The organism is Acinetobacter pittii ATCC 19004 = CIP 70.29 (genome assembly GCF_000369045.1).
GTDB lineage: Bacteria > Pseudomonadota > Gammaproteobacteria > Pseudomonadales > Moraxellaceae > Acinetobacter > Acinetobacter pittii.
Genome location: NZ_KB849797.1, coordinates 369,200 through 484,542, shown reverse-complemented (window position 1 = coordinate 484,542; position 115,343 = coordinate 369,200). Strand labels below are relative to the sequence as shown.

General features: G+C 40.3%; 104 protein-coding genes, 7 tRNA genes, 3 rRNA genes, 1 pseudogene and 1 riboswitch (2 of these 116 running past the window's edge). Of the genes and pseudogenes, 78 read left to right on the top strand and 37 right to left on the bottom strand.

The window, feature by feature from the left end:
• Positions 1–703, bottom strand: the 5' portion of a protein-coding gene (locus tag F928_RS20925; RefSeq protein WP_002114062.1) for an oxygenase MpaB family protein. 512 nt of this gene lie to the left of the window's left edge; only the first 703 of its 1,215 coding nucleotides appear in the window; the start codon lies at positions 701–703; its stop codon lies beyond the left edge, outside the window.
• A gap of 86 nt (positions 704–789) precedes the next feature.
• Between F928_RS20925 and F928_RS20920 the strand changes: the two are divergent.
• The 7 genes and pseudogenes from F928_RS20920 (at position 790) to cysK (ending at position 8,349) form a co-directional block, all read left to right on the top strand.
• Positions 790–1,360, top strand: a pseudogene (locus tag F928_RS20920) (TetR/AcrR family transcriptional regulator).
• A gap of 517 nt (positions 1,361–1,877) precedes the next feature.
• Positions 1,878–3,415: ribosomal RNA gene (locus F928_RS20915) — 16S ribosomal RNA — on the top strand.
• Positions 3,416–3,474: 59 nt separating this feature from the next.
• A tRNA-Ile gene (locus tag F928_RS20910) sits at positions 3,475–3,551 on the top strand.
• A gap of 55 nt (positions 3,552–3,606) precedes the next feature.
• Positions 3,607–3,682: transfer RNA gene (locus tag F928_RS20905), tRNA-Ala, on the top strand.
• Positions 3,683–4,034: 352 nt separating this feature from the next.
• Positions 4,035–6,925, top strand: a 23S ribosomal RNA gene (locus F928_RS20900).
• A gap of 187 nt (positions 6,926–7,112) precedes the next feature.
• Positions 7,113–7,227, top strand: a 5S ribosomal RNA gene (rrf, locus tag F928_RS20895).
• The 16S, 23S and 5S rRNA genes sit together here with 2 tRNA genes alongside, the layout of an rRNA operon.
• Before the next feature lie 123 nt (positions 7,228–7,350).
• On the top strand, positions 7,351–8,349 hold the full coding sequence (cysK, locus tag F928_RS20890) for a cysteine synthase A (protein WP_005079519.1): 999 nt from the start codon (positions 7,351–7,353) through the stop codon (positions 8,347–8,349).
• A 57-nt stretch (positions 8,350–8,406) separates the two neighbouring features.
• Here the strand turns inward: cysK and F928_RS20885 are convergent, their stop codons facing one another.
• The 4 genes from F928_RS20885 to F928_RS20870 all read right to left on the bottom strand — a co-directional run bounded on the left by F928_RS20885 (position 8,407) and on the right by F928_RS20870 (position 10,594).
• Positions 8,407–9,015 carry a lytic transglycosylase domain-containing protein gene (locus F928_RS20885; protein WP_080632763.1) on the bottom strand — a complete coding sequence of 203 codons (609 nt, stop codon included), beginning with the start codon at positions 9,013–9,015 and terminating at the stop codon, positions 8,407–8,409.
• Positions 9,016–9,306: 291 nt separating this feature from the next.
• Positions 9,307–9,519: a DUF2798 domain-containing protein gene (locus F928_RS20880; protein ID WP_005079515.1), complete on the bottom strand. Its 213-nt coding sequence runs from the start codon at positions 9,517–9,519 to the stop codon at positions 9,307–9,309.
• 4 nt (positions 9,520–9,523) lie between these two features.
• A complete protein-coding gene (locus F928_RS20875) occupies positions 9,524–10,090 on the bottom strand; it encodes a flavodoxin family protein (RefSeq protein WP_005079513.1) in 567 nt (188 codons plus the stop codon).
• A gap of 18 nt (positions 10,091–10,108) precedes the next feature.
• Positions 10,109–10,594, bottom strand: coding sequence for a DUF2938 domain-containing protein (locus F928_RS20870; RefSeq protein ID WP_005079511.1), 486 nt, complete (start codon positions 10,592–10,594; stop codon positions 10,109–10,111).
• Positions 10,595–10,675: 81 nt separating this feature from the next.
• Here F928_RS20870 and F928_RS20865 point away from each other — a divergent pair, with 81 nt between their 5' ends.
• The 4 genes from F928_RS20865 to F928_RS20850 all read left to right on the top strand — a co-directional run bounded on the left by F928_RS20865 (position 10,676) and on the right by F928_RS20850 (position 15,896).
• A complete protein-coding gene (locus F928_RS20865; RefSeq protein ID WP_005079509.1) occupies positions 10,676–11,080 on the top strand; it encodes a helix-turn-helix domain-containing protein in 405 nt (134 codons plus the stop codon).
• A gap of 150 nt (positions 11,081–11,230) precedes the next feature.
• Complete coding sequence (locus F928_RS20860) at positions 11,231–12,490, top strand: esterase-like activity of phytase family protein (RefSeq protein WP_005079508.1); 1,260 nt, start codon at positions 11,231–11,233, stop codon at positions 12,488–12,490.
• 212 nt (positions 12,491–12,702) lie between these two features.
• Positions 12,703–15,081 (top strand): YgiQ family radical SAM protein, encoded by a 2,379-nt coding sequence (locus tag F928_RS20855; protein ID WP_005079506.1) that lies wholly within the window; start codon positions 12,703–12,705, stop codon positions 15,079–15,081.
• Positions 15,082–15,395: 314 nt separating this feature from the next.
• Positions 15,396–15,896 (top strand): DUF2726 domain-containing protein, encoded by a 501-nt coding sequence (locus F928_RS20850; RefSeq protein WP_005079504.1) that lies wholly within the window; start codon positions 15,396–15,398, stop codon positions 15,894–15,896.
• Positions 15,897–16,043: 147 nt separating this feature from the next.
• Here the strand turns inward: F928_RS20850 and F928_RS20845 are convergent, their stop codons facing one another.
• Positions 16,044–16,397, bottom strand: a complete 354-nt coding sequence (locus tag F928_RS20845) for a RidA family protein (protein ID WP_002121652.1) — start codon at positions 16,395–16,397, stop codon at positions 16,044–16,046.
• Positions 16,398–16,590: 193 nt separating this feature from the next.
• Here F928_RS20845 and F928_RS22285 point away from each other — a divergent pair, with 193 nt between their 5' ends.
• Positions 16,591–16,707 carry a hypothetical protein gene (locus F928_RS22285; RefSeq protein WP_002121660.1) on the top strand — a complete coding sequence of 39 codons (117 nt, stop codon included), beginning with the start codon at positions 16,591–16,593 and terminating at the stop codon, positions 16,705–16,707.
• Between the two features lie 4 nt (positions 16,708–16,711).
• Here the strand turns inward: F928_RS22285 and dinB are convergent, their stop codons facing one another.
• The 4 genes from dinB to F928_RS20825 form a co-directional block, all read right to left on the bottom strand.
• A complete protein-coding gene (gene dinB, locus F928_RS20840; RefSeq protein WP_005079502.1) occupies positions 16,712–17,767 on the bottom strand; it encodes a DNA polymerase IV in 1,056 nt (351 codons plus the stop codon).
• Position 17,768: 1 nt separating this feature from the next.
• Positions 17,769–18,527: a glycoside hydrolase family 25 protein gene (gene yegX / locus F928_RS20835; protein ID WP_005079500.1), complete on the bottom strand. Its 759-nt coding sequence runs from the start codon at positions 18,525–18,527 to the stop codon at positions 17,769–17,771.
• Positions 18,528–18,603: 76 nt separating this feature from the next.
• Positions 18,604–19,995: a multidrug transporter subunit MdtD gene (mdtD, locus tag F928_RS20830; protein WP_005079499.1), complete on the bottom strand. Its 1,392-nt coding sequence runs from the start codon at positions 19,993–19,995 to the stop codon at positions 18,604–18,606.
• Positions 19,996–20,166: 171 nt separating this feature from the next.
• Positions 20,167–20,790 carry an LOG family protein gene (locus F928_RS20825; RefSeq protein WP_002062375.1) on the bottom strand — a complete coding sequence of 208 codons (624 nt, stop codon included), beginning with the start codon at positions 20,788–20,790 and terminating at the stop codon, positions 20,167–20,169.
• Positions 20,791–21,116: 326 nt separating this feature from the next.
• On the opposite strand from F928_RS20825, the gene yoaE reads away from it, so the two are divergent.
• The 6 genes from yoaE (at position 21,117) to fadD (ending at position 29,687) form a co-directional block, all read left to right on the top strand.
• Positions 21,117–22,706 carry a TerC family protein gene (gene yoaE, locus F928_RS20820; RefSeq protein WP_002121643.1) on the top strand — a complete coding sequence of 530 codons (1,590 nt, stop codon included), beginning with the start codon at positions 21,117–21,119 and terminating at the stop codon, positions 22,704–22,706.
• Between the two features lie 72 nt (positions 22,707–22,778).
• Positions 22,779–23,246, top strand: coding sequence for a YchJ family protein (locus F928_RS20815; RefSeq protein ID WP_005065674.1), 468 nt, complete (start codon positions 22,779–22,781; stop codon positions 23,244–23,246).
• Positions 23,247–23,291: 45 nt separating this feature from the next.
• On the top strand, positions 23,292–23,936 hold the full coding sequence (locus F928_RS20810) for a trimeric intracellular cation channel family protein (protein ID WP_002121256.1): 645 nt from the start codon (positions 23,292–23,294) through the stop codon (positions 23,934–23,936).
• Positions 23,937–24,018: 82 nt separating this feature from the next.
• Entirely contained in the window at positions 24,019–25,338 is a 1,320-nt protein-coding gene (locus tag F928_RS20805; RefSeq protein WP_002121171.1) for a niacin transporter NiaP, read from the top strand.
• 152 nt (positions 25,339–25,490) lie between these two features.
• The gene (gene parC, locus F928_RS20800) at positions 25,491–27,710 is read left to right on the top strand and encodes a DNA topoisomerase IV subunit A (RefSeq protein ID WP_005079495.1); all 2,220 of its coding nucleotides are present in this window, start codon (positions 25,491–25,493) and stop codon (positions 27,708–27,710) included.
• A gap of 297 nt (positions 27,711–28,007) precedes the next feature.
• The gene (gene fadD, locus F928_RS20795; RefSeq protein WP_002121274.1) at positions 28,008–29,687 is read left to right on the top strand and encodes a long-chain-fatty-acid--CoA ligase; all 1,680 of its coding nucleotides are present in this window, start codon (positions 28,008–28,010) and stop codon (positions 29,685–29,687) included.
• Positions 29,688–29,727: 40 nt separating this feature from the next.
• Here the strand turns inward: fadD and F928_RS20790 are convergent, their stop codons facing one another.
• Entirely contained in the window at positions 29,728–30,120 is a 393-nt protein-coding gene (locus F928_RS20790) for a hypothetical protein (protein WP_002121260.1), read from the bottom strand.
• Positions 30,121–30,226: 106 nt separating this feature from the next.
• Between F928_RS20790 and F928_RS20785 the strand changes: the two genes are divergently transcribed.
• Both F928_RS20785 and ppa read left to right on the top strand, forming a co-directional pair.
• The gene (locus tag F928_RS20785) at positions 30,227–30,625 is read left to right on the top strand and encodes an MAPEG family protein (protein ID WP_002121258.1); all 399 of its coding nucleotides are present in this window, start codon (positions 30,227–30,229) and stop codon (positions 30,623–30,625) included.
• Positions 30,626–30,752: 127 nt separating this feature from the next.
• Entirely contained in the window at positions 30,753–31,277 is a 525-nt protein-coding gene (gene ppa / locus F928_RS20780; protein ID WP_002121243.1) for an inorganic diphosphatase, read from the top strand.
• A gap of 106 nt (positions 31,278–31,383) precedes the next feature.
• On the opposite strand, the gene oprD is transcribed toward ppa, so the two are convergent.
• Positions 31,384–32,670 (bottom strand): OprD family outer membrane porin, encoded by a 1,287-nt coding sequence (oprD, locus tag F928_RS20775; RefSeq protein WP_002121245.1) that lies wholly within the window; start codon positions 32,668–32,670, stop codon positions 31,384–31,386.
• Between the two features lie 736 nt (positions 32,671–33,406).
• On the opposite strand from oprD, the gene F928_RS20770 reads away from it, so the two are divergent.
• Together F928_RS20770 and F928_RS20765 are read left to right on the top strand one after the other, a co-directional pair.
• Complete coding sequence (locus F928_RS20770) at positions 33,407–33,595, top strand: hypothetical protein (RefSeq protein WP_002121272.1); 189 nt, start codon at positions 33,407–33,409, stop codon at positions 33,593–33,595.
• A 38-nt stretch (positions 33,596–33,633) separates the two neighbouring features.
• On the top strand, positions 33,634–34,446 hold the full coding sequence (locus F928_RS20765) for a TorF family putative porin (protein ID WP_002121202.1): 813 nt from the start codon (positions 33,634–33,636) through the stop codon (positions 34,444–34,446).
• Between the two features lie 41 nt (positions 34,447–34,487).
• Here F928_RS20765 and F928_RS20760 read toward each other — a convergent pair whose 3' ends face one another.
• Both F928_RS20760 and F928_RS20755 read right to left on the bottom strand, forming a co-directional pair.
• On the bottom strand, positions 34,488–35,366 hold the full coding sequence (locus F928_RS20760; RefSeq protein ID WP_002121240.1) for a dihydrodipicolinate synthase family protein: 879 nt from the start codon (positions 35,364–35,366) through the stop codon (positions 34,488–34,490).
• A gap of 15 nt (positions 35,367–35,381) precedes the next feature.
• Positions 35,382–36,158 carry an aldolase gene (locus F928_RS20755; protein ID WP_005079488.1) on the bottom strand — a complete coding sequence of 259 codons (777 nt, stop codon included), beginning with the start codon at positions 36,156–36,158 and terminating at the stop codon, positions 35,382–35,384.
• Between the two features lie 111 nt (positions 36,159–36,269).
• Between F928_RS20755 and mocR the strand changes: the two genes are divergently transcribed.
• Entirely contained in the window at positions 36,270–37,703 is a 1,434-nt protein-coding gene (gene mocR, locus F928_RS20750) for a MocR-like pyridoxine biosynthesis transcription factor PdxR (protein WP_005079485.1), read from the top strand.
• Between the two features lie 24 nt (positions 37,704–37,727).
• Here mocR and yieF read toward each other — a convergent pair whose 3' ends face one another.
• The 3 genes from yieF to F928_RS20735 all read right to left on the bottom strand — a co-directional run bounded on the left by yieF (position 37,728) and on the right by F928_RS20735 (position 40,157).
• Entirely contained in the window at positions 37,728–38,273 is a 546-nt protein-coding gene (gene yieF, locus F928_RS20745) for an NADPH-dependent FMN reductase (protein WP_005065691.1), read from the bottom strand.
• 103 nt (positions 38,274–38,376) lie between these two features.
• Entirely contained in the window at positions 38,377–39,864 is a 1,488-nt protein-coding gene (yifB, locus tag F928_RS20740; protein ID WP_005079484.1) for a YifB family Mg chelatase-like AAA ATPase, read from the bottom strand.
• 65 nt (positions 39,865–39,929) lie between these two features.
• The gene (locus tag F928_RS20735) at positions 39,930–40,157 is read right to left on the bottom strand and encodes an accessory factor UbiK family protein (protein WP_002121136.1); all 228 of its coding nucleotides are present in this window, start codon (positions 40,155–40,157) and stop codon (positions 39,930–39,932) included.
• A gap of 278 nt (positions 40,158–40,435) precedes the next feature.
• Between F928_RS20735 and glnK the strand changes: the two genes are divergently transcribed.
• The 6 genes from glnK to ribC all read left to right on the top strand — a co-directional run bounded on the left by glnK (position 40,436) and on the right by ribC (position 45,901).
• Complete coding sequence (gene glnK, locus F928_RS20730) at positions 40,436–40,774, top strand: P-II family nitrogen regulator (protein ID WP_000780326.1); 339 nt, start codon at positions 40,436–40,438, stop codon at positions 40,772–40,774.
• A 57-nt stretch (positions 40,775–40,831) separates the two neighbouring features.
• Positions 40,832–42,226 carry an ammonium transporter gene (gene amtB, locus F928_RS20725; RefSeq protein ID WP_005079483.1) on the top strand — a complete coding sequence of 465 codons (1,395 nt, stop codon included), beginning with the start codon at positions 40,832–40,834 and terminating at the stop codon, positions 42,224–42,226.
• Positions 42,227–42,349: 123 nt separating this feature from the next.
• Entirely contained in the window at positions 42,350–42,808 is a 459-nt protein-coding gene (gene nrdR, locus F928_RS20720) for a transcriptional regulator NrdR (protein ID WP_000543541.1), read from the top strand.
• A gap of 15 nt (positions 42,809–42,823) precedes the next feature.
• On the top strand, positions 42,824–43,909 hold the full coding sequence (ribD, locus tag F928_RS20715) for a bifunctional diaminohydroxyphosphoribosylaminopyrimidine deaminase/5-amino-6-(5-phosphoribosylamino)uracil reductase RibD (RefSeq protein WP_005079481.1): 1,086 nt from the start codon (positions 42,824–42,826) through the stop codon (positions 43,907–43,909).
• A complete protein-coding gene (locus F928_RS20710; protein ID WP_002121221.1) occupies positions 43,906–45,198 on the top strand; it encodes a DNA adenine methylase in 1,293 nt (430 codons plus the stop codon). Before ribD ends, F928_RS20710 begins: the two co-directional genes overlap by 4 nt.
• A gap of 43 nt (positions 45,199–45,241) precedes the next feature.
• Positions 45,242–45,901, top strand: a complete 660-nt coding sequence (ribC, locus tag F928_RS20705; RefSeq protein ID WP_002121149.1) for a riboflavin synthase — start codon at positions 45,242–45,244, stop codon at positions 45,899–45,901.
• 60 nt (positions 45,902–45,961) lie between these two features.
• On the opposite strand, the gene F928_RS20700 is transcribed toward ribC, so the two are convergent.
• From F928_RS20700 to pepA, 4 genes are all read right to left on the bottom strand, one after another.
• The gene (locus tag F928_RS20700) at positions 45,962–46,180 is read right to left on the bottom strand and encodes a hypothetical protein (RefSeq protein ID WP_002121224.1); all 219 of its coding nucleotides are present in this window, start codon (positions 46,178–46,180) and stop codon (positions 45,962–45,964) included.
• Positions 46,181–46,311: 131 nt separating this feature from the next.
• Positions 46,312–46,950 (bottom strand): cell division protein BlhA, encoded by a 639-nt coding sequence (locus tag F928_RS20695; protein ID WP_002121184.1) that lies wholly within the window; start codon positions 46,948–46,950, stop codon positions 46,312–46,314.
• Between the two features lie 38 nt (positions 46,951–46,988).
• A complete protein-coding gene (gene holC, locus F928_RS20690) occupies positions 46,989–47,396 on the bottom strand; it encodes a DNA polymerase III subunit chi (RefSeq protein WP_002121193.1) in 408 nt (135 codons plus the stop codon).
• A complete protein-coding gene (gene pepA / locus F928_RS20685) occupies positions 47,389–48,837 on the bottom strand; it encodes a leucyl aminopeptidase (RefSeq protein ID WP_005079478.1) in 1,449 nt (482 codons plus the stop codon). The genes holC and pepA overlap by 8 nt, the downstream gene beginning before the upstream one ends.
• A gap of 143 nt (positions 48,838–48,980) precedes the next feature.
• On the opposite strand from pepA, the gene lptF reads away from it, so the two are divergent.
• The 4 genes from lptF (at position 48,981) to ctpA (ending at position 54,025) form a co-directional block, all read left to right on the top strand.
• Positions 48,981–50,081, top strand: coding sequence for an LPS export ABC transporter permease LptF (lptF, locus tag F928_RS20680; protein ID WP_002121169.1), 1,101 nt, complete (start codon positions 48,981–48,983; stop codon positions 50,079–50,081).
• On the top strand, positions 50,081–51,151 hold the full coding sequence (gene lptG, locus F928_RS20675) for an LPS export ABC transporter permease LptG (protein WP_002121203.1): 1,071 nt from the start codon (positions 50,081–50,083) through the stop codon (positions 51,149–51,151). Before lptF ends, lptG begins: the two co-directional genes overlap by 1 nt.
• A 126-nt stretch (positions 51,152–51,277) precedes the next feature.
• Complete coding sequence (gene gpmI / locus F928_RS20670) at positions 51,278–52,825, top strand: 2,3-bisphosphoglycerate-independent phosphoglycerate mutase (RefSeq protein ID WP_005079475.1); 1,548 nt, start codon at positions 51,278–51,280, stop codon at positions 52,823–52,825.
• Between the two features lie 15 nt (positions 52,826–52,840).
• Positions 52,841–54,025: a S41 family peptidase gene (gene ctpA, locus F928_RS20665; protein ID WP_005079474.1), complete on the top strand. Its 1,185-nt coding sequence runs from the start codon at positions 52,841–52,843 to the stop codon at positions 54,023–54,025.
• A 3-nt stretch (positions 54,026–54,028) separates the two neighbouring features.
• Here the strand turns inward: ctpA and pilR are convergent, their stop codons facing one another.
• From pilR to gacA, 3 genes are read right to left on the bottom strand one after another with little or no spacing between them, the layout of a single operon-like run.
• Complete coding sequence (gene pilR, locus F928_RS20660) at positions 54,029–55,441, bottom strand: sigma-54-dependent transcriptional regulator (protein WP_005079471.1); 1,413 nt, start codon at positions 55,439–55,441, stop codon at positions 54,029–54,031.
• A 24-nt stretch (positions 55,442–55,465) separates the two neighbouring features.
• The gene (gene pilS / locus F928_RS20655; protein WP_005079470.1) at positions 55,466–57,034 is read right to left on the bottom strand and encodes a sensor histidine kinase; all 1,569 of its coding nucleotides are present in this window, start codon (positions 57,032–57,034) and stop codon (positions 55,466–55,468) included.
• A gap of 10 nt (positions 57,035–57,044) precedes the next feature.
• Complete coding sequence (gene gacA / locus F928_RS20650; RefSeq protein ID WP_002121174.1) at positions 57,045–57,680, bottom strand: response regulator transcription factor GacA; 636 nt, start codon at positions 57,678–57,680, stop codon at positions 57,045–57,047.
• Between the two features lie 212 nt (positions 57,681–57,892).
• Between gacA and pbpG the strand changes: the two genes are divergently transcribed.
• The gene (pbpG, locus tag F928_RS20645) at positions 57,893–58,939 is read left to right on the top strand and encodes a D-alanyl-D-alanine endopeptidase PBP7/8 (RefSeq protein ID WP_005065720.1); all 1,047 of its coding nucleotides are present in this window, start codon (positions 57,893–57,895) and stop codon (positions 58,937–58,939) included.
• A 104-nt stretch (positions 58,940–59,043) separates the two neighbouring features.
• On the opposite strand, the gene thrC is transcribed toward pbpG, so the two are convergent.
• The 4 genes from thrC to xerD form a co-directional block, all read right to left on the bottom strand.
• Positions 59,044–60,183: a threonine synthase gene (thrC, locus tag F928_RS20640; RefSeq protein ID WP_002048893.1), complete on the bottom strand. Its 1,140-nt coding sequence runs from the start codon at positions 60,181–60,183 to the stop codon at positions 59,044–59,046.
• A 54-nt stretch (positions 60,184–60,237) separates the two neighbouring features.
• The gene (gene hom / locus F928_RS20635; protein ID WP_002121263.1) at positions 60,238–61,539 is read right to left on the bottom strand and encodes a homoserine dehydrogenase; all 1,302 of its coding nucleotides are present in this window, start codon (positions 61,537–61,539) and stop codon (positions 60,238–60,240) included.
• A 243-nt stretch (positions 61,540–61,782) separates the two neighbouring features.
• Positions 61,783–62,598, bottom strand: a complete 816-nt coding sequence (locus tag F928_RS20630) for a DsbC family protein (RefSeq protein ID WP_005079459.1) — start codon at positions 62,596–62,598, stop codon at positions 61,783–61,785.
• A 146-nt stretch (positions 62,599–62,744) separates the two neighbouring features.
• The gene (xerD, locus tag F928_RS20625) at positions 62,745–63,665 is read right to left on the bottom strand and encodes a site-specific tyrosine recombinase XerD (RefSeq protein WP_005079456.1); all 921 of its coding nucleotides are present in this window, start codon (positions 63,663–63,665) and stop codon (positions 62,745–62,747) included.
• Positions 63,666–63,808: 143 nt separating this feature from the next.
• Here xerD and feoA point away from each other — a divergent pair, with 143 nt between their 5' ends.
• The 5 genes from feoA (at position 63,809) to ftsW (ending at position 68,922) form a co-directional block, all read left to right on the top strand.
• The gene (gene feoA, locus F928_RS20620; RefSeq protein WP_002121198.1) at positions 63,809–64,072 is read left to right on the top strand and encodes a FeoA family protein; all 264 of its coding nucleotides are present in this window, start codon (positions 63,809–63,811) and stop codon (positions 64,070–64,072) included.
• Positions 64,069–65,922, top strand: a complete 1,854-nt coding sequence (feoB, locus tag F928_RS20615; RefSeq protein WP_005079453.1) for a ferrous iron transporter B — start codon at positions 64,069–64,071, stop codon at positions 65,920–65,922. The genes feoA and feoB overlap by 4 nt, the downstream gene beginning before the upstream one ends.
• Before the next feature lie 20 nt (positions 65,923–65,942).
• On the top strand, positions 65,943–66,194 hold the full coding sequence (locus F928_RS20610; protein ID WP_005079452.1) for a DUF6587 family protein: 252 nt from the start codon (positions 65,943–65,945) through the stop codon (positions 66,192–66,194).
• A gap of 160 nt (positions 66,195–66,354) precedes the next feature.
• On the top strand, positions 66,355–67,701 hold the full coding sequence (gene murD / locus F928_RS20605) for a UDP-N-acetylmuramoyl-L-alanine--D-glutamate ligase (RefSeq protein ID WP_005079449.1): 1,347 nt from the start codon (positions 66,355–66,357) through the stop codon (positions 67,699–67,701).
• Positions 67,702–67,725: 24 nt separating this feature from the next.
• Positions 67,726–68,922, top strand: coding sequence for a putative lipid II flippase FtsW (gene ftsW / locus F928_RS20600; protein WP_005079447.1), 1,197 nt, complete (start codon positions 67,726–67,728; stop codon positions 68,920–68,922).
• A 53-nt stretch (positions 68,923–68,975) separates the two neighbouring features.
• Here ftsW and gluQRS read toward each other — a convergent pair whose 3' ends face one another.
• The 6 genes from gluQRS to F928_RS20570 form a co-directional block, all read right to left on the bottom strand.
• Entirely contained in the window at positions 68,976–69,959 is a 984-nt protein-coding gene (gene gluQRS / locus F928_RS20595; protein ID WP_005079445.1) for a tRNA glutamyl-Q(34) synthetase GluQRS, read from the bottom strand.
• Positions 69,960–69,961: 2 nt separating this feature from the next.
• Positions 69,962–70,498: an RNA polymerase-binding protein DksA gene (gene dksA, locus F928_RS20590; protein ID WP_002121205.1), complete on the bottom strand. Its 537-nt coding sequence runs from the start codon at positions 70,496–70,498 to the stop codon at positions 69,962–69,964.
• A 211-nt stretch (positions 70,499–70,709) separates the two neighbouring features.
• Positions 70,710–71,522, bottom strand: coding sequence for a 3',5'-cyclic-AMP phosphodiesterase (gene cpdA / locus F928_RS20585; RefSeq protein WP_005079443.1), 813 nt, complete (start codon positions 71,520–71,522; stop codon positions 70,710–70,712).
• A 4-nt stretch (positions 71,523–71,526) separates the two neighbouring features.
• A complete protein-coding gene (gene aspP / locus F928_RS20580; protein WP_005079441.1) occupies positions 71,527–72,153 on the bottom strand; it encodes an NUDIX domain-containing protein in 627 nt (208 codons plus the stop codon).
• A gap of 75 nt (positions 72,154–72,228) precedes the next feature.
• Positions 72,229–74,106, bottom strand: coding sequence for a phosphomethylpyrimidine synthase ThiC (gene thiC / locus F928_RS20575; RefSeq protein WP_005079439.1), 1,878 nt, complete (start codon positions 74,104–74,106; stop codon positions 72,229–72,231).
• 89 nt (positions 74,107–74,195) lie between these two features.
• Positions 74,196–74,330, bottom strand: a riboswitch (TPP riboswitch).
• A 34-nt stretch (positions 74,331–74,364) separates the two neighbouring features.
• Positions 74,365–75,447 (bottom strand): hypothetical protein, encoded by a 1,083-nt coding sequence (locus F928_RS20570; RefSeq protein ID WP_005079437.1) that lies wholly within the window; start codon positions 75,445–75,447, stop codon positions 74,365–74,367.
• Between the two features lie 108 nt (positions 75,448–75,555).
• On the opposite strand from F928_RS20570, the gene F928_RS20565 reads away from it, so the two are divergent.
• The 4 genes from F928_RS20565 to phoU all read left to right on the top strand — a co-directional run bounded on the left by F928_RS20565 (position 75,556) and on the right by phoU (position 79,290).
• A complete protein-coding gene (locus F928_RS20565; protein ID WP_005079435.1) occupies positions 75,556–76,137 on the top strand; it encodes a TetR/AcrR family transcriptional regulator in 582 nt (193 codons plus the stop codon).
• On the top strand, positions 76,130–77,035 hold the full coding sequence (gene ywfM, locus F928_RS20560) for a DMT family transporter (protein ID WP_002121147.1): 906 nt from the start codon (positions 76,130–76,132) through the stop codon (positions 77,033–77,035). The genes F928_RS20565 and ywfM overlap by 8 nt, the downstream gene beginning before the upstream one ends.
• Positions 77,036–77,130: 95 nt before the next feature.
• The gene (locus F928_RS20555; protein WP_014208186.1) at positions 77,131–78,462 is read left to right on the top strand and encodes a multidrug efflux outer membrane protein AbuO; all 1,332 of its coding nucleotides are present in this window, start codon (positions 77,131–77,133) and stop codon (positions 78,460–78,462) included.
• Positions 78,463–78,567: 105 nt separating this feature from the next.
• Positions 78,568–79,290 (top strand): phosphate signaling complex protein PhoU, encoded by a 723-nt coding sequence (phoU, locus tag F928_RS20550; RefSeq protein WP_000075183.1) that lies wholly within the window; start codon positions 78,568–78,570, stop codon positions 79,288–79,290.
• A gap of 306 nt (positions 79,291–79,596) precedes the next feature.
• On the opposite strand, the gene F928_RS20545 is transcribed toward phoU, so the two are convergent.
• Complete coding sequence (locus F928_RS20545; protein WP_000089995.1) at positions 79,597–79,866, bottom strand: oxidative damage protection protein; 270 nt, start codon at positions 79,864–79,866, stop codon at positions 79,597–79,599.
• A 9-nt stretch (positions 79,867–79,875) separates the two neighbouring features.
• Positions 79,876–81,309, bottom strand: a complete 1,434-nt coding sequence (gene argH, locus F928_RS20540) for an argininosuccinate lyase (protein WP_016806015.1) — start codon at positions 81,307–81,309, stop codon at positions 79,876–79,878.
• Here argH and F928_RS20535 point away from each other — a divergent pair.
• The 30 genes from F928_RS20535 to F928_RS20390 all read left to right on the top strand — a co-directional run bounded on the left by F928_RS20535 (position 81,300) and on the right by F928_RS20390 (position 110,582).
• Positions 81,300–82,439: a sensor histidine kinase gene (locus F928_RS20535; protein WP_005079426.1), complete on the top strand. Its 1,140-nt coding sequence runs from the start codon at positions 81,300–81,302 to the stop codon at positions 82,437–82,439. The genes argH and F928_RS20535 overlap by 10 nt on opposite strands.
• A gap of 60 nt (positions 82,440–82,499) precedes the next feature.
• Complete coding sequence (gene algR, locus F928_RS20530; RefSeq protein WP_002121143.1) at positions 82,500–83,240, top strand: LytR/AlgR family response regulator transcription factor; 741 nt, start codon at positions 82,500–82,502, stop codon at positions 83,238–83,240.
• 100 nt (positions 83,241–83,340) lie between these two features.
• The gene (gene hemC, locus F928_RS20525; protein WP_057082133.1) at positions 83,341–84,258 is read left to right on the top strand and encodes a hydroxymethylbilane synthase; all 918 of its coding nucleotides are present in this window, start codon (positions 83,341–83,343) and stop codon (positions 84,256–84,258) included.
• A 3-nt stretch (positions 84,259–84,261) separates the two neighbouring features.
• Positions 84,262–85,029: a uroporphyrinogen-III synthase gene (gene hemD, locus F928_RS20520; RefSeq protein WP_002121177.1), complete on the top strand. Its 768-nt coding sequence runs from the start codon at positions 84,262–84,264 to the stop codon at positions 85,027–85,029.
• Positions 85,030–85,037: 8 nt separating this feature from the next.
• Positions 85,038–85,880 carry a hypothetical protein gene (locus F928_RS20515; RefSeq protein ID WP_002121187.1) on the top strand — a complete coding sequence of 281 codons (843 nt, stop codon included), beginning with the start codon at positions 85,038–85,040 and terminating at the stop codon, positions 85,878–85,880.
• 9 nt (positions 85,881–85,889) lie between these two features.
• Complete coding sequence (locus F928_RS20510; RefSeq protein ID WP_005079417.1) at positions 85,890–87,083, top strand: hypothetical protein; 1,194 nt, start codon at positions 85,890–85,892, stop codon at positions 87,081–87,083.
• Positions 87,084–87,090: 7 nt separating this feature from the next.
• Positions 87,091–87,531, top strand: coding sequence for an acyl-CoA thioesterase (locus tag F928_RS20505; RefSeq protein ID WP_002121251.1), 441 nt, complete (start codon positions 87,091–87,093; stop codon positions 87,529–87,531).
• A gap of 194 nt (positions 87,532–87,725) precedes the next feature.
• Positions 87,726–88,052 carry an H-NS histone family protein gene (gene hvrA, locus F928_RS20500; RefSeq protein ID WP_000801427.1) on the top strand — a complete coding sequence of 109 codons (327 nt, stop codon included), beginning with the start codon at positions 87,726–87,728 and terminating at the stop codon, positions 88,050–88,052.
• 334 nt (positions 88,053–88,386) lie between these two features.
• Positions 88,387–89,130, top strand: coding sequence for a type II secretion system protein N (gene gspN / locus F928_RS20495; RefSeq protein ID WP_002121195.1), 744 nt, complete (start codon positions 88,387–88,389; stop codon positions 89,128–89,130).
• The gene (locus F928_RS20490) at positions 89,130–89,966 is read left to right on the top strand and encodes a type II secretion system protein N (protein ID WP_005079413.1); all 837 of its coding nucleotides are present in this window, start codon (positions 89,130–89,132) and stop codon (positions 89,964–89,966) included. Before gspN ends, F928_RS20490 begins: the two co-directional genes overlap by 1 nt.
• Before the next feature lie 41 nt (positions 89,967–90,007).
• A complete protein-coding gene (gene gspD / locus F928_RS20485) occupies positions 90,008–92,284 on the top strand; it encodes a type II secretion system secretin GspD (RefSeq protein ID WP_005079410.1) in 2,277 nt (758 codons plus the stop codon).
• A gap of 40 nt (positions 92,285–92,324) precedes the next feature.
• The gene (locus tag F928_RS20480) at positions 92,325–92,951 is read left to right on the top strand and encodes an FHA domain-containing protein (protein ID WP_005079408.1); all 627 of its coding nucleotides are present in this window, start codon (positions 92,325–92,327) and stop codon (positions 92,949–92,951) included.
• Between the two features lie 66 nt (positions 92,952–93,017).
• On the top strand, positions 93,018–93,686 hold the full coding sequence (gph, locus tag F928_RS20475) for a phosphoglycolate phosphatase (protein WP_005079407.1): 669 nt from the start codon (positions 93,018–93,020) through the stop codon (positions 93,684–93,686).
• Positions 93,687–93,794: 108 nt separating this feature from the next.
• Positions 93,795–95,288, top strand: coding sequence for an anthranilate synthase component I (gene trpE, locus F928_RS20470; protein WP_005079406.1), 1,494 nt, complete (start codon positions 93,795–93,797; stop codon positions 95,286–95,288).
• A 98-nt stretch (positions 95,289–95,386) separates the two neighbouring features.
• A tRNA-Thr gene (locus F928_RS20465) sits at positions 95,387–95,462 on the top strand.
• Positions 95,463–95,516: 54 nt separating this feature from the next.
• Positions 95,517–95,600 (top strand) — tRNA-Tyr (locus F928_RS20460).
• Positions 95,601–95,637: 37 nt separating this feature from the next.
• Positions 95,638–95,713: transfer RNA gene (locus F928_RS20455), tRNA-Gly, on the top strand.
• A gap of 13 nt (positions 95,714–95,726) precedes the next feature.
• Positions 95,727–95,801, top strand: a tRNA-Thr gene (locus F928_RS20450).
• Between the two features lie 147 nt (positions 95,802–95,948).
• Positions 95,949–97,139, top strand: a complete 1,191-nt coding sequence (gene tuf, locus F928_RS20445; RefSeq protein WP_005065785.1) for an elongation factor Tu — start codon at positions 95,949–95,951, stop codon at positions 97,137–97,139.
• A gap of 60 nt (positions 97,140–97,199) precedes the next feature.
• Positions 97,200–97,275 (top strand) — tRNA-Trp (locus F928_RS20440).
• A gap of 75 nt (positions 97,276–97,350) precedes the next feature.
• Positions 97,351–97,791, top strand: a complete 441-nt coding sequence (gene secE / locus F928_RS20435) for a preprotein translocase subunit SecE (protein ID WP_002114837.1) — start codon at positions 97,351–97,353, stop codon at positions 97,789–97,791.
• Positions 97,792–97,798: 7 nt separating this feature from the next.
• Positions 97,799–98,332, top strand: a complete 534-nt coding sequence (gene nusG, locus F928_RS20430; protein WP_002115092.1) for a transcription termination/antitermination protein NusG — start codon at positions 97,799–97,801, stop codon at positions 98,330–98,332.
• A gap of 109 nt (positions 98,333–98,441) precedes the next feature.
• On the top strand, positions 98,442–98,870 hold the full coding sequence (gene rplK, locus F928_RS20425; RefSeq protein ID WP_001074682.1) for a 50S ribosomal protein L11: 429 nt from the start codon (positions 98,442–98,444) through the stop codon (positions 98,868–98,870).
• A gap of 3 nt (positions 98,871–98,873) precedes the next feature.
• On the top strand, positions 98,874–99,569 hold the full coding sequence (gene rplA / locus F928_RS20420; RefSeq protein WP_005065788.1) for a 50S ribosomal protein L1: 696 nt from the start codon (positions 98,874–98,876) through the stop codon (positions 99,567–99,569).
• Positions 99,570–99,879: 310 nt separating this feature from the next.
• Positions 99,880–100,386 carry a 50S ribosomal protein L10 gene (rplJ, locus tag F928_RS20415; protein WP_002115099.1) on the top strand — a complete coding sequence of 169 codons (507 nt, stop codon included), beginning with the start codon at positions 99,880–99,882 and terminating at the stop codon, positions 100,384–100,386.
• Between the two features lie 42 nt (positions 100,387–100,428).
• Positions 100,429–100,800: a 50S ribosomal protein L7/L12 gene (gene rplL / locus F928_RS20410; RefSeq protein WP_001229360.1), complete on the top strand. Its 372-nt coding sequence runs from the start codon at positions 100,429–100,431 to the stop codon at positions 100,798–100,800.
• Between the two features lie 304 nt (positions 100,801–101,104).
• Positions 101,105–105,193, top strand: coding sequence for a DNA-directed RNA polymerase subunit beta (rpoB, locus tag F928_RS20405; protein WP_002114857.1), 4,089 nt, complete (start codon positions 101,105–101,107; stop codon positions 105,191–105,193).
• Between the two features lie 86 nt (positions 105,194–105,279).
• Positions 105,280–109,473 (top strand): DNA-directed RNA polymerase subunit beta', encoded by a 4,194-nt coding sequence (gene rpoC / locus F928_RS20400; RefSeq protein WP_005079401.1) that lies wholly within the window; start codon positions 105,280–105,282, stop codon positions 109,471–109,473.
• A gap of 180 nt (positions 109,474–109,653) precedes the next feature.
• Positions 109,654–110,019: a hypothetical protein gene (locus F928_RS20395; protein ID WP_002114930.1), complete on the top strand. Its 366-nt coding sequence runs from the start codon at positions 109,654–109,656 to the stop codon at positions 110,017–110,019.
• A gap of 206 nt (positions 110,020–110,225) precedes the next feature.
• The gene (locus F928_RS20390; protein WP_002115127.1) at positions 110,226–110,582 is read left to right on the top strand and encodes a hypothetical protein; all 357 of its coding nucleotides are present in this window, start codon (positions 110,226–110,228) and stop codon (positions 110,580–110,582) included.
• A gap of 40 nt (positions 110,583–110,622) precedes the next feature.
• Here F928_RS20390 and F928_RS20385 read toward each other — a convergent pair whose 3' ends face one another.
• On the bottom strand, positions 110,623–111,108 hold the full coding sequence (locus F928_RS20385; RefSeq protein WP_005079397.1) for a DUF4442 domain-containing protein: 486 nt from the start codon (positions 111,106–111,108) through the stop codon (positions 110,623–110,625).
• A 117-nt stretch (positions 111,109–111,225) separates the two neighbouring features.
• Here F928_RS20385 and ephD point away from each other — a divergent pair, with 117 nt between their 5' ends.
• The 5 genes from ephD to htpG form a co-directional block, all read left to right on the top strand.
• Positions 111,226–112,104 (top strand): alpha/beta fold hydrolase, encoded by an 879-nt coding sequence (gene ephD / locus F928_RS20380; RefSeq protein ID WP_078224381.1) that lies wholly within the window; start codon positions 111,226–111,228, stop codon positions 112,102–112,104.
• Positions 112,105–112,205: 101 nt separating this feature from the next.
• Entirely contained in the window at positions 112,206–113,630 is a 1,425-nt protein-coding gene (locus F928_RS20375) for a Na+/H+ antiporter family protein (RefSeq protein WP_002114813.1), read from the top strand.
• 329 nt (positions 113,631–113,959) lie between these two features.
• On the top strand, positions 113,960–114,550 hold the full coding sequence (locus F928_RS20370; protein WP_005079395.1) for an OmpW/AlkL family protein: 591 nt from the start codon (positions 113,960–113,962) through the stop codon (positions 114,548–114,550).
• Positions 114,551–114,737: 187 nt separating this feature from the next.
• On the top strand, positions 114,738–115,091 hold the full coding sequence (locus tag F928_RS20365; protein ID WP_001060531.1) for a lysozyme inhibitor LprI family protein: 354 nt from the start codon (positions 114,738–114,740) through the stop codon (positions 115,089–115,091).
• Positions 115,092–115,192: 101 nt separating this feature from the next.
• Positions 115,193–115,343 carry the 5' end (the start) of a molecular chaperone HtpG gene (htpG, locus tag F928_RS20360; RefSeq protein ID WP_005079391.1) on the top strand. Its footprint extends 1,769 nt past the window's final position, so 151 of the gene's 1,920 nt are visible here — the first part of the coding sequence; its start codon is at positions 115,193–115,195; the stop codon falls past the right edge of the window.

Sequence of the window (115,343 nt, the reverse complement as noted above, 5' to 3'; positions counted from 1 at the left end):
TACCGAGTAAAACTACACTGCTAAAAGCCAAATTAGTCATTGCTAAATCAAATTGATTAAGAGGAATTCCCCAAATTTCACTATCCCAGCGATCAGACTTTTTTAATTGTCGGCGAACGAGTGCATGAATAAAGCGAACATAAACCGTTGATGTAAAACCTGCGCTTAGACGATCAAGTCCTTGAGGTTCAGTAATATCAACCCACCATTTTGTGGTTTCAGCTAAACGAGTACCCGCCTGTTTCTTTAATGCACCCGTTAAAATTAGCGGCTGATTAAATCCCGGATATAAATATCCTGCCATTAAGGATAAATCTCTAAGAATAAAACCATTATTTATTCCTAAACGATGAGTAAATTTAACAGCCTCATCAATTTGACGCTGATCTAACCATTCAGGCTTTTGTTCAATGTAATTAAAGAAATTTTCTAACTCAGTAGGTATAGGCTCAGATAGATTATCGCGGCCTTGAAATAATATCTTCTTAAAAATCATGCGGTGATCTTTGGGATTTTGCATAACCCAATCAATCACCTGATCCATTTCAATATCCCCTTCATAAAGAGCATGTTGTAAAGACATATATTCCGCATAGTTTGGTTGTACAGGTTTTTCACAACAGATATTTAAAAACTGAGTAAAGAAATTACTGTCTTGCATATCATTAAAAGAAGCAAGTCGAGTCGGGCTAATCATTTGCATATCGTTACTTACTTATTGAACTGAATAATAAATAGGCTAATATGAATAATTATTCGCATTCAATTCGCATTTAATGAAAAAAAACGATGAGAAAAGCCCCACAGCAACAGCGTTCAAAAATTATTGTTGACCATATTTTAGAGGCGACACAGCAGTGTATCGCCCAGTATGGATTACTACATACGACGACACCTAAAATTGCAGAGAAATCTGGAGTAAGTGTTGGGTCGATTTACCAATACTTTGAGAATAAAGATCAAATCATAGAAGAACTATTGCGCCGTAAAAGCGAATTGCTGGGGCAACAACTTAAAGAATTAGTTATACAGCAAGGAAATATTCCTTTAGATCTGCTTATTCCCTTAGCAATAGAGTTAGGATTTAATGCGTTAAAAGCTGATCAAGGCTTTTTTATAGAAGTGTTGAAACACTGGCATGACTATAGTCATTCGCAAGCTGCTCAGATTTTAGAAAAGCATTTTTTTGAAGTAGGGCTATATACATTCAGTAGAAATCCTCATCAATGGGACTTCGAACAGGTGAAGCATAAATCCTTTGTAATTATTAATAGTACGCTTTTTACGATGATGCGTTATGTAAGTCAGAACAATTTTCTTATCTCAGAACAACAACTTAAACACGAATTATCGAGCATGATACTGGCTTATTTAGATCAAAAATAAATAATTAAAATAATTATTTATGTAAAACAATAACTTAATTGGTGGTGTGGTTTAAAAGTAAACGCTCAAGTCATTAATTTTTAATTTTCGCTTGCAAAGGGTTATTAATGGTCTATAATGCACATCCATCGGCGGTGATGCAGATAGAAACTTGTTGAAAAACAGTTACTTGTGATTAAGTTGGTTGCTTTAAGTGATGAATTTGATGGTAGGTTGGTTTGAGAGATAAGTTTTAAAAATATCGAAATTACCTGTTGACTTTTAAGAGATTAAGAGTAATATAGCCGACCTAGCTTGCTGGTGACGAACCAGGAAGAAGATCATTAAGAGAATTGAAGAACAACTTGTGTGGATTTTTACTGATTGATTAATCGAAATAATTTCATTGATTGATTGGTTTAAATTACTCGAAGTTTATTTGAGCGAAATTTAAGTCAGTAATTGATGAGCCAGAATTGGCACCTTGTCTTTAATAAGGTGCAAAATGATTTTAACTGAAGAGTTTGATCATGGCTCAGATTGAACGCTGGCGGCAGGCTTAACACATGCAAGTCGAGCGGAGAGAGGTAGCTTGCTACTGATCTTAGCGGCGGACGGGTGAGTAATGCTTAGGAATCTGCCTATTAGTGGGGGACAACATTTCGAAAGGAATGCTAATACCGCATACGTCCTACGGGAGAAAGCAGGGGATCTTCGGACCTTGCGCTAATAGATGAGCCTAAGTCGGATTAGCTAGTTGGTGGGGTAAAGGCCTACCAAGGCGACGATCTGTAGCGGGTCTGAGAGGATGATCCGCCACACTGGGACTGAGACACGGCCCAGACTCCTACGGGAGGCAGCAGTGGGGAATATTGGACAATGGGCGCAAGCCTGATCCAGCCATGCCGCGTGTGTGAAGAAGGCCTTATGGTTGTAAAGCACTTTAAGCGAGGAGGAGGCTACTTTAGTTAATACCTAGAGATAGTGGACGTTACTCGCAGAATAAGCACCGGCTAACTCTGTGCCAGCAGCCGCGGTAATACAGAGGGTGCAAGCGTTAATCGGATTTACTGGGCGTAAAGCGCGCGTAGGCGGCTAATTAAGTCAAATGTGAAATCCCCGAGCTTAACTTGGGAATTGCATTCGATACTGGTTAGCTAGAGTGTGGGAGAGGATGGTAGAATTCCAGGTGTAGCGGTGAAATGCGTAGAGATCTGGAGGAATACCGATGGCGAAGGCAGCCATCTGGCCTAACACTGACGCTGAGGTGCGAAAGCATGGGGAGCAAACAGGATTAGATACCCTGGTAGTCCATGCCGTAAACGATGTCTACTAGCCGTTGGGGCCTTTGAGGCTTTAGTGGCGCAGCTAACGCGATAAGTAGACCGCCTGGGGAGTACGGTCGCAAGACTAAAACTCAAATGAATTGACGGGGGCCCGCACAAGCGGTGGAGCATGTGGTTTAATTCGATGCAACGCGAAGAACCTTACCTGGCCTTGACATAGTAAGAACTTTCCAGAGATGGATTGGTGCCTTCGGGAACTTACATACAGGTGCTGCATGGCTGTCGTCAGCTCGTGTCGTGAGATGTTGGGTTAAGTCCCGCAACGAGCGCAACCCTTTTCCTTATTTGCCAGCGAGTAATGTCGGGAACTTTAAGGATACTGCCAGTGACAAACTGGAGGAAGGCGGGGACGACGTCAAGTCATCATGGCCCTTACGGCCAGGGCTACACACGTGCTACAATGGTCGGTACAAAGGGTTGCTACCTAGCGATAGGATGCTAATCTCAAAAAGCCGATCGTAGTCCGGATTGGAGTCTGCAACTCGACTCCATGAAGTCGGAATCGCTAGTAATCGCGGATCAGAATGCCGCGGTGAATACGTTCCCGGGCCTTGTACACACCGCCCGTCACACCATGGGAGTTTGTTGCACCAGAAGTAGCTAGCCTAACTGCAAAGAGGGCGGTTACCACGGTGTGGCCGATGACTGGGGTGAAGTCGTAACAAGGTAGCCGTAGGGGAACCTGCGGCTGGATCACCTCCTTAACGAAAGATTGACGATTGGTAAGAATCCACAACAAGTTGTTCTTCATAGATGTATCTGAGGGTCTGTAGCTCAGTTGGTTAGAGCACACGCTTGATAAGCGTGGGGTCACAAGTTCAAGTCTTGTCAGACCCACCATGACTTTGACTGGTTGAAGTTATAGATAAAAGATACATGACTGATGATGTAAGCTGGGGACTTAGCTTAGTTGGTAGAGCGCCTGCTTTGCACGCAGGAGGTCAGGAGTTCGACTCTCCTAGTCTCCACCAGAACTTAAGAGAAGTTCGGATTACAGAAATTAGTAAATAGAGATTTAGATCTTGGTTTATTAACTTCTGTGATTTAAGTATCACGGTATTAAGCATGACCTGACGAAGGCGTGTTTATTCATTAACAGATTGGCAAAATTGAGTCTGAAATAAATTGTTCACTCAAGAGTTTGGATTAAGCAATTAATCTAGATGAATTGAGAACTAGCAAATTAACTGAATCAAGCGTTTTGGTATATGAATTTAGATTGAAGCTGTACAGTGTTTAAGTACACAGACAACAGATAGTAGCGATGAAGAATCGCACGGACAACACTCACTTGTAGGTGTTGACGACTGTTTGGGGTTGTATAGTCAAGTAATTAAGTGCATGTGGTGGATGCCTTGGCAGTCAGAGGCGATGAAAGACGTGATAGCCTGCGAAAAGCTCCGGGGAGGCGGCAAATATCCTTTGATCCGGAGATTTCTGAATGGGGGAACCCACCTACTTTAAGGTAGGTATTGCAACATGAATACATAGTGTTGCAAGGCGAACGAGGGGAAGTGAAACATCTCAGTACCCTTAGGAAAAGAAATCAATTGAGATTCCCTCAGTAGCGGCGAGCGAACGGGGATCAGCCCATTAAGTTATGTGTGTTTTAGTGGAACGCTCTGGGAAGTGCGAACGTAGAGGGTGATATTCCCGTACACGAAAGGGCACACATAATGATGACGAGTAGGGCGAGGCACGTGAAACCTTGTCTGAATATGGGGGGACCATCCTCCAAGGCTAAATACTCCTGACTGACCGATAGTGAACCAGTACCGTGAGGGAAAGGCGAAAAGAACCCCTGTGAGGGGAGTGAAATAGATCCTGAAACCGCATGCATACAAGCAGTGGGAGCACCTTCGTGGTGTGACTGCGTACCTTTTGTATAATGGGTCAGCGACTTATATTCAGTAGCGAGGTTAACCGTATAGGGGAGCCGTAGAGAAATCGAGTCTTAATAGGGCGTTTAGTTGCTGGGTATAGACCCGAAACCAGGCGATCTATCCATGAGCAGGTTGAAGGTTGGGTAACACTAACTGGAGGACCGAACCCACTGTCGTTGAAAAGCCAGGGGATGACTTGTGGATAGGGGTGAAAGGCTAATCAAGCCTGGTGATAGCTGGTTCTCCCCGAAAGCTATTTAGGTAGCGCCTCGGACGAATACCATAGGGGGTAGAGCACTGTTTCGGCTAGGGGGTCATCCCGACTTACCAAACCGATGCAAACTCCGAATACCTATGAGTACTATCCGGGAGACAGACTGCGGGTGCTAACGTCCGTAGTCAAGAGGAAAACAATCCAGACCGCCAGCTAAGGCCCCAAAATCATAGTTAAGTGGGAAACGATGTGGGAAGGCATAGACAGCTAGGAGGTTGGCTTAGAAGCAGCCACCCTTTAAAGAAAGCGTAATAGCTCACTAGTCGAGTCGGCCTGCGCGGAAGATGTAACGGGGCTAAAACTATGTGCCGAAGCTGCGGATTTGACATTAGTCAAGTGGTAGGGGAGCGTTCTGTAAGCCGATGAAGGTGTATTGAGAAGTATGCTGGAGGTATCAGAAGTGCGAATGCTGACGTGAGTAACGACAAAACGGGTGAAAAACCCGTTCGCCGAAAGACCAAGGGTTCCAGTCCAACGTTAATCGGGGCTGGGTGAGTCGACCCCTAAGGCGAGGCCGAAAGGCGTAGTCGATGGGAAATTGGTTAATATTCCAATACTTCTGTGTAATGCGATGAGAGGACGGAGAAGGTTAAGTCAGCCTGGCGTTGGTTGTCCAGGTGGAAGGATGTAGGTATGTATCTTAGGCAAATCCGGGGTACTCTATACTGAGATCCGATAGCAAGCTGTACTTGTACAGTGAAGTGGCTGATACCATGCTTCCAGGAAAAGTCTCTAAGCTTCAGTTACACAGGAATCGTACCCGAAACCGACACAGGTGGTCAGGTCGAGTAGACCAAGGCGCTTGAGAGAACTCTGCTGAAGGAACTAGGCAAAATGGTACCGTAACTTCGGGAGAAGGTACGCTGTTGTTGGTGATGGAACTTGCTTCCTGAGCTGACGACAGCCGCAGAAACCAGGCCGCTGCAACTGTTTATTAAAAACATAGCACTCTGCAAACACGAAAGTGGACGTATAGGGTGTGATGCCTGCCCGGTGCTGGAAGGTTAATTGATGGGGTTAGCGTAAGCGAAGCTCTTGATCGAAGCCCCAGTAAACGGCGGCCGTAACTATAACGGTCCTAAGGTAGCGAAATTCCTTGTCGGGTAAGTTCCGACCTGCACGAATGGCATAATGATGGCGGCGCTGTCTCCAGCAGAGGCTCAGTGAAATCGAAATCGCTGTGAAGATGCAGTGTACCCGCGGCTAGACGGAAAGACCCCGTGAACCTTTACTGCAGCTTGACACTGAACTTTGACCTTACTTGTGTAGGATAGGTGGGAGGCTTTGAAGTTGGAACGCTAGTTCCAATGGAGCCGTCCTTGAAATACCACCCTGGTAATGTTGAGGTTCTAACTCTGTCCCGTTATCCGGGACGAGGACCGTGTCTGGTGGGTAGTTTGACTGGGGCGGTCTCCTCCTAAAGAGTAACGGAGGAGTACGAAGGTGCGCTCAGCGTGGTCGGAAATCACGCGTAGAGTATAAAGGCAAAAGCGCGCTTAACTGCGAGACCCACAAGTCGAGCAGGTACGAAAGTAGGTCTTAGTGATCCGGTGGTTCTGTATGGAAGGGCCATCGCTCAACGGATAAAAGGTACTCTGGGGATAACAGGCTGATACCGCCCAAGAGTTCATATCGACGGCGGTGTTTGGCACCTCGATGTCGGCTCATCTCATCCTGGGGCTGAAGCAGGTCCCAAGGGTATGGCTGTTCGCCATTTAAAGAGGTACGCGAGCTGGGTTTAGAACGTCGTGAGACAGTTCGGTCCCTATCTACCGTGGGCGCTGGAAATTTGAGAGGATCTGCTCCTAGTACGAGAGGACCAGAGTGGACGAACCTCTGGTGTACCGGTTGTGACGCCAGTCGCATCGCCGGGTAGCTATGTTCGGAAGGGATAACCGCTGAAAGCATCTAAGCGGGAAGCCTACCTCAAGATAAGATTTCCCTAGGAATTTATTCCTCTAAAGAGCCGTTCGAGACTAGGACGTTGATAGGTTGGATGTGGAAGCATAGTGATATGTGAAGCTGACCAATACTAATTGCTCGTGAGGCTTGACTATACAACACCCAAGCAGTTGTATATGAAGCATCAATCGATTCATAAACATGCAAAGCAACTTGATTTAGTTATACTACTAGCTAAAATGAACAACGAAAAATCAGACCAATCAGCCCATCTGTAAAGATTTGGAAAACGCAACGTATCACACAGTGAATAAAACGAAGCAAGTATCCATAAACAGTTGTGCTGGCGACCATAGCAAGAGTGAACCACCTGATCCCTTCCCGAACTCAGAAGTGAAACCTCTTAGCGCTGATGGTAGTGTGGGGTTACCCATGTGAGAGTAAGTCATCGCCAGCTCATTATTCTAAACACCCCCGTTCGCAAGAGTGGGGGTGTTTCTTTATGTGCGGAATTTGTATCGTCAATTCTTTATATGATTATAATGGAAGAAATTCATATCAAGTCTAATAAGGATATAATATGTCTACCGATCAACAATTCCCAACACCCAATAATTTAGGTATTGCAGTTTATACAAATAATGCAGAAGCTATTGGTAATACTCCTTTAGTTCGCATCAACCGTTTAATTAAAACTGGTGCAACTGTATTAGCGAAAGTAGAAAGTCGTAATCCTGCCTTTTCTGTGAAATGCCGTATTGGGGCTGCACTAATTGCAGATGCAGAAAAAAGAGGTGTGTTGAAAGAAGGCATGCATATAGTTGAACCAACTAGTGGTAATACAGGGATTGCATTGGCTTTTGTTGCGGCAGCGAAGGGTTATGCAATTACTTTGACTATGCCAGCCAGCATGAGTCTTGAACGTAGAAAAGTATTAAAAGCTTTAGGTGCTAATTTAGTTCTAACTGAACCGACGAAAGGGATGAAAGGGGCGGTTGATGAAGCGGTACGATTAGCAACTGAACAGCCAGATGTTTATTTTTTGCCACAACAATTTGAAAATCCAGCCAATCCACAAATTCATGTGGACACAACTGGCCCAGAAATTTGGCAAGCAACAGGTGGGCAGGTTGATATTTTAGTTGCTGGCGTAGGTACTGGAGGTACGATAACGGGTATTTCTCGTTATTTTGAACAGGTCCAAAATAAGCCATTGTACTCAGTAGCAGTTGAACCTGCTGAGTCTCCAATTATTACTCAAACTAAAAATGGTGAAAGTATTACGCCTGCACCTCATAAAATTCAGGGGATTGGTGCAAACTTTATTCCAAAAAATCTTGATTTGGATTTGGTTGATGAAGTCTTACCAGTGAGTAGTGAAGAAGCAATTCAATGGGCGAGAAACTGTGCAACTCAAGAAGGTATTTTGGTAGGTATCTCAAGTGGAGCTGCCTTGGCTGCTGCAGCTAAAATTGCAGAGCGTCCTGAAAATGCTGGTAAAACAATAGTTGTTATTCTTCCTGATAGCGGAGAACGTTATTTATCTTCTGTTTTATTTGAAGGTTTATTTGACGAATAAAATTAACTATGTAAAAAAGCCCATTAATAGATGGGCTTTTTTTTATTTGATCTGAATTTATAATGCACTTTTTAAAGTTTTCTGATGACGTTTCACAGATCGAGCATATTTTTTTGCTTTGTGTCGTGTCCAGAAGCTTCGCTCATATCCAGTTGGTCCCACATTATAATAAGCTGTTGCCTTGAACCAACTATCAGCTGACTGATAATAGTGATTTAAAATATAAGCCCCACATTGAATATTAGTGGTTTCATCATATAAATTCCCCGCACAAGTTTGTTGCCAATAACTTGGAATAATTTGAGTTAAACCGACGGCGCCAGTAGGAGAGCGAGCATTACTATTGTAACTAGACTCTTGCCTGATGACTGCTGCGAGTAAAAGAGGGGGGACATTATATTGGTCAGCACTTTGAATAATTATTGGAGATAATCGATTTGCTGTGCTTTGTGGAACGGAATAAGCTTTTTGTAGACCAGATGAGAGCTTATTTGAACGCCATGAAAATGAACCACTATTCGGGCCTAAGCTTGTACACCCAGTCATTATTGTCATTAAAGCAATTACGAAAAATTTGAGACTCACAATGTTTATTTGAGTCGGTTTAAAATAATTGTTAGATAAAGATGAGGTAAGCAAAATACAAAACCGATAATCAAATTTCAAATGAAATCATGGTATTCAGCTGTAACTACTCGATCAATATAAGTTCTGTTGCTCAGCATAAGCAAATAGTGAGAATTTTGTATAATTAAAATGAAAAAACCCCGACATCCTGTCGAGGTTCTTTCGTATTCAGCTTATGTAGCTAACTCCTGTCAACTACCGCTTCCTGCGTTCTTATTCTTCTTCAATGAGACATCCTGTCTCTCTATGTTTCATATATTATGAAAAAATACTAAAGATGAATATCCGCAAATCACCGCAAGTTTTGTACGTTTTAACTTACAGATCAACTTACTTAAATACGATGTCGACAAGTTTCTGGGCAATAGGAGCACAAATCAATACACTTAGAAAAGCCAATATCCATGCAATAATCCAAGCCGATACCCACAATGAAAGGAAATGGTGATTTAGTCCCACTACTTTAAAAGTTGAAATGCCTGAAATTATAAAAGACATCATTCCTGATAAAATTAAGAGAAATAAAAGCCTCTGTGCTTTCATGGTCTTATATTCCTTGATAAGCATTTAAGGTCAATGCAAAATTTTCTCCAAATTGTTGAGCAGTTTTAATATCTCCTTCATCAAACCTATCGGCATTACTGCCATGTTCAGCCTGAGCCATTAAGCCTGACCATGAGCCTAGACGATTGGCTGCTTGAGTATAAGGAATACCTTGGTGTTGCTCAGGCATAATCGGGTTGCCGACCCATAACATGCCGTGTTGCATGCAAAAAGTAAAAATTGAAATTAGTGTGGATTGTTTATCACCAGCAGGAAGAGATGAAACGGTAAATCCAGCCGCTAGTTTTCCTTTAAAGCTCTGTTTTTTCCATAATGGCCCCGTCACATCCATGAGTTGTTTTAACTTGGAAGATACACCACCTAAATAAGTGGGGGATCCCCAAATTAAGCCATCATATTGAATTAGGGTTCCTGGGTTTTCGACAAGATGTTCAGTATTGAGTAAATCTGCTTTCATATTTTTATGGCTCAAAATACCAGTTTGAATTTGCTGAGCAATAAATTGGGTGTGGCCTTGGCGGCTATGGTAAATGATGGCAACAGTTTTCATGAGCAGTCTCCTCTTTATTTAAATTTGAAATAGTTTTGCAGTGAGATATAAGCCACAACCAAAAACACTATGGTTCATCAAACTTTTTAGACAGTTCAAAAAAGGACGAGGGGTTTTTGAAGAAGCAAAACCACTACCCATCGCAGGTTGCATAATAAAAAAAGGAATGAGAACGGTGACTACACCAAACAGAAGTGCTGAATAAAATTGAGGATGGCTAAGCCAATCTGAGCCGACAATGAAGAGAAAGCTAAATGAAAAGATTAGTCCGACACTATAGTGAGCAACCCAACCTAATAAATATTCACCCTTAATTTGAGGGCTTTGAGCTATAGATTGATGGATGAGTTTCCCTTTAAATATCCAACCAACCCAGCGCCCGAGAAAGGCGAAGTTTAAGGTCGGAATTTTGAATATCTTTAATATTAACAGCCAGATATCCATCATAATTGTTGCGCCAATACCAAGGCATAAAGTTTGAAAGAACAATGTGGAGAGATTCATTTTGAAACCTTGCTTTTATACGTATGAAACGTGATAAATTTATTGTGCAAGCTCAAGTTCACTTGAAGTCAAGAGGTTATTATGGATATTGGTGAAGTTGCTAAAAAGGCAAAAGTCACAACGGCTACACTACGTTTTTATGAAGAGAAGGGATTAATTAAATCGATAGGGCGGCAAGGCTTACGTCGACAATATGGCAAGCAGGTCATTGATCAATTGGCATTAATTTCTTTAGGTCGTGCTGCGGGTTTTTCTTTAAATGAGATTGCTGCAATGTTTGGACAAGATGGTAAGCCTGAGCTTGATCGGCAAAAACTAAAAGATAAAGCTGAACAACTAGAGCAAATGGCAAAGCGTTTACATTTTATTAGTCAAGGATTACAGCATGCTGCTGTATGTCCTGCTGAAAATCATATGGAATGCCCAACTTTTCAGAACTTTTTGAAAGCAGCGATTGCTGGAGAATATCAGCCAACAAAACTTTAAGCAGTTTTTAGCGAAGTGGTCTAATTTTTGAGGTTGTATTAAATAGTTGGTCTTGTCATATTTTCGCCATAAAGATTTCATCTTTTTGAAGTAAAAACTTCATATAAGCTTGATTAAATTTGCTTAATTTTTTACCAACTGTATAAAACCATGAGCAAAAAAACATTAGCGGTATTATTATGCTGTGCCAGTTTAGGATTGGCGGCATGTAATGATGATAACGACCAAGAACAAACTTCACCTACTGAAAACGTTACCGAACCAACCTTAATTTCTTTTGCTAAGTTACCTGTAGAAACTTATGCTGCTGGTCCAGACTCTGGTGCATATGTGAAAGGTGCAAATGGAATTTATCCTCCATTTAAAGGTCAACCTGTACAAGGCTTTTCTGCTGCATTAAAAAATGAAGATGGCAGTTATATGGCAATGGCCGATAACGGTTTTGGAACTCAAGATAATTCAGCAGACTTTTTACTTCGTATTTATAAAATAAAGCTTGATTTCAAAACTAAAGCTAAAGGCACGAGCCAAGTTACTGTACAAAGCTTTATCCAACTGCGTGATCCGAATAAATTAATTCCATTTAATATCGTCAATGGTGATACAGCTGAGCGTTTATTAACGGGCGCTGATTTTGATCCAGAGTCGATGCAGCGTACTAGTGACGGGACCTACTGGATTGGAGATGAATTTGGTCCATATTTACTCCATTTCTCAGCAGATGGCGTGTTATTAGATGCACCGATTGCTCTGCCAAATCCGTTACATCCGACTCAAGAATTACGTTCACCACAAAATCAGTTTAATAAAGCGCAAATTAATTTTGTAGAACCTCTAGTTCAACAAAGTGGTGGTTTTGAAGGAATGGCGATTTCGCCAGATGGGCAGTATCTTTACCCTCTTATAGAAAAGCCAATTAAATCAATTCGAGAAACGGAAAGACAGTTGCTGATTTCCCAATTCGATATTAAGAAAAAAGCGTATACAGGAAAATATTATTGGTTCCAGTTAGACAGTAAAGCTACCAATATTGGTGATTTCCAACTCTTTAATGATAAAGAAGGCATTATTATTGAACGTGATGCAACTCAGAATAATTTAGGCGGATATAAAAAATTAATTCGTATCAAATTAAATGAGTCAGGTCAGCTAGTAAGCCGTGAAGATTTAGTCGATTTAATTAAAATTGCAAATCCGAATATGCTGTATGGCACAGCTAGAGCAGGGGATATTGGTACGGGACAGGTTTTTGCTTTTCCATTTGAAACCATTGAAGATGTAATTATTGAAAATGGCACAACGCTGACGGTTTTCAATGATAATAACTTCCCTGGTTCGACAGGACGTAACGCAAAACTGGCTGACGATAACGAGATTATTCAGATTCGTTTGCCAAAAGCTTTGTTCTAAGCACTATAAATAAAAAATTAAACTGCGGCGGATTTTGTTCCGCCGTATTTATTACAAGAATAAAATATTGAATAAACTTTAATCAAATTAATTTCTATATTGTTGTTTTCGCATGTTTTATAAACAGGGAAAATGAATGAAATTCATGTTAAAATGATCGGCTTTCATCTTTAGATGTCTCTCCTCCATTTGCTAGCCGAGATTCGCAAGCCATGTCTACTGCCTACACCATGCAGACTGCGCCCAAAGCGCTGTTTGATTACGACAAATATTGGGCGTCGTGTTTTGAACCAGCGCCATTTTTGCCGATGTCACGAGAAGAAATGGACCAACTCGGCTGGGATGCGTGTGACTTTATTTTAGTCTGTGGTGATGCTTATATTGACCATCCATCATTTGTATCAGGTGTGATTGGACGTGTGCTTGAGGCACAAGGTTTCCGTGTCGGAATTATTGCGCAGCCAGACTGGACCAATGTTGAAAGCTTCCGAGTTTTAGGTAAGCCAACAATTGCTTGGGGTGTAACCGCAGGTAATATGGATTCGATGATTAACCGTTATACGGCAGATCGTAAAATCCGTTCGGATGATGCATATTCTCCAAACAATGAACCGAATAAACGTCCTGACCGCGCAGCAACAGTTTATTGCCAACGTTGTCGAGAAGCATTCCCTGATGTACCTGTGTTATTGGGTGGTATTGAAGGCAGTTTACGCCGTATCGCACACTACGATTATTGGTCAGATAAAGTCCGTCGTTCGATTTTGATGGACTCAAAAGCCGATTTGCTCATGTACGGTAATGGTGAGCGTGCCATTATTGATGTAATGCATCGTTTGGCTAAAGGTGAGAAAATCCACGAGATTACAGATGTTCGTGGTACTGCATTTATTATTAATAAACATAATAAAGCATCAAAAGCAAAGTTTGTTGAACTTGCGAGTAATGATGTAGATACGGTTGGGCGTGTTGATCCAATTATTAACCCATATGTCATGACAGAAGATATTGATGGCTGTGAGGTTGAAAAAGAAAAGGGTAACTCTTTAGCTCAGTATCAAAATTTCCAAAAAGAGATTGTTGCAAATCCGATTGTGCGTGAAGGCGACAAACTTGATGACGACACTCAAATCGTTCAATTAAAGCCGGCACCGTCAAAAGCGATTAAACACAAATTGCCACCACGAGAGTTGGCGGTTATTCGCTTGCCTTCTTTTGAAGAAGTGGCAAATGATCAAGTGCTTTACGCACATGCAAACCGTATTTTACACCTTGAAACTAATCCAGGTAATGCTCGTGCGTTGGTGCAACGCCATGGTGAACGTGATGTGTGGATTAACCCGCCTCCAATTCCTCTAACTACAGAGGAAATGGATTATGTGTTTGATTTACCTTATGCACGTTTGCCACATCCTACTTATGGTGATGCTCGTTTCCCTGCATTTGATATGATCAAATTCTCGGTCAACATTATGCGTGGCTGTTTTGGCGGCTGTACATTCTGTTCAATTACAGAACATGAAGGGCGTATTATTCAAAACCGTTCGGAAGATTCGATCTTACGTGAGATTGAAAAAATCCGTGATACTGCACCAAACTTCACTGGTATTATTTCAGATTTAGGTGGCCCAACAGCAAACATGTACCGTTTGCACTGTAAAGATCCTGAAATTGAGAAAAACTGTCGTAAACCTTCTTGTGTTTATCCGGGTGTTTGTCAAAACTTACATACCGATCACGCGCCATTAGTGCAGCTTTACCGTAAAGCACGCGCTATTAAAGGTGTGAAGAAGATTCTGATTGGTTCAGGTCTGCGCTATGACCTTGCGGTACTCAACCCTGAATATGTCAAAGAGTTGGTACAACACCACGTTGGTGGTTATTTAAAAATTGCTCCTGAACATACCGAACAAGGCCCGTTATCTAAGATGATGAAACCGGGTATTGGTACGTATGATCGTTTCAAACAAATGTTTGACCGTTTCAGTAAAGAAGCAGGAAAAGAGCAATATTTAATTCCTTACTTTATTGCTGCGCATCCGGGTACTTCAGATTATGACATGATGCATCTTGCAATTTGGTTGAAAAAGAATGGTTTCCGTGCCGATCAGGTACAGACTTTCTATCCATCGCCAATGGCAACTGCAACAACCATGTATTATTCGGGTAAAAACCCACTTGCTAAAGTAGCTCGCTATACTGAAAAAGTTGATATTGTAAAAGGTGAAAAACGCCGTCGTCTGCATAAAGCATTCTTGCGTTATCATGATCCAAACAACTGGCCATTACTTCGTGAAGCCTTAAAAGAGATGGGTCGTGCAGATTTAATTGGTAATTCGAAGCAGCATTTAATTCCGACTTATCAGCCAAAAGGTACAGAAGGGGAATATAAGTCTGCTCGTAAGAAAAATTCGTCTACAGCAGGTGATTCGGTTAAACGAAATAACCAGCAAACGAATAATCATTCGAATCAAAAGCGTCCACAAAAAGGACAGGTTCTAACGCAACATAATGGTTTACCTCCCCGTGAAACAGGAGAAAAAAGACCGTTTGGCGGGAAAAGTAAACCTAAATCTAAAGTTCGTGGATAATGATAAAACAGGCTCTTAAATAGAGCCTGTTTTGTTTTTTATGACTCTATTTAAATCGTATAATGAGATTTTTGAGGATTTAAAGTACAAAAAACGTAACGAATAATGATAAATAACCAAAATCTGACGAGCTGCACTTGATTGTTATTGATTCTATGATTATAAATAATGTGAGGGTGGCTAAATTTAAGCCAAGCTTGATAACTACAAGTGAAATTACTAAGTGAACCTTTTAAAAAACGGCTGTGTCGTTATCAATTAAAACAAAGTGTGATCTAGCAAAATCATTATAAAAAACTTAAAGGATTAGGCCCATGTATTATTTAATCACGATCTTATTATTATTTCTGGTTGTTGTTATGGCAGTGAAAAGTCTGTCACGAAGGCATCAACATGATAGTGCTTTAAAGCGCCGTGCAGTGTTAACTAGCCATGAGCAAATGACCTTAACCAGACTACAAACTGTTTTGCCCAAATTTACCGTATTAGCGCATGTATCTTTTGATGCACTTTTAACTACAAAATACGCGCATACACGTCGTAAATATCAAAATATGTCAGCTGATTTTGTTGTGCTTGATCAAAATTATCAGGTAGTTGTAGTTGTTGTTCTAGGGGAAAACGGTTTACGCCGAGCGCATCAACAATATGAGCGTCGCCTATTACAATTGGCTGGCTATCGTGTGCTTCATTATAGCAGTGTGCCTGATTATCATGACTTAAGAAGAGACTTATTGAGTCCTGAATCAGAGTTAGCAACTTTGCATGCGACACCCCAGCTAGAAAGAATATCAAATGCTTTTGTGAAGCCTTAAAAATTCGACTTTAGCGGAATTGATCTGAGAGCTCATTTAAGAAGATTGGAATAAGATGCTGAAATTCAAAATTTTAAAATTACTAAAAAATTGAGCAATATTACCCAAGATATTGCTCAATTTTACATGAATTTATAATTATAAAAATTATGGAAGTACCGCAACAACCGTCATTTCTACAAGTACATCTGGTGCATAGAGTTTTGATTCTACACATGTACGTGCTGGTGGGTTCCCTTCGCTAATCCATGCATCCCAAACCGCATTCATTGCTGCATAATCTTTTTCAATATCTTTTAAAAAAATCATGACAGAAAGAATATGGGTTTTATCTGTTCCAGCTTCTGCCAATAGACGGTCAATATTATCTAAAGTTTGTTGAGTCTGCCCTGTGACATCTGCGCTTGTATCATCTGCGAGTTGCCCAGCTAGGTGTACCAAATTACCTGAAATCGCAACCTCGCAGTAGCGTGAAGTAACGTGTAAACGCTTTACCGTCATAAAAATGCTCTAAAGTGGTTTTATTTAATAGTTTTGATTTTATGAAGAGTTGCTAGGTCGGTGCAAGCGAGTAGAAAAGAATTTCAGTAGATTATTGTGAGGAAGGAATAACTAAGCCATGTATCAGAAGAGCCCTGCAATATTCGGATTTGGTCGTCACGCCAATCACAGGACGATATGCCGAAAGTAAAGGTTGCTTTGGCATGTTGCAAATACATGGGTAATGAATATGCGTGGATTAGGTTACTCTAAAGTTTCAGTAAAAGGGAGTCTATTTTGTTTAAAAGTTGCTCTTTTGAGTGAAAAGTAGTCAATTACCAGAGGTTAAGCTGGAAGTCATCAGCTTGGGTCTGTAACTGATAAACGCCTATACCAATCAAGCGAAACTGGAAATGTTCGGGAATCTGCATTTCATTTAATAATAAAAATAAAACTTGGACTAAGTCCTGTAGCGACTGGATCGGTCTTTTAAAGCTTTTACTATGTTGTAAAGTCTGAAAATTCTTAAGTTTAAGCTTAATATTGACACCACGTGCATTGAGCTGTTTTTTCTCTAGTGTTTGCCAGACTTTTTCAGCTAATCCCTGCCAATAGGGCTGACATTGAGCCAAAGTAAAATCACTGTCAAAAGTTGTCTCTTTCGAAATTTGTTGGCGAGCTCTTTCAGCTTGAACAGGTCTATGGTCAATGCCCTGAGCATATAGATAGAGTTGTTGTCCATATTTACCGAAGTGGTGAACCAAAATAGCTTCTTCAATTTTCTGTAAATCACCCAGCGTATGTAGCTGAAGCTGCTGCAATTTTTCCTGAGTGACTTTACCCACGCCTGGAATCTTTTTAAGCGGAAGGTCTTGAATAAAAGTAGCAACTTGCGAAGGTTTGATTACACATAAGCCATTAGGTTTGTTCCAGTCGGAAGCAATTTTTGCCAAAAACTTATTTGGTGCTACACCTGCTGAAGCGGTCAATCCGGTTAATCTAAAAATATCTTCCCGAATATGCATGGCAACTTCAGTTGCACTCGCAATCTGTTTTAGGTTTTCAGTGACATCTAAATAAGCTTCATCTAAAGATAAAGGCTCAATAAGTAGCGTATATTGCTGAAAGATCGAGTGAATTTGAGCGGAAACCGTACGGTATTTTTCAAAATTTGGTTCAATAATGACAACTTGAGGACATAGTTTTCTTGCCTGACTCATCGACATGGCAGAACGCAAACCAAATTCACGGGCACGGTAGGAGGCAGCCGCAATCACAGCTCGCGGATGATGTGAAGAAATAACGACGGGAAGATGCTTTAGATCAGGACGCTCTCGCAATTCGACCGATGCATAGAAGGCATCCATATCGATATGAATGATTTTGCGCATATTATTGTGCTTTCACGATGCCTTGCTGCTGTAAAAATTGATGCCATTCTTTGACTGAACCCTCATAAACATTTAAGTCTACTGGTTTTGTCATGCCTTCAATTTTACCTTGATTACTATGTTGCCAAAAGAGCCATTTTCTTTTGTCTTTCAGCTCAGGTTTTCCTTCGTAATCTCTAACCCAAAGCGGTGTATTAGGAAAACTTCCTATTAATACAATGTGGTAAAAAGTTTTGGAAATATAAAAGATGGGCTGTTTGCCATAGTGCTGTTTTAAGCGGTCATGCATGATGCCTATTTCTTTAAGTAATTGTTCTTTGGTGTGCGCATTAATACAGTTACCGTCATATTCTAGATCGATAACAGGAGGAAGGGCATCGGCTTTGTTGGGTACAGTCGCAATAAAGTTATCCGCTTGCGTTTTACCATCACGGCATAGACGATAAAAATGATAAGCACCTACATGAAACCCATGTTCACGTGCTTTGAGCCAGTTTTCCTGAAATTTTGAATCTTTGTAATCGCCGCCTTCAGTCGCTTTTAAATAGACGAATTGGAATTTTTCCGGTGATATTTTTTTCCAGTTAATATCACCTTGATGATGAGAAACATCGAACCCTTGCACCGGATAATCCTGCGCAACTGCTTTTTGTTGATAGAACAGACAAAAATAAGCTAAGACTCCCATAACACAAGCTAAGCCAATTCCGATTAGGGTATTGTGCCGTGATGTGAAAAAAGTTTTAGCCAGTTTGCTCATTCAAAACTCGTTAAAATTTGAAGTCGACATCATAGCGTGATTCGCGAGCGAGAAACCATGCTAAAAATGCAACCGCTTATACAGACGTATCCTTTGGAATTTGCCAGAAAATAAATGCAGTAATGACATTGATACAACCGAGGCAAATTAAAGTGACATGGAATGCTGTTGTCACGTGGTCTGCACCATAATAATGAGTAAAAATATTAATGAGGGTACCTGCTAGTGCAACACCAATACTCATTGATAGCATCATGATCATCGACAAGAAACTATTACCGCTACTCGCATCTTGTTGAGGCAAGTCTTTCAAGGTTAATGTATTCATGCCAACAAATTGCAGTGAATTTAATGTGCCAAATAAGAAAAAGTGTAAGGCTCTAAACCAAGTTGGAGTATCGACGGTCATGATTGCAAAAGAGGCAATACACAGCCCAACTAATGTTGTGTTGATGAGTAAAAAACGTCGATAGCCAATTTTTTGAATAATAGGCCTGACAATTGGCTTCGAAAATAATGAGCCCAAGACCAAGGGAATCATCATTAGACCTGCAATAAAGGGTTCAAAACCAAAAGCAACTTGTAGCATGAGTGGTAAAACAAAAGGCAAAGCATTACCACCAAAGCGAGCAAAGAAATTACCTAAAATACCAATCGCATAAATTTTGTTTCTAAAGAGTCGGCTACGAAATAATGCATTTTGATGAGTATGTGAATGGTAGGCATACCATAGTGTTGCGATTATTCCGACGACTAATAGCGAAATACTAAACCATTTTGAATATTCAGGTGAGGCTAGATGTTCGATCCCTAAGGACCATCCAATCATGGCCACGACTAATAAGATGAAGCCACCCAAATCAAATGTTTTGACCGAGGGTTCTTTTACATTCGGCATGACTTTTAAGGTCATTAATATACCTAGGATACCCATAGGAATATTGATGAGAAAAATCCAATGCCAAGTTGCAACTTCAACTAACCAGCCACCTAAAGTTGGGCCCGCCAAAGGCCCGAGTAAACCTGCAAGACTCATTAAGCTCATTGCAGCTAGGAACTGAGTTCGAGGAATAATTTTTAAAAGTGATAGTCGGCCAACAGGAAGTAGTAAGGCGCCGCCTATGCCTTGGATAACTCGGAAAAATAACAGCTGATTGAGACTCTGAGAAAGACCACAACCTAAAGAAGCCAGAGTAAAAATTACGATTGCCGACAAGAAAATATTTCTAACACCAAAGCGGTCTGCTAACCATCCACTTAGAGGAATACAGGCAGCAACCGATAATACATAGGCCACCACTACACTGTGCATGCGTAAAGGATCTTCATTGAGATGATGAGCCATCGCAGGAATAGCAGTATTTACAATGGTTGTGTCCAAGGCCTGCATAAAAAAGCCAATAGAAACCAAAAGAACGAGTAGTCGATATTCGGGTTGCAAAGCTTGGTGAGTCGGCGTGGCATTCATAACATTTGAAAATTAACGTTTTAGTCTAGTGTAAAACAAATTGAATTTAAAAGAAGTAAGCCAATGTTGAATACCCCTTTACTAAATCTAAGTTCTTTTGAAGATAGAGGTGAAAATAGTTAAAACAAAAAAAGCGGCAGAACCGCTTTTTTAAGTAGAGTAGGGGGACAACTAGACAACAAATCTTTTTGGCATTTTTAAGTTTTTAATGACGTTATAAATTTGATCAACATCATCACATACAATTAATTTAGCTCGGTGCTGAAGGGGAAGGAAACCTTCTTGAACTGCATGGTCTAATTGGGCAATAAGTGCGTTATAAAAGCCATTTACGTTATATAAAATCATTGGCTTTTGATGTTGGTTGAGTTGGCCCCAAGTGGCTATTTCCAATATTTCTTCAAATGTTCCTAAACCACCCGGCAACGCAATAAATGCACTTGCGCGCTCTGCCATCATGGCTTTACGTTCATGCATGGTTTCTACGACATGTAATTCAGTTAGGCCTGCATGTGCGACTTCATAATCAAGCATAAATTCAGGGATCACACCGACAGCTTCTCCGCCGTTTGCGAGAACGCTCTCAGCGACTTGTCCCATTAAACCGATACTAGCACCGCCATAGACTAATCCAAAGCCTTGTTCAGCGATTCCATGAGCGAGTTCAATTGCTTTTTCTCGGTAGATTGGGTTATTTCCTGCACGTGAACCACAATATAATGCAATAAGAGGTTGTTTTGTTTTTACAGCTGTTATTGGTGAATCATTTACTGCCATTGTTAATACGCTATTCATTGTTTTATTTTTACCTTATCACGTTCATATTTCTTGTCTACAGTAAGCAAAAGATATGACAACTTTATAAGCAGATTTATAAGAAAGATTCATGTTTTGTATGGGTTTGGTGAATGCTGGTTATGTACAAATAAAAATGATGAATTTATGTTAAATCTTGCCTATACTAAAAATTCGTTTAACAACATATGAACAAATATGGGTAGTGGTTGTAGTCGCTCCGTTTTAATTTCTTGTCTTAAAAAAACATTTTCCCCCCTTTGTATAGGCGCGCCTGTTGTGTTGCCAAATAAAGATAAAATCCAAACAACACAGGAGCAGGATCAATGATCTTTGAATGGATGTCTGATCCCTCTGCTTGGGTGGGTTTAGCAACTTTAATCGTTCTTGAAATTGTATTGGGGATCGATAACCTCGTTTTTATCGCGATTTTGGCTGAGAAATTGCCGCCAGAGCAACGAGCTAAAGCACGTATAGTTGGTTTGGTGCTCGCGTTAGGAATGCGCCTTGTACTCTTGGCCTCGATTGCTTGGGTCGTGACGCTGACTGAACCACTCTTCCATATTTTTGATCATCCATTCTCTGGTCGTGATTTGATTTTGTTATTCGGTGGTGTGTTCTTATTATTTAAAGGCACCATGGAATTGCATGAACGGATGGAAGGAAAACAACTTCATAAAGAAGATAATCCGGTTCATGCTGCATTCTGGATGGTCATTGTCCAGATTGTTGTGCTTGATGCTGTATTCTCGTTAGACAGTGTGATTACAGCTGTAGGTATGGTGAAAGAGCTGTCAGTCATGATGGTTGCGGTTGTGATTGCTGTCGGAATCATGTTGTGGGCATCAAAACCACTCATGGACTTCGTCAATAAACATCCAACAGTTGTCATTCTGTGTCTTGGCTTCTTGATGATGATCGGTTTCTCTTTGGTGGTGGAAGGCTTTGGTTTCCATATTCCGAAGGGCTATTTATATGCTGCAATTGGCTTCTCGGTTTTGGTAGAAGTTATCAATCAGAGCATGCGTCGCAATCAGGAAAAGCTAGTTACCACTACAGACTTACGTTATCGCACTGCCTCTGCGGTTTTACGTATGTTAGGCAGTAAAAATAGTAGTTCTTCAGATACTCAATCTTCTGATAAAGAAGATGTATTAGCGACACAAGCTTTTGCTGATGAAGTTTTTGACGAAGAAAATGGTGCTTATCACAGTGTGCTTGTACAAGGTGTGCTTGGTTTATCAGAGCGTCCTGTAAAATCTGTTATGACTCCACGTCCTGAACTTGAGTGGATTGACTTAGACGATGAACCTGAAGTTTTAAAAGAACGTTTAATGTCGATGACACATTCTCGTTTGATCGTTGCACGCGGTGAACTTGATAATATTGAGGGTATTGCGCTTACGCATAAAGTTTTAAATAACTTTATTGAGACAGGTGTAATTGATTTCCAAAAGCATCTACGTGAACCTGTGATTGTGCATGAAAATGCTCAAGTACTTATGGTGATGGAGCAATTACGCCAAGCACCTTTACAAATGGCGATCGTATTAAATGAATATGGTTCAATCGAAGGTATTGCAACACCAATTGATATTTTAGAAGCAATTGCTGGCGAATTCCCTGATGAAGATGAGTTAGACGCTGCTGCTGAAAGCTTGGCAGATGGTTCATTAATGCTTGAAGGTTCAACTGATATTCGCCATGTATCACTTTTATTAGGTCGTGATCTCGTTGACGAAAGTGAACAGTATTCAACTTTATCGGGCTACTTGTTATTCCATTTAGGCCGTTTACCGGAAAATGGTGAAGCTGTTGAGGCAGACGGTTATCGCTTTGAAGTGATTACGATGGAAGGTCATAAAATTGAGAAAGTTCATATTGTTTCTATCGAACAAGATGAATCAAAAGATTAAATGACGTTTTAAGTCTAGAAACATCATAAAATAGCTCAACTCTGAGCTATTTTTTTATTTGAGACACACCAAATGACCCAACAAACTTGTCCATGTGGAAAAGGCCGCTATATAGAATGTTGTGAGCCTTTACATTTAGGCACAGCCAAAGCACTAACGGCAGAGCAGCTTATGCGTTCACGTTATAGCGCTTTTGCATTACAGCAAATTGATTATATTGTGCAAACGACTGCTTTAGGTCAGCAAACAGCTCTTGATAAAGATGCTATCGCAGAGTGGAGCAAACAAAATCAATGGTTGGGTTTAGAGGTGGTTAACGCCAACGAAAAATTAGATAAAACTCATGCACAGGTTGAGTTCAAGGCTCATTATCATGATGGGCAAAAAGCTCAAATTCACCACGAGGTTTCACATTTTGTTTATCACCAGCAAAAATGGTTTTTCCTCGACCCAACGGTCGATATGCAGGTCACCATGAAACAACCTTGTATATGTGGTTCAGGAAAAAAATTTAAGCAATGCTGTGCACAATTTCTGTAAGTTTATCTTAAAATACGCCCACTGTTTGGCCTGAGGGAAAGGGCGATGTTACTCACCGTTATTTATATTATTGCGATTACTGCGGAAGCCATGACAGGAGCATTATCTGCTGGTCGACGGAGTATGGACTGGTTCGGTGTCGTACTGATTGCCTGTGTGACTGCTTTAGGTGGTGGTTCGGTGCGAGATGTATTGCTTGGTCACTATCCTTTAACTTGGGTAAAACATCCTGAATACTTAGTTCTGACCTGCTGTGCTGCATTTGTCACGATTATTATTGCCAAATGGATGCGTCATTTACATAACATCTTTTTGGTGCTCGATGCTTTAGGCTTGATTGGTTTTACGATCATTGGTTGCCAGATTGCCTTACAAATGGGACATGGTTTTGTCGTCTCAGCAGTAGCTGGAGTGTTGACTGGAGTATCTGGTGGTATTTTACGTGATATTTTATGTAACGATGTCCCGTTCGTTTTCCGCCGTGAACTCTATGCGAGTATCTCTTTTGTGGCAGTCATCTGTTACTGGGTTTGTCAGGATTTAGGATTAAGCCTAGAGTTAACCGTTATTTCAACTTTAATTTTTGGCTTTACCTTACGTCTGATTGCAATCTATTTTGGCTTAGAAATGCCTAAATTTATTTATAAAGATGATGATGCAGAATCGGCTTCTTCAACTGACGAACATTAATCATGCAGAATTCGATGTGAGCATGATATAACAATTAAATATATTGTCTTGCTCACTTATTTTTTCCAGTAGAGTTTTTCCTATGGATCTGGTTTCACGTATACAAAATCTTCCAATTGGCAAATTTCACTACACATTACTGTGGGTGGTTGGTTTAGGTTGGATGTTTGATGCGATGGACACCGGTATCATTGCTTTTATCATGACAACGCTTGTTAAAGACTGGGCATTAACGCCAGCAGAAAGCGGTTGGATTGTGAGTATTGGTTTTGTAGGGATGGCTATTGGAGCTGTTTGCTCAGGAGCTTTAGCAGACCGCTTTGGCCGAAAGACAATATTTGCAGTTACCATGGCCATCTATAGTATTGCGACTGCCTTATGTGCTTTTGCTCCAGATTTGAAGTGGTTATTAATTTTCCGTTTTATTGTTGGTCTTGGGCTTGGTGGACAGTTACCCGTTGCAGTGACATTGGTGAGTGAATATATACCTGCCCATGTACGTGGTCGTTTTATCGTCCTACTCGAAAGTTTTTGGGGTTTGGGCTGGTTAGTTGCTGCACTCATTTCTTATTTTATTATTCCTAAATTTGGTTGGCACATTGCATTTCTTATGGGTGGCCTCCCACTGATTTATATTTTAGTCATTTGGAAAAAACTCCCTGAATCGATACCTTATCTGATTAACCGTGGACGTGTTGAAGAAGCACATGCATTGGTTCAAAAATTAGAAGCTCAAGCAGGCGTTCAAATTGTTCACCACATTGAAGTCGTGCCTGTAGCCATGCGACAAAAAGTCTCTTTTAAACAACTTTGGAGTGGTCAATTCGCTCGCAGAAGCTTAATGCTTTGGCTCATCTGGTTTGGAATTGTGTATTCCTACTACGGTATATTTACGTGGCTGCCAAGTTTATTAGTGAAACAGGGCTATGACATCGTTAAATCTTTTGAATATGTTTTGCTTATGATTTTGGCGCAGCTACCAGGCTACTTGGCAGCGGCATGGTTTGTAGAGCGATTAGGTAGAAAAATTACGCTCGCTGCATTTATCGGTTTTTGTGCGTTGTCTGCATATTTCTTTGGACAAGCCGATAGTGTAAATAGCATTATGTTTTGGGGTTGTCTCATGTCCTTCTTTAATTTGGGTGCATGGGGAGTGTTATATACCTATACACCAGAGCAATATCCAGCCAACATTCGGGCTTTTGGTTCGGGCTGGGCATCGGCAATGGGCCGTTTAGGTGGAATTTTGGCGCCGATAGTCGTCACTCATATGATGGTTTCCAAAAATGGGTTTAGCCATGTTTTTATGATGTTTACTATTGTTTTACTTTTGGTTGCAGCTGTAATTTTAATATTAGGTGAAGAAACCCAAGGTAAAAGACTAGAGTCGATAGGCCTCTAGTTTTGCCTAACTTTATAGCAAGTAACTAAAAATATAGAGAGATGAGACATAATTTGACGCTCAGGTGACAGAGTCCCTCTTGTGTCTGTAACATAGCCCACTTAGCATAAGACTCACTTAAAATAACGACTGATTTGGAAGATAAGCTGACTATGACCAGCCTTGCGCATCAAGCGACAGAAAACCGCTCTGTAGCCGAATTTACTGAACAGGCTTACCTGAATTATGCCATGTACGTCATTATGGACCGTGCATTGCCACATATCAGTGATGGCTTAAAACCTGTACAGCGCCGTATTGTCTACGCCATGAGCGAGTTGGGCTTAAAAAGCAGTGGTAAGCCAAAAAAATCGGCCCGTACTGTAGGTGACGTACTAGGTAAATATCATCCGCATGGTGATTCGGCATGTTATGAAGCCATGGTGTTGATGGCTCAGCCGTTTAGTTATCGCTATCCTTTGATTGAAGGTCAAGGGAACTGGGGTTCACCAGATGATCCTAAATCGTTTGCTGCGATGCGTTATACCGAGGCAAAACTTTCTGCCTACAGTGAGTTATTACTAAGTGAGTTAGGACAAGGCACGAGTGAATGGCAAGATAACTTTGATGGTTCATTAAAAGAACCGATTACTTTGCCAGCACGAGTTCCTAATATTCTGCTGAATGGTACAACTGGTATTGCGGTTGGTATGGCGACTGATATTCCGCCACATAATTTGCGTGAAGTGATTAAAGGAACAATTGCCTTAATTCGTAATCCGCAAACATCAGACGAGAAATTGGCTGAATATATTCCAGCGCCAGATTTACCAACCAAAGCTGAAATTATTACTCCGCCTGAAGAATTACTCAAAATCCAGACGACTGGACGTGGTAGTTACCGCATGCGAGCGGTTTATACCATCGAAAAAAATGAAATCGTGATTACCGAATTGCCGTATCAAGTATCGGGTTCTAAGGTGATCACTCAAATTGCCGACCAAATGCAGGCCAAAAAGCTACCATTAGTGGTGGATGTGCGTGACGAGTCGGATCATGAAAACCCAACACGACTCGTGATTGTACTTCGTTCTAACCGTATTGATGCTGAAGCGGTGATGAGCCACTTATTTGCTACTACCGATTTAGAATCAAGCTACCGCGTTAATTTAAACATGATTGGTGAGGATGGTCGTCCTCAGGTTAAGTCGATTCGACGTATCTTGCTTGAGTGGATTGAGATCCGTAAAAAAACGGTTACTCGCCGTTTGGAATATCATTTAAACCGAATTGAAAAACGCCTGCATATTTTGGCAGGCCTTTTAATTGCTTATCTCGATATTGATACGGTTATCCGTATTATTCGTGAAGAAGATCAGCCTAAACCTGTATTGATGGACCATTTCAAAATTGATGAGATACAAGCAGAAGCAATTTTAGAACTCAAGTTACGCCATTTAGCAAAACTTGAAGAGATGGAAATCCGTCAAGAACAGGATGAGCTCTCAGCAAAAGCAGCGATTATTCGTGAGCAATTAGAAAACCCAGAATCTTTAAAAAACCTGATTATTGGCGAATTAAAAGAAGACGCGAAAAAGTTTGGTGACGAACGCCGTTCTCCAATTGTTGCACGTGCTGAAGCTGTTCAAATTAGAGAACAAGATTTAATGCCGGCTGAAGCAGTAACAGTGGTTTTATCTGAAGCGGGATGGATTCGTGCTGCAAAAGGTGCAGATGTTGATGCAGAGAATTTAAACTATCGTGCTGGTGACCAATATTTAAGTCATGCGGTGGGTAAAACCAATCAACGAATTTATTTCCTTGATGAGACAGGGCGTAGTTATGCCTTGCCTATTAGCAGTCTGCCATCAGCAAGAGGCTTAGGTGAGCCATTAAGTTCGAAGCTTGCTCCTGCAAGTGGAGTCGCGTTTATTCAGGTCTATTTAGATGATGAGGAGTCAGAACTTATTGCTGCTAGCTCATCAGGTTATGGTTTTAAAACTCAAGTCAAACAGTTAGATACTAATGCTAAGGCAGGAAAAAGCTTCTTGTCGGTACCTGAAAAGTCAAAAGCGCTACCGTTAATATCTGCCCAAAACATGACACATTTGGCTGTACTCAGCTCAGCAGGTCGACTCCTGATTATTGATTTGTCAGAACTGCCAAATTTAAATAAGGGTAAAGGTAATAAGTTGATACAACTTGAAGCGAAAGAGCAGATTTTATCCATGACAACCCTGAACTTAGATGAAATAATTCAGGTGGTTGCAGGTCAACAACATCTAAAATTAAAAGGTGATGATCTACAGAAATACATGGGTAAACGAGCTTCAAAAGGGCACCTCTTACCACGTGGATATCAAAAAGCAAATAAACTGTTGATTCAGAGATAAAGCTAGCGTCGGGCAACATAAATACGCTATATATGGCAATAAGTTCAAGCAATGAACTGAACTTATTGGTATTGGATAATGATTAAAAGGACAGCAATTTGGAGTACGCAATTTGTACTCCATGCAAAAAATTTGACAGGGTCAAATTGTCAAAACTTCTGTCTCATAATCTTGTTCGAAAGTGTCATGAATGTGCCAATAAGTTTTAAATATGTTCTGGCACCAAGAAGCTAAAGAATAGCTGGGGCATTGAATAACAGTTATTACTAAGGATTACGAATCGGAGATAATGGCATTATGGAAAAGATTTGGTTTGCAGAATACCAAAAAACAGGGATTCCAGAAACAGTAGCATTGCCTGCGGAAAATACCTCTCTTGTTGATATTTTTGAGAGTAATTTCCAAAAATTTGGTTCTCGTGATGCCTTTATCTTTATGGATAAAGCGATGTCATTTAACGAGTTGGAACTTGCAAGCCGTAAGTTCGCGACCTATTTGCAAAATTTGGGGTTAGCAAAGGGAACTCGTGTGGCAGTGATGATGCCAAACGTATTGCAATATCCTGTAGTTGCATTAGCTGTGTTACGTGCAGGCTTAGTATTAGTGAATGTAAACCCACTTTATACTGCGCGTGAGCTTGAGCATCAATTAAATGACTCGGGTTCAGAAGTACTCGTGATTATCGAAAACTTTGCCAGTGTTTACCAAAGCATTTTAGGTAAAACTCCTGTGAAGCATGTTGTAGTTGCGACAGTAGGAGATATGCTTGGTACGCTTAAAGGTACATTAGTAAATTTTGTATTACGTAAAGTACGTAAGCAAATTCCTGCTTGGAATATTCCAGGGTACGTTAAATTTAATACAGCATTAAATAAAGTAAGTCCGAGTAATTATAAGCGTCCAAATTTAACTTTAAGTGATACTGCCGTGCTTCAATATACGGGTGGTACTACAGGTGTTTCAAAAGGTGCGGAATTAACACATCTTAATTTGGTTGCCAACCTTTTACAGTGTGATGGTATCTTCCAAAGTAAATTTGGTGCAAATGATGGTGCTAAAGGCGACCGTATTGTTTGCGCATTACCGCTTTATCATATTTTTGCGTTCATGGTTTGCGCGATGTACGGTATGTATAAAGGTCAGGCAAATATCTTGATTCCAAACCCACGTGATTTACCAGCGGTAATTAATGAATTACGTAAATATCAGCCATCATTCTTCCCGGCAGTAAATACATTATTTAATGCTTTAGTAAACAATGAAGAATTTAAACAACTTGACCATAGCAATCTAAAAATGGCGATGGGCGGTGGTATGGCAGTTCTACCTTCTACAGCAGAAGCGTGGAAGAAAATTACTGGTACAACCATTATTGAAGGTTATGGTTTGTCTGAGACTTCTCCGGTAGCGACTGCAAACCCTCCTGCATCTACTGAATTTAGCGGCACAATTGGTATTCCATTACCTTTAACAGAAGTTGCTATTTTAGATGATGACGGCAAAGAAGTTGCCTTAGGTGAGCAAGGTGAAATCTCTATTCGTGGTCCTCAAGTCATGAAAGGCTATTGGAAGCGTCCTGATGAGACTGCGAAAGTCATGACTGCAGACGGTTTCTTCCGTACGGGTGATATCGGTGTTATGGATAGCCGTGGATATACTAAAATTGTAGACCGTAAAAAAGATATGATTTTGGTTTCTGGCTTTAACGTTTATCCAAGCGAAATCGAAGAAGTTATTGCTAAACATCCAAAAGTATTGGAAGTTGCAGCAATTGGTGTTCCTGATGAAAAATCAGGTGAAGTGCCAAAACTCTTTATCGTGAAAAAAGACCAAAGCTTAACGACCGAAGAAATTTTGAACTTTGCTAAAGAAAACTTAACAGGTTATAAACGCCCTCGTTATGTTGAGTTTATGGATGAATTACCTAAATCAAACGTAGGCAAAATCTTACGTAAAGACTTACGTAAGCCAGCCTAAAAAGTTAATAAAAAAGCGCCTTAGGGCGCTTTTTTTGTTTTTACATTTTGTTGTGGCTCTTCATAAACCAGCGGTCTATGTAAGGACGACCAATTCCTACCATCCCAACAAAAACTAGCATTGTGCCCAATTGCAAACGCAAATGAGTTAAATCGAGCTGACCATAACTTAAATAATTATCTGCTAGGCAATATAGGGTAATCACAATTAACCAATGCCATAAAGGAAGCCGTTTAATACCGACTGCAATAAAAGTAATTGTTAAAATAATAAAGGTGCCCAGTGTCGATTGCCAATTTAGATTTGCACAAATCACACTCAATAAAAAAGCGACAATAGGAAATACGATTTTTAATATACGGTCTACCTGAAGTTGATTTTGTTTTTGCTTCTCTAAGACTTCAAACAATTCTTTTTGATCAGGTTGTTGCATACATGGCCCTATTAATCAGTGATGACAAGTGATTGCATAAAATTTCAGGTAAAAACGCAATGTTATGATAGCATGATCAACAGTATTTTCAGTGATGGATGGCACTATGCAGGGCATCAGCGGCATTATCTATATTATTTTAGTGGCATGTTTGCTGCCATACGCATTTACCGTAATTGCAAAATTTACAGGTGGTTTTCAGCCCGTCGATAATCAAAACCCAAGAGCTTTTTTGGCTAAAACAACAGGCCTTGCTGCTCGCGCTAATGCCGTACAACAAAATAGCTTTGAAAGCCTACCTTTATTCTTAACTGCTATTTTAATGGCTGAATATATGGTTGTTCCGGAATATTTTATTCTGAGATTAGGTTGGGCATATATTATTTTAAGAGTTATTTATGGTATTTGCTATTTAAGTAATTGGGCAACTTTGCGCTCGATTGTTTGGTTCTTATCTATATTGTGTCCAATCTTCTTACTTGTGGTCACGATTAAACTGACTTGAGTGTCATTCTGTCATCATTCATATCAACTTTCGCGTGTGCCCATTGTATAATCGGCATCATTTTGATGATATCCACGCTATAATCGAGTGGATTTTACATCTGACTTCATAACGAAAGAGTATTGATATGAGTTACAGCAATATCCCAGCAGGTAAAGATGCGCCAAATGACATCTATGTCATTATTGAAATTCCTGCAAATGCAGCACCAATTAAATATGAAATCGATAAAGATTCTGATGCATTGTTCGTAGACCGTTTCATGGGTACAGCAATGTTCTATCCAGCGAACTATGGTTATGTTCCAAATACTTTGTCTGAAGATGGCGACCCATTAGACGTACTTGTTGTAACTCCTCATCCTGTTGCTGCTGGTTCAGTCATTCGTTGCCGTCCAGTGGGCAAATTAAATATGGAAGATGACGGTGGTATTGATGCGAAATTAATCGCTGTTCCACACGAAAAATTATCTCCACTTTATAAAGACGTGAAGGAATATACAGATCTTCCTCCGTTATTGATTAGCCAAGTTGAGCATTTCTTCAGTCACTATAAAGATTTAGAACCAGGTAAGTGGGTAAAAATCAGTGGTTGGGAAGGTGCTGATGTTGCTAAAGCCGAAGTATTAAAAGCAATTGAAGCTGCTAAATAAGCTTTAATTTATAAGCTCAGAATGTCTCAATTGATATTTTGAGCTTAATAAAAAACCTACATCTGTTACCAGACGTAGGTTTTTTTATGCTTAATAGATTTGTGAATTAGAATAATTTCACAGGAATATCAAGGAATAAACGCCATTCATTGGTATCACCAATGTACGCACCTTGGTATGAGTCGCTTGCACGATAATACGAGTTACGGATACGGAGGCTTGCATCTTTAGCGAAACCACTTTGAACTGTGTATTTCACTTGGTTAAAGAACTCACGTTCTTGAGCATCATCAGTTACATTTTTAACTTTGATGTCCCAACCATATACAAATGCAGTTGTCCAGTTTAGACCAGGTAATACACCTAATTTACCAAAATCGAGACTGTACTGGATTTGTGCAGATTTTTCATCATTACCGATGAAGTCAGACATGTAAGAGTTTGGCAAATAGATACTTTGGAAGCCGTCAGCATTTTGACCATAGTCATAACCAACATTACCGCTGTTTTGTTGGTAAGCAACCATGATGTTATGTGGGCCCGTATTATAAGCCGTAGAGATAGCCCAAATGTTATTTTGACGATTAGATAGATCATCAGTAGTTTGAGAATAAGTAAAAGCACCTTCATCAAACTTAGTATGATAACCGCTGAAATCATATGTTAATGAACTGTCATTCGCCAATGGCTGTTTAAAGTTCACATTTACATAATGGCGATCAAGCTTATTCTTGCTGTCTAAACCATAGTAAGATGCATTTAAATTATCATCAAACTTGTATTTAGCACCCCACACAATTGCACGATCAAGACCCTTACCATTTACGTCAGCATCGGTATTGATTTGATCAGACATTTGGTTTTTAGTAAATTTACCAGCAACAACTTCAAGATTCTTGATTTCATGGCTAGTTAATAAAGTACCTGTAAAATATTCAGGAACCATACGTCCAGTATTACTTGCAAGAACAGGTAGGTCGAGTACTTGAGTACCGTAACGTACTGTTGTATTCGAGAAACGTGCTTTAACGCTACCACCACCACGAGCCCAGTGATCATAAGCGGAGCCATCATTATGTAATGGGATCATTTGGTTACCGGCATTTTTATTTTCACCGATCTTAAATGAACCATCACCCACAGCGCCAACACCGAAACCAATAATACCAGGGGTAAAGCCAGAATCAATACTTACAATTGCTGATTGAGCAAATGAGCTAGTATCTTTTGCGCCCTGTTTTTTGTCACGGTTGATGTAACCTGTACGGAAGAGAATAGAACCGTTCGCATCTTCAACAAATCCTTTTGCCTCACTTTGCTCGCTTGCCTGAGCTGAGGAAATTATTGCCGCAGAAATGAGAACTGCTAATGTAAGTTTTTGTGCTTTTAGCATATTTAAAGAACCTCATAAAAACGATAAATCCTGTGCCTTGTTATTGTTCAGGGCCTAGGATTTCCATCAATTGTATAAGTAATCTGTAAAAAAGATATATTTTTGTTCATTTTATTTTATATATGCTATGCAGGATTTGATTAATGTGGTAGGGGTTGTTTAATAAATTTATAATTCGTCTTTTATACTTAATCTATTGTTTAAAATAAAAAAAGTAATTTAATTTTTAGTGGATTTTTACCATTTATTTTGTATTTAAAGTTCAAAAAATAGTTGATTCTTGTGTTCATTTTTTACTCTTTTTTGTTGGATATGTTTACTTTTTAATCTTGTTTTAAGTTTCTTTTTTCATCACTTTTATTTTTATACCCTTTAAATTGTTACTATATAACGTTATTTTAAAAATGGAATGTACAAAAATAGATCACTACAGGCGGATAACAAAATATGTTTAGATTGATCAAATTTAGTGCAATAAATTGCTTGTATTTTGTGCACTACTCTTTTTATCCATATTATTGCTTAAAAAAGACCCAAAATAGTACATCTACTTTAAACAAGTAATAAATAAACAAATCCAATGAGTAGAAATGCGCAATCACAGATCATTACAAGCATTGTCTTCCAGAAATTTACATACTTTTTATATCTCGCCTCTAAGATTAAATAGAAAATTTATGTGCAACAAATGAATACTTCACGCCTCGCTCATTAATTTCCGATAAGGGGTTTTCGTATGTTTAGTATTTTTTATCGCATAAGAATTTTATTTTATCGCTATGTTTTTTATGGATATATTTTTATAAAAATTACCCAGAAATTTTATAATAAAGTGAGTTTGATCTCAAAATTAATGAAGAGAACTGATAGCAAATTCGTACTTGGCACAGCAATTGCTAAAGCTCAAGTAACACAATTTGTTTAATTCCTATAAATCGTGCGTTCATTGTGGGGGAGATCAAAATGATGAAATTTGCACTTAAGGCAGTAACTCTTGGTATCTTTGCAGCAGGGTCAACTATGGCTATGGCTGAAGATGCTCCATCTTTTTATGGAATCACGGCAACAGGTAGTGTGGCAGCGACCACAGACTACCGTTTCCGTGGTGTTACCCAATCGTCAAATAACCCAGCTATTCAAGGTGGGTTCACCTTTTCTCATAAGTCAGGTGCTTATGTTGCGCTTTGGGGGTCAAGCGTAGACTTTAATACACCTGGCGTTTCAACTGAAACCGATATCTCTTTAGGTTATACAAATACATTAAAATTGTCTGATACGCTTGCACCAACGTATGATGTGGGTGTAATTCATTATGGCTATATTGGTTCTGACTCAAAATTTACTAACCCATACAATGGTGATACTGGCTTCGACTTCACCGAATTTTACGGAAAATTAACGTTTGCAGACTCTTTGTTTAAAGGTGATGCACTTAGTGTGGGCGTAAGCTATTCAGATGATTACTGGGGCCACTCTGATGAGTTCTGGTATTTCAACGTTGGTTATTCAGCACCAATTGCAGATACAGGATTTACTGGACTTGCTTCAGTTGGTTATAACAAACTCAAAAACAAAGATTCTTTACTTGTAGTTGCAGGTGGGCCAGGTGAAGACGATAGCTATATCGATTATAAAGTTGGCGTCAACTATAACATTTTAGGTATTGTTGCTGAGCTAGATGTTGTTGGTACAGACATTAGTACTTCTGGTATGACTGATGCTCAGAAAAAACCTTATGACACAGGTTTAGTGTTTAGTTTAACTAAAACATTCTAAGTTTGAGTTTTAAAAAAGCGGGTGAGTAACCCGCTTTTTTATTAGTTTTCTATTTCAGAAAATAGCTGTTTTAACTGGTTAAGCTCAATATCCGTAGCTTTAGATAATGGCTTGCGTGGTAAGCCCGCAGAGACACCTTTTAGTTGTAAACCAGCTTTAATCGTTTTAGGTAAACCACCATTTACAATAAAGCGTAGTAGAGGAAGTTGCTGATAAAATGAATTTTGGGCGTGTTCCAATTCACCATTTTTCACATGTTCAATAAGCTGTTGAGGTCGCTGACCTAACAGGTTCGGTGCTGCTGTACACCAACCGCTTGCTCCCGCACATAAAGCTTCTAAAGCTAGAGGGTTACACCCGTTATAAAAAGGGAGTTCTCCTTTTGATAGCTCATAAATTTTATGCATGCGCTGAATATCACCGCTACTTTCTTTCACCATCGTAATATTTGCAATGCTATTAAACATACGCACAATTAACTCTGGAGACATATCAACACCGCTAGTCGCGGGGTTGTTATAAATCATAATTGGTAGAGTAGTTTCTTTGGCAATTGCTTGATAATATTCAAAAACCTCTTGGTCTGTTAGCTTCCAATAAGATATAGGAATCACCATAAGTGCATCTGCACCATAGCTTTGCGCGACTTGGGCTTTTTTAATGGCTTGATCAGTCGTGAGTTCTGAAATTCCAATAATGACAGGCACGCGTTTATTAATACTTTCAATTGAAGTTTTTGCGACTAAGCACCATTCATCCCATTCAAGATAAGCGCTTTCGCCTGTACTGCCTAAAGGCGCAATCGCGTCGCAACCGTTTTCAATAAGCAAATCCAGCATCTGTTTTAAAACAGGAAGATTAATGGTGTTGTCATCAGAAAATGGGGTAACAGGGTAGCCAATAATGCCGTTTAGTTTCATGGTGGAAATCTCTTTTTAAATACAGCCAGAATGTTTTTTCAAAGCTTTACGTGCGTAGTAGGCAAAGTTCACTTTGTTGCGTTTATCGGTAGAAACCCAGTCATGAGCTTCTTTTGCTAAAGCATGGGGGATGGGCTGGATTTGTCCGGCAGACATGGCTAGCAGTTGCAGTTGAGCTGCTCGTTCAATTAAAAGAGCCAAGTTGCAGGCTTCTTCAATGGTTTTTCCTGTAACCAGTTGGCCATGATGAGACAACAAAACAGCACGGTTTTTACCAAGCGCAGAAGAAATCAAAATACCTTCTTCATTACCTACAGGGACACCTGGCCAATGACCTACAAATGAGCAGTCTTCGTAAAGTGCGCAAACGTCCATTTGGGAAATCATAAGTGGAACCTGTAGCATCGATAGAGCCGCTACATGAGTCGGATGCGTATGGATAATGCAATTCACCTCTGGGTGTTCTCTATAAATCCATGTGTGAAAACGATTGGCTGGGTTTGCCATTCCTTCTTGATTGATAGGTTCTAAATCTTGATTCACCTCAAGTAAATTTGAGGCAGTAATTTCATCAAAACCTAAACCGAAACGTTGGGTAATAAAGGATTCTTTATTTTCACTACGGCAGGTAATTTGGCCTGCTAAACCAGCATCATGCCCATGATCAAATAAAATACGACAAGTGAGTGCAAGCTTTTGACGATCAGTTAAATCTAAGTCGCTAATCCACTTTTGCATGTCTTGCTGTGCATGTTGCATAAGGTCTTGTTTGTTTACAGCAGCAGTCTTCATCTCTTCTCCAGTCCAGTTGACCAAATTAAGTAGGTGAAGGCAGAATAGAAAACAACTGGATGAATCAATACATCCAGTTTTAATAAGTTATATGGTCCAGATGGGGCGAATATGCTAAGACCTTGGCAAGTACATTTTCGTATCGATGAAAGAGAAGAAAAAACGGTATTTCTAAAACTGACTAACTTGATTAGTCAGGAAATTTTATATGGCCGTTTAGTGCAGGGTACGATGCTGCCCGGGTCTCGTAGCTTGTCAAAAGAACTAGGAATTAATCGAAAAACCGTACAAGCAGTCTATGAAGAGTTAGAGGCACAAGGATGGCTTGTGACCCATCCCCGAAAAGGCACATTTGTGGCGGATGTTTTGCCGGAAAAACAGCTTCAAATAGAGCCAGTATCTGAGCGAACAGTTAATGATAAACCAATCACTCAAGAAGTGATTCAACGCCCAAATAACGATGGTGTGCCAGATCCGAGGCTTATTCCCTACGAACTATTTTCGCGGGCATACCGGCATGCACTGATTAAAATTATGCAAAACCAGTACATGGGATATGGTGACCCACGAGGGATGGTTGAGCTAAGACAGGCTTTACAACAAATGTTGTCAATGGAACGTTTTATGAATGTTGCTGAAGATGAGATTTGTATTGTACGTGGTAGCCAGATGGGAATTTTTCTTGCCTCTCGAGCATTACCCAATCGGCAGGGAGTTATCGTTGTTGAAGAATTATATTATCCATCTGCTTTTAAAGCATTTCAGTCAAATGGCTTTCAAGTGGTTTCTGTTAAATTAGATGAACAAGGTATTGTCATTGAAGATTTAGAACGGATTTTACAAGAGCATTCTGTAGCTGCCATTTATACAACTCCGCATCATCAATATCCTACAACTGTCACAATGCCAATGAATCGTCGTCTTCAACTCTTGGAGCTTTCAAAAAAATGGGGCTTTTATATTATTGAAGATGATTATGACCACGAATTCCACTATGACAGTCGGCCCATGCCACCCTTAGCGAGTTTGCCTCATTCTGAATTGGTTATTCATATTGGCTCATTGTCTAAGGTCTTTGCACCCGGCATCCGATTGGGATATATAGTAGCGTCCTCAACAATCATTCAATCGATTACAGAAGATATTCTATTGATTGATCGGCAAGGCAATAACATTACGGAACTTGCTTTAGCAGATTTAATGCAGCGAGGGGAAATCAAGCGGCATATCCGTAAAATGAAAAAAATATATCAACTACGTCGTGACCATGCCTTAACTGAGTTCCATCGAGTTTTTGCTGAGACTGTTCAGATACAACCACCTGCAGGTGGAATGGCCTTATGGGCGAAATTCCAGAAAGCATTTACTCAAGATCAGCTCATAAAGCTAAAAGAACTCAACATTGATACAGAGCAGAAGTTTAAACAGGGGGAGCCTTCTAACCATTGTGTTCGTTTTGGCTTTGCTGCTTTATCAGAAAAGGAAATCACTGCTTTAATCGAGAAGCTAAATGGGATTCTTAATAAAAGAACAGTGAACTCATAATCCGCTCTTTTATTTTAAGAAAGTTCACTCTAATTCATTTCTACATTTTTGAATCTCTGAGACAAAGGTAAGCAGAAAGGGAGTAATTTGTGACTTATATTTTTCGGTTTGTAGCATCTCGCTAATTTGTTCAGGAGATTTGCCGATGAGAGAAATCCTTAAAAATAAATCTTCAAAGAAATTGCTACTAACAGTCGACAATACTCTTCTTAAAGAAACTAGCATGTCGTCGCCGCGGCTAGATGCATGAACCAGGACAATAGGTATATCTATAATTTCGGTACGGGAAACCATCCAATCAATTGCATTCTTGAGACCACCTGGAATACAACGGATATATTCTGGACTTGAGATGATAATGCCATCTGCATCAGAAACAGATTTGATGAAATCTTCCACTACAGTAGGCGTTTTTTCTCCTTCATTATCTGGAGAAAAGACAGGCAGATTATTAATATGATCAAAAACTGTCAATTCAATGTCGGACGGTGCTATATCCTTCATTGCTCTTAATAGAGCAGTATTTGTAGATTCTTTTCTTGCACTACCTGAGATAGCCAAAATTTTCATAGCATCCTCTTTACTTCTATTAATACATAGGGAGTAATAAATTCTCTTATTAATAACTTCTATAGATATTAAAAAAGCGGACTCATAATCCGCTGTTTTTATTTTAAGAATGATTGCCTCGATAAGAGAGCGCTTCTGTAAGATGAGGACTTTGGATCATCTCATTTTGCGCCAAATCGGCAATGGTACGAGCAACCCGTAAAACACGATGATAAGCACGAGCCGACAGATTCAAACGTTGTTGAGCCATTTCAATCATTCGTTGAGAAGTACTATCAAGTACAGCATATTGCTCAAGTTGTTTCGGTGAAAGTGCTTGATTTAAACAATCTTGTCTTTGCATTTGTTGTTTATAAGCATAAATCACACGCTGTCTTACAGCCGTAGAGTCTTCAGCAGGCGTTGGATCTTGCAGTTCTTGAGCTTTTAAAGGCGGTACATCAATATGTAAATCGATACGGTCAAGTAATGGTCCTGATATACGGTTTTGATAGCGCTTGATACTCTCTGGCGAACATTGGCAACGGCTGTCTTGATTAAACGCATAACCACATGGACAAGGGTTCATTGCTGCAATGAGCTGAAAGTTTGCAGGATAAGTAATTTGCCGAGCTGCACGTGAAATAATGATTTCTTTTGACTCAAGCGGCTGACGTAAGACCTCTAGAACTTTTCTGTCAAACTCGGGGAGTTCATCTAAAAACAAAACCCCTAAATGAGATAATGTAATTTCACCCGGTTTAGGATGTGAACCGCCCCCAACTAGTGCAATCGCTGATGCTGTATGGTGGGGCGCGCGAAATGGACGCTGACCAAAGGTATGCGGTGTATTTGAAATAGAATAAATACTCGCGACTTCAAGCGTTTCCTGATTAGAAAGCGGTGGCAAAATTGAAGGAAGACGTGAAGCGAGTAAAGTCTTACCTGTACCTGGTGGTCCTTTAAAGAGCAGCGAGTGCCCACCTGCGGCGGCAATTTCTAGTGCGCGACGTGGACGTAGCTGACCTTTTACATCTGCCAGATCAAATTTATAAGGCATTTGGTTTGAGGTCGTTGCAGGTTCAGTCGAAGATAGCGATTTGATGCCCAAGAAATGATCACAAACTTCTTTTAAATGGCTCACTGGATAACATTCAAGATTTGGTAAATGGCTAATATCCTGACTGTTATCGAGAGGTAAAAGCATTTTATGCTTGGCCTGTTGACACGCCATTGCCAAAGTTAAAGTACCTGACACTGGTCTTACATGGCCATCTAAAGCTAATTCACCAATTAATTCAAAATCTTCGGCACAGTTTTCTGGGAGCTGGCCAGAAGCAATTAAAATACCTATAGCAATAGGTAAATCTAGACGTGATCCATCTTTGGGCAAATCTGCTGGTGCAAGATTAATGGTCAGCCGTTTTGTTGGAAATTGAAATCCACTATTAATAATGGCTGAGCGAACTCGGTCTTTACTTTCTCTTACCGCCGCCTCTGCTAGGCCGACAATAGTAAGAGAAGGTAAGCCTTGACTCACATGTACCTCAACTTCAATCAGAGGTGCATGTAAACCTAAAAGTCCCCGTGTATAAATTTTAGAAAAAGACATCTTATTGTTCCATTATGGTGCTTCATTTTTAATCGTTGTAAAGTATAAATGCGCTACGTTGGTGCTTATTTTTTATTCTTTAAAGTTTCTTCTAACAAACTTACTTGTTTTTGTAGCTCTTCTAAACGTTGATTGGCTGATTGAAGTGCAGTCTTTTGACGGTCGATCTCTTGTTTGGAAACAAGATCCAACTTTTCGACCGCTTCATTTAATAATGCACGTAAATTTTTTTCCAAATCTTTTTTAGGCTCATCAATTTGTTCCAGAATGGCCTGTAGCAAAGTTTCTAGCATGAAATATCCAAAGTGTTGTATTACCTTATGCTTTACAGTTTAACACTGCTTAAGCGCTGGATATAGGTTTCAATTTTTTTAGTGCAAATAGATCATTAAATCAGCATGTAACACTACTGAAAATTCATTTTATTTTTGATAGCTCATCTACATCTTGCTCACTAAATAGGTTATAAAGAAAGTTCATGCAAAAGATTCATTTCCCTCAACCTTTGAAATATTGGCATGAAAATTGAACATAAAACCTTACTGGTGAAAAGAAGCCGAAGGAAACAAACATGAAGCTTGTAACTGCAATTGTAAAACCGTTTAAATTGGATGACGTGCGTGAAGCACTCTCTGACATTGGTGTACAAGGGATTACCGTAACTGAAGTTAAAGGTTTTGGTCGTCAAAAAGGGCATACTGAACTCTACCGTGGCGCGGAGTATGTGGTTGATTTCTTACCTAAAGTAAAAATCGAGATTGCGATTAGTGATGAAATGGTCGACGCAGTAATTGAATCAATTACACGTGTCGCAAGCACTGGAAAAATCGGCGATGGTAAGATTTTTGTGACTAACCTGGAACAAGTAATCCGTATCCGTACGGGTGAAACTGGACCGGATGCTGTCTAAATTGGCACAAAGCTTGCTGAGTAGAAAATAACTCGCAAATGAGGTTGGGGGACACGAATGAAAAAAATGCTTATGGCGCTCAGTCTATCAGGCGCTCTTTTGGGTGGTACTGCCGTTTGGGCAGAAGAAGCTGTAACAACGCCAACATCGGAAGTTGCGGCTGCATCAACATCTCCAGCTACTGCAACTACTGCAGAAGCACCAGTTGCTGAAACTCCAGCAGCTCCTGCACCGACACCTACGCTTGATACGGGTGATACCTCTTGGATTTTAGTTTCAACCGCATTGGTTCTATTAATGACCATTCCGGGATTGGCATTATTCTATGGTGGTATGGTACGTAAAAAAAATGTACTCAGTACGATGATGTTCAGCCTTTCAGCTGCAATCTTGGTAAGTTTGCTGTGGGTGATTGCTGGTTATTCAATCGCGTTCTCTGGCACAGGTGCATTTTTTGGTGATTTGTCTAAAGCAATGCTAAACGGGGTAGCGTTTGATGCATTAAGTGGGACAATTCCTGAAAGTCTCTTTGTTATTTTCCAAATGACTTTTGCCATTATTACAGTGGCGATTCTTAGCGGTTCTATTGCAGACCGTATGAAATATTCAGCTTTCATGGTGTTTATTGCAGTTTGGGTGCTCGTTGTTTACGCACCAATTACCCACTGGGTGTGGGCTGCAGATGGCTGGTTATTTAAAGCAGGCGCATTAGATTTTGCTGGTGGTACAGTTGTACATATCAACTCAGGTGTTGCAGGTCTAGTTGCTGCTTACATGCTTGGAAAACGTATTGGCCTTGGCCGCGAATCTATGGCTCCGCATAACCTGACTTTAACTGTAGTGGGCGCAAGCTTACTTTGGGTGGGTTGGTTCGGCTTTAACGGTGGTAGTGCTCTAGGCGCTGGTGCTCGTGCAAGTATGGCAATTTTAGTGACTCAAGTTGCCGCTGCCGCTGCTGCATTCTCTTGGTTAGTTGTTGAACGTATGATCCGTGGTAAAGCATCTGTATTAGGCGGTGCTTCTGGTGCGGTAGCTGGCTTAGTTGTGATTACACCAGCAGCAGGTTTTGTTGGGGTAGGCGGTGCTTTAGTGATGGGCCTTATTGGTGGCGTAGTGTGCTTCTGGGGTATTACAGCACTTAAACGCTTACTTAAAGCCGATGATGCTTTGGATGCGTTTGGTTTGCATGCGGTAGGTGGTATTGTCGGCGCGATTTTAACTGGCGTATTCTACAGTGACGAAATTATTAAAGCAGCCAACGTTGCATTAGCTCCAACATTCGCTGGCCAATTATGGGTACAAGTTGAAGGCGTATTGGCAACCATGGTTTACAGCGGTATCGCGACTTTCGTTATTCTTAAAGTGATTGATCTTGTGATTGGTATCCGTGTTAATGCTGATGATGAACGCATGGGTCTGGATTTAAGCCAACATGGCGAACGTATCGAATAATTCGTAATATATTCCAATCAAAAAACAGTCTTCGGACTGTTTTTTTGTCTTGAAGAATGCTGGTTCTGTAAGTGTAGAAATTTTGCTACACTAGGTCAAAGTAATCGACCCTATAAATCCGCTATGCATTGTCCATTTTGCAACGCCGCAGATAGTAAAGTCATCGATTCACGTTTAGCCGCCGAAGGCTGTCAGATTCGTCGACGTCGTGAGTGTGTAAGTTGCGGTGAACGTTTTACCACTTTTGAAAGCTATGAAGTGGTAATGCCCCGTGTGATCAAATCGAATGGAAAAAATGAACCTTTCGATGAGGCCAAATTACGTCGTTCGTTAATGCATGCTTTGCAAAAACGTCCGGTCACACAAGAGCAGATCGAAACAGTTTTAAGTGATATTCAGTTGCAGATTCGCCGTTTAGGTGAGCGTGATGTGAAATCTAGAACAATTGGCGAAATCGTCATGCAATCTTTATTTGCACTTGACCATGTAGCTTACGTCCGATTTGCTTCTGTCTATCAAGATTTTCAGGATGTTGAAGCATTTCGCCGTCAAATAGAGCAAATGCAGCAACGTGAACACTAATCATTTGAGATTTTTATGTCTGAGTTGAAACAAGATCAGTATTGGATGCAGCAAGCCATTGAACTTGCCAAACGAGGACTATATTCGACCAAGCCTAATCCAAATGTTGGTTGTGTGATTGTCAAAGATGATCAGTTAATTGGCCAAGGTTTTCATCCTAAAGCGGGTCAGCCACACGCAGAGGTTTTTGCCTTACGCGAAGCGGGTGAACATGCACAAGGTGCAACGGCTTATGTCACGCTTGAACCATGTGCGCATTATGGCAGAACCCCTCCTTGTGCCGAAGCATTGGTGAAAGCTCAAGTTAAAAAAGTAGTGGTTGCTTGTCCTGATCCAAATCCATTGGTTGCGGGTAAGGGTGTTCAGATTTTAGAAAATGCCGGAATTGAAGTAGAAGTTGGCATTTGCGAAGATTTAGCATCAAAACTTAATCAAGGTTTTTTAAAGGCAATGTCTACAGGCTTGCCTTATGTACGTTTAAAGGTAGCCTCAAGTTTAGATGGGCGTACTGCAATGGCATCAGGTGAGTCGAAGTGGATTACTGGTTCGGCTGCGCGCCAAGATGTACAACATTGGCGTGCCATTTCTGGAGCAGTGATTACAGGTATTGAAACTGTGATCGCAGATGATTGTCAGCTTAACGTGCGTTCACTCAATAATTTTGATATCGAGACAGTTGCTCAGTCAAAACGTGTTGTTTTAGATCGCCAAGGACGTTTACCACTTAACGCTAAGATCTTAGAAAATCCTGAAACTGTGATGGTAATGGGGCCGTATCGTCAAGAACTTGCTGATTTAGGCGTGATACAATTAGAAATTCAGCCTTTAAAAATGCTGTTACAGACCCTATCTAAGCAACATCAAATTTATGATGTGTTGGTTGAAGCTGGCGCAACATTGTCTACTGCCTTTTTGCAAGAAGGTTTGGTGGACGAATTGATCAGTTATATTGCCCCGACCTTATTGGGGAAAAGTGCAAGGGCCATGTTCAATGCAGAGTTTGAATATATGGCAGAGCAACTTCGTTTTACACTTCTTGATGTGACAAAAATTGATCAAGATATACGCTTAAGGTTAATCCCTACGCAAGAGAAAGTATGAATTCAGAGCCTTCGGTTTATCACAAACGTCGTCATGCAGCCCGTACGACAGACGAATATCTTTTCCATCAGCTTGTGCCGTACTTGGGTAACAAGCGCCGATTGCTCCATCTAATTTTAGAAGCCCTTGAAATTACAGGGACACTGAATAGCAAGAAAAAGAATCCACCGATTTTTGCCGATTTCTTTGCCGGCAGTGGCGTTGTATCTCGTTTAGCACGTCAAAATGGTTACCGAGTCATTGCAAACGACTGGGAACCTTATAGTCATGCTTTAAATCATGCGATTTTAGCCTGTGTAGATGCGCCTGCTTTTAAAGAACTGGGTGGCTATCAAAAGGCAATCGACTATTTAAATCGTTTACCTGAAGTTAAAGGTTGGGTAACGCATAACCTTTGTCCACGTAACGATGATGTATACGATCCAACCCGTGACCGTTTATTCTTTAAACGCCGTAACGGTATGCGTATCGATGCAATTCGTCAGCAGATCGCAACATGGCAGGCACAAGGTGCAATTAATGATGTAGAGATGAGCGCTTTGCTTGCGCCATTGCTCTATTCAGCTAGTTTTGTCAGTAACACCAGTGGTGTATTTAAAAGCTTCCACCAAGGGTGGGGCGGACGTACTCAAACTGCGCTAGAACGAATTGAATCATTACTTTGGTTAACACCGAGCCGTTTTTGTGAGATTGGTGATCGCAAACGTCCGGCTGCTGAAATGTGGTGTGTAGATTCACAACATCTAGCAAATCAAATGAGTGGTTTTGAGGTTGATGTTGCCTATCTCGATCCACCATATAACCAGCACGCATATAGTAGTAATTACCACGTTTTAAATGCATTAACTTTATGGGATCAGGTGGATTTACCATCACCAGATACTAAAGGTTATAAGAGTGGTATTGATAGAGCATGGCGTAAAGAGCGTCCGAGTCCATATAACTCTTCTAAACATGCAAAAGATGCATATGAGAAATTACTCTCAACGATCAATGCGCGCTATATTCTGACCAGCTATTCAACTGATGGTAATATCGAACCGAAAGATTTACTTATGGCCAATCTGGAACGAGGCAAAGTAACCTTGTTAACACAAGATGTTCCGCGCTATCGAGTGAGTAAACAACGACAGTCTGAACGTGCACGCGTGCTTGAGTTTATTGTGATTACTGATACTCATGCTAAGTCAGGACCACCATTACGTCAGTTATTAGGCCAGCTTTACCACTTCGCCGAGCTAGGTGGTGTAGATACCTCAGGCAATAGTACACAGCTCGCACTTTGGTAAGCGCTGCAATTTAAGCAGTGTAAAAAGATTTGGAGATTGAGCCATGTTTACAGGCATCATTGAAAGTTTAGGTAAAGTTGAAAGCCTGCAAAGTGTAGGTGGTGATGTACGTCTACGTATTCAGACTGATCTGGATATGTCTGATGTACATTTGGGTGATTCGATTGCAACCAATGGTATTTGTCTTACAGTGATTGAATGGGGCGATAACTGGTACGCAGCAGATGTTTCCCGTGAAAGTTTAAATCGAACGACTTTGGGTAACTGGAAAGTTGGGCAACGTGTCAATGTTGAAAAGGCAATGTTACCGACAACGCGCTTTGGTGGGCACATTGTAAGTGGTCATGTTGATGGCGTAGGTGAAATTACCGTAGTGCGTGAAGATGCTCGATCAATCTATTATGAAGTTACAGCACCGACAGAACTTGCTAAATATTTGGCGGAAAAAGGCTCTGTAACCGTTGACGGAATTAGCTTAACGATTAACCACTTGCGTGGAAATATTTTAAGCTTGAATTTGATTCCGCATACTGCAGAACGTACCAATATTGGAACGTGGCAAGTAGGCAGTAAGGTCAACCTTGAAGTCGACGTGTTGGCGCGTTATATCGAGCGTTTATTGCTAGGTGATAAAGCAGCTGAGCAAAAAACTGAGTCAAATATTAGTATGGCTTTTTTAGCTGAAAATGGTTTTTTAAAATAAAAGCCAGATCATCAAAATAAAAAAACCGGACATATGTTCCGGTTTTTTTATTTTTAAAAATTAATGCTTGGTGAGTGTAACCGAATGTGTGCCAACCCATGGTTTAGTATGCTGAGTGCGTGTAATTGAAAACTCACCTTTTTCCGACGCTCGTGTCAGCAAGATTGAAAGCGAATTAAAGTCGTTATGACTCATATAAAGTTCTTGTGCTGAAAATGTCCATTGCTCACCCTGATTAAGCTGCTCAAGTTGCTTTGAAATCTGATGTGGAATGTCCATTTCTTACCCTCATTAATTATCTTAAAATCACTACTTTCTATTCTCATAATCAATTGATCTACAAGAATAATATTTATGTCTATTTTGTGACATATAGGTGTCAGTTTTATGACAGAAGAAGTTTTAAAACTTTACTTCTCTATTTTTTCATCAGAAAACTTAGAGTTCTTTAAAATATATTCAATTTCTTCTTGAGCTGCCGAATGTAGTTTAGCTCGGAAAGCCGTTACGGACTCTTCAATTAAGTTTTCAGCTTCAAGTTCTAAACGAATGCGTAAACTTTCAAGCTCAGATAAGATTTGATCATCGGTGATACTAAGTTTTACGCCAGCAGAGTAATTGACGGCTGGGGTTTCAGGGTTTTTCTGATAACGTGCAGTTTGTTCTGCAACTTCTTGTTCTAAATGACTACGTAATGTCTGTAATGTTTCAGTCTGTTCATTAAACTTGCGAATTTCGTCTGCTTGCAACTCCGCAGCATAAGCAGCTTCTGATGCACGTTTGTCAGCAAGCGCTTTTTCTAAAGCGAGCTGACGACGGATACGTGCTTGCTCAATAAGCTCTGCCTTAAGGTCCGCGTAAGCTTGTTCAATTTTTTGCTGCGATTCTAACTGCGCTTTTTCGTCATTTAAAACCCAAAGCTGAATAGGGGTTTGTGGTTCTAATAGGTCGCAAATACGTGCCAGATCTTGTTGATAGGCATGACGGACAGCTTCAGGCGCATTTAACCATCTTTTTTTAAAATCTTGCCCGACATTTAATGCCACCATGCTTCTCCTTTGTTCAACAGTATTTACATTTTAGCGCGTTATAATTTAAAGGTCCGCGGTTCTATACCCAAACGGCGATACATTTTAAATTTTTCTCGGCCAATTTGCTTGGCTGTTTCATTATTTTCAACAATTTCTATAATGTGGCTAAAATGATCAACTTGTTCAAGTGCATGATTGTTAAAATTAAATACTAACAAGCCTTGTTCAAGCGGTTGTTTAGCCGAAATACATACAGCAGCTTCAGCTTGGTCAATGCCATGCGCAATGAAACTTGCAGGGTCGAAATCCCATAATCTTTCATCAAGAGTTTGTTGTAGCTGCACATCTGGGCAATACCACCAGATTTTAGGATGCTTCTGTAAAATCTTTCGGCATAAACGGCAAGCACTATCGACTTGCCGTTCTTCACTGGTTTCAAACAGATAAAAACTAACTTTAGCCATTCGTATTTACACGATTCGCTAAAAATTGCATGAGTAATGGTACTGGGCGACCTGTTGCACCTTTAGCTGGACCAGATAACCATGCTGTTCCTGCTACATCTAAATGAGCCCAACGGTACTCACGTGTAAAGCGCTCAAGGAAGCATGCTGCCGTAATTGCACCGCCGTATGGACCGCCGATGTTCGCAATGTCAGCAAATGGTGAATCAAGTAATTCTTGATAATCCTCAATCACTGGCATACGCCATACACGGTCAAATGATTGCTCACCCGCTTGTTGAAGTTCAGCTGCTAAAGCATCATCTGGTGAGAATAACCCACTCAGTACTTTACCTAAAGCGACTACACATGCACCAGTTAATGTTGCGATATCAACCACGACTGCTGGATTGAAACGTTTGATATAGGTCAATGTGTCGCACAGTACCAAACGACCTTCCGCATCGGTATTTAAAATTTCAACAGTTTGTCCGCTCATGGTTGTCACAATATCGCCTGGGCGAGTTGCTTTACCTGAAGGCATGTTTTCCGCAGCTGCAATTGCTCCAACGACATGAATAGGAAGTCTTGCCTCGCATAGCGCGCGAATAGTACCTAGTACAGAGGCTGCACCGCACATATCGAACTTCATTTCATCCATGCCTAGGCCTGGTTTTAAAGAAATACCGCCTGTATCAAAAGTAACGCCTTTACCAACAAGCACAACAGGCGCTTGATCAATTCCAGCTTGGTATTCGAGTGTTACGATACGACCCGGACGTTCAGATCCTTTGCTGACTGCAAGAAAAGCATACATACCTAAATCAGCCATTTGCTGTTCATTTAAGACAGTTACTTTGAGTAAGTCAGGGAATTCTGCAGCTAAAGCTAATGCTTGTTCTGCCAAATATTCAGGGAAGCAAATGTTACCTGGACGGTTTCCAAGGTCACGTGCATACGACTGACCAGACTGTACGGCATGCACTAAAGCCAGTTGTTTTTCATCGAGGCTCGTTGTTGAACTAATTAAATCAACCTGTTGTAACACAAATTCATTTTTTTTCGATTTAAACTCATCATAACCATAAGCTGCTTGAGTTAAGCTTAAAGCGAATAAATAATGGTATTCGACAGGTAACGCAGCAATATCAATCGCGATATGCTTAAATTTATTTTGTGTCGATTTGATAATGGTTTGGGCAAGTTTAGCGAGCTTAACCGCCTGAAGTTCGGCTGTTTTTCCTAGTCCAAGTAATTGGCTATGAGGTTGATTTGAAATCTGACCGAATAAAGGCAGAGTTTCATTGAAGTTGCCTTTGAATTGGGTGGCAGTAAGAACGCTTTCTAGGTTATTGATTTGATATGTGTTGATGTTGCTTTGTAGCTGTTCTGAATCAACTAAAACCCACAAAGATTCATTAGATGTCTGTTCGGGAAAAGTTGTATAAGTTGTAAATTTCATGGCTGCCGTGATTGCCTATAGAAAGTTATGTTGGATTAAAACATTGAAACACTTTCAAGCATAGCGTTGCAATGTGCGGTTTTATATTTTTAACATTCGGGTAAACTAGCACACGTCCCGATTAGCCTTTTGGAAGTATTACTTTGATTATTCGGCGTTATCTCGTCAAGCAAGTTGTCTCTACCTCATTGGTGGTCATTTCTTTACTGACCCTAATCATGATGGGTGGTCGTCTGATCAAATACTTTGGTGTGGCGGCGCAGGGGCGTTTAGATGCCAGTATCTTGTTTAGCATCATTGGATATCGTTTACCTGAATTTCTAACACTCATTTTACCATTGGGTTTTTTCATTGGTTTAATGTTGGTGTTTGGTCGTTTATATGTTGACCATGAAATGGCTGTATTAAATGGTAGTGGTGTAAGCCGTCATCAATTAGCACGATTACTCATTCCAATGACGCTTGTTTATATGGTTTTTCAGTCTGTGCTTATGCTCTGGATGACGCCATGGGGACTACGTGAGTTTGAAAAACTGACAACTACACAAGCTGTTCGGACAGGTTTCGATTTGGTTCGACCAAGAGAGTTTATTTCCTCTGGGCCATATACGATCTATGCAGGTTCATTGTCAGAAGACCGAAAGAATTTGAAGGATATTTTCTTTTATCAACGCGCTGCTAAAGAAGATAAGCCAGATGTTATGATTTTGGCAAAAGAAGCGACTCGTGTAGAAGTTGCAAATGACACCGCCAATGTCGTTGATCTGGTACAAGGTCGTCGCTATGAAATATTTCCGGGACAACCAAAATATACACAAGCAGAGTTTCAGTCTTATCGTCTACGTTTAGAAAATGACAAAGATGTTAAGTTTGAGAGTGGCGATGTAGAAGCACTATCAACAACAAAACTCTTTTCAAAAACAAATGATCCAGTCATCAGAAGTGAGTTGGGATGGCGTTTATTTGGGCCATTCACCATTGTTATTGCGTTAATGCTATCAGTGGCATTGTCTGAGGTGAGCCCACGACAAGGCCGTTATTACCGTCTTATTCCGGCGATTTTTATTTTTTCCAGTCTGATCGTATTAATGATTGCAATCAAGACTCGTATTAGTAAAGAAGAACTCGATATTTGGGCTTATCCTGCCGTGTTAGTTGTGTATGGCGTTGCTGCCGCCTTATTCTCACGTAAGCAGAAGTTAGGACCAAAAATCAAGAAACAGATCAAGCGAGTGAAATTATAATGTTAGCACGTCGAATAGTCGCCAAATATGTGACGAAAACCACTGCGCTTGCGATGTTTGGCACCACAGTTGTTTTGTCCATTCTTCAGGTCTTATTTACATATCTTGGTGAGTTGGGTGAGCTCAAACCAGACTATAACGCATGGCAAGCTCTCGTCTATGTCCTGTGGGGAGCTCCTCGCTATCTCTATGAAATTTTACCTATCTCTGCCTTGATTGGTGCTGTGATTGGACTGGGCTCATTGGCAACGAGTAGTGAACTCATTGTTATGCGTTCAGTCGGTGTTAGCTTATGGCGTATTGTTGGTTGGGTTATGCGCTCAGCTTTACTGCTTATTATTTTGTCGTTTGCTTTAAGTGAATGGGTTATTCCTTATACCAATGAAAAAGCACAAAGTGTTAAAAGCCATCGTTCAGTAGCTGCTTTAGGTGAAGTTAAAGGCTATTGGTCACGTGAAGGGCAGCGATTTATCTATATCGACTATGCTAACTCTCAAGGCAATTTAAGAGACATTCAAGTGGTCGACTTTGACCAGAACTATTACTTGCAATCATTAATTAATGCTCAGCAAGGACAGTTTATTAAAAATGGTCAATGGGCTTTGAAAAAAGCTGAACAAATGGACATTTTGGCGGCAGGCAATGCCATCAAAACTGACCATGAAGAACAATCGCTTGCTTTAGCATTACAGCCTAAATATGTGCATATGGTGACTTTAGATCCTGAAGATTTATCGCCAAGCCAACTGATTAGCTTTATGCGTTATATGGATGAATATAGTCAGGTACCAAAGACGTACCAATTGGCTTTCTGGCAAAAAGTTGCTTCGCCATTTTCACTCATCGCATTAGTTCTCGTGGCATGTTCTTTTATTTTTGGACCGTTACGCCAACAATCAATGGGTTTTCGTTTGGTGATCGCATTGTTTATTGGTTTGAGTTTCTATTATTTGCAAGATTTCTTGGGCTATGCAAGCTTGGTTTATTCTCCATCTCCAGCATGGTTCGTACTTGTGCCTATCTTGCTAATGTTTGGTGCCGGAAGTTATTTGCTTTACCGCGCTCGCTAGAAATAAGTGATATTTATGGTTTTCATCAATCGCGGATATTGGTGAAAGCCATAGGAATAAATAGAGTCTTGACCGAAAATTCGGTAAGATATTGTGACGAAATTGTAGACAAAAGAGAAATTGATTATGACGGATGCAACTGCTGGCAAGATCCCTCACGTTCTGGTCATTATGGATGGTGTTGGACACCGTGAAGCGATTGAAGATAATGCTTTTCTTGCAGCAAAAACACCAAATTTGGCGGCAATGAAAGCCAAGCATCCGAATAGTCTAATTTCTGGTTCAGGTGAAGATGTTGGATTGCCTGATGGGCAAATGGGGAACTCTGAAGTTGGCCATATGAATCTTGGCGCTGGCCGTGTGTTATATCAAGACTTTACCCGTATTACTAAAGATATCCGTACTGGTGACTTTTTCAAACATGAAGTGTTGATCGACGCTGTTGAAAAAGCCAAAGCTGCTGGCGGTGCTGTCCATATTATGGGGCTACTTTCAGAAGGTGGCGTCCATTCACATGAAGATCATATTGTGGCGATGTGTGAGCTTGCATTAAAACGCGGTGCAAAAGTTTACTTACACGCGTTCCTTGATGGTCGTGATACACCTCCACGTAGTGCTCAGCCGTCTTTAGAAAAATTAGATGCATTATTTGTTCAATATCCGGGCCAAGGCCGTATCGCAACCATGATTGGTCGCTACTTTGCAATGGACCGTGACAACCGTTGGGATCGTGTTGAGCAAGCTTATCGCTTGTTAACCGAAGGTGAAGCACTTCGTACTGCGCAAACAGCGGTTGAAGGGTTGGAGCTAGCTTATGCAGCCAATGAAAATGATGAGTTTGTAAAAGCGACTCGTATTGGTGATATTGCTAAAGTTCAAGATGGTGATAGCGTTGTATTTATGAATTTCCGTGCTGACCGAGCTCGTGAAATTACTCGCGCATTTGTAGAGAAAGACTTTGCTGGTTTTGAACGTAAAGTTGTACCGAATCTTTCTAAGTTTGTGATGTTAACGCGTTATCAGGCGAGCATTGATGCACCAGTTGCATATATGCCAGAAGCCCTTAAAAACTCATTGGGTGAGTATTTATCTTCTTTGGGTAAAACCCAGCTACGTATTGCTGAAACTGAAAAGTATGCGCATGTGACATTCTTCTTTAGTGGTGGTCGTGAAGATGAATATCCGGGTGAAAAACGTATTTTAATTCCATCTCCAAACGTTGCGACATATGACCTTAAGCCAGAAATGAGTGCTTATGAAGTCACTGATGAGTTGGTTAAAGCGATTAATTCGGGTGAATACGACTTATTAGTTGTGAACTATGCAAATGGTGATATGGTCGGTCATACAGGTGTGTTTGATGCTGCGGTTAAAGCAGTTGAAGCGGTTGATACTTGTTTAGGTCGTGTCTATGAGGCAGTTATGGCGAAAAAAGGCCATATGCTCATTACTGCTGACCATGGTAACGTTGAACAAATGCAAGACTACGAAAGTGGGCAAGTGCATACTCAACATACAACCGAGCTTGTGCCGTTTATCTATGTTGGCCCAACACAAGCAACAATTGCAGAAGGTGGTGTGCTTGCAGATGTAGCACCGACAATTCTCAATTTAATGCAGATTCCTGTTCCTGCCGAAATGCAAGGACGTAATCTGATTACACTATCTGCATAAGTTAAAGGTGATTGGATGCTGCAACACATTAAATATAAAAAACTTATTGTAAGTATGTTGCTGTGTTGCAGCCAACTTGCTTTTGCAGCGCCAGTTGTAAAAGAAAAAATGTCACCTTTGCATTCGGATTCGGAAGAACCGGAACATAGCTATGCAGAGGTGCCAATCGAGTCGATTCAACAGTTTGTGCAAATCTATGGAATCGTTCGAGATAATTACGTTGATGTGAAGTCTGACGATGCCTTGTTTCAACAAGCCATAAAAGGGTTAGTGAGCGGGTTAGATCGTTATTCGCGTTATTTATCGGCAGAAGAATATCGCCAACTGATTCAATACACAGAGGGTGATCTTGCATCAGTTGATTTTGCATTAAGCCCTGAATCACATGCTCATAAATGGATGATTCGTGATCTTAAAACCGGTTCTGATTCTTATAAATTAGGTTTGAGAAATGGTCAGACGATTCTCAAAATTGATAACCAAGATTTAAAAAATTTAAACCAAGATCAGGTATTTGGCCTACTTTACGGTTCTATAGGAAGTACACTTCAAGTACAAGCAGAAGAGCTAAACGGAAATATCAACTTAGTTCGTAATAAAAAAATAGAAACCGATATAGAACCTGTAATGCTACATAATCAGGTGCTTGTACTCAAAATTAGAGTATTCCAACAAGACACTGCTAATGAAATTAAAAGATTAATTGAAGAAAACAGTTCTCCACGTTTAAAGGCTGTTTTAATCGATTTGCGAAACAATCCGGGTGGGTTGTTATCGGCAGCAGTTGAATCAGCAGATTTATTTTTAAATAGCGGAATTATTGTTTCAACCAAAAGCCGTTCGGAAGGTAACCAGCAGTTTCAGGCACTACCTGGCAATGAATTTCAGAATATAAAACTGGGTATATTAATTAATCACCGTTCTGCATCAGCGGCAGAAGTTTTTACTGCGGCCATGAAAGAACACCAGCGTGCTTGGGTGATGGGTGAAAAAAGTTATGGAAAAGGTGTAGTGCAAAAGCTATTTCCTTTACCAAGTGGGGCGGCTCTACAGATGACGGTCTCACATTACTACACGCCAAATGGCAATATGATTGAAGGGCAGGGTATCCAGCCTAATCAGACCTATCCATTGCCCGCAGAAATGAAAGAAGATGTATATTTAGAGCGCGTCGCAGATTTATTTCTAAAGAGGAAGTAACTTTTATACTTCCTCTCCCATTTCGGTATCTAAGCCAAATTTTTTGAGTCGATAGCGTAAAGAACGGAATGTCATTCCTAGCTTTTTAGCGGCCAAAGTTCGATTCCAATGCGTCATGTTCAGAGCATTTAGTAAAATATCTTTTTCGATATTTTCTAGGTAGCGTTCTAAACCTTCCATTGGAAATTTTGGATGAGTCTGAACAGTCGGTGTTTGATTTAGTTGTTTCGTTACGATTTGCGGGCTCACGCTACTGCCTCTAAGAGGAGGCGCTAAGTGTGTTAAATCAATGGACTCATCATCACTTAAAGTAATAGCCCGTTCAATCATATTTCTTAATTCACGAACATTACCCGGAAAGTCTTGCTGCAATAAGTAAGTTTCAGCGCTCGCCGTTAATTGCTTGCTTGAAATTCCCCATTCCGTACAAACCTTTTGAATAAAATGATTGGCCAATAGCAAAATATCTCCACCACGGTCACGTAGTGGCGGCAACATAATATCCATAACATGAATACGGAAAAATAAGTCCTGACGGAATTTACCTTGTTGAACTAATAAATCTAAGTCTTGGTGACTGGCACTGATTACTCGAAAATCAACATCAATTTCCTGATCTGAACCTACAGGGCGAATCTTTTTCTCTTGTACTGCCCGAAGCAATTTAACTTGCATACTTAAAGGCAATTCGGCAATTTCATCTAAAAATAAACTGCCGCCGTGTGCTGATAAAATAAGACCTTGTTTATCTTGAGTCGCGCCAGTAAAGCTCCCTTTTTTATGCCCGAAAAGTTCACTTTCCATGAGCTCAGTTGGGATTGCTCCACAGTTAATTGCAATAAATGGTCCTTCACTGCGGTTGCTTAAGCGGTGAATCAGATTAGCAACGACTTCTTTACCCGTACCAGACTCACCTGTAACAAACACAGGTGCTTGGGAGCGGGCTATTTTTTTAATAGCTGTCCGTAAGTTTTGTATAGGTGGTGAACGCCCAATTAATAAGTCATTTTCTAATGTTGTTTCACCGAACTCATGCTCTGGTTTTGGCTGGTTAAGCGCCTTTTTTAACAATTGATCTAAATGAATTTGGTTAATCGGTTTGCTGACAAAATCAAAAGCTCCCGCTTTTAATGCTGCAATTGCAATATCCATATTGCCGTATGCGGTTAAGACTGCAATGGGTGTGTGTGGGTAAGTTTGAGAAACATGTTGGACCAATTCTAAGCCACTACCATCAGGTAGATTTAAATCGGTCAAGCACGCATCGTAATGAAACTGAGTAAAGAGCTGTTTGGCCTGTTCAATCCGATAAGCAAGATGTGTCTTAATTCCCATTCGTGCAAGAGTCATTTGCATTAACAGGCACAAATCTTCTTCATCGTCTACAAGCAAAACGAGTGGTTGCTGTTCTGCCATTTCCCCAAAAACCTAATAAAAAAATCAATATATTATTGGACATTCTATTCTGAAGCATGCCCCTTGTTTTTGCTCTACATAAGTGAGCTTTGCATGGTTTGCCTCACAAAAACTATGAGACAAATATAATCCTAAACCAGTTCCATTAATTTCGGTACTAAAAAATGGTTTAAATAATTGAGATATATCACGTTTTGAAACACCTTCACCGTAATCGATCACATCAATATAAATTTTATTTGTTTGTGAATGGATATTGATCAGAACATAGGGTGAATCGGGTGCATTGTGTCGTAGAGCATTCCTAACAAGATTAATTAGCACTTGTCTGAGTTGCTTTTCATCAAACAATAGCTTTAAGGATAAATCAGAACTTTTAAGCTGGATTGCATGTTTAACATCAGATAAATCTTCATCTAATAATGTTTTTATGAAGTTGTTTAATTCGATCTGGATGGGATACGTTCTTTCACTGCGGGCAAGTCCTAAGGTGTCTTGAACAATACTATCAATGCGTTTCGTTTGCTTGCCAATCATATTGCGTAAAGTATTTTGCTGTTCCACATCACTGTCTTTGAGTAATTCATTTGCTTGAACAATGGCTGCAAGAGGATTACGGATCTCATGTGCAATACTTGCTGAGAGTTGTCCTAAAGCGGCAAGTTTGAGTTGTTGAGCTTGCTGATTAATCTGCTGCGCATCTTGTAAGATGAGTAGTGTTAATGCTTGTTGCGGCACCAAAAGATGTTGCACTTTAATATTAATAGAATAAGCCGACAGTCGGGACTCAAAAATAAATCGATCACCTTCTTTTAAATTATCAAACTTTAATATTTCAAATAAGTCAGCATGCCATTTTGCTAAGGGATATTTTTCACTGGCAAATTGAGGTGGAATTCCTAAAAGAGAGCAGGCGGCTGGATTACTTAAAACAATGTCGTAGTTTTCATCTAGAACTAAATAGCCCTCTTCAATTTGTTCCAAGATATAGCGGTTAATATTTTGTAGTTGATAGAGTTCTATTGATTGATGGAAAGTTAGTGCTTCAAGTAATTTAAAGCGCTGGACCGCAATTTGCCCGATTCCGTGTACTACAAAAAACAAGAAGGCCAATAAAGCGCTATTACCAATCGTATTTAAATTATTGTAGTCAAATAAACTGCCAACGAAGCGTTGGTAAATAACCGCAATGACTGCAAGTAATGTAATGAGCAACGACATTCTTGCGCTAAGTAAAATAGCCGAAGTAAATATGGCAATAACATAGAGCAAGCTGAGTTGAAGATTGGGTTCGCCTACTGAAAATGTAAGTAAACTCAGACAGATAATATCAACTACAAAAAATAAAATGAGCTGCCTTGTTGCCTGAGTTGCAATAAACTTAAAACATAAAAGTTGAAGAAGGCTTAAGAGCGAATAGCCGAGTAGTGTGTAAGAATATAAAGTGGGTTGTTGTAGACTATTGTCGATTTGAGCATCGGTTAAAACCAAAATAATATTCAGGCTAACCGCAATAATAAGGCGATATAAACCATACCACGTGCCCAAACGAAATATCGTATGGGACAAGGATGAGTTTAGGGGAAATTGCATGTAAGTCTGATTAAGGCTTGATCAGACCGTAGCGAATCGCGAGATGGGTTAGTTTAACATCACTATCAATGGCTAGCTTTTCAAAAATACGGTAGCGGTAAGTATTCACTGTTTTAACACTTACAAAAAGTTTGTCTGCAATTTCTTGAGCGCTAATACAATTTACAACCATCATTGCAACTTGCATTTCTCGTTCAGAGAGAGAATCAAAAGGTGATTGCTGCGTATCGGATAAATAAGAACTTGCTAATTGCTCAGCAATATCGGCACTAAAGTATTTGCCGCCTTGCATCACTTTATTAATCGCCCGAACCATTTCGGTAATTGGAGCACCTTTGGTGATGTAGCCTTTAGCTCCTGCTTTAAGCAAAAGAGAAGGGTAAGGTTCTTCTGCTAAGCCACTGACTGCAATCACTTTTGTATCTGGTGCGGTTTGCAGTAAACGACGTGTTGTTTCTACTCCACCGATGCCAGGCATATTGACATCAAGTAGCACAACTTGAGGATGTTTCTGACGAACAATAGCAATTGCTTCTTCACCCGATTCGGCTTGTCCAATGACCTCTACATCGGCATGATCTTCTAACATACGGCAGATACCTGTACGTACAAGTTCATGGTCATCCACAACTAAAACTGTAATCAAGAAGACCTCCTTTCTTTCAAAAAACAAGTTTTTTGTTACATAAAGCAAAATTAGCTTGCAATGGAATGACAAAATTAGCAATCCTATTCTTATATAGTGAGCGAATAGTTGTGCACAATTGTGTCGGTAAAAGCGTTATACCTTATACCTCAAATGTAAGGCATAATTATAGTAAGCGCAAATGTGTATCACCCTGAGTCGAGTATTGTGCCGTGAAAAATTCTAAAAAGTCTTTAATGCATGTGCTAAGCATGTCTATTTTGCTTAGTTTGAGTTCAACAAGCTTTGCAGAACTCGTCAATAACCCGTCCTCAGGGAATAGTGGTACTGCAAGCTTAAATTGGTCTTCAGCTGATGCTAGCCAATTTTTAAATGATGAAGATGACGAACCTACTCCGCAAGGTTCAACATCGGTAACCACAACTTTGCGTGGTGGTAGTGCACCGAAAATTGTAGCATCTGCACCGAAGATTGCTCCAATCCGTGATACGTCTGGTTATAATGCCCAGCCGAGTGTAAGCGCTCGAGCTGCACTTGTGATGGACGCGCAAACTGGTGAAGTGCTCTACAGTAAAAATACTAACGCTTCTGTGCCAATTGCATCTATTACAAAGGTGATGACAGCGGTTGTAACGGCAGATGCCCGTTTAAACATGTCAGAAGAAATTACACTTGAGCAAATTGATTTTGCTGGTGCAGGTGGTAAAAACTCAAGTTCAACCTTACGTGTTGGTGACAAGATGAACCGTGCAGAAGTTCTTCTGTTCGCTCTAATGAAGTCAGAAAACCCAGCAGCAGCAGCTTTAGCGCGTACTTATCCGGGTGGGCGTCCTGCATTCGTCGCTGCAATGAATGCTAAGGCTCGTGCCTTGGGTATGAGTTCGACTCACTATTATGAGTCAACTGGTTTAGATCCGCGTAATGTGTCTTCAGCACGTGACTTAGGAATTTTGGTAAGTACAGCTTCTCAATATGGCTTGATTCGTCAATTCTCAACCACACCGACTTATGATTTTAACTTGGGTTATCGCGTGTTGAAATCTAATAATACCAATGCTCTAGTGCGTAATGGTGGTTGGAATATTAACTTGTCTAAAACTGGATATATTAATGAAGCAGGTCGCTGTGTTGTAATGCACACGACTGTAAACTCACGTCCGGCAGTCATTGTATTACTGGGTGAGCCAAGTACACAGGCACGTAATAATGATGCAACTAACTTATTGGGTTGGTTAAGTAATTTACCAAAACGTATTTAAGTTCAATATTCTAAAAACGCTTCTTGATAGAAGCGTTTTTTATGGCTATAAAAAAGACATAAAAAAACGGCTGTTTATACAGCCGTTTTTTTAAAAATCAGATCTTACATATTAGATAAAATCGAATCTTTTACTTGGTCCATTGTTGCATCAATTGACAACATAACTGCATCAGCACATTGTTTGATTGCAGTGTCAGGATCTTTCAAGCCATTACCAGTTACTGTACATACAATGACAGAACCTTCAGCAATTTTACCCGCTTTAATATCACGGATCGCACCGCCGATAGAAGCAGCAGACGCTGGCTCAACAAATACGCCTTCATACATAGAAAGTAAGCGTTGAGCTTCTAAAATTTCGCTGTCTTGAAGTTCATCAAACCAGCCTTTAGAGTCACGTACTACAGCTTTTGCATGGTTCCAGCTTTGTGGATTACCAATACGGATTGCAGTTGCAACAGTTTCAGGGCTTTCAACTGGAGCGCCACGTAAGAATGGAGCTGCGCCAGAAGCTTGGTAACCCACCATAGTCGGTAAACCTTCTGGTTTTGGACCAGTGAATTGATCAGTAGCAGCATCATAAATCACTTGTTCAAACTGATCAGCAGGCTGGTTTGCTACAGCTTCGGTATAACCCATCCAGTGAGCGGTGATATTACCTGCGTTACCTACAGGTAAGCAGTGGTAATCAGGTGCGCGGCCTAAAGCTTCAACGATTTCATAAGCAATAGTCTTTTGACCTTGCAAACGGTAAGGGTTGATTGAGTTTACAATCGTTACAGGCGCTTGATCAGCAACTTCTTTTACAAGACGCATACCATCATCGAAGTTACCACGAATTTGCATAGTGATCGCACCATACATCATCGCTTGTGCCATTTTACCCATCGCAATTTTGCCTTCTGGAATCAAAACGAATGCTTTGATACCTGCACGTGCAGCATAGGCAGCAGCAGCAGCAGAAGTGTTACCAGTAGATGCACAGATAATCGCTTTAGAGCCTTCTTCAACCGCTTTGGTTACAGCCATGGTCATACCACGGTCTTTAAATGAACCAGTTGGGTTTAAACCCTCGTATTTCACATAAATTTCAACATCTTTGCCAATAATACGTGGAATATTCTCAAGTTTAATGAGTGGGGTGTTGCCTTCACCCAAAGAGATAGCACGAGTAGTTGCCGAAACTGGCAAACGGTCACGATAACGATCTACAAGACCAGTATAACGATTGGCATTAGACATGATGGTGTTCCAATTAGAGGTGAAGCGGGAGAGGGAATCTTTCCCTCAACCTGATTAACTATCGAGCGATTCTAAACGAATTCTTACGATTTCGCCACGAATTGCAGGTAATGCTTGGATTTGTGCAAGAGCATCATCCATTTTTGATTCAACGATTGGATCGGTCAGAATCACGATTGGAATAAGATCTTTCAAGCGAGATTGTTGCATGATTGCATCAATACTAATTCCAGCGCGACTTAAGATGGTAGTTACATCTGCAAGTACGCCAGTTTGGTCTTCTGCATTTAAGCGAATGTAATAACCTGTGGTCATTTCTTCACGGCTTAAAATTGGCACATTGGTTAATGCTTCAAAAGCCAACTGAGGAATTGTTCCTGCGCCGTCTTCGGTATAAGAGATGTCACGAACAATATCAATAACATCGGCAACAACCGCAGAAGCTGTAGGACCTGCGCCTGCACCCGCGCCGTAATAGAGTGTTGGACCTACGGCATTTGCCTGAACTAACACAGCATTTTTAACGCCGTTTACATTCGCAATCAGCTGTTCATCTGGAATGAGCGTTGGGTGAACACGTAACTCAATACCTTTTTCAGCACGACGTGCAATACCGAGATGTTTAATACGGAAACCAAGATCTTCTGCATATTTCACATCTTGCGCAGTGATTTTGCTGATGCCTTCGGTATAAACCTTATCAAATTGAAGAGGAATACCAAACGCACAAGACGCTAAAATGGTAAGTTTATGCGCAGCATCAATACCTTCAACGTCAAAAGTTGGGTCTGCTTCTGCATAACCGAGTTCTTGAGCTTCTTTTAATACATCATCAAATGCACGACCTTTCTCACGCATTTCAGTCAGAATAAAGTTACCTGTACCATTAATAATGCCAGCCAACCATTCGATATGGTTTGCAGCAAGACCTTCACGGATCACTTTAATAATTGGAATACCGCCAGCAACTGCTGCTTCATAAGCAATTTGCACAGCATTGTCTTCTGCTGCTTTAAATAATTCATTGCCATGTTCAGCGAGTAACGCTTTGTTTGCAGTCACGACTTGTTTGCCGTGTTTGATTGCTTCCATGATAACTTCGTAAGCAGGGTGGATCCCACCCATAACTTCTACAACTACATCAACGTCTGGTTGACGAACGATGTCAAGTAAATCGGCGCTTTGTTTAATCCCTTCCAATTCAAGATCTGGACGAGGGCGGCGTGTTCCAACGTGGGTAATTTGAATTTCTCGACCGGTGCGACGTTTAATTTCAGCGGCATTTTCTTGTAGTAGTTTAAGGGCTCCTCCACCTACGGTTCCTAGACCGAGTATTGCCAGGCGAACTGGTTTCACGTCACACTCCATTCATCATTTAATCATTTAGTTGAAGCTAGATCATAGCTAAAAAAAACGCCAGACTCTAGCGCTTTTAGTGCCTGTTCAATGAATTAGAGTGCGATGTTTGGAAAAGAAGAGTAGATCAGTCTTTAAACAGAGGTTGTTTAAATATTAATTATTGGAAAAACAAAGCGCTGCAATCAGAGCAGCGCTTTTTAAAAGAGATAGATGATTAATCATTCATCAGCTTAAAGGATGTTATTTATCCAGACGTTTAATTAATTCATCTGGTGTTAGGTATCCACCTAAGTATTCGCCATCAACATTATAAATAGCCGGTGTTCCATTTACACCCATGTTTAAGCCAAGTTGATATTGTTCACGAACAGGGTTTTTACATTGAGCAGGTGGGATATTGATACCTTGTACTGCTTGGTTAAAGGCAGCTTTACGATCTGCACTACACCATACAGCTTCCATAGTCGGCATAAATTGTTCACCGCGTGGCCAAGCGATATAGCGTACCTCAATACCTTTTTCATTAATTTCAGGTAAATGCTCATGTAATTTGTGGCAATAAGGACAACTTGCATCGGTAAACACATAAATCACATGTTTAGCCTTACCACCTTTAGCTGGGTAGACGATCAAATCTTCATTTTTTAAAGCAGCAAGATGCTTTTTATTTTCTGAAGCTTGAAGATTATCGCCAATATTATGCAGTTCTTTACCGCCTAAACGAATGACATCACCTTGAATCAGGTATTTGCCATCACTGGTTGTATAAATCGACGTCATTCCTTCGAGATTTACCCAATATAAGTTAGGCACTTCAGTAGGTTTGATATCTAAAATTTTGGCGTTGATGTTTGCATTCTTAAATTGTTTTTGCAAAGTTTCAATTAAACGCTGTTTAGCATTGCGTTCAATGATGGTTGAAGCTTCCCCAGTAGCAGGTGCGGTCGCAGTGAGCGCATCTTCTTTTTGTGGTTTGTTTTCTTTAGAACAAGCACTGAATAACAGGCTAGAAGCCAAAGCACAGGCAAGAAAAATTTGAGATCGGGTAAAAGACATAGATAACCCTTATTTCATCAGTATTTATAGTCAGAAGCTGCTAAGCATAACAAAAAATCTAGTGTGTATTGTTAAAACTTTCTTAACCTTTGTGAACAAAATCAATTGATTGTTGGATGTATTTCAAATAATAAGTTTTAAATTTTTTAACCTCTAGGATGATGTTTTTCATGCAATTGTTGCATTCTTACTTGTGCCACATGGGTATAGATTTGAGTAGTTGATAAGTCACTATGGCCCAATAACATTTGTACTACGCGTAAATCGGCGCCGTGATTGAGCAGGTGTGTTGCAAAGGCGTGACGTAAGGTGTGAGGTGAGAGTTCAGCTTGAATATTGGCTTGTAAGGCGTAACGCTTAATGGCATACCAGAAGTTCTGACGGCTCATAATTCCGCCGTGTTGAGTTAAAAAGAGATAGTCAGTAGAGCTTTTATAGAGTTGAGGCCGAGCATCCTGCAAGTAGCGTTCCACCCATTCACAAGCAAATTGCCCTAGCGGGACCAAACGCTCTTTATTACCTTTACCAGTAATTCTTAAATAGCCTTGTTTTAAGTTAATAAGTTCTAGGCATAAGTTCAGCAGTTCTGAAACACGTAAACCACATGCATAAAGGACTTCAAACATTGCCCGATCACGTAAACCCAGTGCCGTATCAATATCAGGAGCCTGAATCAGTGCTTCGACATCTTCTTCTGATAGATCTTTGGGTAAGGCTCTGCCAATTTTGGGAGAATGATGGGTTGCTACAGGATTATCGCTTCGTAATTTCTGTTCACGTAAAAATTTGTAAAACTGGCGTAGGGCAGATAAGCAACGAGCAATCGAGCGTGGGCTTTTTCCAGCTTTAGTCAACTCAATCAAAACATCAGCGATATCATCACTTGTCCACTCCGGAAGAGCTAATTTTTTATGAAGTTCACTGCATTGAATAAGGTCGGATAAATAAGCATTACGTGTATGTGGACTTACCGTCTGAGCAACGAGATAGTCACGAAAACCTTGTAAAAAGCTCAAATGTTCAGGAATTTGAACAGGGCTTGGAATACGCGGTTTTTTATTCAACATACACTAGATCCTCTAAACTTCTGTACTGTAAAAGAAACTTTAAGGTTTGTCGATTAAACTAGATAAGAAGTGAAATTTAACCTTATTTGGTAATTATTCTCATTTATATGTATACTATTAAAAAAGGTTTAGGATCGGATGCGGTGCGTTTATCAGCTTTAAAAGTGAAGCAAGCGGCGACCATCACCAAAGTGAATCGGATAGAACTAGAGTCCGAGCAGCAAGATTTGGTCGCAATTCGTTTGGAAAGTCTGGGCTTTGTACCGGGCACACGAGTGGAAGTGATTACCAAAGGTATTTTTGGTGGTGATCCGATCTTAATCCAAATTGGCTTTACTCGTTTCGCTTTACGTAAAGCAGAAGCGGAAAAAATTGAAATTCAAGTAGAAGAAGGAGTACCCGCATGAGTGATGCGTTACGTATTGCCCTTGTGGGAAACCCTAACTGTGGTAAAACCTCTCTTTTTAACCATTTAACTGGAACTCGACAAAAAGTTGCAAACTATGCTGGTGTAACGGTCGAGCGTAAGGTTGGTCATTTTCAGTTGCCTTCAGGCCGAGCAGTGCGCGTACTTGATTTGCCGGGTACATATAGCCTTAATGCCACCAGTCCTGATGAAGTAATTACCCGTGACGTGTGTTTGGGTAAGATTGCAGAAGAAGGGCAGCAAGATGCCTTTTTATGTGTGGTTGATGCCACTAACTTAAAATTGCATTTAGGACTGGTACTCGAAATGATCGAGTTGGGTCGTCCGATTTTACTTGTACTGAATATGATGGATGAAGCGCGTCGTCGTGGCATCCAAATTAATACTCAAAAGTTGTCTCAACGTTTGGGTGTACCAGTTGTTGAAACAGTTGCCGTCCGTAATGCGGGTATTGAAAATTTATTACATGCCCTTGATCAAGAAAAATACAGTGTGCCACAAACCGAACTAAGTGGTTTAACTGGAACTCATCATCAAAAAATCGATATGATTTTTAAAGATGTAGTTCATTATGTTGATCAGGGAGATAAGCGTACTGATTTTCTAGATCGAATTTTCTTACATCCGGTTTTAGGCCTACTTAGCCTTGCCATCATGATGTTTATTGTGTTCCAAGCAGTGTTTGCATGGGCAGCTCCATTCATGGATGGTATTGAAGGCTTCTTCGGCTGGCTTGGTGAGGTAGTGGGAACTGTGATTACCCAACCACTACTGCATAGTTTGGTTGTTGACGGAATTATTGCAGGCGCGGGTGGCGTAGTTGTGTTCTTGCCACAAATTTTGATCTTGTTCTTCTTTATTTTAGTACTCGAAGAATCAGGCTATTTACCGCGTGCAGCATTCTTGCTTGATAAATTAATGTTCCAAGCTGGTTTAAGTGGCCGTGCCTTTATTCCTTTACTTTCGAGCTTTGCTTGTGCAGTACCGGGAATTATGGCAACGCGTAGTATTAGTGACCCTCGTGATCGTTTTACGACCATTATGGTTGCGCCTTTAATGACTTGTTCGGCACGTTTACCCGTCTATGCCTTGCTCATTGCTGCCTTCATTCCAGAGAAAATGGTCTGGGGTATTTTTAACCTACAAGGTTTAGTGCTTTTTGGTCTGTATATGGCTGGTATTGTGAGTGCGCTTTGCGTTTCATTTTTAATGAAGTTTTTGCAAAAAGATAAGTCGCAGCATGCTTTACTGCTAGAGCTACCAAGTTATCGTTTCCCTGATTTAAAAAGTGTGGGAATCGGTTTATTGGATCGTGCAAAGATCTTCTTGAAACGCGTCGGTGGAATCATTTTTGCGCTCTCTATTTTGCTCTGGTTCTTGTGTACTTTCCCGCAGCCACCAGAAGGGGCGACATTACCTGCCATAGATTATAGTTTTGCAGGTATGCTCGGACATCTTATCCAACCTTTATTTGCTCCAGTTGGTTTTAACTGGCAAATCTGTATCGCCTTAATCCCAGCTATGGCTGCTCGTGAAGTGGTTGTCGCGGCATTGGGTACAGTTTATGCCTTGTCTGCAACAGATGATGATGCTGTGGCACAAGGTTTGTCACATCTGATTAGTGCAGATGGAACGGGTTGGTCTTTGGCAACAGGTTTATCACTTTTAGTGTGGTTCATTTATGCTCCACATTGTTTGGCAACACTGGCAACGGTACGTCGCGAAACAGGTTCATGGAAACATGTTGCAGCTATGACTGCATATCTGTTTGGTTTAGCTTATTTTGCATCGTTTGTTACCTATCAAATTGCTTCCCACTACTGGGGCTAAAGCAATAAAGGAGGTTGTATATGGTTCAATATCTGATTATTGCGGTTTTAGTGATTTGGAGTGCTCTCGTTGTTTTTAAGAAAGTATTTCCAAAAACATCAAATTCAGTCTTTTCTTCACTCTCTGCATTTTGCGAAAAGCAAGGTTGGGTAACCTTGGCAAAATGGCTTAAACCAAAAATGGCCTTTGGTTGTGCTGGCGGTTGTGGTTGTTCAAGCGAAGATAAACCTACCAATACAGTTCAAGAAATTAAGCCGATTAAATGGCAATAAATTTAGTATTTCTTGTTTCGTTTAAAAAGCCATCACATTGATGGCTTTTTTACGCACTGACACAAAAAAAGATGAATAAAGTTCAAACTGAAAAAGCATTCAAAACAGCAAAGTGCTAACATTTTTGCCATTCTGTCGATTGATAAATTGTGGGGCAAAAATGTTAATACAACGTGGTGGGTTAAAAGTTGTAGCAGGCTTGGGAATATCAGGCGTTTCTGCTGTAAATTTCCTGCATGAACAAGGCTACCAAGTTGCAGTAACAGATTCTCGCCCCACGCCACCAGGGCATGATCAGATCCCAGCTGGCGTTAAAACCAGTTTCGGTCAGCTTGACCAAGAATTATTATTACAAGCAGAAGAAATTATTTTAAGCCCAGGCCTTGCACCGCAATTACCGGAAATTCAGGCAGCTATTGCTAAAGGTATTTCTGTGGTAGGTGATATTCAATTATTACGCCGTGCAACCGATATGCCTATTGTGGCGATCACTGGTTCTAATGCTAAAAGTACAGTAACGACTTTAATTGGCTTAATGGCTAAAGATGCGGGTAAGAAAGTTGCTGTGGGTGGCAATCTTGGACGCCCAGCTCTAGATTTATTAAAAGATCAACCTGAATTAATTGTACTTGAGCTATCAAGTTTTCAGCTAGAAACCACGTCTCACTTAAATGCTGAAGTTGCTGTGGTTCTCAATATGAGTGAAGACCACTTAGATCGTCACGGCAATATGTTGGGTTACCATCAAGCAAAACACCGTATTTTCCAAGGTGTTAAAAAAGTAGTATTTAACCGTGATGACGCTTTAAGTCGTCCTCTTGTTCCAGATACCACACCAATGCAAAGCTTTGGTTTAAATGCACCAGATTTAAATCAATATGGTGTTTTAAGAGATGGTGATGGCACGCTTTGGCTTGCGCGTGGTTTACAGCGTTTAATTAAAAGCTCAGATTTATATATTCAAGGCATGCATAACGTAGCAAATGCTTTAGCTTGTCTCGCATTAGGAGAGGCAATAGGCCTGCCTATGGAATCTATGCTTGAAACCTTAAAACAATTTAAAGGGTTAGAGCATCGCTGTGAATATGTAAAGACTGTGCATGATGTACGTTATTACAATGATTCCAAAGGCACCAACGTTGGCGCTACGCTTGCAGCGATTGATGGTTTAGGCGCTGCAATTGAAGTGAAAAAAGGTAAGGTTGCCTTGATTTTAGGTGGGCAAGGTAAAGGTCAGGATTTTGGCCCATTACGTTCTTCTATCGAAAAATATGCCAAAGTTGTGGTATTGATTGGTGAGGATGCTCCGGTGATTGAACAAGCAATTCAAGGTGCAACCAAAATTTTACATGCAGCAACGCTTAAAGAAGCTGTAGAGCTGTCTCAACGTGAAACACAGGCCGAAGATGTGGTGTTGTTATCACCAGCATGTGCAAGTTTTGATATGTTTAAAAGTTATAATGACCGTGGTCAGCAGTTTGTTGCCTGCGTCAATTCGTTGGTTTAAAGAAAACATGATTAGGAATGTAGTATGGCAGGCTTAGCTCAGACCACAATCCAGAAAATCAATCATTGGTATGAACGGATATTGCCTAAGTGGCCAGCGGAAGTGACGCCACGTAATGTCTTGATTTTCTGTGTCGTTGCATTGTTGTGTATCGGTTCAGTGATGGTGGCGTCTGCTTCGATGCCCTATGCTGAATATATGCATGAAAACCCGTTTCATTATGTGATTCGTCATGGTATTTCGATTGTCGCTGCGGGTGTAGTGGCTTATTTGACCTATCGAATATCACTGAATACGTGGTTTAAAAATACCTTCCCGCTGTGGTTATTAACCATGGTTCTGCTGCTTGCTGCTTTGGTGGTAGGTTCAGAAGTGAACGGTTCTACACGTTGGATTAAGATTGGTGGCTTTACCTTACAGCCAACCGAGGTTGCCAAAGTCATGATGGCAATCTTTACCGCAGACTACGTTGTGCGCCGTGCCAAAGAGGTTCGTACTCATTGGAAAGGTTTATTGCGTTTAAGTGGGGTTATGGCAATCACGGTCGGTTTAATTATTGCTGAGCCTGACTTAGGGGCAACCGTCGTTATTGTCATGATGATGGTTGGTGTGTTCTTTTTAGCGGGCGCGCCGCCAACTCAGTTCTTAATCATGCTTGGTGCGATTGTCACGGGTATAGTGTTTTTGATCTTATTTGAACCATACCGTTTCCAGCGTTTGATTTCGTTTACTGACCCATGGGCAGATCCATTAGGGGTAGGTTATCAGTTATCAAATGCATTAATGGCTTTTGGCCGTGGTGAATGGTTTGGTACAGGCTTAGGGCATAGTGTACAAAAACTATCTTATTTACCTGAAGCGCATACTGACTTTATGTTGGCAGTGCTAGGTGAAGAGTTTGGCTTTGTGGGTATTTCTATTGTTATTGGCTTGTCTTTCTTGATGCTGGCATGTTGTATCAAAATTGGTCACCGTGCCTTGAAACATCATTACCTTCGCGCAGGCTATTTAGCTTACGGCATTAGTATTATTTTCTTGCTCCAGATTTTAGTAAATGCGGGCATGAATATGGGTTTAATGCCGACGAAAGGTTTGACTTTGCCATTCATTAGTTATGGTGGTACGTCTTTAATGATGTGTGCTGCGATGATTAGCTTAATCTTAAAGATTGATGCATCAACACAAGAAGTCAACCCAGAACGAGAAGAATCGAACTTCTAATTGAGTATTTAGAAGTTTAAAAAGTCCGATTTGATATCGGGCTTTTTTATTATTTATAGATATGTTCCGCTGAGTTCTTGCATATGGGGAATCAAATCAACATTCCACTGTGCTACAGCCTGTTTGAGCATCAGTCTAGGTTGATCTAAATCAACGTTGGGTTGTCCCAAGGCTAGTATCGCTTTTTGAAGTAATTCAGGTGCTTTTGATAAATCGAGTGCTTGAGCTAGATTTTGTTTAGAGAGCTTTTGCCCTTGGTCATTCATTGCAAGGGGTAGGTGCATATAGCTTAGTTGAGGATAACCTAGAAGCTGACCTAGCCAAATCTGACGTTCGGTGTTATCTAATAAGTCTGCGCCTCGAACGACATGGGTAATGTCTTGTAGATAATCATCCACAACGACTGCAAGTTGATAGTTAATAATCCCATCACGGCGCTTAAGAACAAAATCTCCAAGATCGTGTTGTAGATTGGAGCAATGATGTCCTTGTAATCGGTCATCAAAACAGATCTGCTGATCTTGAACTTTTACCCGAATCGCTTGACCTTGAAAATCAAGATTGAGATCGCGGCAAGTACCTGCATAGATTGCATTTGAACCAAGCATTTTGCGGGTACATTGACATGCATAGATAAGACCTTCTTTTTTGAGCTGGTCTAATACGCTTTCATAAATGTCTAAACGATTTTTTTGAAAGATGATCTCTGCATCGGGTTCGAACTGGAAGGCTTCAAGTGATGTGAGAATATGCTCTTCACTGCCGGGATAAATACGAGGGATATCTGTATCTTCGACACGAACGAGCCATTTGCCTTGATGGGCTTTTGCATCGCAATAGCTAGCAACAGCAGTAATGAGTGATCCAAAATGCAAAGGGCCGGTTGGCGATGGCGCAAACCGACCTGAGTATGAGCAGCGATTAAGCGGAACATTGTTCCGCCGCTGCGCAAGAGAAAAGCTATGCTTTTCTGGCAGGCGATTTAACTGCTGCACAACAGCCGAGTTGTGCTCGGCTGGAGAATTATCAACAGTCACAATTAACCGTTATTTTGCTTCTCTTTGATTTCTGCCAAAGTTTTGCAATCAATACATAAAGTTGCAGTTGGACGTGCTTCTAAACGACGTAAGCCGATTTCAATACCACAAGTTTCACAGAAACCGTAGTCTTCATTCTTAATGGCTTCCATAGATTGTTCGATTTTACGAATTAACTTACGTTCACGGTCACGTGTACGTAATTCAATTGCAAATTCTTCTTCTTGGGTAGCACGGTCGTTTACATCTGGCAGTGCAGTTGATTCGTCTTGCATCGTATTTAAAGTACGATCAACTTCAGACATTAATTCAGCTTTCCATGCTTGCAGAATTTGTCGGAAATGCTCGAGCTGTCCTTCAGACATGTACTCTTCATTTTTCTTAGGTTGATAAGGTGCAATACCAAATAAACTTGCAGTTGTGCCTATGTCAGAAGTTTTAGGTTTCACTTTACGTGCACGTTTTGCAGAAGCTTTGTCACCTTCCACTACAACTTCTGTATGTTCATCCAAAACTTGGTTGTGGTTGTCATTCGCCATAATAGGGCATTCCTCATCATACACGTATTATCTATACGCAAAAAATATGGTGATATGCAAGTGTTTTTATAGAAAACCATCGATGGGATTTTCCCATCGGGTCGTCATCATATAGATTTTTCCTGCAAGATGATAGTCATTCCGACCCGTAAATATTTTCAAAACGTGTTTACCCCAGTCATAATTATATATAAGCATATAAGAAATAGGGCTAATAGCCTGAAATATCAGTGTTTATATGGCCTTGAAAATTTTCAAGACGGAAGACTTCGGTTTCAAAACTACCATCGTTTTTTAGACGAATGTAACGATAGCCGGGAGCATTTTGATCTAAAGCAAAATCATTGCTAAAGGGTTTAAACTGCACACTTGTTGAGGGTGTAGAGAAAAATTCGATCCCTTGCCAAGTGTTTATTGAGTCCTGATGAACATGCCCGCAGACTAAAGCTTTTACATTTTTAAATGGAGCCAAGGTAGTAAGCAAGGCATTAGAATTTTGTAACTTGTGATGATCAATCCATTTTGACTTCATGGCAAAAGGATGGTGATGACAAGCCAGCAAAATCGGGTTATCTGCATACTCTTCAAGTAAATTCGTTAAGCTGTCTAGCTGTTCTGCTGATAGATGCCCATCAATATGACCTTTAACCGCACTATTTAATAAAATAACCCGCCAGTTTCCTAAGCAAATAACTACAGGTTCCTGATGATTCTCTTTATGCAATGGGAAATGGTCAACATTGTCATGATTACCTAAGGTCTGAAAAAAGGGCAGACCAAGCGTTTGCATATATTGAATATAACGTTTGTAGGTAATAGGCGTTGGTGCCTGAGCTAGGTCCCCAGTATGGATAATTGCATCAGTTTCAGGATGTTTATTAAGTATCTGTTGAATAATCGCATGAAAGCTTTCTTCAGGATTTATACCCACAAATTCTAAGTGCGGATACTCCAATAGGTGGGTATCGGTAATTTGTATAATGACATGGTCTTTTTGTGAAAGTGTTGAGACTTGAAAAGTCACCGTCCTACCTCTTCGGGTTTATTATCGTTTTGCTGTGTTGGGCCAGCCATTGTAATGCCATAATGACAGGAGCATTTCTTAAACGTCCGCTGTCGAGTAGAGTCTGGATTTCACTATAATTAAATAAGTGTAGTTGAATATTTTCACCCTCATCATCTACGCCAAAAACACCCCCTTCAGCGGGTAAATTGGTTTGGGCAACATAGAGATGAAATAACTCTGAGCAAGCACCAGCTGACGGGTAAAAGCTAAATAGATGCTCTAGATCTTGAACTTCGCAACCTGATTCTTCAAGGCTCTCTCTTCGAATACAACTTTCTGGTGATTCGTCACCATCTAACACGCCTGCAATTATTTCCAGCTGCCACGGTGATTGAGGATCGTCTAAAGCCCCAACACGGAACTGTTCAATCAGTGCAAACTGTTGTTTTTGATCGTTGTAGAGTAGTACACCAGCTGCTTCAGGCCGATGAACGAGTTCACGCTGCAATACATGAGTATATTCAGATTGATTAAATAGACGATGTCGAAGGCTGACTTTTTCAACTTGAATAAAACCACGGAATAGAGATTCACGTGATGTTACTTCGACATCTTTAGATGTATAACTTGGACGTTCAACAATACTCATGATTCGGTCAGGACGAAATCTATTTATTTCATCCTAACCGAGAATCAGGGCTAGGCAAGTGTTTTTTTTGAATATTTACACTTTATGATACAGTTTTTGACCTTGCTCCTGATAAACCTCTTTCATCGCTTTGAGGCCTTCTTCAACCTCTGAATCGTTATTGGTGAGGTTGTTGGCATAGTCACGTACATTCTGAGTGATTTTCATTGAACAGAATTTTGGACCACACATTGAGCAGAAGTGTGCAGATTTATGAGCCTCTTTGGGTAAGGTTTCATCGTGCATACTACGTGCTGTATCAGGATCCAAACTTAAGTTGAACTGATCATCCCAACGGAACTCAAAACGTGCTTTTGATAAGGCATTATCACGTACCTGTGCACCTGGATGTCCTTTCGCAAGATCGGCGGCATGTGCTGCAAGCTTGTAGGTAATAATCCCGTCTTTAACATCTTTTTTGTTTGGTAACCCCAAATGCTCTTTCGGTGTCACATAACACAGCATAGCTGTGCCGTACCAACCAATCATGGCTGCACCAATTGCAGATGTAATGTGGTCATAACCCGGAGCGATATCTGTTGTTAATGGCCCAAGCGTATAGAATGGCGCTTCTTTACACACTTCTAGTTGAAGGTCCATGTTTTCTTTGATCATGTGCATTGGTACGTGACCTGGGCCTTCAATCATGACTTGAACATCATGTTCCCATGCACGGTGAGTTAGTTCACCTAATGTTTTCAGTTCGCTGAACTGTGCTTCGTCATTTGCATCTTGAATACAACCCGGACGTAAGCCATCACCTAAGCTAAATGAAACGTCATAAGCTTTCATGATTTCACAGATTTCATCGAAATGAGTGTATAAGAAGTTTTCTTCATGATGCGCTAGACACCACTGCGCCATGATTGAACCACCACGCGACACAATACCTGTTAAACGGTTTGCTGTAAGTGGTACATAGCGAAGTAATACACCTGCGTGAATAGTGAAGTAGTCAACACCTTGTTCGGCTTGTTCAATCAGTGTGTCTTTGAAGATTTCCCAAGTTAGGTCCTCTGCGACGCCATCAACTTTTTCAAGTGCTTGATAGATTGGCACGGTGCCGATTGGAACAGGTGAGTTACGAATAATCCATTCACGTGTTTCATGAATGTTTTTACCTGTCGACAAGTCCATAATGGTGTCGGCACCCCAACGGGTTGCCCAAGTCATTTTTGCAACTTCTTCGTCAATTGAAGAACCAAGTGCTGAGTTACCAATATTGGCATTAATTTTAACCAAGAAATTACGACCAATAATCATTGGCTCAAGTTCTGGATGGTTAATGTTGGCAGGAATGATCGCACGACCTTCAGCCACTTCTTGGCGAACAAATTCAGGTGTAATTTCTTTTAAATTTTTTGCACCAAAGTTCTGTCCAGCATGCTGACGCATATCAATACCTTCACGCTGGCGTTGATTTTCACGAATTGCAATATATTCCATTTCAGGTGTGATAATACCTTGCTTGGCATAGTGCATTTGAGTGACATTTTTGCCAGCTTTAGCGCGGCGTGGGTTTTGAATATGAGCAAAACGAATGTCAGCGGTGCGAATGTCTTTTAAACGTTCCTGACCAAATTTTGAGGTCAAGCCAGAAAGTACGTCAGTATCGTTACGTTCTTCAATCCAGTTTTGGCGAACTGAAGGTAAACCTTTGTCTAAATCAATTTGAACATTTGGGTCGGTATAAACACCTGAAGTGTCATATACCATAACAGGAGGGTTATGTTCACCGCCAAGACCGGTAGGGGTGTCGGTTAAAGAAATTTCTCGCATTGGAACCTGAATGTCAGGGCGAGAGCCTTCAATATAAACTTTTTTAGAAGCGGGTAAGATGCGAGTTAAATCTTTTGCATCTTGTTCATGTTGTGCTGAAATTTCAGCAGAAGAAAGATTCGTTAACTGGTTCATCACATGATCCTTATGAATAACATCAACGAATCAAGCACGACCAAAAACGATGGCGGATTTATCTTTAACTAGATAAATTTAAGGCTTAAGTTTTCAGATGGCTTGATTCCTACGCAGGTCTTAACCTGATCAGGTTCAACGGTACTTGTGATCAAACTTGTGTTGCGATAACACGGAATTTACACAATCTCAGCGAGCTATTACTCGCGCTCCGTCAAGCGATTTAAAGACTAACATGTTTTAGGTTGGCTGGCATTGTCAATTTGTATCTATACAAACCGCATCCATATGGCAGTCACGATAGACTTCCGTGTTCCATGGCGAATCAAATTTTAAGAGCTGCTCAAGTTGTTCATGAGTCATCTGATAATTTGATTTTTTATCACCATTTTTATCAGTTAAATCTATTTTAAATTGCTTATTACGCTCCTCTACAGGCGTAGCAATAAATTTAAGAAATAGTTGAGCAGGTTTCGCTAGACTCGACTGATTTTGTGTAGACAAAAACCGAATTTGTTGAAGAGCATCTTTATCAAACCATGTATTCGGTGCATATTCATCTGACACGGGCGTGTTGTCTAAGCCAAAGAAAATAAAATAACGATATTCATTAAATAGTAGTTTTGCATCACCAATAAAGTGGCTCTTAGGATATTTCTGAATAAACTTTTCCCAAAATAATGCGCGTTCAGTGAGCTCTTTCCATGAAATAGCCAACGCACCATCATTATAGAAAATATCCTGATTGTCTTTCGCCATACGATTTAAAAACTCTTTTTGGTCCGCGGGTAAGGACTTAGAAAAAATGTCAACTAAATAGCTTGGCTGGCGTCGATAGGTAAACATGCCTTCACCTTGATAGAGAAGTTCAATGTAGGCTTGCCCTTCATGTTGAAGTAAATATTGATCACGTGGGCTCAGTTGGGCGAAGAGCTTTTTCTGACTTTGAATAACCTTTTTAAGGTCTTGTTTCTGTTCTAAAACGGCATAGCCAAATGCTTCAAAAGCTCTACCTGTTTTTTCAGTGTAGTCTTGTTTTAGAAAACGTTGATACATGGCAGTTGATGCATCAATCAGCTTAAGCTGCTCATGATTTTTTAAAGAGGGAACACAGATTTTAAGCTTTTCATTAATTTGATTTAAGTCTTCTATTTTGCTGTTTTGATTAATCGTGTGCATAGCTACCATAATTTGTAAGCAGCTACTGTCTTGTTTTTGAGTGGCCTTTTGCTCAGTTGGTTTTTGCTCTTTAGATACAGCCTGATCTTGCTCTGATGTTTTATTACATCCAGCTAAAAGTAGTGCACCGCACATACTCATTATTAGAACTTTTTTCATCATTGTACTTTTATAGAAATTAATATTGCTCAAATTATAACGCTTAAAAAGATTGCATCATTGTTAGAAATCTTTATTATTAGGTAGGTCGGTCTACTTAATTAAAAAACTATGAATGATAAAACAGCAAGACAGAAAATTCTCGATGCCGCTTCAACTTTGTTTTATAACGATGGCATTACTGCAACTGGAATTAACTCAGTTACGGCTAAAGCAGATGTTGCGAAGATGTCGCTTTATAATAATTTTTCTTCAAAAGGTGAGCTTGTCGATGCCTACATTGCTGCACGCCATCAAGAGTGGCTTGATCTCTACCAAAAGCGTTTAGAAAAAATAAAAACAGCTAAAGAAGCCATCTTGGCCGTATTTGATGCCTATCAAGACCATGCGGAATTTGCCTATGAAAAAGGCTTTCGAGGTTGTGGGTTATTGAATGCTGCGGCTGAGTTTCCGGCCAATAGTACAGGGCGTAGTTCTGTAAGGCAGCATAAAGAAGAAGTGGAGGCTATTGTTGCTGAGCATTTAAAAAAATTAATCCCAGAGTCACAGCGCGTTAACTATGTGGCTACGCAGCTTTCTTTTCTTTTAGAGGGTTCTATGGCACGAGCAGGCCTAGAAGGAAACAGCCGTCAACTTCTATTAGCAAAACAAATGGCAGAAGACATTTTAAATAGAGAATGTCCACATGATTAGCCTCATTAAAAATAGTAGCTATGGAGGCACAATTGCAATTTTAGTTGCTTCTGTTTTGTGGGGAACAACAGGTACGGCGGCAGCATTTGCACCGACACTTGGCCCACTTGCTATTGGCGCTGTAGCGATGGGCGGTGGAGGCCTTTTACAAGCTTTGGTTGCATCACGAGCAATACGCGAAAACCGTCAGTTTATAAGGGAAAATCTTTCAATACTGCTTTTAGGCATAGCGGCGGTGGGTATTTATCCCTTGGCTTTTTATTCTTCAATGTATTATGCAGGCATTACGATTGGCACCGTGGTTTCAATTGGTACTGCTCCACTAATCGCAGCAATTTTAGAGCGATTCTTTGATCGCAAAGCTTTATCTACTATTTGGTTTCTAAGTTTTTTGTGCGGTGTGCTTGGGGTAAGTATGTTATCGATGGGGGAAAGTCATGCGGTCCAAGAGAGTACAAATCAATGGAGTAAATTCTTCGGTATTTTTCTTGGGCTGGTCGCTGCTACAACTTATTCACTTTATTCATGGGCGGCAAAAAGATTAATAGATCGGGGTGTTGCTGCTAAAGCTGCAATGGGTATGATTATGGGCGGTGGAGCGGTTATTTTACTGCCTACTTTGTTGGTTACAGGTGGAGAGTTATTGCATAGCTCAACCAATCTACTTGTGGCTGGCTATATGATGCTAATTCCTATGTTTTTAGGTTATTTGCTTTTTGGATTTGGTCTAAAAACAGTAAATGCCAGCAAAGCGACCACCTTAACTTTATTTGAACCTTTAGTGGCGGCGATTTTTGCGATTGTTTTGGTTGGTGAGCATGTTTCATGGGTGGGTTGGATTGGCATGTTTTTGATTTTTATTTGTATTTTAATCTTGTCAAAAACTAAGAACGCTTAAAAAACTAAAACTTTTAATGGCTTGAGTTTGATTTGAATTTTTCTTAGTCTTAAAGGCAAGTTTTATCGTTGATTTGAACAATGAAAATAAAATTAATGGTCGCTGTTGGCCTTTGGAGTTTTGCATCTTCGAGTTTTGCTCTAGATTTAGTTGAAGCTTATGAGCGCGCAAAACAAAATGACCCGACGTGGCAAGCCAATCAACAACAATATGAAGCAGATCAACTGAACTTAGGCTTAGCAACAGGGGCATTATTACCCACTGTCACATTGTCTGGAAATATTACCCGTAATCGGCAAACTGTAAAACGTTCAAATTTTCCGGGTGTTGATCAAGAAGGCCTGTCAGATGCTTTGGTAAGTAATACATCAACGACTCGACAAGCCACTCTCACTGCACGTCAGCCATTATTTCGAATGGATGCTTGGGAAGGTTATAAGCAAGTTAAAACTTCGGTTGCCTTAAGTGAAATTACCTTAAGGCTGCAAAAACAAGATCATGTTTTAAATGTGGCAGAAGCCTATTTTAATGTGTTGCGTCAGCAGGCATTGAGTGTTGCATACTTACAAGAAGAAAAAGCTTTGCTTGAACAGCTCAATATGATGAATGCCAAACTCAAAGAAGGGTTGGTGGCACGTAGTGATGTAAGTGAAGCAAATGCTCAATATCAAAATGCCAGAGCCAATCGTATTTCAACCAATGTTCAATTACTTTTAGCCCAAGAGCAGCTTTCTGAATATATTGGTTCTTATCAAGATAAACTCGCTGTACTGCGCAGTGATTTTAATTTTCAAAAGCCTTATCCGGCAGAACTTAATGACTGGCTTTCTTTGGCCCAGCAAAAAAACTTAAAGATCCAGCAAGCCCGTTTACAGCAAAAATATAGTGAAGATCAGCGCCGTGTCGAAAAGGCAGCGCTTTATCCTCAAATAGATGCCGTAGCAAGTTATGGCTATACTAAACAAACACCAGAGACACTCATTTCGACTGACGGAAAATTTGATCAGGTCGGGGTAGAAATGAACTGGAATCTATTTAATGGTGGACGGACCCGAACATCAATTAAAAAAGCCACTGTAGAAGTCAGTAAAGCGCAGGCACAACTTGATGCAGCCATTCGCCGTGCCAATGTCGATGTGAAAAGTGCCTTTATGCAGGTAGACACGGATCAAGCCAAACTTGAAGCAAGAAAGGCTGCAATGGATTCCTCTTCTTTAGTTTCTCAAGCTTCAAAAGCGAGTTATAACGAAGGCTTAAAAAGTATGGTTGATGTTTTATTGGCGCAGCGTAATGCTTTTTCTGCAAAACAGGATTATCTTAATGCTCAGTATGACTATTTATTGAATGTGCTTCGTTTAAAAGCTGCGGTAGGCCAGTTAGGTGAAAAGGATCTGGTTGAGCTTAATAGCTGGTTAACTTATCAGTAATTAAATGCTTTTATCTGAAATTTAATTTTGTCATAAAAACTTAATGATTGCTGTGTTTTAATGCTCAATCATTTTATTCCCGCGCCATCATGTTGGAGGCTTCCCTTGAGTCCGAGTAATCCGGTGTTAAGCCATCATATTTCTTCTCAATTTAATGAAGATTTGCAAGATGTAAACACAAAGTTTATGACCATGGGTGGCTTGGTCGAACAGCAGGTTGCAAATGCAATCCATTCTTTACTTGATACTGACGCAAATTTAGCGATTGATGTTCAATTTAAAGATAATGCAGTCAATCAATATGAACGTGATATTGATGAAGGCTTAACGTTGATTTTGGCGCGTCGTCATCCGGCAGCGATTGATTTGCGTATGGTTATTGCCATGAGCAAAGCCAATACTGACCTTGAGCGTATTGGTGATGAAGCAGCAAAAATCGCCCGTATTGCACAAAACCTGTGTGAAGAGGGCGGGTCACCGCGTGGCTACATGGAAACACGTCATATTGGTAACCAAGTTCGTGTCATGATTCATGATGCACTTGACGCTTTTGCACGTTTAGATGCAGATCAAGCTTTACGTGTACTTTTAGCGGATGCTGACATTGACCGTGAATATCAATCAGCAACACGTACGTTAATGACCTATATGATTGAAGACCCGCGCCATATTGCTCGTGTGATTAATGTCATGTGGGTTTTACGTTCATTAGAGCGTATTGGCGATCATGCACGTAACATTGCTGAGCAAGTGATTTATATGGCGAAAGGCTTTGATGCTCGTCATACCAAAATTGAAGAAATTGAAGCCAAAGTCCACGAAAAGTAATCTTGAGCTGAAATATTTAAAGGCCTTGTTTAAAACAAGGCTTTTTTGTTTTTAAAAAATAATAGATAAAAAAATGTCCCGAACTTTGGGGGGAAGTTCAGGACAGAAAATCAAGTGCATAAACACGACAGGGATCGTGTTCTTCTTGCTATAGAGTGATATTAAGTTCTTCGCTTTTTGATGTCATGTAGAGTCCTGTGCGCTCTATGTAAGGCTTTTTATGTTTGTGTAAGTTTCACGTAAAAAAAGGCGGATCTATGTATATAGACCCGCCTTTTTAATGATGAGTAAGCTAAAACAAACCGATTATTCTGGTTTCCAGCCTTCAGCTTTTTCTACGCTTTCATCATTATTGAAGAATTTCTCACGTTGTTCTTCCAGAAACTTTTTAGCTTCTGGTTCAAACACGTTTAAACGCTTTTCATTAATGAGCGTAGTTTGATGCTGTAACCATTCTTGCCATGCTTGTTTAGAAACATTTTCAAAAAAATCTTGGCCTTTAGCACCTGGGAAAGGAGCGAAGTCTAAACCTTCCATTTCCTTTTGATATTTACGGCAAAATACTTGGCGACTCATGTTTTATCCTTAAGCGTATAACTGTTCTAAACGTGTATGGGCACGCGCAATTGCAGCTTCAACCTGTTTTGGAGAAGTTCCACCAATATGATCACGTGCATTTACAGAAGCTTCTAAAGTTAAGGCTTTATCAAATACATCTGCTGTAATTAAGTTAGAGAATTGCTGTAATTGCTCAAGTGTGAGTTCAGATAAATCTTTTTCTTCTGCAACACCTAATGCTACTGCTTTACCTACAATTTCATGCGCATCACGGAACGCAACGCCTTTTTTCACTAAGTAGTCAGCAAGGTCAGTTGCAGTTGAGAATCCACGAAGAGCAGCTTCACGCATGATTTCAATATTTGGAACCAATGCAGGAATCATGTCTGCAAATGCCATGAGTGAACCACGAACCGTATCGATTGCATCAAATAAAGGTTCTTTGTCTTCTTGGTTATCTTTGTTGTATGCCAATGGTTGACCTTTCATGAGCGTAAGTAAGCTAATTAAGTCACCAAATACACGGCCAGATTTACCACGAATAAGTTCTGGAACATCCGGATTTTTCTTCTGTGGCATGATTGAAGAACCAGTACAGAAGCGGTCAGGAATATTCACAAATTTGAACTGTGCAGAAGTCCAAAGAATGAGCTCTTCTGACATACGTGATAAATGCATCATGATGAGTGCAGCCGCCGCATTAAATTCGATGGCAAAGTCACGGTCAGATACAGCATCAAGAGAGTTTTCAGATACAGCTTCAAAACCTAAAAGTTCTGCTGTATATGCGCGGTCAATCGGATAAGTTGTACCAGCAAGAGCAGCTGAACCAAGTGGCATGCGGTTAACACGTTTACGGCAGTCTTGAAGACGTTCAGTGTCACGTACTAACATTTCAAACCATGCTAACAAGTGATGACCAAAAGTCACAGGCTGAGCAGTTTGTAGGTGTGTAAAGCCCGGCATAATTGTATTTACATTTTTGGCAGCCAAGCCTAACAAGCCTTTTTGTAAACGTTCTAATAATTTTAAAATATCATCAATTTCGTCGCGCAGGTAAAGACGAATATCAGTTGCAACCTGATCGTTACGGCTACGGCCTGTGTGTAATTTTTTACCTGTAATGCCAATACGTTGAGTCAAACGTGATTCAATGTTCATGTGAACATCTTCAAGATCGATGCGCCACTCAAAGTTTCCAGCCTCAATTTCTGAGCGAATGGTGCTTAAACCTTCAATAATGTCATCGCGTTCTGCTTCTGTGAGTACGCCAACTTTCGCAAGCATGGTAGCATGCGCAATCGAACCAGCGATGTCTTGCTTATAAAAACGTTGGTCAAACTGAACAGAGGCGGTAAATTCGGCTACAAAAGCGTCCGTCGCTTCAGAAAAACGACCACCCCACATACCTGAGGTTTGGTCTGGGGTTACTGAATTAGGGGGATTTGAAGATGTGGTCATGGTGGCTCAGTAAAATAAAAAAGAGTATATCACTTGCCGAAGCTCAACAAACAAAGTTGTTTCCTACAGCATACCGAAATCAAAATTCCTCCTATTTTTTTACGAAAAGCGGGCGTTGGCAACACTTATTCGAATTAATTATCGCAAGTAATGTTTTGGCACTGGTCTTGGCATTGGCTGAAGCGCAGTCTTGGCAAGCCTTAAGCGGGGGAAGGCTTTTTCAATACATCATTTTTATTAACTGGGTAATATTGTCGTTTTTTGCATTGGTTGAACGCTTTCAAGGTTTTTTTAGCAGCTTGCGTCAAGAATTTGCTTTGGCTATTGGTTTTGTCATGCTGCAAAGTATTGTTGTTTTGACCACTTTAATTAGTAATTTTTTTCAGTTTGGTCTTTTAAATAAACATGCTTCTTTAACGCAGGGCTGGAGTGTTTATTTTACCAATGTACCTTTATATCTAAGCTATGGAATATTACTCGGGGCTTTTTGCTTACGTTATTTATATGTCAGGGAACAATGGTTGCATCAGCAATATGCCGAATTAAATGCCCGTATTCAGGCCATGCAAGCACGAATTCACCCTCACTTCTTATTTAATAGTTTAAATAATGTGGTGAGTTTAATTGCGATAGATCCAGATAAAGCAGAAAGCATGCTCATCAGTTTGTCGCGGTTATTTCGCGCGAGTTTCCAAGAATTAAAATTGGTGAGTCTGCATGAAGAAATCGAGCTGAGTAAACAATATTTAATGATTGAACAGGTCCGTTTGGGGGAGCGTTTAAAAGTAGATTGGAAGATCGAGCTTTCATCTGTGCAATTAAAACAGATCACTATTCCTTTATTGACATTACAACCCTTGTTAGAGAATAGTATTTTTCATGGGGTAGAACCAATGATGGGTAAAGCAACCATAGGGGTATTGGTTGAAATATTGCAAAATCAGGTCAGTATAGTCATTACCAACCCATATACAGACGATACAATAAATTCACGGAAAGGGCATGGAATCGCTCTTGAAAATGTTAAGCAGCGCCTGAAAGCGTATTATGGGAACACCGTTAGATTTCAGGTTTATAAAGGTGAAGCTTTATATACCACTATTATGAGCTATCAATATCAAACAAAATAATAAGTCAGTCAGAGTTAACCATAAAAAAATGGACCAAGTTAACGGTGACAAGGAGGATGAATGAAGGTGCTAATTTGTGATGATGAACCACTTGCAGTGGAGCGTTTATCACGTTTAGTTTCAAAGATGGGACATGAGGTTGTATCAACGGCTCATCATGGACAGGAGGCCTTGGAACAGGCACGGCTTCATCAACCGGATGTAATCTTACTTGATATTCAAATGCCAGGTATGAATGGGCTTGTCTGTGCAGAACAGTTGAGTCAGCTAAATCCTCGACCTGCGATTGTATTTTGTACCGCCTACGATCAGCATGCATTGGAAGCTTTTAAAGCTCAGGCTCAAGCATATCTTCTTAAACCGATTGATCCAGTTGAACTTGAGCAAGCTTTAACTCAGCTAACTCAACTTACTCAAGCACAGCTCAATGCATTACCGAATTCTGAGCTTTTACAAGATTTAAAAACACAGCGTCATCAAATAGCCGCAAAAACCTATCGCGGGGTTGAACTGATTCTTGTTGAAAATATCTATTACTTTTTAGCCGATCAGAAATATGTCACTGTGAGACATAAAAATGGCAGTGTGTTAATAGATGAAACATTAAAAGAGCTTGAAACCGAATTCGCAGATCAGTTTATTCGTATTCATCGAAATGCGTTGGTTGCAGTCGCATATTTAGATGGGTTGGAGCTGATCAGTTCGGGGCAATATCAGGTTAGATTGCGCGGTCTTGATGAAAGACTTTCAGTGAGCCGTCGACATTTGTCTACGCTTAGAGAGCGAATTCATCAGCTCTAAATTTAAAAGAGTTATCTTGGACTTGCGAGATTTTACTTGCAATTTTAAGGGATCAAGTTAAGTTTAGGGTGTATTGTTTGACCAGCCCATGCTTGAATTTATGAAAACCTTGAAAATTGCTACACGACAAAGCCCACTTGCTCTTTGGCAGGCAGAACATATTCGTGCCCGTTTAGAGGAGCTTCACCCTGATTTAACGGTGGAATTGGTTAAATTTGTCACGCAGGGCGATAAAATTTTAGATACGCCTTTAGCAAAAATTGGGGGTAAAGGGCTGTTCGTTAAAGAGTTGGAAGCAGCACTTTTAGATGGGCGTGCGGACTTAGCTGTACATTCAATGAAAGATGTCCCAATGGCTTTGCCAGAAGGTTTAACTTTAGCAGTAATTTGTGAGCGTGAAGATCCGTTAGATGCTTTTGTTTCAAATCAGTTTGAAAAATTCGCTGATTTACCACAAGGTGCAAAAGTCGGTACATCAAGCTTGCGTCGAAAATCTCAGATTTTAAAACAACGTCCTGATTTGCAAATTATTGACTTGCGTGGAAATGTTGGCACACGTTTGGCGAAGCTAGATGAAGGACAATATGATGCAATTATTCTGGCCAGTGCCGGTTTGAAGCGTTTAGGGTTATCGGAACGTATCCGTCATTGTTTAACACCAGATATTAGTTTGCCTGCTGTGGGACAAGGTGCATTGGGTTTAGAGTGCCGTGCAGCCGACCAAGATGTATTGGCTTTAATTCAACCGCTATTACACGCAGAAACAGATGTTTGTGTACGTGCTGAACGTGCATTTAATGCCTATCTTGAAGGCGGTTGTCAGGTCCCAATTGCAGGTTATGCCACACTGCAAAATGGTCAAATCCATATCGAAGGTCGTGTTGGAAGCCCTGATGGCCAAACATTATTACGTGCTGAACTAACAGATGAAGCCAATAATGCTCAGCAATTGGGTGAAAACCTTGCTCGAAACTTACTTGATCAAGGTGCTGGCGAACTATTAAAGGCCCTCTACTAAACCATGCTGTTTATTAATACTCGACCTGATACGCGTGCAGCTGAATTAACAGAAGCTTTGCAAAATGAAGGTTATCAGGTTGAGTCTTTACCTCTTTTAGAGCTCGTTGCTACCCCCTTTTCCGAACACTTACTTCAGCTTTACCAACAATTAGTTAAGGCGCAAGCTATTGTTGTCGTCAGCCCAACTGCTGTTGAATCGGGTATGGAGTATTTAGTAAAAAGCGGTTTAAAAATTAGCGACTTAAAACATATTCAGTGGATTGCGGTAGGGCAAGCAACAGCCAATTGTCTAAACGAATATGGAATAGAAGCGCATATCCCAGATGTTGAAACTTCTGAGGGGATGTTGAACCTACCTATTCTGCACAATATGCAACAGACGGGTAGTGTGGCTTTTTGGCGGGGAGAAGGTGGACGCCAATTTATGATGGAGACCTTGCAACAACAAGGAATTCAGATTTTAAATTTTGTTCTATATCATCGGCAGTGCCCAGAAGCTTCATATTCTACATTCAAACATCTGACACAGAATTCAAATTATAATTTAAATAAATGGCTCGTCTTAATCACCAGTGAAGCGAGCTGGAAATATTGGTTAGAGCTTTGTTCAAAAAATAATGTACAACCTGATGGTGTATATCTGGTTTTAGGACCTCGTCTTTTTCAAATTGTTAAAGAGTATCGCGATCAGCAACAGACTCATTTTCACATTATTCAACTTGAAAATTTATCGCCTTCGGGGATGATTCATCACATTCAGGCATTATAAGGATTCGTATGAGAAAACTTGTTTCTATCATCATTTTACTGGGCGTAGCTTGGTTGGCTAAGCTCAGTTACGATATGTGGCAAATTTCTCGTACTGTTCCCGAGCTTAAACAAAGTCTGCTGCAATCAGAACAGCACTATGCCAATTTAAATGATCAATTGGTTGCTTTACAGCGACAGTTGCAGAATCAACCCGTAAGTACAGGGAATAAAACGAGTTCAGTAGTTCAACCAGATGCTCCACCGACAGGTATTGCACCTACAGTTTTAATTAAACAAAAGTTAGATTTAATTCAATTTGCGATTGATCAGCAGCAGTTGATTTATGCAGTTGATCAATTAAATCAGTTACAGCAATCGCTTGTACACTATGAAATTGCTCCTGCATTGCAGCATAGCTTGAATCAATCGCTCGAGCAGGATAAACAGGCAGTTCAACAGTTCACTTTGGCTCAAAATCAACGTCATCAATTAATCGATGATTTATTACAGAACATTGATAAGAATATTCAACAAGCCTTAGCCCAGCCTAAACTTGAAATGGATCAATCCGAGACTGTGTCTTGGTGGAAAAAGTGGTTCCGTATAGAAAAAGTAGAAACGCCGTCTATTAATTTAATGAGTCGAAGCGTTGTGCTTAAAGAAGTGCAATTAAGATTGTTGATTGCCGAACAGGCACTCAATCAAGGAAAAATGACTGAGTATCAAAATGAGTTGCAATCTGTGATGCAAAAGTTAGATGAAATGCCTGATGCAACCAGTCAGCAGTTAAAAAAACGTATTGCTAAAGTGGCACATTTATCTATCGTGCCTGTTCCTAAACTCTCTACACTTGGGCTAATCGGCTCATAAGGAGGATATATGAAACACCTCCTGTGGGTTTATTTCGTAATCAGCTTAATACTCTTTGCAGCCCTAGCTTTATTTAGTTATGGCTATGGAATGGGGTATGTCTATATTTACTGGCGACAATTGCAGCTGCAAACAAATGTCTGGGGATTAACTCTTACTTTTGTAGTGATGAGTTTTATTGCTCAACTCTTGTGGCTGTGGATTAAACGTTATTCATCTCGTGAACAAAGAAAAAGTGAAAACATCTTCCAGTTTAAAAACCTTCATCCCTATGAACAATTAGGTATTGTTTGGTTATTAGAAGCGGCCGAAGATCAACGTGTATTTATTGAACGTGTTTTTACTCAATCAGGGCTTTTAAAAAATATTATCGATGCCAAGTTTCTGGTTTTAAGTGGGGACTATCCAAAAGCATTGGCTGCTCTCGATCAATCACCACCGATGGCATTTGAATTGGCAGAGTTACAGCGAATTGAAATCTTTTTAACCGAAAATGAAGCCGATCGTGCATTAACTCATCTCGAATTTTTATATCAACACCAGTTATCACCGTGGTTACAAGAAATAGAAACTGCTTACCAGCAAAGATTAACGGCTTTATGGGGGCAATTAGCGCTGCAACATCCATGGGTATATTTACGTTCTATGAAATACGGTTTGCTAGATGCAGAACACCGTGATTTATGGTTACAGCAGCTTCTTCAGCAATTTGACCAAGCGTCTATCGATGACTTACATGCCTTACAGCAACGTTATTTGGATTTAGAGTCTGAGATTCAAACTCGACCTTATAGCAGTAAGTTATTATGGCTAAAACTATTAGCACGTATGCCAGATATGAGCATGCAGCATGCGGCCTTAACGCTACATTTGTTAAAAGAGCAGTTTGACCCAGAAGTGTTTTATCTATGGTTTCAGCAACAGTTGCTTAAACAAGTTCCAGACTATGCCGATGTTGAAGAAAAAATTATTCAATTTGAAAATCAATATATGAATTTGCCAGTTTTAACCTTTGCAAAATGGCATGTCTATATGGCAACTGGACGTCAAATAGAAGCTGAAACATTATTATCATTATATCCAGATAATATTTTAATGAGCTATTTACGTATTAAGTCTACGCTTAAAGAAGATGATGTGTTAATCAAACAGTTAAATCTAATCTTTGAAAATGATGCAAATTTTTTAAAGTTTAAAATATGAGGTAAAAATGAAAGAACTGTCTGTCTACCCAGTAATATATGAACAGAAAGTAGCGTGGGGAGATATGGACGCTTTTGGTCATGTCAATAATGTACAATATTATCGATATATTGAAAGCTCACGTATTTTATATATGGAAGCAATCAATATATTAACCCCACATTTATATACCGTTGTTGCTTCAAGTCAGTGTAAATATTTAAAGCCTGTTTTTTATCCTGACGTATTGAAAGTTGGTGTTCGCGTGGAGGAGCTCCGTAATAGCGCATTCCGTATGGCTTATATATTGTGGAGTGAAACCCAACAACAAATAGTCGCTACTGGTGAAGCTGTTATGGTATGCGTAGATAAATTAACAGAACGAAAATGTGAAATACCACAGGAAATAAAACAAAAAATTATTGAGCTAGAAAAATCAGTTGGGCATGACTTAATACATTTATCTTAAATAAATATTAATAAAATATATTTCATTTATAATTGGTAATGTAATTAAAAGGTAATTTTTTTGATTATTCTGATGAACACGGCTTTCAAACTATTGCTTATTGAATAGATTATAAATAATATTGGTCTTGATTTTACGTTTTTAAATTTTGTCTGTATTATTTTGAATTGTCTGTAAGACTGGAGTATTTATTAATGAAACCGGATATCAGTGAATTATCTGTTGAAGAGTTAAAACGCTTACAAGAAGAAGCAGAAGCTTTAATTGCAAGTAAAAAAGATCAAGCAATCGAAGATGCTTATAATCAAATTATCGAGATTGCTGAAAATGTAGGTTTCAGTGTTGAACAACTTCTTGAGTTTGGTGCTCAAAAACGTAAGAAAACAACTCGTAAATCTGTTGAGCCTCGTTACCGCAACAAAAACAATGCTGAAGAGACTTGGACTGGTCGCGGTAAACAACCACGCTGGTTAGTTGCTGAAATTGAAAAAGGCGCAAAACTTGAAGATTTCTTAATCTAATCAAATTGCCATTTTTAAAAGCCAAGCAAATTTGCTTGGCTTTTTTATTGATAAAAATATCTCAAAATTTTGGTATAAATATTATTTAAAAAACTGAGTGTTTAAATTGCTCTTTAAATGAATTGTTGAGATCAAATGTGCATTTACTTCATTGAGCGTCAAGTTTTCATGATTTTGTCATACGTTCAACTTATAGTCTTAATACCGAAGCCAAGCCCGATTGCTTGGTTTTTTTATATGAAGTGAATTGGCGATGTTGAAAAAGTATGCATAATGTCAGACTAGGGAGCTACTCTCAAAATAAGGATGATAATTTGCATGTTGGTAAGGCTGAATGAAGAAAAAGTCTAAGCAATGGAAGTGGTGGTTTTTTGCCCTCATTGCATTTTTAATTTTTATTATTTTACAGATCCCGGCGACGTGGCTTATTTCTAAATTTTCAAAGAATAATCAAACTCTACACAATGTAAGTGGAAATATCTGGCAAGGCCAAGCAGATTGGCGGCGTGGTACTTTGAGAGGCTCGATTCATTGGAAAACTAGACCTCTAGACCTGTTTTTATTAAGGTTCGCTGCTGATGTAGATATCCATAGTGGGAATACCCAATTAGCTGGGGTAATGGGCTATGGTGTGGGGAAAAAAGTAATTGTAAAGGCTATGAATGGTCAGGTTGCACCTGAAACATTAAAACAAATTGTGAATTGGCAATGGCCTGCGAACAGCATCCAGCTGAAAGATATTGAGTTTAATTATAAGAAAGAGCAGGGGTTCGCAGCAGTTGATGGTCAATTACATTGGGGTGGTGGTGCTTTAATTTATAATATCGGTGATCGTCAAGACCGTATGAATATGCCTTCTTTAAATGGGCAATTAACGGATCAAAATGGACAATTACAAGTTGATATACGTGATCAACGCAGTCAAAAAATGGCCAATCTTTTATTAGATGCCAACATGATGCTTGATGTACAGCTTACCCAAAGGTTATTACTTAATATTCCATCTTATGATGGAAAAGCTGGTTTAGATACGTTTGTCATTAGTTCTCGTCAACCCTTAATACAAGGGGGTAACTAATGAAAGTATGGATTGAAAAATTACAGCAATTACAGTGGCAAAAATTAGATCGGTTAAGTGTAGTTGTATTTGCCTTTTTGGTTTTATGGTTGTGTTGGAAATTAGCTTCATTATTTTGGTGGGTAATTGCCCCTCCTCAAATGATGCAGTTTGATCGAGTCGAGTTAGGATCACAGCAGCCGCAAATTCCTAACATTAGTACTTTTTCGCTTTTTAATGAACCTTCAGCCAATGCGGCTCAGGAAAATGTCAACCTAGAATTACAAGGCGTAATGCTGGGCTATCCGAACCGTTTTTCTTCGGCTGTTATTAAGCTAGATAATATTGCTGACCGATATCGTGTAGGAGAAACAATAGGTTCTACCTCTTATCAGTTAGCAGAAGTTTATTGGGATCACGTGATATTGCGTCAAGGTAATGGAAGTACTCGTGAACTCCAATTTAAAGGTTTGCCAAACGGTTTATATCAACCTATGACGCCAGATGCTTCACAGCCAACTGCTACTGCGCCTCAGTCATCGGCACCTGTTAATACGACTCAAGAGGCGTTAGGACAGGCTATTCAGCAAATGCAAGGCAACCGTGAACAATATCTGCGTGACATGGGCGTTAGTGGGAACTCTGGTGAAGGTTTTGAAGTTACAGAACGTACACCCACTGCGCTTCGAAATAAGTTAGGTTTAAGGCCGGGTGATCGGATTGTTTCTTTAAACGGTCAAACGGTTGGGCAGGGACAAACGGATGTGCAGTTGCTTGAACAGGCTCGTCGAGCTGGGCAAGTGAAAATAGAAATAAAACGTGGTGATCAAGTGATGACCATACAACAAAATTTTTAGTGATAACACGTCACCATAAGAGTTAGGAATTATCGCAAGTTATGGCTTTATTGAATCATCAACGTCCACTTTGGGCATTACTTGCAGCAGCCCCATTGATTGCGACAGTGAGCAGCAGCGTCTATGCCCAAACATGGAAGATCAATTTACGTGATGCTGACTTAACTGCTTTTATTAATGAAGTGGCAGACATTACGGGTAAAAACTTTGCAGTAGATCCACGAGTGCGTGGTAACGTCACAGTAATATCGAATAAACCCCTCAATAAAAATGAAGTTTACGACCTATTCCTTGGGGTCTTAAATGTGAATGGAGTGGTGGCAATTCCTTCGGGTAACACCATTAAGCTAGTTCCAGATAGCAATGTTAAAAATTCGGGAATCCCTTACGATTCTAGAAACAGACTACGTGGTGATCAGATTGTTACTCGGGTTATTTGGCTTGAAAATACCAATCCTAATGATCTAATTCCAGCACTTCGTCCTTTAATGCCACAATTTGCGCATATGGCTGCAATTGCGGGGACTAATGCACTGATTGTTTCGGACCGTGCAGCAAATATTTACCAACTTGAAAATATTATTCGTAATTTAGATGGTACTGGTCAGAATGATATTGAGGCAATAAGCCTTCAGTCGAGCCAAGCTGAAGAAATTATTACTCAACTGGAGGCAATGAGTGCTACGGGAGCATCGAAAGATTTTAACGGTGCCCGTATCCGTATTATTGCAGACAACCGAACCAATCGTATTTTAGTTAAGGGTGATCCTGAAACGCGTAAGCGCATTCGCCACATGATTGAAATGCTGGATGTGCCTTCGGCCGACCGTTTAGGTGGTTTAAAAGTTTTTCGATTGAAATATGCAAGTGCAAAAAATTTATCTGAGATTTTGCAAGGCCTCGTAACAGGACAAGCTGTTTCTTCGTCAAATAGTAATAACAATTCTTCTAATTCATCGAATCCGATCAATAATTTGATGGGTAATAACCAGAATTCTAGTTCAAATACCTCTGGTTCAAATGGTAGCTCAATTTCTACGCCATCTATTAATCTAAATGGTAATTCGAACAATAATAATCAGAACAGTATCTCTAGCTTTAGCCAAAATGGTGTGAGTATTATTGCGGATAATGCCCAAAACTCGTTAGTGGTTAAGGCAGATCCTCAATTAATGCGCGAAATTGAATCTGCTATTCAGCAGCTTGATGTGCGTCGTCAGCAAGTTCTGATTGAAGCTGCAATTATCGAAGTGTCAGGAGATGATGCAGATCAACTTGGTATTCAATGGGCACTGGGTGATTTATCTAGTGGGATTGGTTTACTTAGCTTTAGTAATGTAGGGGCTAGTTTATCTTCTATTGCTGCTGGTTATTTATCGGGTGGTTCGGCTGGGGCTGCATCAGCTATCGCTGGTGGCGCTAATAAAGGTAATGGGGCAACCTTGGCTCTGGGTAATTTTGAGAATTCTCGTAAGGCTTATGGTGCATTAATTCAAGCACTTAAAACTAATACCAAATCAAATTTGCTTTCGACACCATCCATTGTGACGATGGATAATGAAGAGGCGTATATTGTTGTTGGTCAGAACGTTCCTTTTGTAACAGGATCGGTCACTACAAACAGTACAGGTATTAACCCATACACCACGGTTGAACGTAAAGATGTCGGTGTGACATTAAAAGTCGTTCCACATATCGGTGAAGGCGGTACAGTTCGTCTGGAAGTAGAACAAGAAGTCTCTGCTGTTCAAGACAGTCGTGGACAAGCGGCTGACTTGGTGACAAGTAAACGTGCCATTAAAACTGCTGTTTTGGCTGAGCATGGACAGACAGTAGTGCTTGGTGGTTTGGTGTCGGATGACACGTCACTTTCAAGACAAGGTATTCCTGGGTTAAGCAGTATTCCATACTTAGGTAGATTATTCCGCTCGGATACTCGAAGTAATGTGAAGCGTAACCTTCTTGTTTTTATCCACCCAACAATTGTGGGTGATGCAAATGATGTGCGCCGTTTGTCTCAGCAGCGCTATAGCCAGCTTTATAGCTTGCAATTGGCTATGGATAAAAACGGCAATTTTGCAAAACTGCCTGAGCAAGTTGATGATGTCTATAATCAAAAGATGACACCACCTAGTATTGCCTCTCAGCCAAAAAATTATCAACAGGTTCCTTCAGGTGGAAAAACCTCGACAGTAACTACACCTGTAGCGGTAGAGCCAGCAGTTCAAAAGCAAACCTTGCAGTTACCTGATCCTGAAGTTAATCGTACTAAAAATACAGTAACAACAACGACACTGCGCCCAAGCACAGCACAGTAGTAGCATGTTATGATTGATAAAAAATGAATAGGACATACGCATGACTTGGAAACTACAAGCAATTACTGGTGAAATTACTGGCCAAGAAATTAATGTTGATCGTGATATGTTGGTAGGGCGTCATCAAGATGCTGATGTTTTGTTACAAGCTGCTGAAATTTCACGTCGCCATACTGCATTGCTTCTGAAAGATCAAGCGCTATGGGTACAAGACCTTAATTCATCGAATGGCACATTTGTAAACGATATTCGTATTAAGCAAGAAAAACAGTTGCATGATGGTGATATTGTTCAGTTTGCTAGTTTTAAATTTTCTGTATTGGCCCCTGCACAGAAAATCACGGAATTACCTGAAATTGAAGCCGAGCCTGTACATACAACATCCTCTCCAGATTTAAGCGATCAAGGAATGCCGAGCCTTGCAGAGCGTGCTGCAGAAGTAGAAGTTCGTCGCGATGGTATGCCGCAGAATATTTCTATTCCAAAGCCTGCACCTATTCCAGAGGGTGTAGATATTAATGCACAACAGCAAACACCTATCGCTTTTGATGAACCGGTTTCTCGTGTTGCTGAAGAAAAAGAGCAACAAAAGAATGCCTCAGTTGGTTTAATCACTATTATTATTTTAGTAATTTTAGCTGTATTGGCATGGTTATTCTTTAAATAATCCGTTGCTGCTTTTACAATCAAGGCATGCTAAACGCATGCCTTTTTAATTTTGAGTAGAAAAAAGATGTCTGTTGCACAACTAAGTAAGCGCGATTTAATTTTATTTGATCTAGATGGGACGTTGGTTGATTCTGCTGCTGATTTGTATCGGTCTATGAATTTAAGTTTAGAGGCGCTAAGTTGGCCATTGGTAACAGAAGTTCAAATACGAGAATGGGTGGGTAAAGGAGCTTCAAAACTCTGTGAAAGTGTTCTGCTTCATATTTTTGGAAAATTAGATCCTGAACAGCACAAAGTCTTATTACAAAAATTTATTGATATATATAGTGTAGAACTCTGTGTAAATACTCAAATTTATCCTGGTGTAACCGAGTTTTTAAAACATTGTAAAACTTTGAATATACAAATGGCATGCGTTACCAATAAGCCTGTACAACTTGCTCAAGGTTTGCTTGATGCTTTACAGCTCTCTCCATATTTTCAAGTCGTACTTGGTGGGGATAGCTTACCAGAGAGAAAGCCTCATCCATTGCCATTATTGCATTGCATGCAAAGCCTAAAAATATCTGCTTCACAATCGTTAATGATTGGCGATTCAAGTAATGATATTGAGGCTGCGCGTCGTGCTGGAATTGATTGTATTGTGGTCAGCTATGGCTATAATCATGGAGAAAATATCTATGATTGCCAACCTCAGCAAGTTGTTGATAGTCTTGCTGAGTTAATTATCTAATGAATGAAATGGAGATCAGAATGAATAAGCGTATGGTTTTTCGATGGCGTGTCTAAACCGAATCTAGAAAAACACACTTTTAAATCGAAACCATATTAGAGAAAATTCATGACAACATTAGCGCAATTCGAGCAACTCAAGGCTGCTGGTTACAACACGATTCCAGTTTATCGCCAACGCTTAGCAGACACAGAAACTCCTTTATCTGTTTTTGCTCGTTTTAAAGACCATACACAAGCTTATTTATTTGAGTCAGTCGAAGGTGGCGAAAATTGGGCACGCTATTCTATGATTGGTTTAGGTGAGTCGACGGTTTTCTCATGTAATGCAGGTGTTCTGTCTATACAACATGCTGATGGCTCAATTACACAACAAGATTGCCAAGACCCATTTCAGTATATTCGTGAATTTCAGAAGCAATTTAAAGTGCCATCTGCTGAGCTCTTGCCAAACTTACCGAGTTTTACGGGCGGATTAGTAGGTTATTTAGGCTACGACGCAGTCCGTTATATCGAGCCACGTTTAAAGAATGTTCCTACAGCTGACCCAATTACATTGCCGGATTTATGGTTAATGCTATCAAAGACAGTCATAGTCTTTGATAACCTTAAAGATACTTTATTTTTAATTGTTCATGCGGATACAGAGCAGAGCAATGCTTATGAAGACGCTCAGCAAAAATTAGATCAATTAGAGCAGTTGTTAGCTACTCCAGTTAGTTTGCAAGCTAAGCCACATACACCTCCACATTTTGAATCAATTACTGGTAAAGCGAAATTCTTAGAGACAGTTGAAAAAGTTAAAGAATATATACGTGCTGGTGATGTGATGCAGGTTGTTCCAGGGCAGCGTATGGTTTCTGATTTCGATGGGGAGGCTTTACAGGTTTATCGTGCTTTACGTCATTTGAACCCATCGCCTTATTTATTCTTGGTACAAGGGCAAACGATTACTGATAAAAAGCCATTCCATATTGTAGGGTCGTCGCCAGAAATTCTTTCTCGTTTGGAAAATGGCATTGCTACAGTTCGGCCTTTAGCGGGGACCAGACCGCGTGGTAAAACTAAAGAAGAAGATATTGCGCTAGAAAAAGATTTGCTTTCTGACGAAAAAGAAATCGCTGAGCATTTAATGTTGATTGACCTTGGTCGAAATGATGTGGGACGCGTATCAAAAATAGGTAAGGTCCAAGTAACGGATCAAATGGTGATTGAACGCTATTCACATGTCATGCACATTGTCTCAAATGTGCAAGGCGAAGTTCGTGACGATATCGATGCGCTAGATGTATTTAAAGCAACTTTCCCAGCAGGTACTTTATCGGGTGCACCAAAAATTCGTGCAATGGAAATTATTGATGAAGTTGAGCCTGTGAAAAGAGGTGTGTTTGGTGGGGCAGTGGGATATTTAGGATGGCACGGCGAAATGGATATGTCGATTGCAATCCGTACTTGTGTTATTCGAGATAAAAAAGTGTATGTGCAGGCTGGAGCAGGCTTGGTAGCGGACTCAAATCCTGAATCTGAATGGAATGAAACGCAAATAAAAGCTCGCGCAGTGATCAAAGCGGTTGAATTATCATCAAACGGATTGATTTTATGAGTTTTTAGCGGTTTTTTTTAAAAAACCGCTTGCATCGTTTGGAAGTTTTGCTAAACTGCACACCGTTCCGATACGAAACGTACGAAACACTAAGAAGAGCCGGCATAGCTCAGTTGGTAGAGCAACTGACTTGTAATCAGTAGGTCCACAGTTCGAATCCGTGTGCCGGCACCATCTTAAAGGTGTGTAGTTGTGAAGTAAAGAACAACACTGAAATAAGTGTGATATGGTGAGATTCCCGAGCGGTCAAAGGGGGCGGACTGTAACTCCGCTACGAAAGTTTCGAAGGTTCGAATCCTTCTCTCACCACCATTAACTTCGATTGAAGTGGTATATATACCAACACAGTGCGGGAGTAGCTCAGTTGGTAGAGCGGCAGCCTTCCAAGCTGCATGTCGCGAGTTCGATCCTCGTCTCCCGCTCCATCGAAGGATAATCGCTCTTATAGCTCAGTGGTAGAGCACTCCCTTGGTAAGGGAGAGGTCTCGAGTTCAAATCTCGATAAGAGCTCCAGATACAGTTTAGTAGATTTTCTACAAAGATTTAAAAAGCAGGCTTATTAGTCTGCTTTTCAAGTATTGGGTGTTTGATTTTTTAGGCGATATGTCGATGCTGAGTTTTTGCTCAGAATTGTGTTCGACGTAAACGAGGACTATAAACATGGCTAAGGCTAAGTTTGAACGTAATAAGCCACACGTAAACGTGGGCACAATCGGTCACGTTGACCATGGTAAAACAACTTTAACTGCTGCGATTGCAACAATTTGTGCAAAAACTTACGGCGGTGAAGCGAAAGATTACTCACAAATCGACTCAGCACCTGAAGAAAAAGCACGTGGTATTACAATTAATACTTCACACGTAGAATACGATTCTCCAATTCGTCACTACGCGCACGTTGACTGCCCGGGCCACGCCGATTACGTTAAAAACATGATTACTGGTGCTGCTCAGATGGACGGCGCGATCCTTGTGTGTGCTGCGACTGACGGTCCAATGCCACAAACTCGTGAACACATCCTTCTTTCTCGTCAGGTTGGTGTACCTTACATCATCGTATTCTTGAACAAGTGTGACCTTGTTGATGATGAAGAATTACTTGAATTAGTAGAAATGGAAGTTCGTGAACTTCTTTCTACTTATGACTTCCCTGGTGATGACACTCCAGTTATCCGTGGTTCTGCGCTTAAAGCGTTGGAAGGCGATGCTGGTCAATATGGTGAGTCTTCAGTTCTTGCTCTTGTTGAAGCGCTTGACTCTTACATCCCAGAACCAGAACGTGCTATCGATAAAGCATTCTTAATGCCAATCGAAGACGTATTCTCAATTTCTGGTCGTGGTACTGTAGTAACAGGCCGTGTAGAAGCTGGTATCGTTAAAGTTGGTGAAGAAGTAGAGATCGTTGGTATTAAAGATACAGTTAAAACAACTGTAACTGGCGTAGAAATGTTCCGTAAACTTCTTGACGAAGGCCGTGCAGGTGAGAACTGTGGTATCTTACTTCGTGGTACTAAGCGTGAAGACGTGCAACGTGGTCAAGTACTTGCTAAACCAGGTACAATCAAGCCGCACACTAAATTCGACGCAGAAGTATACGTACTTTCTAAAGAAGAAGGTGGTCGTCACACTCCATTCTTAAATGGTTACCGTCCACAGTTCTACTTCCGTACAACTGACGTAACTGGTGCAATCCAGTTACAAGACGGCGTTGAAATGGTTATGCCAGGCGACAACGTTGAAATGTCAGTAGAATTAATCCACCCAATCGCAATGGACCCAGGTCTACGTTTTGCGATCCGTGAAGGTGGTCGTACTGTAGGTGCTGGTGTTGTTGCGAAAGTAACTGCATAAGCATATTATAGTGACGGATTATGTCTCAGGTTGAGGGCTTTGGCTCTCAACTTGCATTATAGGTCAGTAGTTCAATTGGTAGAGCGTCGGTCTCCAAAACCGAATGTTGGGGGTTCGAGTCCCTCCTGACCTGCCATATTTTGAAATAAAAAGCTTGATGCTGGCTTAGTTGTTCATATAATAAGTCGCGAGTTCTACGACGAGTACAAAAATGTCGAATGATAAATCGCGTGACGCATTGAGCGACGCGCCAATTCCTCAAAGAAATAATTCTGCTGAAGTTGTTCGTTCTGGTTCGCCTTTAGATATTGTTCTATGGGTGATAGCAATAGCATTGTTGCTTTTAGCTACCATGGTGAATCAGCATTTGCCAGCGTATTGGGCACCTGCAAATAATGTTTGGGTGCGTGTTGGGGCAATTTTTGCTTGTATCGTTGTGGCTTTAGGTTTATTATACGCCACCCATCAAGGTAAAGGCTTCGTTCGCTTGCTAAAAGATGCACGAGTCGAATTGCGTCGAGTAACTTGGCCAACAAAACAAGAAACAGTCACTACATCGTGGCAGGTTCTATTGGTTGTAGTTGTTGCATCATTGGTTTTATGGTGCTTTGACTATGGTTTGGGTTGGTTAATTAAGTTGATTATCGGGTAAAAGAGCTATGAAACGTTGGTACATTATTCATGCCTACTCTGGCTATGAAAAACAAGTGATGCGTTCACTTACAGAACGAATCCAGCGTAGCGCTGTTGCCGATAGCTTTGGTGATGTCCTTGTTCCTACCGAAGAAGTGGTAGAAATGAAGGATGGTAAGAAACGTAAATCTGAGCGTAAATTCTTTCCTGGCTATGTGTTAGTCGAAATGGAAATGAATGATGATACTTGGCATATCGTTAAAGAATGTCCAAAGGTTCTAGGTTTTATCGGTGGTACACCTGAAAAACCAGCACCAATCACTCAACGTGAAGCAGATGCGATTCTTGCGCGTGTACGTAATACTGGTGAAGCGCCACGTCCTAAAACGATGTTTGAGCCAGGTGAAGAATTACTTGTTATTGACGGTCCATTCACAGACTTTAAAGGTGTGGTGGAAGAAGTTCAATACGATAAGTCACGTTTAACGTTGACGATTAATGTATTTAATCGACCAACTCAGGTTGAACTCGAGTTTCGCCAAGTCGAAAAAACGATTTAATCTCAATTGGTTGAAAAGCGCCCGATTTTATCGGGCATTGTTGTTGTAACAGTAGTGTTGCGTAAAGATTGGGGAGCCTAGCGGCGTTTGTACCCAGAGGTATTTTAAAATGGCTAAGAAGATTGACGGCTATATCAAGCTGCAAGTTCCAGCTGGTAAAGCAAATCCATCTCCACCAATTGGTCCTGCATTAGGTCAACGTGGTGTAAACATCATGGCATTCTGTAAAGAATTCAATGCTGCTACACAAAAAGTTGAACCAGGTCTTCCAATTCCTGTAGTGATTACTGTGTACAACGACAAGTCGTTCACATTCATCATGAAAACTCCTCCAGCTTCTATTCTTCTTAAGAAAGCTGCTGGTATTCAAAAGGGTTCATCTGTACCAAACAAAACTAAAGTTGGTAAGTTGACTCGTGCTCAGTTAGAAGAAATTGCGACTACTAAAGAACCGGATTTAACTGGTGCTGATTTAGACGCACGTGTTCGTACCATCGCTGGTTCTGCACGTTCTATGGGCTTGGAAGTGGAGCTATAAGACATGGCAAAGTTAACTAAACGTCAAAAAGCCATTGCTGCTGCTGTTGAAGCAAACAAAGTTTACACTTTGGAAGAAGCAGTACAAGTTCTTAACAGCCTGCCTGCTGCAAAGTTCAAAGAATCTTTGGATGTAGCTGTAAATCTTGGTGTAGACCCACGTAAATCTGATCAGGTTGTTCGTGGCGCAACTACATTACCTGCAGGTACTGGTAAAACTGTACGTGTAGCTGTATTTGCTCAAGGTGCGCAAGCAGAAGCTGCTAAAGAAGCTGGTGCTGATGTTGTAGGTTTTGATGACCTTGCTGAAAGCATCCAAGGTGGAAACCTTGACTTTGATGTTGTAATCGCTGCTCCTGACGCTATGCGTGTTGTTGGTAAGCTCGGTACAATTCTTGGTCCACGTGGTTTAATGCCAAACCCTAAAGTTGGTACTGTAACTCCTGACGTAGCGAATGCTGTTAAAAACGCTAAATCTGGTCAGGCTCGTTACCGTGTAGACAAAGCGGGTATTATCCATGCTGCGATCGGTCAATTAGGCTTTGATGCTGCTGCTATCCGTCAAAACGTTGAAACCTTAGTTGCTGACTTGAAAAAGTTAAAACCTGCAACTTCTAAAGGTGTATACATCAAAAAGATCACTTTGAGCTCAACTATGGGTCCTGGTCTTACTGTTGATGTAAATAACGTTTCTAACTAAGTTTAGACTTAGTAAAGAATTTTAAAGTCCTGATTGGGGACAGAGCTTAAATAGAAATATTTTCTATTTGGTTGGGTAGGGCAAAGCTTTATCCCTTACCCGTCAGGCGGACTTTGAATTGATAAATGAGAATTTATCAGCGTCAAAGACCTCAGGCGAAGAGATGTCATTTTTGAATAGCACTTTTCTTAATAAACCAGCCTGCGTAGACGCGGTGGTGTGATTTGTTCCTCCTCCGCGTGTAAGTCGAAAGGCTTACGAATTGGGAGTGTGCCCATTGGGTACATAAATCACCTTAGGAGGTTTTACAATGGCTCTTCTTATTGAAGACAAAAAACAGATCGTTGCGGAAGTAAGTGAAGTTGCTTCTAAGGCGTTTGCAGCCGTTGTTGCTGACTACCAAGGCTTAAGCGTAGAGCAATTAACAACACTTCGTGTTGAAGCTCGTAAGTTAGGTGTTTCTACACGTATTGTACGTAACACTTTGGCTAAACGCGCACTTCAAGATACTCAATTCAATATCTTGAACGACAACCTTGTTGGTCCAACAATTCTAGGTTTTTCAACTTCTGAAGATGACATGGGTGCAGCTGCACGTTTGTTCGAAGATTTTGCTAAAACTAACAAAGCATTTGAGTTAAAAGCTGCTGCATTTGACGGCAAAGTTTATCAAGGTGCTGACGTTAGCGTAATTGCAAACCTTCCGAACCAAGAGAAAGCTCTTACTATGCTTGCCTCTGTCCTTCAAGCTCCTATTTCGAAATTGGGTCGCCTTATTACAGCGCTCAAAGAGAAAAACGAGTCAGAAGCTGCTTAATCAATTTTACACACCATTCAATATCCATTTGGAGTTATTCTCATGGCTTTAACTAACGAAGAAATCTTAAACGCAGTTGCTGAAAAAACTGTTCTTGAACTTGTTGAATTAATTTCTGCTTTCGAAGAGAAATTCAACGTTTCAGCTGCAGCTGTTGCTGTTGCTGCTCCAGCTGGTGGCGCTGCTGCTGCTGCTGAAGAACAATCTGAATTCAACGTTGAGTTGACTTCTTTCGGTGCTAACAAAGTAGCTGTAATTAAAGCAGTTCGTGAAGCAACTGGCCTTGGTCTTAAAGAAGCTAAAGACCTAGTTGAAGGTGCTCCTCAAGTTCTTAAAGAAGGCGTTTCTAAAGAAGAAGGCGAAGAACTTAAGAAGAAACTTGAAGAAGCTGGTGCTACAGTTACACTTAAGTAATTGTAAAAGGAGTCGGTTTTTAAATCGGCTCCATAAAATGGCTGATGGCTCTTGGGTCATCAGCCTTTTTGCGTTACAATAATCGGCTCGATTTTTGTTAGTTTTGTTTGTTTTTTAGAAAAATTCAAATAAAACAAGTAATTTCAAATGTTTACCAATATTTTTCTTTTTTAAAAATATTGTTAAGCGTTTTTATACCACTAAAAATTGCAGCATTTGTAAACAGTGGTGGCCATATCGGCCTGCGTAATTCCTTCTGAGCCCGTTCTGCAGGCGGGCTTGGTTTACTTTCCGAGGACTCCAGATGGCATACTCATATACCGAAAAGAAACGGATCCGTAAGAATTTTGGTAAATTGCCCCAAGTAATGGATGCACCGTACTTACTATCGATTCAGGTCGATTCGTACAGAACATTCTTGCAAGATGGCAAAACTCCAAAAAACCGCGAAGATATCGGTCTCCAAGCCGCATTTCGTTCAGTTTTTCCTATCGAAAGTTATTCTGGCAATGCTGCTTTAGAATTTGTTGAGTATAGCCTTGGTAAACCTGAGTTCGATGTACGCGAATGTATTCTTCGTGGTTCGACTTATGCGGCACCAATGCGCGTTAAAATTCGTTTGATTATTAAAGATCGCGAAACTAAATCAATTAAAGACGTAAGAGAACAAGAAGTCTATATGGGTGAAATTCCACTCATGACTGAAAACGGTACATTCGTCATTAATGGTACTGAGCGTGTAATCGTATCTCAATTACATCGTTCACCAGGCGTTTTCTTTGATCACGATAAAGGTAAAACCCACTCAAGTGGTAAAGTGTTGTATTCAGCACGTATCATTCCTTACCGTGGTTCATGGTTAGACTTTGAATTTGATGCAAAAGACTTAGTTTACGTACGTATTGACCGTCGTCGTAAATTACTTGCTACTGTTGTGTTACGTGCACTAGGTTATAACAACGAACAAATCTTGAATTTGTTCTATGAAAAAGTACCTGTGTATCTTGATATGGGTAGCTACCAGATTGACCTAGTACCTGAACGTTTACGTGGGGAAATGGCTCAATTTGATATTGCTGACAATGACGGCAAAGTTATTGTTGAGCAAGGTAAACGTATTAATGCTCGTCACGTACGTCAAATGGAAGCTGCTGGTTTAACAAAACTTTCAGTTCCTGATGAATACTTATATGAGCGTATCACTGCTGAAAATATTACTTTGCGTGATGGTGAGGTAATTGCTGCGAATACTTTGTTAAGCCATGAAGTTATGGTGAAGTTGGCAGAAGGTGGTGTTAAACAGTTCAATATCTTGTTTACGAACGATATTGACCGTGGTTCGTTTGTTGCTGACACTTTACGTGCAGATACAACGGCTGGTCGTGAAGAAGCATTAGTTGAAATTTATAAAGTAATGCGTCCAGGCGAGCCGCCAACAAAAGAAGCTGCTGAAAACTTATTCAATAACTTATTCTTCTCTTCTGAGCGTTATGACTTATCTCCAGTAGGTCGTATGAAGTTCAACCGTCGTTTGGGTCGTCCATACGAAGTTGGTACTGACCAGAAGTCACGTGAAGTAGAAGGTATTTTATCGCACGAAGATATCATTGATGTATTACGTACATTAGTTGAAATCCGTAACGGTAAAGGTGAAGTCGACGATATCGATCACTTGGGTAACCGTCGTGTACGTTCTGTTGGTGAAATGACTGAAAACCAATTCCGTGTTGGTTTGGTACGTGTTGAACGTGCTGTTAAAGAACGTTTAAGCCAAGCAGAAACTGATAACTTGTCTCCACAAGATCTAATTAACGCTAAACCAGTTGCAGCTGCAATCAAAGAATTCTTTGGTTCAAGCCAATTATCTCAGTTCATGGACCAAAACAACCCATTATCTGAGATTACGCATAAGCGTCGTGTATCAGCGCTTGGGCCTGGTGGTTTAACACGTGAACGTGCGGGCTTTGAAGTACGTGACGTACATCAAACTCACTATGGTCGTGTATGTCCAATTGAAACGCCGGAAGGTCCAAACATTGGTTTGATCAACTCGCTTTCTGTATATGCAAAAGCAAATGACTTCGGTTTCTTGGAAACACCTTACCGTAAAGTAGTAGATGGTCGAGTAACTGATGCAGTTGAATACCTTTCTGCGATTGAAGAAGTAGGTACTGTTATTGCACAGGCCGATTCTGCAGTAGATAAAGATGGCAACCTAACAGAAGAGTTTGTTTCTGTTCGTCATCAAGGTGAATTCGTACGTATGCCACCTGAAAAAGTGACGCATATGGACGTTTCTGCTCAGCAAGTTGTATCTGTTGCTGCATCACTTATTCCATTCCTTGAACACGATGACGCGAACCGTGCGCTTATGGGTTCAAACATGCAACGTCAGGCAGTTCCTACTCTACGTGCGGATAAACCGCTTGTAGGTACAGGTATGGAAGCGAACGTTGCACGTGACTCAGGTGTGTGTGTGATCGCAAACCGTGGTGGTGCAATTGAATACGTAGATGCTTCTCGTATCGTTATTCGTGTAAACGAAGATGAAATGATCGCTGGTGAGGCGGGTGTAGATATCTACAACCTCATTAAATATACGCGTTCTAACCAAAACACTTGTATCAACCAAAATATTATCGTGAATTTGGGCGACAAAGTTGCTCGCGGTGATATCTTGGCAGACGGTCCGTCTACAGATATGGGTGAGCTTGCGCTTGGTCAAAACATGCGCGTTGCGTTCATGACTTGGAATGGTTACAACTATGAAGACTCGATCTTATTATCTGAGCGCGTACTTCAAGAAGACCGTTTAACTTCTATTCATATTCAAGAATTATCTTGTGTAGCGCGTGATACTAAGTTAGGTGCAGAAGAAATTACTGCCGATATTCCTAACGTTGGTGAAGCTGCACTTTCTAAACTTGATGAATCAGGTATCGTTTATATCGGTGCTGAAGTTACAGCAGGTGACATTCTTGTTGGTAAAGTAACGCCTAAAGGTGAAACTCAGTTAACTCCTGAAGAAAAATTGCTTCGTGCAATCTTTGGTGAGAAAGCAGCTGACGTTAAAGATTCATCTTTACGTGTTCCATCTGGTACAAAAGGTACAGTTATCGATGTTCAAGTCTTCACTCGTGATGGCTTAGAGAAAGATGACCGTGCATTGGCGATCGAAAAAGCACAACTTGATGCTTACCGTAAAGACTTGAAAGAAGAATACAAGATCTTTGAAGAAGCAGCTCGTGAGCGTGTAATTCGTTTGCTTAAAGGCCAAGAGTCTAATGGCGGTGGTTCAACTAAACGTGGTGACAAACTCGTTGAAGAAGTGTTATCTGGTTTAGAGCTTGTTGATTTACTTGAAATTCAACCGGCAGATGAAGCAATCGCTGAGCGTTTAACTCAAATTCAAGTGTTCTTAAAAGAAAAGAGCGCAGAAATTGACGAGAAATTCGCTGAGAAGAAACGTAAGCTTGCAACAGGTGATGAATTAACAACTGGCGTATTGAAAGTTGTTAAAGTTTACTTAGCTGTTAAACGTCGTATTCAGCCTGGTGATAAGATGGCTGGTCGTCACGGTAACAAGGGTGTTGTATCTAACATCTTACCTGTTGAAGACATGCCACACGATGCTAACGGTGTACCAGTAGATATCGTATTGAACCCGTTGGGCGTACCATCTCGTATGAACGTGGGTCAGATTCTTGAGACTCACTTAGGTATGGCGGCTAAAGGGCTTGGTGATAAAATCGAGAAAATGTTGAAAGAACAGCGTACAGTTTTAGAACTGCGTGAATTCTTAGACAAGATTTATAACAAAGTCGGTGGTGAGCAAGAAGATCTTGATAGCTTAACTGATGCTGAAGTCTTGGCACTTTCAGGCAACTTACGTGCTGGTGTACCTTTGGCTACTCCTGTATTCGATGGTGCTGAAGAAAGTCAAATTAAAGACTTGCTTGAGTTAGCTGGTATCTCTCGTACAGGTCAAACAGTATTGTTTGATGGCCGTACTGGTGAACAGTTTGATCGTCCTGTAACTGTAGGTTACATGTACATGCTCAAATTGAACCACTTGGTTGATGACAAGATGCATGCGCGTTCAACTGGTTCTTACTCTCTTGTTACACAGCAACCGCTTGGTGGTAAAGCACAATTCGGTGGTCAGCGTTTCGGTGAGATGGAGGTCTGGGCACTCGAAGCTTACGGCGCAGCATATACTCTCCAAGAGATGTTAACTGTTAAGTCGGATGACGTTGAAGGTCGTACACGCATCTATAAGAATATTGTAGATGGTAACCATTATATGGATCCGGGTATGCCTGAATCGTTCAACGTATTGACCAAAGAGATCCGTTCTTTAGGTATCAACATTGAACTGAAAAATGGTGATTAAGTCGTAAGACTCACGATTTTTTAGGTAAAAACAATATTTGTGACCCAGTCGGGTAAGCATTGCTTCCCGACACACGGAGAAAAAAATTGAAAGACTTGCTCGATATCATGCGTAAGAAAACGGACTCAGATGGTCATGCACCAATTGAGTTTGACCGTATCCGTATTGGTCTTGCGTCACCAGAAATGATTAAGTCATGGTCTCATGGTGAAGTTAAAAAACCTGAGACAATTAACTACCGTACTTTTAAACCAGAACGTGACGGTTTGTTCTGTGCCAAAATTTTTGGTCCAGTAAAAGATTACGAATGCTTGTGTGGTAAATACAAGCGTATGAAATACAAAGGCGTCATTTGTGAAAAATGTGGCGTTGAAGTAACTACAGCGAAAGTTCGTCGTGAACGTATGGGTCACATTGAACTTGCTTCTCCAGTTGCACATATCTGGTTCTTAAAATCGTTACCGAGCCGTATCGGTTTATTATTAGATATGACACTTCGTGATATCGAACGTGTATTGTATTTCGAATCATACGTTGTAACTGACCCAGGTATGACTCCGTTTGAAAAGTATCAACTTTTAACAGACGAAGAATACTTCAATGCACTTGAAGAACACGGTGATGAATTCACTGCGAAAATGGGTGCAGAAGCGGTTCAGGACTTGTTGAAAGATATCGATCTTGAAGCTGAAATCGCACGTTTACGTGAAGAAATTCCTCAAACAACTTCTGAAACGAAGTTGAAAAAAGCATCTAAGCGCTTGAAATTGATGGAAGCATTCAAAGATTCAAACAACAAGCCAGAATGGATGGTGATGAATGTACTTCCGGTACTTCCACCTGATTTACGTCCATTAGTTCCACTTGAAGGTGGTCGTTTCGCGACTTCTGACTTGAACGATTTATACCGTCGTGTCATTAACCGTAACAACCGTTTGAAGCGTCTTCTTGACCTTGCTGCTCCAGATATCATCGTACGTAACGAAAAACGTATGTTACAAGAATCTGTAGATGCATTGCTTGATAACGGTCGTCGTGGTCGTGCAATTACTGGTTCTAACAAGCGTCCATTAAAATCTTTGGCAGATATGATCAAAGGTAAACAAGGTCGTTTCCGTCAGAACTTATTAGGTAAGCGTGTTGACTATTCTGGTCGTTCGGTAATTACTGTAGGTCCTACTTTACGTCTTCACCAATGTGGTCTTCCGAAGAAAATGGCACTTGAATTATTCAAGCCATTCATTTTCGCGAAATTACAAGCTTCAGGTCAGGCAACAACCATTAAAGCTGCGAAGAAAATGGTTGAGCGTGAGACTCCGGAAGTTTGGGACGTTCTTGCTTCTGTAATTCGTCAACACCCAGTAATGTTGAACCGTGCGCCAACACTTCACCGTTTAGGTCTTCAAGCATTTGAACCTATTCTTATTGAAGGTAAGGCAATCCGTCTTCACCCACTCGTTTGTGCTGCGTTTAACGCCGACTTCGATGGTGACCAAATGGCGGTACACGTTCCATTGACACTTGAAGCACAGTTAGAAGCTCGTGCATTGATGATGTCAACAAACAACATCTTGTCACCAGCAAACGGTGAGCCAATCATTGTTCCTTCTCAGGACGTTGTCTTGGGTCTTTACTACATCACACGTGATGCTGTAAATGCCAAAGGTGAAGGCATGGTGTTCGCGGATACTCATGAAGTAAACCGTGCACTTGCTACTGGTCAGGTTGCGATCCATGCGCGTGTTAAAGTACGTGTACACCAAACTGTTATCAATGAAAATGGTGAACGTGAACACCAAACTATTATTGTTGATACAACACCTGGTCGTTGTTTGCTTTGGGAAATTGTTCCACAAGGCTTGAGCTTTGACATGATCAACCTTGAGATGACTAAAAAGAACATCTCTAAATTGATCAACTCTTGCTACCGTAAACTTGGTTTGAAAGATACAGTTATCTTTGCTGACCAATTAATGTACTTGGGCTTCCGTCAAGCGACTCGTTCAGGTGTATCTGTAGGTATGGAAGACATGCTCATTCCACCTACTAAGCACACAATTATTGATAAAGCAGAAACAGAAGTTCGTGAAATCGAACAACAGTTCGAACAAGGTTTCGTAACTGCTGGTGAGCGTTATAACAAAGTTGTCGATATCTGGGCGCGTACAAACGACCAAGTTGCTAAAGCAATGATGGATAACTTGTCTTATACACTTGTTAAAAACAAACAAGGTGAAGACGAGAAACAAAAATCATTCAACAGCATCTATATGATGTCTGACTCGGGTGCCCGTGGTAGTGCGGCGCAGATTCGTCAGCTTGCTGGTATGCGTGGTTTGATGGCAAAACCGGATGGCTCGATTATTGAGACTCCGATTAAAGCGAACTTCCGTGAAGGTTTAACAGTACTTCAGTACTTTATTTCAACACACGGTGCGCGTAAAGGTTTGGCCGATACAGCATTGAAAACTGCGAACTCTGGTTACTTGACTCGTCGTCTTGTAGACGTAGCGCAAGACTTGGTAATTACTGAACCTGACTGTGGTACAGCGGGTGGTTTAGTAATGACTCCATTCATTCAGGGTGGTGATGTCATCGAGCCATTACGTGACCGCGTATTAGGTCGTGTAACTGCTGAAGACGTACGTCGTGCATCTGATGATGAAGTTGTATTACCTCGTGGTACGTTAATTGACGAGAAAATCGCAGCTCAGCTTGAAGAAGCTGGTGTCGATGAAGTTAAAGTACGCTCTGTAATCGCATGTGAATCAACATTCGGTGTTTGTGCTCGTTGTTATGGTCGTGACCTTGCACGTGGTCACTTGGTGAACCCAGGTGAATCAGTCGGTGTAATGGCTGCACAGTCAATCGGTGAGCCGGGTACACAGTTAACGATGCGTACGTTCCACGTTGGTGGTGCTGCGAGCCGAACTTCTGCTGCGAACAGTGTTCAAGTACGTAACAAAGGTACTGTACGTTTCCATAACGTGAAAACTGTACAACATGCAAAAGGCCATTTGGTTTCAGTTTCACGTTCAGGTGAAATTGGTATTGCCGATGATTTAGGTCGTGAGCGCGAGCGTTATAAACTTCCTTACGGTGCAAGCATCTTGTTGAAAGATGGTGAAGCTGTAGAAGCTGGCGGTATCGTAGCGACTTGGGATCCGCATACACATCCATTAGTAACAGAAGTTGCTGGTAAAGCGCGCTTCAGCCAAATCGCTGATGGCGTAACTGCAACATCGAAAACTGATGATGCAACTGGTATGACTACTGTTGAAATCTTGCCTGTAACAGCTCGTCCTGCTTCTGGTAAAGATTTACGTCCTGCAATCGTGTTGGATACAACAGATGGCAGCGAACAGTTCTACTTCTTGCCACAAAATACAATCGTAACTGTCCGTGATGGCGAAACGATTGGTGTGGGTGACGTTATTGGTCGTGTACCACAAGAAACATCACGTACTCGTGATATTACCGGTGGTCTTCCGCGTGTAGCTGACTTGTTCGAAGCGCGTAAGCCAAAAGAGCATGCAATTCTTGCTGAAGTATCAGGTGTTGTAAGCTTCGGTAAAGAGACTAAGGGTAAAAACCGTTTGGTAATTACTCCTGATGATGGTTCTGAGATTTACGAAGAATTGATTCCAAAATGGCGTCAAATCAACGTATTCGAAGGCGAGCATGTGAACCGTGGTGAGACTATTTCTGATGGTCCACAAAACCCACATGACATCTTGCGCTTGAAAGGTGAAGTTGCATTAACTAACTACATCGTGAACGAAGTTCAAGACGTTTACCGTCTCCAAGGTGTAAAAATCAACGATAAGCACATTGAAGTTATCGTACGTCAAATGTTGCGTAAAGTTGATATCACTGATGGCGGTGATACAAGCTTCATTAAAGGCGAGCAAGTGGATTACATCCGCGTTGTTCAAGAGAACCAAGCTGTCTTGGCTCAGAACAAGTTCCCTGCGAAGTTTGAACGTCAATTGATGGGTATTACGAAAGCATCGCTTTCTACTGACTCGTTCATCTCTGCTGCATCGTTCCAGGAAACAACTCGTGTGTTAACTGAAGCGGCTGTAACAGGTAAAGAAGATGATTTACGTGGCTTGAAAGAAAACGTTGTAGTAGGTCGCTTGATTCCAGCAGGTACTGGTCTTGCGTACCACTTAGAGCGTCGTCGCCAAGAAGCAGAAGCTGCAGAGCATGAGCTTCATAATGACTTCAGCGAAGTAGACCAAGCATTTAGCCAAGCATTAAACTCTGAACAATTCTAAGTTTAGACTGGCACTAAAAAAGGCACCTTAGGGTGCCTTTTTTATTTATATTTATTTATAACAATTTTAAATTGTAATTACATAAATATATTAAAGAGTTATTATTTTATTACCTAAGCGGGATAAAGACTCCACAAAAACACATTAGGCTACCTGCTTATGAAGACTGGAGTAAATCTAATGAAAAAAATGATGATGATTGTTAGTGTTGGCCTGATTTCTACAACTTTGTTTGTTGGTTGTCAGAATGCAAGCCCAGAAAGTCAACGTATTGGTTCAGCTGCTATTGGTGGTGGCGCAGGTGGTGCGGTAGGAAAACACGTGGGCGGTAATATCGGCGCAGGTCTAGGAGCGGCACTCGGTGCAGGTGTTGCGGCTAATGCAAAAGGGTCTAGCAGTAAAACCGTACGTAATAGTGCAATTGGTGCTGGTGTCGGCGCTGTATTAGGTGGAGCAATTATTGGTGGTGACGCTGGTGCTGCTACAGGTGGAGCATTGGGTGGTAGTGCCGGTGCAGCCTATGAAGAGAAGAAAGGGAAGTACTAAAAATATCCTTAATAATTGTTAAACTATAGAAGTCTTTATGTGATTAAAGACTTCTTTTTTATAATTAAAATTTGGCTTAATAAATATAAAAGGTAGAGCTTTACAAAATATCAATCGATTAGGACAGACGGATAACACAATCTGATCAAATTCCTCATAAAAGGGGATTATTCTTTTCTCTAGAACAGATCATTGTGAGAACGGTCATGAAAAAAACAATTGGATTAGTTTCTGCTTTAATGTTGTCTACACTTATGTTCACAGGCTGCCAAAATATGAGCCCATCTGACCAACGTATTGGTGCAGCAGCAGCAGGTGGAGCACTTGGTGGTGGTTTAGGTAACCATGTAGGTGGAGGTATTGGCGCAGGCTTAGGCGCAGCGGTAGGTGCAGGCGTAGGCTCTAATACCCAAGGCGGCAGTAAACAGACAACGACTAAGAGTGCGATTGGTGCTGGTATCGGTTCAGTCGTAGGTAAAGCACTGATTGGTGGTGACTCTGGTGCTGCAATTGGCGGTGCAATCGGTGGTGGTGCTGGTGCAGCGATTGAAGAGAAAAGATAAAAAATTAACAAATAAAAATAAGCGCTTTTAGCGCTTATTTTTATTGAGGAAAAGGTTTCGCTTTTTTACGTCTGATATAAAGCGTTTTCTGAACCTCTGCAATTCTTACCCCAGATTCATCAAAAATGTTTAGATGATAAGTTCTTAAAACAGGTTCATAGTTCTCGGCAAGTTCACGAATTTGTTCTATTTCAGCTAAATCAACTCGAATATCTGCATGTACTGTACTTCGACCAGGGGACAAAAAATTGATTTCGGCAGCTTTGTCCCAAACAATATATTTTGATCCGAGATGATGCATAAGAATCATCATATAAAATGGGTCAACCATTGAATAAAGGCTTCCACCAAAATGTGTACCGACTAAATTTTGGTTTTTCCAAGTCAGCGGCATCTTTACACGCACATGGCAAAGTTCTAAATTCATGATTTCAATATAAATCCCTGCGCCACGATAAGGGGGATAGTGATTAAATAGAAATTTTGAAATCGTAGGATTGTTCTGAAGTCTTCTTAAAATAGCCATAATAGTCAATTTTTTTTATTGCAACAGTATTCATACTAGATAAGTATCATCTTTTTTATATTGATGGCAATGCTCTATCCGACTAACGACATGATCGATTGAAAAACAAGATAGGAAATGATTATGCAGCCAAAAGTTCATACAGTAACAACAAGTGATCAACAAACGCTTTGTGCTAAAACATGGGGTGACGAAAAAAATACTCCCTTGGTTTTAGTACATGGTTATCCAGACAATCAAGAAGTATGGGAATCAATCATTGAGCATTTAATCAATGACTTCTATATTGTTACTTACGATGTGCGTGGAGCTGGTTTATCATCTATACCAAAACGTATACGTGATTACCGTTTAGAGCGTTTATCTCTAGATCTCCAAGAAGTTGTTGATGAGCTATTGCCAAATCGCCAATTCCATATGGCTGCACATGATTGGGGATCAATTCAGTCTTGGGAGTCTGTCACCGAGCCTAAGTTCAAAGGTCGTTTATCATCATACACCACCATTTCTGGACCATGTCTTGATCATGCCGCTTTATTTTTACGTGATAAATTTAAATCTTCACCATCTCAAATCTTAAAAATATTAACCAAATCTTGGTATATCGGGGCATTCCATCTTCCGTTATTAGCACCAACTGTATGGTCTCTTTTTAGCCCAGAAAAATGGGGGAAAGTTCTTACTCAGTTGGAGAGGAAAAGTAATTTACCTTTAAATAATAATATTAATGCTGATGGTAAATATGGCATTAATTTATATCGTGCCAATTTTATTCCTCGCTTAACCGACCCACGTCAACGTTATGCGCAGTGTCCAGTAAAAGCTGTTATTTTAAAATATGATACTTTTGTAAGCCCAGAATACATCACTGAGGCCATGCCAAAGTGGGTTGAAAAATTTGAATATGTAGAGCTTAATGCAAATCACTGGGCCATTCTGAGTGAGCCAGAGAAAATAGCAACTCATATTCGTGAGTTTATTAAAGCTCAAGCGTAACAGTTAAATAACTGCATAAAACTGTTAATTCGGCGATATTTTCGGCTTCATAGATATGAATCTGCTAGAATATCGCCTTTTGTTTTGCTCTGAACTTATTCATGAATGCTGTCGTTATTGCGATTGCAGTGATGTTCTTATTATCACTGGCGCGCGTTTCTGTCGTACTGACTTTAGTGGTTTCTGCCATTGTGGGCGGCCTCGTAGCAGGTTTAAGCCTTTCTCAAACCGTTGAAGCTTTTAACGCTGGTCTTGGCGATGGTGCTGAAGTTGCACTTGCCTATGCAGTGTTAGGGGCATTTGCTCTGGCACTTTCAAAATCTGGATTGCCTGATTTACTTGCCCATAAGCTGATTGGTCTATTGGGAATGGAAGCTGGAAAAAGCCGTCAGACTAAAGTGAAATATCTCCTCTTAGGTATTTTATTAATTTCTGCTATTTTCTCTCAAAACCTTATTCCAGTTCATATTGCCTTTATTCCTGTACTGGTTCCGCCACTGTTACGGGTAATGAACCATTTAAAATTAGACCGCCGCGCCGCAGCCTGTGTACTTACGTTAGGTTTGGTTGGTACTTATATTTTTCTTCCGGTTGGATTTGGTGCAATTTTCCTTGAACAGATTCTGATGGGAAATATCAACAAAATTGGGGCAGCGTACGGCTTACATGTTGATCGAGCAATGATGCCAATTGGCATGGCTATTCCTGTTTTAGGTATGGTGTTAGGCACCTTGGTTGCTGTATTTATTAGCTATCGTAAACCAAGAATTTATGCTGATCGTGCGATTACGCCTGTGACTACGATTGATTTAGATAAACCTATTCGTGCAACTACTCAAGTTGAAACAGCCGACTTAAAAGCAGATGCTGAAGAGTTAAAGCATGAAGCAGAGCAAGCACCAGTTATTGCAAAGAAAACGATCTTGATGGCACTGCTCGCAATTGGCTTGACACTTGCTGCACAGCTGTATTCAGGTTCGATGATTTTGGGTGGTTTAGTCGGTTTTGCTGTTCTATCTACTGCCGGAATTTTTAAATGGCAAGATGCAGATGATGTCTTTGTACAAGGCATGCGAATGATGGCTTTAGTGGGCTTCATCATGATTTCTGCTGCCGGTTTCGCCTCAGTAATGACTCATACTGGTGATATTAATCAGCTAGTAAATGGTGTAGTCGAGATTATTGGAGATAACCGCGCGCTTGCTGCTTTCCTAATGCTTTGTATTGGCTTATTTGTGACAATTGGTATTGGTTCATCTTTCTCAAGTGTTCCTGTATTAGCTGTTATTTATGTGCCTTTATGTGTGCAGTTTGGTTTCTCACCATTAGCAACGATTGCACTTATTGGTACAGCAGCAGCATTAGGTGATGCTGGATCGCCAGCCTCTGACTCAACCTTAGGGCCAACAGCTGGTTTAGGTGTAGATGGGCAACACGATCATATTTGGGATACAGTCGTACCTACCTTTATTCACTTTAATATTCCGCTATTAATTTTTGGCTGGATCGCTGCAATGGTTTTATAAAGTTTTTATAAAATATTAAAGTGTAAACCTTCTTAATAACGATCTTTAGATTTAAATTAAGAAGGTTTTTTATTGTCTAAATAAAACATGTATTCAAAATAAATTATATTAAAACACTCGGAATTTAAAAGTATATTAAAATGGTTGGTAATATAAAATAATCTTGATTAATAAGGTTGGAATAAAAACCTATTAAAATAGTTGGATAATATATAATTTTATTTAAAACAGTAGTTTAAAAATAAACTATAAAATAATTTTATAATGAGTATTGCATGGTTTTAAAATAAATGTTTATTATAAATATAAATAAGGTTGGAGATATTAAAGTGTTCAAAAAAGTTTTGGTTATTGCATTAATGGGGATGTCTTCTTTTACTTTTGCTGGTAACTGGCAAGTGAAATTTGGTGGTAGTGTTATTGCTCCATCTGAAGATACAACAACACCTTTAGGCGTGGTAAAAGCAGATCATGAATATGCATTTACACCATCAGTAGAATACTTTTTTGGTCAGTCTCCATTTTCGGCAGAATTATTATTAGCAACACCTATTAATCATGATGTATTGCTAGATGGTAAAAATGCAGCACGTATAAAACAATTACCACCAACAATTACTGCAAAATATCATTTTAAAAACTCTACACGTTTCACACCGTATATTGGTATTGGTGCTACAGCATTTATTCCTTGGGATGAAGAAGGTGCAGCGGTAAAGGTTAAAGAAGATTTTGGTTTGGCAGGTCAAGTTGGTTTTAATTTCCAACCTGCTGATGCTAAAAACTGGGGTGTATTTGTAGATGTACGTTATGCTGATATTAGTCCGGAAGTAACAATTGATCCATCAATTGCTAACTACAAGTTTGATCTTGATATTAATCCTTTTGTTTATACTTTGGGTTATAGCTATAAATTTTAAGCATAATAATAAATAGAAAAATATAATAATAAACCTAGACTCAGGCACCTCACATATATTTTATGTGAGGTTTTTTTATGGATTTTATTTGCACTAAAAAAAGCATAAAACAGACAGTTTTACACATATTTTCTGCAAGTTTTTTTCTAAACTAATTTCTATTCATTACAAGCATGGGAATAAAAACATGAATAACAAATTAGCGATTTGTTTAGCACTTTTGAGCGGTATTGCTTTTACTCAAAATTTACAAGCTGCAAGTTTTTCGTGTGATGCTGCAAAAACGAAAACGGAAAAAAGTATTTGTAAAAACCGTTCTTTAAATGATGCAGATGTAAAAATGGCAACGACGTATCAAATCGTTTTACATGCTTTACCTATGGGTGGGCGAGATAACCAGAAAGATACTCAGCAGCAATGGCTGAAAAAAAGAAATGCTTGTGCTGCCAATGTCAGTTGTATTAGCAAAGCTTACCAACAACGTCAAAAGCAGTTAGATACGATATTGCAAGATAGGGTGTTAAGCCACGGCCCATTTTAATTAGAGTAAAAATTTTTAATATTGAGGATTGAAAAATTCTAGAAGTACTCCATTCATAAAGCATTCGAGAACAAACAGCTTCAAAATTTAAGGAGTGATTTATGAGTGAACAAGCATCACAAAATTATAGTTTCCAAGCAGAAGTTGCCCAGCTTTTACATTTAGTGACGCATTCTCTCTATTCTAACCCTGAGATTTTCTTACGTGAACTTATCTCTAATGCATCAGATGCATGTGATAAGTTACGTTTTG

Bases quoted from the DNA above. Each gene is read 5' to 3' on its own strand.
- cysK (WP_005079519.1), top strand. From the start codon at position 7,351: ATGTCTACCGATCAACAATTCCCAACACCCAATAATTTAGGTATTGCA.
- F928_RS20880 (WP_005079515.1), bottom strand. From the start codon at position 9,519: ATGAAAGCACAGAGGCTTTTATTTCTCTTAATTTTATCAGGAATGATG.
- F928_RS20875 (WP_005079513.1), bottom strand. From the start codon at position 10,090: ATGAAAACTGTTGCCATCATTTACCATAGCCGCCAAGGCCACACCCAA.
- F928_RS20870 (WP_005079511.1), bottom strand. From the start codon at position 10,594: ATGAATCTCTCCACATTGTTCTTTCAAACTTTATGCCTTGGTATTGGC.
- F928_RS20865 (WP_005079509.1), top strand. From the start codon at position 10,676: ATGGATATTGGTGAAGTTGCTAAAAAGGCAAAAGTCACAACGGCTACA.
- F928_RS20860 (WP_005079508.1), top strand. From the start codon at position 11,231: ATGAGCAAAAAAACATTAGCGGTATTATTATGCTGTGCCAGTTTAGGA.
- F928_RS20855 (WP_005079506.1), top strand. From the start codon at position 12,703: ATGTCTACTGCCTACACCATGCAGACTGCGCCCAAAGCGCTGTTTGAT.
- F928_RS20850 (WP_005079504.1), top strand. From the start codon at position 15,396: ATGTATTATTTAATCACGATCTTATTATTATTTCTGGTTGTTGTTATG.
- F928_RS20845 (WP_002121652.1), bottom strand. From the start codon at position 16,397: ATGACGGTAAAGCGTTTACACGTTACTTCACGCTACTGCGAGGTTGCG.
- dinB (WP_005079502.1), bottom strand. From the start codon at position 17,767: ATGCGCAAAATCATTCATATCGATATGGATGCCTTCTATGCATCGGTC.
- yegX (WP_005079500.1), bottom strand. From the start codon at position 18,527: ATGAGCAAACTGGCTAAAACTTTTTTCACATCACGGCACAATACCCTA.
- mdtD (WP_005079499.1), bottom strand. From the start codon at position 19,995: ATGAATGCCACGCCGACTCACCAAGCTTTGCAACCCGAATATCGACTA.
- F928_RS20825 (WP_002062375.1), bottom strand. From the start codon at position 20,790: ATGAATAGCGTATTAACAATGGCAGTAAATGATTCACCAATAACAGCT.
- yoaE (WP_002121643.1), top strand. From the start codon at position 21,117: ATGATCTTTGAATGGATGTCTGATCCCTCTGCTTGGGTGGGTTTAGCA.
- F928_RS20815 (WP_005065674.1), top strand. From the start codon at position 22,779: ATGACCCAACAAACTTGTCCATGTGGAAAAGGCCGCTATATAGAATGT.
- F928_RS20810 (WP_002121256.1), top strand. From the start codon at position 23,292: ATGTTACTCACCGTTATTTATATTATTGCGATTACTGCGGAAGCCATG.
- F928_RS20805 (WP_002121171.1), top strand. From the start codon at position 24,019: ATGGATCTGGTTTCACGTATACAAAATCTTCCAATTGGCAAATTTCAC.
- parC (WP_005079495.1), top strand. From the start codon at position 25,491: ATGACCAGCCTTGCGCATCAAGCGACAGAAAACCGCTCTGTAGCCGAA.
- fadD (WP_002121274.1), top strand. From the start codon at position 28,008: ATGGAAAAGATTTGGTTTGCAGAATACCAAAAAACAGGGATTCCAGAA.
- F928_RS20790 (WP_002121260.1), bottom strand. From the start codon at position 30,120: ATGCAACAACCTGATCAAAAAGAATTGTTTGAAGTCTTAGAGAAGCAA.
- F928_RS20785 (WP_002121258.1), top strand. From the start codon at position 30,227: ATGCAGGGCATCAGCGGCATTATCTATATTATTTTAGTGGCATGTTTG.
- ppa (WP_002121243.1), top strand. From the start codon at position 30,753: ATGAGTTACAGCAATATCCCAGCAGGTAAAGATGCGCCAAATGACATC.
- oprD (WP_002121245.1), bottom strand. From the start codon at position 32,670: ATGCTAAAAGCACAAAAACTTACATTAGCAGTTCTCATTTCTGCGGCA.
- F928_RS20770 (WP_002121272.1), top strand. From the start codon at position 33,407: ATGTTTAGTATTTTTTATCGCATAAGAATTTTATTTTATCGCTATGTT.
- F928_RS20765 (WP_002121202.1), top strand. From the start codon at position 33,634: ATGATGAAATTTGCACTTAAGGCAGTAACTCTTGGTATCTTTGCAGCA.
- F928_RS20760 (WP_002121240.1), bottom strand. From the start codon at position 35,366: ATGAAACTAAACGGCATTATTGGCTACCCTGTTACCCCATTTTCTGAT.
- F928_RS20755 (WP_005079488.1), bottom strand. From the start codon at position 36,158: ATGAAGACTGCTGCTGTAAACAAACAAGACCTTATGCAACATGCACAG.
- mocR (WP_005079485.1), top strand. From the start codon at position 36,270: ATGCTAAGACCTTGGCAAGTACATTTTCGTATCGATGAAAGAGAAGAA.
- yieF (WP_005065691.1), bottom strand. From the start codon at position 38,273: ATGAAAATTTTGGCTATCTCAGGTAGTGCAAGAAAAGAATCTACAAAT.
- yifB (WP_005079484.1), bottom strand. From the start codon at position 39,864: ATGTCTTTTTCTAAAATTTATACACGGGGACTTTTAGGTTTACATGCA.
- F928_RS20735 (WP_002121136.1), bottom strand. From the start codon at position 40,157: ATGCTAGAAACTTTGCTACAGGCCATTCTGGAACAAATTGATGAGCCT.
- glnK (WP_000780326.1), top strand. From the start codon at position 40,436: ATGAAGCTTGTAACTGCAATTGTAAAACCGTTTAAATTGGATGACGTG.
- amtB (WP_005079483.1), top strand. From the start codon at position 40,832: ATGAAAAAAATGCTTATGGCGCTCAGTCTATCAGGCGCTCTTTTGGGT.
- nrdR (WP_000543541.1), top strand. From the start codon at position 42,350: ATGCATTGTCCATTTTGCAACGCCGCAGATAGTAAAGTCATCGATTCA.
- ribD (WP_005079481.1), top strand. From the start codon at position 42,824: ATGTCTGAGTTGAAACAAGATCAGTATTGGATGCAGCAAGCCATTGAA.
- F928_RS20710 (WP_002121221.1), top strand. From the start codon at position 43,906: ATGAATTCAGAGCCTTCGGTTTATCACAAACGTCGTCATGCAGCCCGT.
- ribC (WP_002121149.1), top strand. From the start codon at position 45,242: ATGTTTACAGGCATCATTGAAAGTTTAGGTAAAGTTGAAAGCCTGCAA.
- F928_RS20700 (WP_002121224.1), bottom strand. From the start codon at position 46,180: ATGGACATTCCACATCAGATTTCAAAGCAACTTGAGCAGCTTAATCAG.
- F928_RS20695 (WP_002121184.1), bottom strand. From the start codon at position 46,950: ATGGTGGCATTAAATGTCGGGCAAGATTTTAAAAAAAGATGGTTAAAT.
- holC (WP_002121193.1), bottom strand. From the start codon at position 47,396: ATGGCTAAAGTTAGTTTTTATCTGTTTGAAACCAGTGAAGAACGGCAA.
- pepA (WP_005079478.1), bottom strand. From the start codon at position 48,837: ATGAAATTTACAACTTATACAACTTTTCCCGAACAGACATCTAATGAA.
- lptG (WP_002121203.1), top strand. From the start codon at position 50,081: ATGTTAGCACGTCGAATAGTCGCCAAATATGTGACGAAAACCACTGCG.
- gpmI (WP_005079475.1), top strand. From the start codon at position 51,278: ATGACGGATGCAACTGCTGGCAAGATCCCTCACGTTCTGGTCATTATG.
- ctpA (WP_005079474.1), top strand. From the start codon at position 52,841: ATGCTGCAACACATTAAATATAAAAAACTTATTGTAAGTATGTTGCTG.
- pilR (WP_005079471.1), bottom strand. From the start codon at position 55,441: ATGGCAGAACAGCAACCACTCGTTTTGCTTGTAGACGATGAAGAAGAT.
- pilS (WP_005079470.1), bottom strand. From the start codon at position 57,034: ATGCAATTTCCCCTAAACTCATCCTTGTCCCATACGATATTTCGTTTG.
- thrC (WP_002048893.1), bottom strand. From the start codon at position 60,183: ATGTCTAATGCCAATCGTTATACTGGTCTTGTAGATCGTTATCGTGAC.
- F928_RS20630 (WP_005079459.1), bottom strand. From the start codon at position 62,598: ATGTCTTTTACCCGATCTCAAATTTTTCTTGCCTGTGCTTTGGCTTCT.
- xerD (WP_005079456.1), bottom strand. From the start codon at position 63,665: ATGTTGAATAAAAAACCGCGTATTCCAAGCCCTGTTCAAATTCCTGAA.
- feoB (WP_005079453.1), top strand. From the start codon at position 64,069: ATGAGTGATGCGTTACGTATTGCCCTTGTGGGAAACCCTAACTGTGGT.
- F928_RS20610 (WP_005079452.1), top strand. From the start codon at position 65,943: ATGGTTCAATATCTGATTATTGCGGTTTTAGTGATTTGGAGTGCTCTC.
- murD (WP_005079449.1), top strand. From the start codon at position 66,355: ATGTTAATACAACGTGGTGGGTTAAAAGTTGTAGCAGGCTTGGGAATA.
- ftsW (WP_005079447.1), top strand. From the start codon at position 67,726: ATGGCAGGCTTAGCTCAGACCACAATCCAGAAAATCAATCATTGGTAT.
- dksA (WP_002121205.1), bottom strand. From the start codon at position 70,498: ATGGCGAATGACAACCACAACCAAGTTTTGGATGAACATACAGAAGTT.
- aspP (WP_005079441.1), bottom strand. From the start codon at position 72,153: ATGAGTATTGTTGAACGTCCAAGTTATACATCTAAAGATGTCGAAGTA.
- thiC (WP_005079439.1), bottom strand. From the start codon at position 74,106: ATGAACCAGTTAACGAATCTTTCTTCTGCTGAAATTTCAGCACAACAT.
- F928_RS20570 (WP_005079437.1), bottom strand. From the start codon at position 75,447: ATGATGAAAAAAGTTCTAATAATGAGTATGTGCGGTGCACTACTTTTA.
- F928_RS20565 (WP_005079435.1), top strand. From the start codon at position 75,556: ATGAATGATAAAACAGCAAGACAGAAAATTCTCGATGCCGCTTCAACT.
- ywfM (WP_002121147.1), top strand. From the start codon at position 76,130: ATGATTAGCCTCATTAAAAATAGTAGCTATGGAGGCACAATTGCAATT.
- F928_RS20555 (WP_014208186.1), top strand. From the start codon at position 77,131: ATGGTCGCTGTTGGCCTTTGGAGTTTTGCATCTTCGAGTTTTGCTCTA.
- F928_RS20545 (WP_000089995.1), bottom strand. From the start codon at position 79,866: ATGAGTCGCCAAGTATTTTGCCGTAAATATCAAAAGGAAATGGAAGGT.
- F928_RS20535 (WP_005079426.1), top strand. From the start codon at position 81,300: ATGTGGTCATGGTGGCTCAGTAAAATAAAAAAGAGTATATCACTTGCC.
- argH (WP_016806015.1), bottom strand. From the start codon at position 81,309: ATGACCACATCTTCAAATCCCCCTAATTCAGTAACCCCAGACCAAACC.
- algR (WP_002121143.1), top strand. From the start codon at position 82,500: ATGAAGGTGCTAATTTGTGATGATGAACCACTTGCAGTGGAGCGTTTA.
- hemC (WP_057082133.1), top strand. From the start codon at position 83,341: ATGAAAACCTTGAAAATTGCTACACGACAAAGCCCACTTGCTCTTTGG.
- hemD (WP_002121177.1), top strand. From the start codon at position 84,262: ATGCTGTTTATTAATACTCGACCTGATACGCGTGCAGCTGAATTAACA.
- F928_RS20515 (WP_002121187.1), top strand. From the start codon at position 85,038: ATGAGAAAACTTGTTTCTATCATCATTTTACTGGGCGTAGCTTGGTTG.
- F928_RS20510 (WP_005079417.1), top strand. From the start codon at position 85,890: ATGAAACACCTCCTGTGGGTTTATTTCGTAATCAGCTTAATACTCTTT.
- F928_RS20505 (WP_002121251.1), top strand. From the start codon at position 87,091: ATGAAAGAACTGTCTGTCTACCCAGTAATATATGAACAGAAAGTAGCG.
- hvrA (WP_000801427.1), top strand. From the start codon at position 87,726: ATGAAACCGGATATCAGTGAATTATCTGTTGAAGAGTTAAAACGCTTA.
- gspN (WP_002121195.1), top strand. From the start codon at position 88,387: ATGAAGAAAAAGTCTAAGCAATGGAAGTGGTGGTTTTTTGCCCTCATT.
- F928_RS20490 (WP_005079413.1), top strand. From the start codon at position 89,130: ATGAAAGTATGGATTGAAAAATTACAGCAATTACAGTGGCAAAAATTA.
- gspD (WP_005079410.1), top strand. From the start codon at position 90,008: ATGGCTTTATTGAATCATCAACGTCCACTTTGGGCATTACTTGCAGCA.
- F928_RS20480 (WP_005079408.1), top strand. From the start codon at position 92,325: ATGACTTGGAAACTACAAGCAATTACTGGTGAAATTACTGGCCAAGAA.
- gph (WP_005079407.1), top strand. From the start codon at position 93,018: ATGTCTGTTGCACAACTAAGTAAGCGCGATTTAATTTTATTTGATCTA.
- trpE (WP_005079406.1), top strand. From the start codon at position 93,795: ATGACAACATTAGCGCAATTCGAGCAACTCAAGGCTGCTGGTTACAAC.
- tuf (WP_005065785.1), top strand. From the start codon at position 95,949: ATGGCTAAGGCTAAGTTTGAACGTAATAAGCCACACGTAAACGTGGGC.
- secE (WP_002114837.1), top strand. From the start codon at position 97,351: ATGTCGAATGATAAATCGCGTGACGCATTGAGCGACGCGCCAATTCCT.
- nusG (WP_002115092.1), top strand. From the start codon at position 97,799: ATGAAACGTTGGTACATTATTCATGCCTACTCTGGCTATGAAAAACAA.
- rplK (WP_001074682.1), top strand. From the start codon at position 98,442: ATGGCTAAGAAGATTGACGGCTATATCAAGCTGCAAGTTCCAGCTGGT.
- rplA (WP_005065788.1), top strand. From the start codon at position 98,874: ATGGCAAAGTTAACTAAACGTCAAAAAGCCATTGCTGCTGCTGTTGAA.
- rplJ (WP_002115099.1), top strand. From the start codon at position 99,880: ATGGCTCTTCTTATTGAAGACAAAAAACAGATCGTTGCGGAAGTAAGT.
- rplL (WP_001229360.1), top strand. From the start codon at position 100,429: ATGGCTTTAACTAACGAAGAAATCTTAAACGCAGTTGCTGAAAAAACT.
- rpoB (WP_002114857.1), top strand. From the start codon at position 101,105: ATGGCATACTCATATACCGAAAAGAAACGGATCCGTAAGAATTTTGGT.
- F928_RS20395 (WP_002114930.1), top strand. From the start codon at position 109,654: ATGAAAAAAATGATGATGATTGTTAGTGTTGGCCTGATTTCTACAACT.
- F928_RS20390 (WP_002115127.1), top strand. From the start codon at position 110,226: ATGAAAAAAACAATTGGATTAGTTTCTGCTTTAATGTTGTCTACACTT.
- F928_RS20385 (WP_005079397.1), bottom strand. From the start codon at position 111,108: ATGGCTATTTTAAGAAGACTTCAGAACAATCCTACGATTTCAAAATTT.
- ephD (WP_078224381.1), top strand. From the start codon at position 111,226: ATGATTATGCAGCCAAAAGTTCATACAGTAACAACAAGTGATCAACAA.
- F928_RS20375 (WP_002114813.1), top strand. From the start codon at position 112,206: ATGAATGCTGTCGTTATTGCGATTGCAGTGATGTTCTTATTATCACTG.
- F928_RS20365 (WP_001060531.1), top strand. From the start codon at position 114,738: ATGAATAACAAATTAGCGATTTGTTTAGCACTTTTGAGCGGTATTGCT.